The organism is Hahella ganghwensis DSM 17046 (genome assembly GCF_000376785.1).
Taxonomy (GTDB): Bacteria; Pseudomonadota; Gammaproteobacteria; order Pseudomonadales; family Oleiphilaceae; genus Hahella; species Hahella ganghwensis.
The window spans coordinates 1-115,343 of the sequence record NZ_AQXX01000138.1 but is presented as its reverse complement, the minus strand read 5'-3'; the positions used below and the strand labels follow the sequence as shown (position 1 = coordinate 115,343).

General features: G+C 50.0%; 98 protein-coding genes, 1 tRNA gene and 1 pseudogene (1 of these 100 running past the window's edge). 59 read left to right on the top strand and 41 right to left on the bottom strand.

Going from position 1 to position 115,343, the window contains the following annotated elements:
* The 3 genes from F566_RS0126000 to F566_RS0125990 all read left to right on the top strand — a co-directional run.
* Window positions 1-180, top strand: partial view of a putative pterin-binding protein gene (locus tag F566_RS0126000; RefSeq protein ID WP_020409973.1) — the 3' end only. 324 nt of this gene lie to the left of the window's left edge; only the last 180 of its 504 coding nucleotides appear in the window; the start codon falls outside the window, past its left edge; its stop codon occupies window positions 178-180.
* A gap of 26 nt (window positions 181-206) precedes the next feature.
* Entirely contained in the window at window positions 207-2,069 is a 1,863-nt protein-coding gene (locus F566_RS0125995) for an ATP-binding response regulator (protein WP_020409972.1), read from the top strand.
* A 71-nt stretch (window positions 2,070-2,140) separates the two neighbouring features.
* On the top strand, window positions 2,141-2,959 hold the full coding sequence (locus F566_RS0125990; RefSeq protein WP_020409971.1) for a class I SAM-dependent methyltransferase: 819 nt from the start codon (window positions 2,141-2,143) through the stop codon (window positions 2,957-2,959).
* Here F566_RS0125990 and argH read toward each other — a convergent pair whose 3' ends face one another.
* Window positions 2,960-4,357 carry an argininosuccinate lyase gene (gene argH, locus F566_RS0125985; RefSeq protein ID WP_020409970.1) on the bottom strand — a complete coding sequence of 466 codons (1,398 nt, stop codon included), beginning with the start codon at window positions 4,355-4,357 and terminating at the stop codon, window positions 2,960-2,962.
* Window positions 4,358-4,627: 270 nt separating this feature from the next.
* Between argH and F566_RS0125980 the strand changes: the two genes are divergently transcribed.
* From F566_RS0125980 to F566_RS0125955, 6 genes are all read left to right on the top strand, one after another.
* On the top strand, window positions 4,628-5,665 hold the full coding sequence (locus F566_RS0125980) for a sensor histidine kinase (protein WP_020409969.1): 1,038 nt from the start codon (window positions 4,628-4,630) through the stop codon (window positions 5,663-5,665).
* Between the two features lie 108 nt (window positions 5,666-5,773).
* Window positions 5,774-6,505: a LytR/AlgR family response regulator transcription factor gene (locus F566_RS0125975; RefSeq protein WP_020409968.1), complete on the top strand. Its 732-nt coding sequence runs from the start codon at window positions 5,774-5,776 to the stop codon at window positions 6,503-6,505.
* Window positions 6,506-6,624: 119 nt separating this feature from the next.
* The gene (hemC, locus tag F566_RS0125970) at window positions 6,625-7,560 is read left to right on the top strand and encodes a hydroxymethylbilane synthase (protein WP_020409967.1); all 936 of its coding nucleotides are present in this window, start codon (window positions 6,625-6,627) and stop codon (window positions 7,558-7,560) included.
* Between the two features lie 9 nt (window positions 7,561-7,569).
* Window positions 7,570-8,334: a uroporphyrinogen-III synthase gene (locus tag F566_RS34135; RefSeq protein WP_020409966.1), complete on the top strand. Its 765-nt coding sequence runs from the start codon at window positions 7,570-7,572 to the stop codon at window positions 8,332-8,334.
* Window positions 8,335-8,391: 57 nt separating this feature from the next.
* Window positions 8,392-9,558: a uroporphyrinogen-III C-methyltransferase gene (locus F566_RS0125960; RefSeq protein ID WP_020409965.1), complete on the top strand. Its 1,167-nt coding sequence runs from the start codon at window positions 8,392-8,394 to the stop codon at window positions 9,556-9,558.
* Window positions 9,555-10,805: a heme biosynthesis HemY N-terminal domain-containing protein gene (locus F566_RS0125955; RefSeq protein WP_020409964.1), complete on the top strand. Its 1,251-nt coding sequence runs from the start codon at window positions 9,555-9,557 to the stop codon at window positions 10,803-10,805. The genes F566_RS0125960 and F566_RS0125955 overlap by 4 nt, the downstream gene beginning before the upstream one ends.
* Window positions 10,806-10,828: 23 nt before the next feature.
* Here F566_RS0125955 and F566_RS0125950 read toward each other — a convergent pair whose 3' ends face one another.
* From F566_RS0125950 to trxA, 4 genes are all read right to left on the bottom strand, one after another.
* The gene (locus tag F566_RS0125950; RefSeq protein ID WP_020409963.1) at window positions 10,829-11,836 is read right to left on the bottom strand and encodes a 2Fe-2S iron-sulfur cluster-binding protein; all 1,008 of its coding nucleotides are present in this window, start codon (window positions 11,834-11,836) and stop codon (window positions 10,829-10,831) included.
* Between the two features lie 29 nt (window positions 11,837-11,865).
* On the bottom strand, window positions 11,866-13,338 hold the full coding sequence (gene ubiD, locus F566_RS0125945) for a 4-hydroxy-3-polyprenylbenzoate decarboxylase (protein WP_020409962.1): 1,473 nt from the start codon (window positions 13,336-13,338) through the stop codon (window positions 11,866-11,868).
* Window positions 13,339-13,519: 181 nt separating this feature from the next.
* Window positions 13,520-14,782, bottom strand: a complete 1,263-nt coding sequence (gene rho, locus F566_RS0125940) for a transcription termination factor Rho (RefSeq protein WP_020409961.1) — start codon at window positions 14,780-14,782, stop codon at window positions 13,520-13,522.
* Window positions 14,783-15,076: 294 nt separating this feature from the next.
* A complete protein-coding gene (trxA, locus tag F566_RS0125935; RefSeq protein ID WP_026180322.1) occupies window positions 15,077-15,403 on the bottom strand; it encodes a thioredoxin TrxA in 327 nt (108 codons plus the stop codon).
* A 252-nt stretch (window positions 15,404-15,655) separates the two neighbouring features.
* Here trxA and ppx point away from each other — a divergent pair, with 252 nt between their 5' ends.
* Window positions 15,656-17,206: an exopolyphosphatase gene (gene ppx / locus F566_RS0125930; protein WP_020409959.1), complete on the top strand. Its 1,551-nt coding sequence runs from the start codon at window positions 15,656-15,658 to the stop codon at window positions 17,204-17,206.
* Window positions 17,207-17,289: 83 nt separating this feature from the next.
* Here the strand turns inward: ppx and F566_RS0125925 are convergent, their stop codons facing one another.
* On the bottom strand, window positions 17,290-19,251 hold the full coding sequence (locus F566_RS0125925; protein ID WP_020409958.1) for an ATP-binding cassette domain-containing protein: 1,962 nt from the start codon (window positions 19,249-19,251) through the stop codon (window positions 17,290-17,292).
* Window positions 19,252-19,323: 72 nt separating this feature from the next.
* On the opposite strand from F566_RS0125925, the gene F566_RS0125920 reads away from it, so the two are divergent.
* The 5 genes from F566_RS0125920 (at window position 19,324) to F566_RS0125900 (ending at window position 23,621) form a co-directional block, all read left to right on the top strand.
* Window positions 19,324-19,881 (top strand): TIGR02444 family protein, encoded by a 558-nt coding sequence (locus F566_RS0125920; RefSeq protein WP_020409957.1) that lies wholly within the window; start codon window positions 19,324-19,326, stop codon window positions 19,879-19,881.
* A gap of 140 nt (window positions 19,882-20,021) precedes the next feature.
* Entirely contained in the window at window positions 20,022-20,435 is a 414-nt protein-coding gene (locus tag F566_RS0125915) for a DUF4124 domain-containing protein (RefSeq protein ID WP_020409956.1), read from the top strand.
* 73 nt (window positions 20,436-20,508) lie between these two features.
* On the top strand, window positions 20,509-21,207 hold the full coding sequence (gene bamJ / locus F566_RS0125910) for a BamJ family beta-barrel-assembly machinery protein (protein ID WP_020409955.1): 699 nt from the start codon (window positions 20,509-20,511) through the stop codon (window positions 21,205-21,207).
* 241 nt (window positions 21,208-21,448) lie between these two features.
* Window positions 21,449-22,447, top strand: coding sequence for a type I glyceraldehyde-3-phosphate dehydrogenase (gene gap, locus F566_RS0125905; RefSeq protein WP_020409954.1), 999 nt, complete (start codon window positions 21,449-21,451; stop codon window positions 22,445-22,447).
* A gap of 199 nt (window positions 22,448-22,646) precedes the next feature.
* On the top strand, window positions 22,647-23,621 hold the full coding sequence (locus F566_RS0125900) for an SGNH/GDSL hydrolase family protein (RefSeq protein WP_020409953.1): 975 nt from the start codon (window positions 22,647-22,649) through the stop codon (window positions 23,619-23,621).
* Between the two features lie 103 nt (window positions 23,622-23,724).
* Here F566_RS0125900 and F566_RS35830 read toward each other — a convergent pair whose 3' ends face one another.
* A complete protein-coding gene (locus F566_RS35830; RefSeq protein ID WP_020409952.1) occupies window positions 23,725-25,080 on the bottom strand; it encodes a thioredoxin domain-containing protein in 1,356 nt (451 codons plus the stop codon).
* 320 nt (window positions 25,081-25,400) lie between these two features.
* On the opposite strand from F566_RS35830, the gene F566_RS0125885 reads away from it, so the two are divergent.
* Window positions 25,401-25,742 carry a hypothetical protein gene (locus F566_RS0125885; RefSeq protein ID WP_020409950.1) on the top strand — a complete coding sequence of 114 codons (342 nt, stop codon included), beginning with the start codon at window positions 25,401-25,403 and terminating at the stop codon, window positions 25,740-25,742.
* Window positions 25,743-25,825: 83 nt separating this feature from the next.
* Here F566_RS0125885 and F566_RS0125880 read toward each other — a convergent pair whose 3' ends face one another.
* From F566_RS0125880 to F566_RS35825, 3 genes are all read right to left on the bottom strand, one after another.
* Window positions 25,826-26,035, bottom strand: a complete 210-nt coding sequence (locus F566_RS0125880) for a cold-shock protein (RefSeq protein WP_020409949.1) — start codon at window positions 26,033-26,035, stop codon at window positions 25,826-25,828.
* Between the two features lie 360 nt (window positions 26,036-26,395).
* Window positions 26,396-27,091 (bottom strand): nucleotidyl transferase AbiEii/AbiGii toxin family protein, encoded by a 696-nt coding sequence (locus tag F566_RS34125; protein ID WP_020409948.1) that lies wholly within the window; start codon window positions 27,089-27,091, stop codon window positions 26,396-26,398.
* Window positions 27,088-27,687: a winged helix-turn-helix domain-containing protein gene (locus F566_RS35825; RefSeq protein ID WP_020409947.1), complete on the bottom strand. Its 600-nt coding sequence runs from the start codon at window positions 27,685-27,687 to the stop codon at window positions 27,088-27,090. The genes F566_RS34125 and F566_RS35825 overlap by 4 nt, the downstream gene beginning before the upstream one ends.
* Window positions 27,688-27,959: 272 nt before the next feature.
* Between F566_RS35825 and F566_RS0125865 the strand changes: the two genes are divergently transcribed.
* Window positions 27,960-28,205, top strand: a complete 246-nt coding sequence (locus F566_RS0125865; RefSeq protein ID WP_020409946.1) for a hypothetical protein — start codon at window positions 27,960-27,962, stop codon at window positions 28,203-28,205.
* A gap of 309 nt (window positions 28,206-28,514) precedes the next feature.
* On the opposite strand, the gene F566_RS37045 is transcribed toward F566_RS0125865, so the two are convergent.
* Entirely contained in the window at window positions 28,515-28,751 is a 237-nt protein-coding gene (locus tag F566_RS37045; RefSeq protein ID WP_157497098.1) for a hypothetical protein, read from the bottom strand.
* 65 nt (window positions 28,752-28,816) lie between these two features.
* Between F566_RS37045 and F566_RS0125855 the strand changes: the two genes are divergently transcribed.
* From F566_RS0125855 to F566_RS0125840, 4 genes are all read left to right on the top strand, one after another.
* Window positions 28,817-29,746 (top strand): hypothetical protein, encoded by a 930-nt coding sequence (locus F566_RS0125855; RefSeq protein WP_020409944.1) that lies wholly within the window; start codon window positions 28,817-28,819, stop codon window positions 29,744-29,746.
* Between the two features lie 99 nt (window positions 29,747-29,845).
* On the top strand, window positions 29,846-30,748 hold the full coding sequence (locus F566_RS0125850) for an HAD-IIB family hydrolase (RefSeq protein WP_245555305.1): 903 nt from the start codon (window positions 29,846-29,848) through the stop codon (window positions 30,746-30,748).
* Window positions 30,749-30,774: 26 nt separating this feature from the next.
* Window positions 30,775-31,995: a glycosyltransferase family protein gene (locus tag F566_RS0125845; protein ID WP_020409942.1), complete on the top strand. Its 1,221-nt coding sequence runs from the start codon at window positions 30,775-30,777 to the stop codon at window positions 31,993-31,995.
* A 40-nt stretch (window positions 31,996-32,035) separates the two neighbouring features.
* Window positions 32,036-33,778 (top strand): alpha-amylase family glycosyl hydrolase, encoded by a 1,743-nt coding sequence (locus F566_RS0125840; protein WP_020409941.1) that lies wholly within the window; start codon window positions 32,036-32,038, stop codon window positions 33,776-33,778.
* Between the two features lie 84 nt (window positions 33,779-33,862).
* Here the strand turns inward: F566_RS0125840 and F566_RS0125835 are convergent, their stop codons facing one another.
* The 3 genes from F566_RS0125835 to F566_RS0125820 all read right to left on the bottom strand — a co-directional run bounded on the left by F566_RS0125835 (window position 33,863) and on the right by F566_RS0125820 (window position 37,585).
* Window positions 33,863-34,414 carry a porin family protein gene (locus F566_RS0125835; protein ID WP_020409940.1) on the bottom strand — a complete coding sequence of 184 codons (552 nt, stop codon included), beginning with the start codon at window positions 34,412-34,414 and terminating at the stop codon, window positions 33,863-33,865.
* Complete coding sequence (locus tag F566_RS0125830) at window positions 34,414-36,789, bottom strand: choice-of-anchor L domain-containing protein (RefSeq protein WP_020409939.1); 2,376 nt, start codon at window positions 36,787-36,789, stop codon at window positions 34,414-34,416. Before F566_RS0125830 ends, F566_RS0125835 begins: the two co-directional genes overlap by 1 nt.
* Window positions 36,790-37,114: 325 nt before the next feature.
* The gene (locus F566_RS0125820) at window positions 37,115-37,585 is read right to left on the bottom strand and encodes a DM13 domain-containing protein (protein ID WP_020409938.1); all 471 of its coding nucleotides are present in this window, start codon (window positions 37,583-37,585) and stop codon (window positions 37,115-37,117) included.
* 160 nt (window positions 37,586-37,745) lie between these two features.
* Here F566_RS0125820 and F566_RS37040 point away from each other — a divergent pair, with 160 nt between their 5' ends.
* Window positions 37,746-37,904 (top strand): hypothetical protein, encoded by a 159-nt coding sequence (locus F566_RS37040; RefSeq protein ID WP_020409937.1) that lies wholly within the window; start codon window positions 37,746-37,748, stop codon window positions 37,902-37,904.
* On the opposite strand, the gene F566_RS0125810 is transcribed toward F566_RS37040, so the two are convergent.
* Complete coding sequence (locus F566_RS0125810; RefSeq protein ID WP_020409936.1) at window positions 37,897-42,342, bottom strand: RHS repeat domain-containing protein; 4,446 nt, start codon at window positions 42,340-42,342, stop codon at window positions 37,897-37,899. The genes F566_RS37040 and F566_RS0125810 overlap by 8 nt on opposite strands.
* Window positions 42,343-43,295: 953 nt before the next feature.
* Here F566_RS0125810 and F566_RS0125805 point away from each other — a divergent pair.
* Together F566_RS0125805 and F566_RS0125800 are read left to right on the top strand one after the other, a co-directional pair.
* Complete coding sequence (locus F566_RS0125805; RefSeq protein ID WP_020409935.1) at window positions 43,296-44,027, top strand: class I SAM-dependent methyltransferase; 732 nt, start codon at window positions 43,296-43,298, stop codon at window positions 44,025-44,027.
* 188 nt (window positions 44,028-44,215) lie between these two features.
* Window positions 44,216-45,118 (top strand): hypothetical protein, encoded by a 903-nt coding sequence (locus F566_RS0125800; RefSeq protein WP_020409934.1) that lies wholly within the window; start codon window positions 44,216-44,218, stop codon window positions 45,116-45,118.
* Here F566_RS0125800 and F566_RS0125795 read toward each other — a convergent pair.
* The gene (locus tag F566_RS0125795) at window positions 45,095-46,027 is read right to left on the bottom strand and encodes a DMT family transporter (protein WP_020409933.1); all 933 of its coding nucleotides are present in this window, start codon (window positions 46,025-46,027) and stop codon (window positions 45,095-45,097) included. The genes F566_RS0125800 and F566_RS0125795 overlap by 24 nt on opposite strands.
* A gap of 209 nt (window positions 46,028-46,236) precedes the next feature.
* Here F566_RS0125795 and F566_RS0125790 point away from each other — a divergent pair, with 209 nt between their 5' ends.
* From F566_RS0125790 to F566_RS0125760, 7 genes are all read left to right on the top strand, one after another.
* Window positions 46,237-47,166: an SDR family oxidoreductase gene (locus tag F566_RS0125790; RefSeq protein ID WP_020409932.1), complete on the top strand. Its 930-nt coding sequence runs from the start codon at window positions 46,237-46,239 to the stop codon at window positions 47,164-47,166.
* Window positions 47,167-47,173: 7 nt separating this feature from the next.
* Window positions 47,174-50,524: an exodeoxyribonuclease V subunit gamma gene (gene recC / locus F566_RS0125785; protein ID WP_020409931.1), complete on the top strand. Its 3,351-nt coding sequence runs from the start codon at window positions 47,174-47,176 to the stop codon at window positions 50,522-50,524.
* Complete coding sequence (recB, locus tag F566_RS0125780) at window positions 50,524-54,180, top strand: exodeoxyribonuclease V subunit beta (RefSeq protein ID WP_020409930.1); 3,657 nt, start codon at window positions 50,524-50,526, stop codon at window positions 54,178-54,180. The genes recC and recB overlap by 1 nt, the downstream gene beginning before the upstream one ends.
* Window positions 54,177-56,201 carry an exodeoxyribonuclease V subunit alpha gene (gene recD, locus F566_RS34115; protein ID WP_020409929.1) on the top strand — a complete coding sequence of 675 codons (2,025 nt, stop codon included), beginning with the start codon at window positions 54,177-54,179 and terminating at the stop codon, window positions 56,199-56,201. The genes recB and recD overlap by 4 nt, the downstream gene beginning before the upstream one ends.
* Before the next feature lie 156 nt (window positions 56,202-56,357).
* On the top strand, window positions 56,358-57,128 hold the full coding sequence (locus F566_RS0125770; protein ID WP_020409928.1) for a substrate-binding periplasmic protein: 771 nt from the start codon (window positions 56,358-56,360) through the stop codon (window positions 57,126-57,128).
* A gap of 300 nt (window positions 57,129-57,428) precedes the next feature.
* The gene (locus tag F566_RS0125765) at window positions 57,429-59,339 is read left to right on the top strand and encodes an ATP-binding protein (protein WP_083921180.1); all 1,911 of its coding nucleotides are present in this window, start codon (window positions 57,429-57,431) and stop codon (window positions 59,337-59,339) included.
* Between the two features lie 218 nt (window positions 59,340-59,557).
* Entirely contained in the window at window positions 59,558-60,181 is a 624-nt protein-coding gene (locus F566_RS0125760) for a hypothetical protein (RefSeq protein ID WP_157497096.1), read from the top strand.
* 89 nt (window positions 60,182-60,270) lie between these two features.
* Here the strand turns inward: F566_RS0125760 and F566_RS0125755 are convergent, their stop codons facing one another.
* Window positions 60,271-61,731 (bottom strand): aminoacyl-histidine dipeptidase, encoded by a 1,461-nt coding sequence (locus tag F566_RS0125755; protein ID WP_020409925.1) that lies wholly within the window; start codon window positions 61,729-61,731, stop codon window positions 60,271-60,273.
* 100 nt (window positions 61,732-61,831) lie between these two features.
* Window positions 61,832-62,746: a LysR family transcriptional regulator gene (locus F566_RS0125750; RefSeq protein ID WP_026180318.1), complete on the bottom strand. Its 915-nt coding sequence runs from the start codon at window positions 62,744-62,746 to the stop codon at window positions 61,832-61,834.
* A gap of 103 nt (window positions 62,747-62,849) precedes the next feature.
* On the opposite strand from F566_RS0125750, the gene F566_RS0125745 reads away from it, so the two are divergent.
* The 3 genes from F566_RS0125745 (at window position 62,850) to F566_RS0125735 (ending at window position 66,192) form a co-directional block, all read left to right on the top strand.
* Window positions 62,850-63,689: a pirin family protein gene (locus tag F566_RS0125745; protein ID WP_020409923.1), complete on the top strand. Its 840-nt coding sequence runs from the start codon at window positions 62,850-62,852 to the stop codon at window positions 63,687-63,689.
* A 171-nt stretch (window positions 63,690-63,860) separates the two neighbouring features.
* Window positions 63,861-64,430 (top strand): elongation factor P-like protein EfpL, encoded by a 570-nt coding sequence (efpL, locus tag F566_RS0125740; RefSeq protein ID WP_020409922.1) that lies wholly within the window; start codon window positions 63,861-63,863, stop codon window positions 64,428-64,430.
* 235 nt (window positions 64,431-64,665) lie between these two features.
* Entirely contained in the window at window positions 64,666-66,192 is a 1,527-nt protein-coding gene (locus tag F566_RS0125735) for a HAMP domain-containing sensor histidine kinase (protein ID WP_020409921.1), read from the top strand.
* A gap of 30 nt (window positions 66,193-66,222) precedes the next feature.
* Here F566_RS0125735 and hspQ read toward each other — a convergent pair.
* Together hspQ and F566_RS0125725 are read right to left on the bottom strand one after the other, a co-directional pair.
* Window positions 66,223-66,534: pseudogene (gene hspQ / locus F566_RS37785) on the bottom strand (heat shock protein HspQ).
* A gap of 91 nt (window positions 66,535-66,625) precedes the next feature.
* Complete coding sequence (locus F566_RS0125725) at window positions 66,626-67,180, bottom strand: DUF924 family protein (RefSeq protein WP_020409919.1); 555 nt, start codon at window positions 67,178-67,180, stop codon at window positions 66,626-66,628.
* Between the two features lie 114 nt (window positions 67,181-67,294).
* Here F566_RS0125725 and F566_RS0125720 point away from each other — a divergent pair, with 114 nt between their 5' ends.
* Window positions 67,295-68,692 carry a DUF6880 family protein gene (locus tag F566_RS0125720; protein WP_020409918.1) on the top strand — a complete coding sequence of 466 codons (1,398 nt, stop codon included), beginning with the start codon at window positions 67,295-67,297 and terminating at the stop codon, window positions 68,690-68,692.
* Between the two features lie 9 nt (window positions 68,693-68,701).
* On the opposite strand, the gene F566_RS34105 is transcribed toward F566_RS0125720, so the two are convergent.
* The 4 genes from F566_RS34105 to F566_RS34100 form a co-directional block, all read right to left on the bottom strand.
* Window positions 68,702-69,442 (bottom strand): helix-turn-helix transcriptional regulator, encoded by a 741-nt coding sequence (locus F566_RS34105; protein ID WP_083921179.1) that lies wholly within the window; start codon window positions 69,440-69,442, stop codon window positions 68,702-68,704.
* Between the two features lie 36 nt (window positions 69,443-69,478).
* The gene (locus tag F566_RS0125710; protein WP_020409917.1) at window positions 69,479-69,811 is read right to left on the bottom strand and encodes an antibiotic biosynthesis monooxygenase family protein; all 333 of its coding nucleotides are present in this window, start codon (window positions 69,809-69,811) and stop codon (window positions 69,479-69,481) included.
* A gap of 306 nt (window positions 69,812-70,117) precedes the next feature.
* Entirely contained in the window at window positions 70,118-70,720 is a 603-nt protein-coding gene (locus tag F566_RS0125705) for a LysE family translocator (protein WP_020409916.1), read from the bottom strand.
* A 98-nt stretch (window positions 70,721-70,818) separates the two neighbouring features.
* Window positions 70,819-71,064, bottom strand: a complete 246-nt coding sequence (locus F566_RS34100) for a DUF1127 domain-containing protein (protein WP_020409915.1) — start codon at window positions 71,062-71,064, stop codon at window positions 70,819-70,821.
* A gap of 300 nt (window positions 71,065-71,364) precedes the next feature.
* On the opposite strand from F566_RS34100, the gene F566_RS0125695 reads away from it, so the two are divergent.
* The 3 genes from F566_RS0125695 to F566_RS0125685 all read left to right on the top strand — a co-directional run bounded on the left by F566_RS0125695 (window position 71,365) and on the right by F566_RS0125685 (window position 74,331).
* Window positions 71,365-72,789, top strand: coding sequence for an aminotransferase-like domain-containing protein (locus F566_RS0125695; protein WP_020409914.1), 1,425 nt, complete (start codon window positions 71,365-71,367; stop codon window positions 72,787-72,789).
* Window positions 72,790-72,818: 29 nt separating this feature from the next.
* Window positions 72,819-73,841: a YheT family hydrolase gene (locus tag F566_RS0125690; RefSeq protein ID WP_026180317.1), complete on the top strand. Its 1,023-nt coding sequence runs from the start codon at window positions 72,819-72,821 to the stop codon at window positions 73,839-73,841.
* A gap of 118 nt (window positions 73,842-73,959) precedes the next feature.
* Window positions 73,960-74,331, top strand: a complete 372-nt coding sequence (locus F566_RS0125685) for a translation initiation factor Sui1 (protein WP_026180316.1) — start codon at window positions 73,960-73,962, stop codon at window positions 74,329-74,331.
* Between the two features lie 9 nt (window positions 74,332-74,340).
* Here F566_RS0125685 and F566_RS0125680 read toward each other — a convergent pair whose 3' ends face one another.
* Entirely contained in the window at window positions 74,341-74,970 is a 630-nt protein-coding gene (locus tag F566_RS0125680; RefSeq protein WP_020409911.1) for a flavin reductase family protein, read from the bottom strand.
* 214 nt (window positions 74,971-75,184) lie between these two features.
* Between F566_RS0125680 and F566_RS0125675 the strand changes: the two genes are divergently transcribed.
* The 6 genes from F566_RS0125675 (at window position 75,185) to F566_RS0125650 (ending at window position 83,324) form a co-directional block, all read left to right on the top strand.
* Complete coding sequence (locus F566_RS0125675; RefSeq protein ID WP_020409910.1) at window positions 75,185-76,579, top strand: imelysin family protein; 1,395 nt, start codon at window positions 75,185-75,187, stop codon at window positions 76,577-76,579.
* Between the two features lie 176 nt (window positions 76,580-76,755).
* On the top strand, window positions 76,756-78,264 hold the full coding sequence (locus F566_RS0125670) for a di-heme oxidoreductase family protein (protein WP_051085434.1): 1,509 nt from the start codon (window positions 76,756-76,758) through the stop codon (window positions 78,262-78,264).
* Between the two features lie 13 nt (window positions 78,265-78,277).
* Window positions 78,278-79,363, top strand: coding sequence for an imelysin family protein (locus F566_RS0125665; RefSeq protein WP_020409908.1), 1,086 nt, complete (start codon window positions 78,278-78,280; stop codon window positions 79,361-79,363).
* Window positions 79,335-80,492 carry a DUF1513 domain-containing protein gene (locus F566_RS0125660; RefSeq protein ID WP_157497094.1) on the top strand — a complete coding sequence of 386 codons (1,158 nt, stop codon included), beginning with the start codon at window positions 79,335-79,337 and terminating at the stop codon, window positions 80,490-80,492. Before F566_RS0125665 ends, F566_RS0125660 begins: the two co-directional genes overlap by 29 nt.
* A 115-nt stretch (window positions 80,493-80,607) precedes the next feature.
* Complete coding sequence (locus F566_RS0125655) at window positions 80,608-82,380, top strand: SLC13 family permease (protein WP_020409906.1); 1,773 nt, start codon at window positions 80,608-80,610, stop codon at window positions 82,378-82,380.
* A 146-nt stretch (window positions 82,381-82,526) separates the two neighbouring features.
* Entirely contained in the window at window positions 82,527-83,324 is a 798-nt protein-coding gene (locus F566_RS0125650) for a hypothetical protein (protein WP_020409905.1), read from the top strand.
* A 79-nt stretch (window positions 83,325-83,403) separates the two neighbouring features.
* Here F566_RS0125650 and F566_RS0125645 read toward each other — a convergent pair whose 3' ends face one another.
* The 4 genes from F566_RS0125645 to F566_RS0125630 all read right to left on the bottom strand — a co-directional run bounded on the left by F566_RS0125645 (window position 83,404) and on the right by F566_RS0125630 (window position 89,115).
* Window positions 83,404-86,547, bottom strand: coding sequence for an efflux RND transporter permease subunit (locus tag F566_RS0125645; protein ID WP_020409904.1), 3,144 nt, complete (start codon window positions 86,545-86,547; stop codon window positions 83,404-83,406).
* Window positions 86,544-87,653 (bottom strand): efflux RND transporter periplasmic adaptor subunit, encoded by a 1,110-nt coding sequence (locus F566_RS0125640; RefSeq protein WP_020409903.1) that lies wholly within the window; start codon window positions 87,651-87,653, stop codon window positions 86,544-86,546. The genes F566_RS0125645 and F566_RS0125640 overlap by 4 nt, the downstream gene beginning before the upstream one ends.
* A gap of 168 nt (window positions 87,654-87,821) precedes the next feature.
* Window positions 87,822-88,778, bottom strand: coding sequence for an isopenicillin N synthase family dioxygenase (locus F566_RS0125635; protein ID WP_020409902.1), 957 nt, complete (start codon window positions 88,776-88,778; stop codon window positions 87,822-87,824).
* A 109-nt stretch (window positions 88,779-88,887) separates the two neighbouring features.
* A complete protein-coding gene (locus F566_RS0125630; RefSeq protein ID WP_020409901.1) occupies window positions 88,888-89,115 on the bottom strand; it encodes a hypothetical protein in 228 nt (75 codons plus the stop codon).
* Window positions 89,116-89,275: 160 nt separating this feature from the next.
* On the opposite strand from F566_RS0125630, the gene F566_RS0125625 reads away from it, so the two are divergent.
* Window positions 89,276-89,806, top strand: coding sequence for a DUF1993 domain-containing protein (locus F566_RS0125625; protein WP_020409900.1), 531 nt, complete (start codon window positions 89,276-89,278; stop codon window positions 89,804-89,806).
* A gap of 23 nt (window positions 89,807-89,829) precedes the next feature.
* Here the strand turns inward: F566_RS0125625 and F566_RS0125620 are convergent, their stop codons facing one another.
* The 3 genes from F566_RS0125620 to F566_RS0125610 all read right to left on the bottom strand — a co-directional run bounded on the left by F566_RS0125620 (window position 89,830) and on the right by F566_RS0125610 (window position 92,118).
* The gene (locus F566_RS0125620) at window positions 89,830-90,237 is read right to left on the bottom strand and encodes a hypothetical protein (protein ID WP_020409899.1); all 408 of its coding nucleotides are present in this window, start codon (window positions 90,235-90,237) and stop codon (window positions 89,830-89,832) included.
* 53 nt (window positions 90,238-90,290) lie between these two features.
* Window positions 90,291-91,643: a cyclic di-GMP phosphodiesterase gene (locus F566_RS0125615; protein ID WP_020409898.1), complete on the bottom strand. Its 1,353-nt coding sequence runs from the start codon at window positions 91,641-91,643 to the stop codon at window positions 90,291-90,293.
* 160 nt (window positions 91,644-91,803) lie between these two features.
* Window positions 91,804-92,118, bottom strand: a complete 315-nt coding sequence (locus tag F566_RS0125610; protein WP_211210707.1) for a TraR/DksA family transcriptional regulator — start codon at window positions 92,116-92,118, stop codon at window positions 91,804-91,806.
* Window positions 92,119-92,269: 151 nt separating this feature from the next.
* Between F566_RS0125610 and F566_RS35820 the strand changes: the two genes are divergently transcribed.
* The 4 genes from F566_RS35820 (at window position 92,270) to F566_RS0125595 (ending at window position 95,173) form a co-directional block, all read left to right on the top strand.
* Window positions 92,270-92,794: a type 1 periplasmic-binding domain-containing protein gene (locus F566_RS35820; protein WP_157497092.1), complete on the top strand. Its 525-nt coding sequence runs from the start codon at window positions 92,270-92,272 to the stop codon at window positions 92,792-92,794.
* A 26-nt stretch (window positions 92,795-92,820) separates the two neighbouring features.
* Window positions 92,821-93,354, top strand: a complete 534-nt coding sequence (locus F566_RS35815; RefSeq protein ID WP_020409896.1) for a type 1 periplasmic-binding domain-containing protein — start codon at window positions 92,821-92,823, stop codon at window positions 93,352-93,354.
* A gap of 274 nt (window positions 93,355-93,628) precedes the next feature.
* Window positions 93,629-94,054 (top strand): hypothetical protein, encoded by a 426-nt coding sequence (locus F566_RS0125600; RefSeq protein WP_020409895.1) that lies wholly within the window; start codon window positions 93,629-93,631, stop codon window positions 94,052-94,054.
* 210 nt (window positions 94,055-94,264) lie between these two features.
* Window positions 94,265-95,173, top strand: coding sequence for a prenyltransferase (locus tag F566_RS0125595; protein ID WP_020409894.1), 909 nt, complete (start codon window positions 94,265-94,267; stop codon window positions 95,171-95,173).
* Window positions 95,174-95,223: 50 nt separating this feature from the next.
* Here F566_RS0125595 and F566_RS34090 read toward each other — a convergent pair whose 3' ends face one another.
* Window positions 95,224-95,817 carry an oxygen-binding di-iron domain-containing protein gene (locus F566_RS34090; RefSeq protein WP_020409893.1) on the bottom strand — a complete coding sequence of 198 codons (594 nt, stop codon included), beginning with the start codon at window positions 95,815-95,817 and terminating at the stop codon, window positions 95,224-95,226.
* A gap of 246 nt (window positions 95,818-96,063) precedes the next feature.
* On the opposite strand from F566_RS34090, the gene F566_RS0125585 reads away from it, so the two are divergent.
* Window positions 96,064-96,816, top strand: a complete 753-nt coding sequence (locus F566_RS0125585) for a helix-turn-helix domain-containing protein (RefSeq protein WP_020409892.1) — start codon at window positions 96,064-96,066, stop codon at window positions 96,814-96,816.
* Between the two features lie 61 nt (window positions 96,817-96,877).
* Here F566_RS0125585 and F566_RS0125580 read toward each other — a convergent pair whose 3' ends face one another.
* The 4 genes from F566_RS0125580 to trhP all read right to left on the bottom strand — a co-directional run bounded on the left by F566_RS0125580 (window position 96,878) and on the right by trhP (window position 101,635).
* The gene (locus F566_RS0125580) at window positions 96,878-97,093 is read right to left on the bottom strand and encodes a hypothetical protein (protein ID WP_020409891.1); all 216 of its coding nucleotides are present in this window, start codon (window positions 97,091-97,093) and stop codon (window positions 96,878-96,880) included.
* 298 nt (window positions 97,094-97,391) lie between these two features.
* Window positions 97,392-98,765, bottom strand: coding sequence for a pyridoxal phosphate-dependent decarboxylase family protein (locus F566_RS0125575; protein ID WP_020409890.1), 1,374 nt, complete (start codon window positions 98,763-98,765; stop codon window positions 97,392-97,394).
* Window positions 98,766-99,102: 337 nt separating this feature from the next.
* Window positions 99,103-99,957 (bottom strand): hypothetical protein, encoded by an 855-nt coding sequence (locus F566_RS0125570; protein WP_020409889.1) that lies wholly within the window; start codon window positions 99,955-99,957, stop codon window positions 99,103-99,105.
* 328 nt (window positions 99,958-100,285) lie between these two features.
* Window positions 100,286-101,635 (bottom strand): prephenate-dependent tRNA uridine(34) hydroxylase TrhP, encoded by a 1,350-nt coding sequence (trhP, locus tag F566_RS0125565; protein WP_020409888.1) that lies wholly within the window; start codon window positions 101,633-101,635, stop codon window positions 100,286-100,288.
* Between the two features lie 243 nt (window positions 101,636-101,878).
* Here trhP and doeB2 point away from each other — a divergent pair, with 243 nt between their 5' ends.
* From doeB2 to F566_RS0125545, 4 genes are all read left to right on the top strand, one after another.
* Complete coding sequence (gene doeB2, locus F566_RS0125560; RefSeq protein ID WP_020409887.1) at window positions 101,879-103,054, top strand: N(2)-acetyl-L-2,4-diaminobutanoate deacetylase DoeB2; 1,176 nt, start codon at window positions 101,879-101,881, stop codon at window positions 103,052-103,054.
* Window positions 103,055-103,226: 172 nt separating this feature from the next.
* A complete protein-coding gene (locus F566_RS0125555; protein WP_020409886.1) occupies window positions 103,227-104,504 on the top strand; it encodes an aspartate aminotransferase family protein in 1,278 nt (425 codons plus the stop codon).
* Window positions 104,501-105,829, top strand: a complete 1,329-nt coding sequence (doeA, locus tag F566_RS0125550; protein WP_020409885.1) for an ectoine hydrolase — start codon at window positions 104,501-104,503, stop codon at window positions 105,827-105,829. The genes F566_RS0125555 and doeA overlap by 4 nt, the downstream gene beginning before the upstream one ends.
* Before the next feature lie 62 nt (window positions 105,830-105,891).
* Complete coding sequence (locus F566_RS0125545; RefSeq protein ID WP_020409884.1) at window positions 105,892-107,262, top strand: NAD-dependent succinate-semialdehyde dehydrogenase; 1,371 nt, start codon at window positions 105,892-105,894, stop codon at window positions 107,260-107,262.
* Window positions 107,263-107,319: 57 nt separating this feature from the next.
* On the opposite strand, the gene F566_RS34085 is transcribed toward F566_RS0125545, so the two are convergent.
* The 3 genes from F566_RS34085 to F566_RS0125530 form a co-directional block, all read right to left on the bottom strand.
* Window positions 107,320-108,084 carry a nucleotidyltransferase domain-containing protein gene (locus F566_RS34085; protein WP_020409883.1) on the bottom strand — a complete coding sequence of 255 codons (765 nt, stop codon included), beginning with the start codon at window positions 108,082-108,084 and terminating at the stop codon, window positions 107,320-107,322.
* A 55-nt stretch (window positions 108,085-108,139) separates the two neighbouring features.
* Window positions 108,140-109,315, bottom strand: a complete 1,176-nt coding sequence (locus F566_RS0125535) for a slipin family protein (RefSeq protein ID WP_020409882.1) — start codon at window positions 109,313-109,315, stop codon at window positions 108,140-108,142.
* A gap of 282 nt (window positions 109,316-109,597) precedes the next feature.
* A tRNA-Lys gene (locus tag F566_RS0125530) sits at window positions 109,598-109,670 on the bottom strand.
* Between the two features lie 293 nt (window positions 109,671-109,963).
* On the opposite strand from F566_RS0125530, the gene rtcR reads away from it, so the two are divergent.
* The 4 genes from rtcR to rtcA all read left to right on the top strand — a co-directional run bounded on the left by rtcR (window position 109,964) and on the right by rtcA (window position 114,241).
* Entirely contained in the window at window positions 109,964-111,580 is a 1,617-nt protein-coding gene (gene rtcR / locus F566_RS0125525; RefSeq protein WP_020409881.1) for an RNA repair transcriptional activator RtcR, read from the top strand.
* Between the two features lie 265 nt (window positions 111,581-111,845).
* Complete coding sequence (locus F566_RS37030) at window positions 111,846-111,998, top strand: hypothetical protein (protein ID WP_020409880.1); 153 nt, start codon at window positions 111,846-111,848, stop codon at window positions 111,996-111,998.
* Window positions 111,988-113,202 (top strand): RtcB family protein, encoded by a 1,215-nt coding sequence (locus F566_RS0125515; protein ID WP_020409879.1) that lies wholly within the window; start codon window positions 111,988-111,990, stop codon window positions 113,200-113,202. Before F566_RS37030 ends, F566_RS0125515 begins: the two co-directional genes overlap by 11 nt.
* Before the next feature lie 40 nt (window positions 113,203-113,242).
* A complete protein-coding gene (rtcA, locus tag F566_RS0125510; RefSeq protein WP_020409878.1) occupies window positions 113,243-114,241 on the top strand; it encodes an RNA 3'-terminal phosphate cyclase in 999 nt (332 codons plus the stop codon).
* A gap of 15 nt (window positions 114,242-114,256) precedes the next feature.
* Here the strand turns inward: rtcA and F566_RS0125505 are convergent, their stop codons facing one another.
* Window positions 114,257-114,937, bottom strand: coding sequence for a substrate-binding periplasmic protein (locus F566_RS0125505; protein ID WP_157497090.1), 681 nt, complete (start codon window positions 114,935-114,937; stop codon window positions 114,257-114,259).
* Between the two features lie 186 nt (window positions 114,938-115,123).
* On the opposite strand from F566_RS0125505, the gene F566_RS0125500 reads away from it, so the two are divergent.
* Window positions 115,124-115,343, top strand: a 220-nt coding sequence (locus F566_RS0125500) for an IS5/IS1182 family transposase (RefSeq protein ID WP_020409876.1), incomplete at its 3' end; no start/stop codon positions are given.

Genomic DNA, 115,343 nt, shown 5'->3' with positions numbered 1-115,343 from the left:
GCAGAGGATTTCCAGGAATATGATGTGGTGTTGGCCACTCGTATAGATGGAGAAATTCTGACTATCAGGGATAAAGGACCAATCTTTATTATTTATCCTTTTGATCAGATTCCTGAAACCAGAAACGAGGTTTTCTTTCAACGCTGCATTTGGCAGCTTGTTCAGGTCATTGTTGAATAGTAGTTTGAGCTGCAGGGAGTAGCGATATGTGGGTCAAGAAGATTAGATGGATTGCCGGCCTAGCGCTGGCCACGGCCACAATCATTTTAGCTATCGCCATTTTTTCAACGATCACTTCGCTCCGTGATGGAGCACTGGAAGTCCGGGTCGCCAAGGATGACCTGTATTGGTCCATTCATCAGATTGAGACCGAAACCATGAACCTCCTGGTTATCGCCCATACTCTGGAAAAAGAGGCGCTTCGCCCCGGAACGCTGAACACAAGATACGCTGTTCTGCTGAGCCGCACGGACTTGTTCAAGGAAGGTGAGTTTAGTGATGCCATCAGCGTTCTACCGAATACACACAGGCTAATAAACTCTGTCATAGCCAGAGTGGAGGCACTGGGGCCGCTTATAGACAGCGCAATCAAGACCCCGAATTCTGTTCCTCCCGCACTGATTCAGAAGCTGGAGGAAATCCGCCTTCTCTCCCGCGACCTGACTTTGACGGCACACAAGGAGCATGTGACCCACAGGGTGAATCAGCGGACAGAATTAACAGATACGTTCTTCTACACAGAAGCACTTCTCTGCGTCCTCGCCGGCATCATACTCATCAGCCTGATTACCCTTTACTGGCTGATGCACCTGGCCAGAAAGGCCCAGCAGGACGCAGACTTTCAGCGACGCAGGGCAGAATCCAACAGTGACGCCAAGAGTCGGTTTCTATCCAACATGAGCCACGAACTGCGCACACCGCTCAACGCCATCATGGGGTTTGCTCAGCTCATTCAGCTCAACAGCCGGAATCTGACCCTCGAACAGAGCCAGTATATCAATCAGATATACAAAGCCAGTGAACACCTGCTTTCCCTCATTATCGACATTATGGATCTGTCCAAAATAGAAAGTGGGCAATTGAGTATAGAAATGGCTCCGTGCCGGATTCACCCCATTATTAACGAGTCCGTCGCCATGGTTCGCAGTATGGCTCAAGCGAAAAGTATCAGTATCTACAAACCGGATATACAGCGGGATTACGTACTCAATGCCAACCATACCCGCACTGTGCAGGTGCTAACCAACTTTCTGACTAACGCCATCAAGTACAACCACAAAGGTGGCTGGGTTAAGATTGAGTTGGATAGCACGACCAACGGCAGGTTGCGTATTGGAGTGGCAGATAACGGTTTGGGCATTTCCAAAAAAGATCACAGTAAGGTATTCAAACCTTTTGAGCGACTGGCCCATGATCCGGCAATTGAAGGCAGCGGCATTGGGTTGGCAATGAGCAGCCAACTGGTGCAGCTAATGAACGGACAGATCGGCTTCAGCTCCAAAGAAGGTCAGGGAAGTTATTTCTGGCTGGAGCTGGAAGTTGTCGACATGGTAGCGCCTCAAGCCATTGACGTCATGGGACAGACACCTGCACCCAAGTATTTTCCAAACTTCGCCACTCCAGAGTTCGAATATACAGAAGGCCTGGGAGACTTCGCCAACGGGTTTAAAACCGTCCTGTATATAGAAGATAACGACTCCAGTATCAAAGTGATGGAAGGCCTTTTTGACAGCTTTAAGAACATTCGTCTGATTTCAGCCACAACTGCCGAGCAGGGCATTGCACTGGCTCGCAGCTGTCGACCACAACTGATACTCCTTGACCTGAATCTCCCCACCACGTCCGGTCTGGAAGTCGCCGCCATTCTGAAAAATGACCCGCAGCTCTCGTCAATTCCCATCATCGCCGTGACAGCGAATGTCAACGGCCATCAGGAAGCCACAGCGCTGGGCCTGGAATTTGAGGAGTTTATTCTCAAGCCCATAGATATCACCTCCACCAAGTCGGCCATTGTGAAATACCTTGGCAAGCAACCGTCAACACGTGAGGATTTATCAGTACACAACTAATGCCCCGGTGACCGGTTATCAGTGATCCGGTCAAATGTGCATCATAGATCACCTTGGAAATGGACGCAGGTATGGAAACGTCATCTTACCCATGCAGGGTATGCCTGGATAAAACAACGCCTATAGGCACCACCGACTTTAACAAATCAGGTAATGACCACTTTGAGGGTAACCGCCTGTTCCCTGTTTCTGAAGACCTCGTTGAGTATTACCGATGCCAACGCTGCGGCTATATGTTCACCCCGTTCTTTGATCAATGGGAGCACCACGACTTTCAACAAAGAATCTATAACCAGGATTATCTTCTGGCAGATCCACCATTTGCCGGTGAGCGTCCGGAGCGTCTGGCAGCCTACCTGACCGACCTGCTGGGAACAGACTATCGGCATATTTCCATGCTGGATTACGGTGGAGGCGAAGGGCTCCTGGAGCAGTACCTGAATCGACAGGGGATTAGCCACTGCACAACCTATGACCCCTATCACCACACGAACTCACTCCCACCTGAGGGAAAGTTTTCATTGGTGACAGCCTTTGAGGTTGTGGAACATGTTCAGGACCAATACCAACTGTTCAGGGAGCTTTGTTCACTGACTGAAAATGACGGAGTGTTATTATTTAGCACACTTCTACAACCTGAAAATATCGATAGAGTCGGCACCGATTGGTGGTATGTATGCCCAAGAAACGGCCACATGGCATTTCATACCCAGGAAAGTCTAAAGTGGGTTCTGAAAGAGTTCAGTTTTTGTTTGCAGTCGCTTAGTGATGAAATTCATATCGCCTGGCGAAATCCCAATGACATCGCCAGGCGTTTTATCAACAGGGCCGAAACTGTTCAGGTGAACACCCCCTCTCCAACCCAATTGACAGCGGATTCCGTCAACTGATTACCTGTCTGCCAGCCAGGACTTCACCCTGGCTGCCGCCGCTTTCACCTGGACCGGCGCGGTGCCTCCCGTATGATTCCGGGCGTTTACCGAGCCCTCCAATGTCAGAACATCAAAAACGTCGGCGTCAATCACCTGGCTGAATTGCTGCAGTTCTTCCAGGGTCATTTCACTCAAATCACGATTTTCCGCCACTCCGAAGGCGACGGATTTGCCAACTATTTCATGGGCATCACGGAAGGGTACGCCTTTGCGAACCAGATAATCAGCCAGATCAGTCGCCGTTGAAAAGCCACGACGAGCCGCTTCTTCCATGACCGGACGGTTTACAGTCAGCGCAGGCATCATATCGCCGTAGGCCTTTAAGGAGCCTTTCACTGTATCGATTGTGTCGAACAGGGGCTCTTTATCTTCCTGATTATCTTTGTTGTAGGCCAATGGCTGGCTTTTCATCAACGTCAACAAAGAAGTCAGGTGGCCATAAACTCTGCCTGTTTTACCCCGGATCAGCTCAGGAACATCGGGGTTCTTCTTCTGCGGCATAATGGAAGAGCCTGTGCAAAAGCGATCCGGAAGATTAATGAAGTTGAACTGGGCAGAAGTCCACAGTACCAACTCTTCAGAAAAACGTGAAAGATGCATCATCAAGAGGCTGGCAAAACCACTGAACTCGATCGCAAAGTCGCGATCACTCACAGCATCCAAAGAGTTTTCCGCCACTGCTGAAAAGCCCAGCAGATCGCACGTGATCTGACGATCAATCGGATAGGTGGTTCCGGCCAGTGCAGCCGCTCCCAGAGGCAGGACATTTACCCGCTCCCGACAATCCTGCAAGCGCCCGTAGTCTCGCTTCAGCATTTCCACCCAGGCCAGCATATGATGACCAAAAGTGACTGGCTGAGCTGTCTGCAGATGGGTGAAGCCAGGCATAATAGCGTCAGCCTCGCGCTCAGCCAGGCCGACAAGACCTTCGATCAAGCGCTTCAGTTCCGCTCCGATAACATCAATCTCATCTCTCAGGTATAGACGGATATCCGTTGCTACCTGGTCGTTACGGGATCGGCCTGTATGCAGTTTTTTCCCGGTGATGCCAATCTTCTGGGTCAGCCGTGCCTCAATGTTCATGTGCACATCTTCCAGCGTTACCGACCAGTCAAACTTACCGGCTTCAATCTCACTGCGAATATCATTCAGCCCGGCCATGATCTGATCCCGCTCTTCTTCGGTCAGCACTCCGACCTTGGTCAGCATGGTAGCGTGGGCAATAGAGCCCTGTATGTCATGAAAGTAGAGTCGCTGGTCGAACCCCACCGAAGCTGTAAAGCGTTCAACAAAGGCATCTGTGGCTTCGGTAAAACGGCCACCCCAGGGTTTATCGGTGGTATCCTGCTTTGTCATGGTGTTCAACTTGCCCCATACTGAGAGAGTTAACAGATTTGCCAGGATTCTACGCCTTTACTGAATACTGCAAAGGCGGCCTGTGTGAGGTTGGCGATTATAAGCGCCTGCGTATGAATTTTCTAACCTTGCGTGATCGGCCCCCTTGCCGGGTAGAGGTTTGTCTTTCAATAATGGAAAGAAAACCTCATCGATGACGGAGAGTGGACGCCAGGTTTACAGATTGCCCCTATCACATATACCCAACAGCCAATAACCCGGATTAAATACATGGAGCCAACCGGTAAAACAGAGCCATACAATGGTTTTTTCCTACCTAATCTCTGCACAGTTCAGGCATTGTTGTTCCTGGTGCTGGGAACCGAAATCTGCGCCTTACTGTTTACGCTGATTAATTACGGGCTACTGAATTTCAACTGGGATTACTTCGCACTGACGTCACTATTCATGCTCTGGGTGGTTCACACCAGCGCCATCATTCTGTGCCAGCTACGCAAATGGGGCCGTCAGTGGAGTGTTTCCCAACAGGCTTTAGTGACTTACGGTGTGGTCATTGCCACCACCACACTCTTTGCTGTTCTGGCTGGGTATTTCCGTACCGCCGGTAAGGTTGGCTGGGATTACTGGTTTGTGTTGCAAGCGATTCTGATTGCAGCCATTTTAACCGGCGCACTACTTCGATACTTTTACCTGCAGCATCTCTGGCACCAACAGCAACGCTCTGAGCTGGAATCACGGGTACAGGCACTGCAGGCCAGAATACGCCCCCACTTTCTGTTCAACAGCATGAACTCCATCGCCGGGCTGATTCCAGAAGATGCAGAAGCCGCAGAAGAAGCGGTATTAGATCTGGCTGAACTGTTCCGGGCAGCGTTAAGAGAGTCCTCATCATTGGTACCGATCAATGATGAACTTGGCTTATGCGAGCGTTATCTACGCATAGAAAAACTGCGCCTGGGCCCACGCCTGCATCTTGAATGGCATATCAAACCGTTAACCAAGGCGGCCCAAGTACCGCCATTGACCCTTCAACCTCTGATTGAAAATGCCATATACCATGGCATCCAACCAAATCCATCGGGCGGAACCATTAAAATTACCGCCTATGAACAGGGCACCTGGCTATATGTGCTGATCTCTAATCCCATTGCGCCCCATCCGGGCAGCCAGAAACATCAGGGTAACCGAATCGCCATGCGCAACATTCGCAGCCGTCTGCAAGCATTTTTCGGGGATCAGGCGGTACTCAAGACCAGCCAGTTGGACAACCAGTTCACCGCGACCCTGAGAATCCCCTTAACTCGTTGATAATACTGACAGGCTCGCCGACTTTCGGAACAGCTTGGTCTATAATGAACGGATACTTTAACCATCGGAAATATCAGGATTTCCCTTTTGAGTTTATAGTGCAGTCCCATGATCAGAGTACTTATTGTCGATGATGAACCTCTGGCCCGAGCGCGACTTCAGCGCCTCCTGGCAGGTTCACCCTATCAGGTATGTGGAGAAGCCGGTGACGGTGAAGAAGCCCTGAAACTTTCCCGCGAACATCACCCCGACGTTATGCTTCTGGATATTCGCATGCCGGGTACTGATGGGCTGGAAGTCGCCAGCCGACTTGCCGACTTTGAGCATCCACCGGCCATTGTTTTCACGACGGCCTACGATGAATATGCACTGGAAGCCTTCAAGGTTCGGGCGCAGAACTATCTGCTCAAACCGGTCAGAAAAGAAGATCTGTTTGATGCTCTGTCGAAAGTCACACAACTGACCCAGGCGCAACAGACCGTCATCCAGCAACATCAACAGGGGGCACAAAGTGCCCATCTGGTATGTCGCAGTGTTCGGGGCGTACAGAGAATTCCTTTAACAGATGTCCTCTACCTCCAGGCTGCCGACAAATACGTTACGGTGGTTCATAAATCCGGAGAAACCCTAAGCGATCAGACCCTGAAAGAACTTGAGCAGACGCTGAAACCTCACATGCTAAGGATCCACCGCAATACCCTGATCAACCATCATTATCTGGACCGGCTGCAAAGAGTTCAGGATGGCCATTTCGAAGTTTACCTGAAAGGGGTCGACCAGGGGCTGAGCGTCAGCCGTCGCCTTGTCAGCGAGGTGAAGAGCTTCCTGAACGAACAATGACATTGAAGACTCCAAAGGTTATTCTTGCAGGCCGGAAAACAAGTTGGAAACACTCTGCGATCCGTTTTCAGACTTGCCATAATTGAACCTACGACCACAGCAAACGCCAAAAGAATCTTATGACCATCACAAAGAACCGACTTGTCATCGCCACCCGACAAAGTGCTCTCGCCCTATGGCAGGCTGAATATGTTAAGGCCGCCCTGGAAGAAATACACCCCGGTCTGGAAGTCGAACTGTTGGGCCTGACCACCAAAGGAGACAAGATTCTGGATGTACCGTTGGCTAAAGTCGGCGGTAAAGGCTTGTTTGTTAAGGAACTTGAACAGGCCATGCTGGAAGGACGTGCCGACATTGCCGTCCATTCCATGAAAGATGTCCCCATGGAGTTTCCTGAAGGCCTGGGGCTTGGCGCCATATTGAAAAGAGAAACCCCGACAGATGCTTTTGTCAGCAACCACTTCGGCTCCGTCGATGAACTGCCTGAAGGCTCTGTTGTCGGCACTTCCAGTCTGCGTCGCCAATGCCAACTGGCTGCCCGCCGCCCGGACCTGAAAATAGTATCTCTGCGGGGGAATGTGAATACGCGGCTGGCGAAGCTGGACGCTGGAGAATTCGACGCCATTATCCTCGCGTCTTCCGGACTAAAACGTCTGGAGTTTCATGATCGCATTCGAATGGAAATGCCACCTGAAGAAAGCCTTCCCGCTGTCGGTCAGGGAGCACTGGGTATCGAGTGCCGTACTGAAGATCAAGACTCCCTGCAATTGATCGCACCTTTGATAGATGAAGAAACCACCCGCTGCGTGAGTGCTGAAAGGGCCATGAATCACCGTCTACAGGGAGGCTGCCAGGTCCCCATCGCCGGTTATGCCGAGCTTCAGGGAGATCAATTATCACTCAGAGGCCTGGTAGGCAGCGTCGATGGTCAGAGAGTAATCAGAGATGCGGTTTCCGGACATGTAGAAGAAGCAGAGAAAATTGGCCGCTCACTGGCGGAGAAGCTACTGTCCCAGGGCGCCGGAGACATCCTCAGCGAAATTTACGGTGACTGAAACAGGCTTATGACGACCGCAGGCTGCGCCGGGAAGATACTCCTGACTCGTTCAAAGCCGGATAATTCCGGCCTGAAAACCCGACTGATCAATCAGGGATATGATGTCCGCGAACTGCCGCTACTGACTATCACTCCCCTGGAAGAGTCACCTGCAATCAGAGACAGAGTGCTGAATATTGATCAGTATGATGCGGTCATCTCCACCAGCAAACACGCATCCTTTATCCTCAACCAGCTCATGGATACCTATTGGCCTCAGCCCCCCATTGGCATCCATTGGTTTGCCATGGGACCGGCCAGCGCCGCACCGCTGCAGGAAACAGGAGAACAAGTCTTCCTGCCACCTTCAGGCAATACCAGCGAAGACATGTTAAGGCATCCTGAGCTTCAGTTTCCGGATGGCAAGAAAATTCTGCTGGTTAAAGGTGAAGGGGGCAGAGACACTCTTTCCCAGGAGCTGAGCGAAAGAGGCGCCCACGTCGATAAGCTTGATCTCTACCGGCGCACCCCGGAAGATTACACCAATGAAACCCTTCAGGCCGTATTCGGGCAATGGCAACCAGAGCTGATCGTGGTACTATCCGGTGAAGCATTGGACAGTCTGTGGTCGTTATGTGGGAAAATCGGCTATGCTTTAAAATCAACCAGATGCATTATTCCCAGCCAGCGAGTAGCCGATAAGGCCCGAACGCTGGAACTGAAGTTCGAGATCGCAGCCTCGTTAAAAGAAGACGCCCTGGCGGAGACAATCAGCATTTGCTTACAAAAATGACGCCCAAGGCATCCCAGAAACCGTTTCAGAAACAACTCGAATAAAGTAGGAAAGAGAGTGACGGAAGAGACCCCCAAACCCACACTGCCAGCGACAAACCCGGCAGACACTGATACGCCGCCGGTTTCCCCTCCTTCCTCATCCGGCCCCACGCCACAGGCTAAGGTAACCGGTCCCAGGATCTGGCCACTCTGGCTTGGCATATTGATTCTACTCGTTGCTTTGGTTCTGGCCTCCGGCTGGTTCTGGACTCAACTGCAATCCTGGCAAACCAAAGTTGATCTGGCCATTGAACAGAGCCAGTCAGGAACCTCGCTGGTAAATCAAACCAGCCAGCGTTACGAAACCAAGCTGACACAACTGGACTCCGCCCTGGAGCGTCAGAATAGTCAACTGACAGAGATAAGGAATCAACTGGACCAGACCGCAAGACGTATTCTGACGGTTGGTGAAACCGGCCGTACAGACTGGCTGTTGGCTGAAGCTGAATACCTTCTGCGACTCGGTAATCAAAGACTGCATATGGAACGGGATTATCAGGGGTCTTTGGCCATACTCCAGGCAGCAGATCAGGTTCTGGCAGAAACCAAAGAAGCAGCCGTATTCCCAGTCCGCAAAGCCCTTGCCAATGAAATTGTGCAACTGGAGGCTGTCGCCGATGTTGATCGTCAGGGAATATACCTGAAACTCGAAGCGCTGATCGAACAGATTGAGAGCCTGGATCAACGCCTGTTTTTTCAGGAGGCTCCTCTTCTAAGTCAAACCAATACTGAGGAAGAGAACGCTCCGGACAAAACCTGGTTTGAAAGGACCAAAGAATCCATCAAGCAACTGGAAAAGTATTTCGTCATCAGATTCCCCGAAGAAGAAATCAAACCTCTGATGGCTCCGGACCAGATTTACTATCTGCGTCAGAACCTCCGTCTGATGCTGGAGCAAGCTGAATTGGCCCTGCTGGACAAAAATCAGCAGGTCTTTGAACAAAGTCTGGGCAAGGCGGAAACCTGGATAGAGAATTACTTCATTACCAACAGCCCAGTCACCAAGGCAGTGTTGAAGAACGTTCAAGAACTGAAGACCCATAATATAGACCCGGATCTTCCGGACATTACCGAGTCACTTCACTTGCTCAAGAATCTTCTGGAGTCGGTCTACAAACGCGGCGCCAATGATGCCCAGTCACTAATGAGGCAACCGGCAACCAATGACGGGGAGGCGTCATGAACAAGACGGCTGTCATCCTTTTGATTGCCTTGTCCCTGGGGGCAGGGCTGGGCTTTCTGATCAAGCTTGACCCTGGTTACATTCGGGTGTCCTGGTATTACTTCCTGATGGAAACCAACATCTGGATCGGGCTTGCTCTGCTCGTGGCCTTTTATTTTGCCCTGAATTACCTCCTCTACCTTCTTGCACGAACACTCGGTATCAGGGCCGGCTGGCAGCAGTGGCGCCACTCGGTCAAACACAGCCGGGCTCAACGCAAGACCACCAGAGGTTTATTGGAGTACGCCGAGGGGAACTGGAAAAAAGCCCAGCGCTACCTATCCAGCAGTGCGGAGAAGTCAGAAACACCACTCATTAACTACCTTGCCGCGGCTCAGGCAGCTAACGAGTTGGGTAACGAGAAAGAAAGTGACCAACTGCTGCAGAAAGCATTCGAAAGCACCCCCGGCGGCGATGTTGCCATTGGCGTTACCCAGGCCCAACTACAACTCGCCCGCGGGCAACTGGAACAATGCCTATCAACGCTTTTGCGTCTACGCAAACGCACACCACACCACCCCTTTGTGTTGAAGCTCCTGCAACAGGTATACAGCCGTCTCTGTGATTGGCAAAAACTGGGGCAATTGATTCCTGAACTGCGGAAATATCGCGTTTTAAAGGAACAGGAACTGGACCAATTAGAACAAGACACCTGGCTGAATCTGCTCAAGCAGGGCACCGACGATGCCCTGAAGGCGAACAAATCTGAAGTCTACACTCAACCATTGAATGAAGTCTGGGACAAGATGCCGGCAGGTTTGCGTAAAACTGACGACATGGTGTATGCGTATGCCTCCCAGTTAGTCAGACTTGGTGCTAGTGGCCATGCGGAAGCTTTGGTCAGAAAACAGCTGCGGGTAGAGTGGAGTGAAGAACTGGTCAAATTCTATGGCAAGATCGCTGCGCCCGAAGTGGACAAGCAACTGCTGAATGCAGAAAACTGGCTGAAAGAGCGCCCCAATGACGCGGTACTACTACTGACTCTGGGACGCCTATGCCTGCGCAACCAACTATGGGGCAAAGCACGGGAGTACTTTGAGGCTAGCCTGAAACTCAAGAAAAGCCCCGAAGCCTATGCTGAACTGGGCAGGCTGCTCTCTCACATGGACCAGCATGCCGCGGGTGCCAGCTACCTGCTGCACGCACTGGAACAGGGCGCTCCTCTGCCAGAACTTCCCATGCCGCCTTTAAAAGCCCAGCAGGCCTAGTCGGAAGCAGCCTGGCGAGTAATCTAGCGAGGCGCATACTCCAGAACATCAGAGAAGAACTGGTGTTCTGGCAAGCCTGACGGTCCCAGTGCATCCAGGGCGGTATAAACCATCGTCGGGGAACCGCTGACGAATACCAGCGAATTCGCCCATTGATGCCCTTTAGCCAAGACTTCCCGCACCAGCTCAGCATGATGGCCCGGCCATTCATTATCTTTGTTGTCTGCACTCACAGGCACGAAAGTCAGTTGTGAGGTCTCATTCGCCCAGGTCTCCACCCATTGGCGCAAATACATTTCCTCACGCTGCCTGACTCCCCAGTATAAAGTGATTTGTCCTGAGTATTCATTGGCCAACAGGTACTCCGCCAGCGACTTCATCTGCGAAAAACCTGTTCCTGCAGCCACCAAAATAACATCAGTGTCAGGCACTGACGCCAGATAACTATTACCGAGAGGCAACATGGCCTTTACAACAGGGTTGTCTCGCAGATAATTGAGAATCGTGACCGCGCTCTGCTGATCGGAATGAACCTGAATGTGAAGCTCGATTTCCCTGCTCCCCGGAGCATTGGCGATCGAGAAGAAAGCACTGTCCAGACCCGGTATCAATAATTGGAGATACTGTCCTGCAAAGAACTCTGGGTTTTGGCCGGCAGGAGCTAACAGGATCACTCTGTATATATCTGCAGATAATGACTCTATCGACTTAACCTGCATCGCTAACTTTTTTGTTTCCAATTCGTTCGGCCCCCACAAGGCATTCAGTTCAAACTCACAATCACCGGCAGGTCGCGCCCGGCATAACAATACTTGCGCCTTTCCGCAACGCATCACGTTGACTAACGCATCCTTTTCAAGCTCTCCGTCTAGCACGGTGGCGCTACAGATATGGCATACACCATTGTCACAAGCATGGGGCATTCGATAGCCCTGCGCCAACACCGCTTCAAGTACCGTCTGCCCTGGAATCACCTTTATACGGTGGCCACTGGGCCGAAACTGGACGGTCAGCTCTCGCTCATCTTTCACGATACTCGCTTTACGCCAGCCATGTCGCTTTAATCTATTCCCAATTCAGACCAGATATCATCAACCCGTTGCTTGACGGCATCATCCATGACAATAGTACGTCCCCATTCCCTGGAGGTCTCACCCGGCCATTTGTTGGTAGCGTCCATTCCCATTTTTGAGCCAAGGCCGGAGATCGGCGAGGCGAAGTCTAAATAGTCAATTGGCGTATTTTCAACCATGACAGTGTCCCTGGCAGGATCCATACGCGTCGTTATCGCCCAGATAACGTCCTTCCAATCCCGGGCATTAACATCATCATCAGTCACGATAACAAACTTGGTATACATGAACTGTCGCAAAAACGACCACACCCCCATCATGACCCGCTTGGCATGCCCCGGGTATTGTTTCTTCATGGTGACAACCGCCAGACGATAGGAGCATCCCTCAGGCGGCAGGTAGAAATCCACGATCTCCGGAAACTGTTTCTGAAGTATTGGCACCAGCACTTCATTCAATGCTACGCCGAGCACGGCAGGTTCATCAGGCGGACGGCCAGTGTAGGTACTATGGTAGATGGGATTCTTGCGCTGCGTGATACGATCGACTGTAAACACCGGAAACTCATCCACCTCATTGTAATATCCGGTGTGATCACCAAATGGCCCCTCGGGGGCAGTCTCACCAGGGTGAATGACACCTTCCAGTACGATTTCAGCACTTGCAGGCACCTGAAGGTCACTCCCCAGACACTGCACGACTTCCGTTTTGTTGCCACGCAACAGACCGGCAAAGGCATATTCCGACAGGCCGTCAGGCACTGGTGTAACAGCGCCGAGAATAGTAGCTGGATCCGCTCCCAGGGCAACGGTGACAGGAAAAGGTTGGTCAGGATGGGCTTCACACCATTCACGATAATCCAGCGCACCACCTCGGTGACTCAACCATCGCATGATCAATTTGTTACGCCCGATCACTTGTTGCCGGTATATACCGAGGTTCTGCCGAGGCTTATTTGGCCCCTTTGTAATCACCAGCGGCCAGGTAATTAGCGGCCCAACGTCTCCGGGCCAGCAGGTTTGAACAGGCAACTGATATAGATCGACATCATCCCCTTCCTTGATGACTTCCTGGCAGGGTGCAGAACGCACCTCCTTTGGCGACATATTCATGACTTGCTTGAATATCGGCAGCTTACTCCAGGCATCCTTAAAACCCTTCGGGGGATCCGGCTCCTTCAAAAAAGCCAGGAGCTGACCTATCTCCCTGAGGTTTTCGACGCTTTCTGCCCCCATTCCCAGAGCAACACGCTCGGGAGTGCCGAACAGATTACCAAGCACCGGCATCGAATAGCCTTTCGGATTTTCGAACAATAGCGCGGGACCACCGCGCCTGAGTGTCCGGTCACAGATTTCCGTCATTTCCAGCTTCGGGTCAACGGGGGTCTTAATGCGTTTTAGCTCGCCACGCTTTTCCAGTACCTTGATAAAGTCTCGTAAATCGTTGTACTTGAATCCCATATCTGTTTCCGAGTGTTGATTTGCTGATATGTTTGTCGCTTGTGCTGGAGAGGGAATAAAGCGATACACCGCCGCGATCCCTCCCCTGATAACAAAAACCCCCGGGGAATACCGCCAGGGGTTTTATCAATCTGTACGAAGTAAATCGTCTCTTATACGGCAATAAAATACTTTAAAAGCACTACCGCTTCTTCATTGCCTGGAAGAATTCATCGTTGGTCTTGGTATCTTTCAATTTGTCGATCAGGAACTCAACTGCCGCAATGTCGTCTTCCATGGAATGAAGCAGCTTGCGAAGAATCCAGACTCTTTGCAGCTCATCTTCCGACATAAGCAGTTCTTCCCGACGCGTGCCGGAACGGCGAATGTTAATGGCCGGGAACACTCGTTTTTCCGAAACCTTGCGATCCAGATGAACCTCCAGGTTACCGGTTCCCTTGAACTCTTCGTAGATGACTTCATCCATTTTGGAACCGGTGTCGATCAATGCTGTTGCCAGGATTGTCAGACTGCCACCTTCTTCAACGTTACGGGCAGCACCAAAGAAACGCTTTGGCCGTTCCAGTGCATGGGCATCCACACCACCGGTCAACACCTTACCGGATGACGGTATGATGGTGTTGTAGGCTCGCGCCAGACGAGTGATGGAGTCCAAAAGGATAACCACATCTTTCTTGTGCTCAACGAGACGCTTAGCCTTCTCGATAACCATTTCAGCCACCTGTACGTGACGCGCCGGTGGCTCATCGAAGGTACTGGCAACCACTTCCCCGCGCACAGTCCGCTGCATCTCGGTCACCTCTTCAGGCCGCTCATCAATCAGCAGCACCATCAGATGACATTCTGGATTGTTACGGGTAATCGACTGGGCAATGTTCTGCATCAGCAGCGTCTTACCAGCTTTAGGAGGCGATACGATCAACCCACGCTGCCCTTTACCCACTGGCGCAACCAGATCAAGAATACGCGCAGACAAGTCTTCAGTACTGCCGTTTCCGGCTTCAAGTCTTAAACGTTCTTGTGGGAATAAAGGTGTGAGGTTTTCGAAGAGAATCTTGTTGCGGGCATTTTCGGGCTTGTCGAAATTGATTTCATTAACTTTCAACAGCGCGAAATAACGCTCACCGTCTTTGGGAGGCCGAATCTTTCCGGCAATGGTATCTCCCGTACGTAAGTTAAAACGACGGATCTGGCTGGGCGAGACATAAATGTCATCCGGGCCGGCCAGGTATGAGCTGTCTGCCGATCGGAGAAACCCGAATCCATCCTGGAGAATTTCAAGGACACCATCTCCGTAAATGTCTTCGCCACTTTTGGCGTGTTTCTTCAGAATACTGAAGATGACATCCTGTTTACGGGAACGGGCCATGTTATCCAAGCCCATTTCTTCGGCAATGGTGAGTAGTTCTGGAACGGGTTTCTTTTTAAGTTCAGTAAGATTCATAGGATTGAAAATGATTGACCTGACTAGAGAGGACGTTGGGTTTAGTCGGAAAGATTATTTGCTTCGGGTTAACAGTCAGACGCTATCTTCAGGATCAAACCCGAACGACAGACGTCTTTAATGACAAATGTCATATAAAACTAATTAAACACTCGTCTTGGAATTCTTTGCGATGAGAGGGGGGACTTTCACCGCGATAAAATGAAAGCAAAATTAGTATAGGTTGATTTATAGCCGTCGTCCAGAAAATTGCAAACTTTTCAGCGGGGAATATTTCCCCGCCGATCAAAATACTTACAGATTGCTATCCAAAAACGCTGTCAACTGGGACTTGGACAGTGCGCCAACCTTAGTCGCATCGACATTTCCGCCTTTGAACAGCATCAAAGTCGGAATCCCACGGATGCTGAACTTAGGTGGAGTTTTTTCGTTTTCATCGATATTCAGCTTACACACTTTCAAGCGGTCGCCGTATTCTTCTGCAATTTCTTCCAATACCGGGGCAATCATCTTGCATGGACCGCACCATTCTGCCCAATAGTCTACCAGCACCGGCAGCTCGGATTGCAGAACCTCGGTCTCAAAAGAATCATCAGTAACGTTCACAATTTGACTGCTCATAAATTTATTCCTGGGCTTTATAAAATTCGAAATAAGTCTCAACTGCAGAGAAAAAGAATCATGCGTTTCCGCAGTTTTCAGTGTGCCATGCATACTAAACAGCATGGAATCATCAGGCAACCTAATAGCGTTCAATTGAGCAGGCCGCCGGACATTCAACATTGCGACTAATAAGATTTCACGCGCGCAGTTGAGAATGAACTTAGGGATTGCTTAAATATAAGGCTTCCAATCTGGATTTCAAGGGCCTTCATGACAAACCCCACCACCGCTGTAGAAAACCAATCCTCCACCATTGCTCAATCTGATCTCATCGCTGCGATAGATATGGGCTCCAACAGCTTTCATATGGTGGTGGCTCAACTGGTCCATAACGAGATCCGCCCTCTTGAAAAGTTGGGGGAAAAAGTTCAGCTTGCTGCCGGACTCGACCACCGGCATTTTCTGGACGAGGCCTCACAGCACAGGGCTTTGGCATGTCTTGAGAGATTTGCCCAGCGTCTACAGGGGATGTCGGATAAATCAGTCCTGGTCGTCGGCACCAATGCTCTGAGGGTCGCCAAAAATGCAAAAACCTTCTTACGCAAAGCCGAAAAACTGCTTGGCCATAAAGTGTCCATTATCAGTGGCCGGGAAGAAGCCCGGCTTATCTATCTGGGTGTAGCGCATTCTCTGGCGGACGATGCAGATAACCGGCTGGTCATCGATATCGGAGGGGGCAGTACGGAATTTATTATCGGGCAGCGTTTCGAGACCAGGGAATTGGAGAGCCTTCACATGGGCTGCGTGTCTTTCCGCGACAAATATTTCAGCGACGGAAAAATCACCTCGGTCCAAATGGCGAGAGCTGTCGTGGAAGCCTCCCGCGAGCTGCTCAGCATCCGCAGCCGGTACAGGAAGGTAGGATGGCATCACTGTGTGGGCTCGTCCGGTTCAATTAAAGCTATCGCTCAGGTCCTGATTGCCAATGAATGGAGCAAAGGTGATGCGATCACCATGGAAGGGCTCAACAAACTTCACAGTGAAGTGGTACGCCTGGGTAGCATCAGTCGTCTGGCCAAGCTTGGCGTACGCAAAGACCGGCTGTCGATCTTTCCTTCAGGTCTGGCGATTTTGCTGGCTGCGTTCGATGTCCTGAAAATAAATGAAATGGAATTCTGTGACGGTGCCCTGAGGGAAGGTCTACTCTACGACATGATTGGACGAAATCAGCACGAAGATGTCCGGGAAAGAACCATAAACAGTCTGCAGGAGCGTTATCTGGCCGATCGAGATCATGCGATGGCCGTTGCCGACACCGCCGATATACTGTGGCAGGCTTCAAAGGAACCGCTGGAACTTGAGGACGACCAAAGAGAATTGTTGCGATGGGCCTCCCAGCTACATGAAGTTGGTCTGGCCATCTCCCATTCACAGTTCCATAAGCATGGCGCTTACCTGATTCGTTACTCGGATCTTGCCGGTTTCAGCAGACAATCGCAGTTTGCCATGGCGGTTCTGGTCAGGTTCCATCGCCGCAAGATCAATGATGCCTTGTTCAGTGAATATTGCACTGAAGAGGCCGAAACTCTCAAACCTCTGGCCATACTCCTAAGACTCGCTGTCGTTCTGCAGCGACCGAGAAACGGCGAGACTCCGAATGGATTAACCGCTTCCGGCAATAATAAGCAACTCCACCTGCAATTCCCTGCCAACTGGCTTCAGGATCGAAGCCTGATCCTGGCGGAACTGGAGTCAGAACAGGCATATCTGAGCAAGTTTGGCTTTAAACTGACCTTCGACGACTCTTCTTCAGGCAGCTAAAACAAGAAACCTCAGAAAAACCACAGGCGTTGCCAGTACAACGTCGCTAACGTTTTTCTGAGGTTCTCTGAATCAATTAAGACTTAGAAAGAGAGGCTTTCCAGCTCTTCATTTAAAGCCAGCCAATGCTCCTCTACATCCGCCAGTTCCTGTTTTGCGGATTGCTGTTCTGCCAAAGCCTGCTTTAGCTCATCTTTTTTATGGTCCAGATAAAGCTCATTGTCCGATAGAGTCTCCTCTACCTGAGCCAGCCTGTTCTGCAGAGATTCCATTTTCTTTTCCAACTGACCAATCTGTTTTTTTAGAGGACTTAGCTTCTGACGGCGCTCAGCCTCTTCTCGCTTACGGGCTCTTTTTTCTTCGGCACTTTCGACCTCTTTGCCAGAATCATCTTCGCAATCGTTATCAATTCCGGTCCCTGCACTCAGCCCATTTGACTGTCTCTCAGACTCTTTTTCAGCCTGAACCTTGAGCTTGAGCAGGCGGGTTAATTCAGCCTCGTAATCTTCCAGCGAGCCATCATACGGCTCAACCTTGCCTGCGTGTACCCACACAAACTGATCCGCCAGGGCTCGCAGCAGATGTCGATCATGAGACACCACGATGACTGTGCCCGGGTATTCCTGAAGAGCAATATTCAGAGCATGCCGCATTTCCAGATCCAGGTGGTTGGTCGGCTCATCGAGCAATAGCAGATTAGGCTTGTTCCAGGCAATCAAAGCCAATGCGAGTCGGGCCCTTTCTCCGCCTGAGAAATTACGAACATCTCCTGTCGCCTGATCTCCAGGAAAGCCAAAGCCACCAAGGAAATTACGAATCTCTTGTTCAGACGCAGCCGCACGTTGTTTCTGCAGCATCTGCATGGGGGTCGCTGTAACATCCAGAGCTTCTAACTGATGCTGGGCAAAATAACCGACTCGGAGATGTTCACCCCCTGTCCGATCTCCGCCCATCAGTTGCAACTGCCCCGCGAGTGTTTTCACCAATGTGGATTTACCTTCGCCGTTCGCGCCCAGAATCCCGATTCTCATACCTGGAAGCAAGGTCATATTAACCCTGTTCAGCACCGGCGTCTGGCCATATCCCATCACGGCATTATCCAGAACCAATAAGGGGCTGGACATTTTGTCACTGCAGGGAAGGGAGAACTTGAAGGGGGAGTCCACATGTGCAGGTGCGATCAGCTCCATACGGGACAGTTCCTTCAATCGGCTTTGTGCCTGACGGGCTTTTGTCGCCTTGGCACCGAATTTACGGACAAAGTTCTGAATTTCGGCAATCCGGGTCTGTTGCTTCTCATGCATGGCCTGTTGCTGGGCCAGACGACTGGCACGGGCAACTTCAAACTGGCTGTAATTACCGGTATACAGCTGCAGTTTACGGTTCTCAAAATGCACGATATTGGTGGCAAGATGATCAATAAAATCCCGGTCGTGCGAAATGAATAGCAGCGTCCCGGTATATCTGAGTAGCCAGTTCTCCAGCCACACAAGAGCATCCAGATCCAAGTGGTTGGTCGGTTCATCCAGCAGCATCAAATCAGAGGGGCACATCAACGCCTGAGCCAGATTCAAACGAATTCGCCAGCCACCGGAAAATGAGCCGACAGGTTTGTCCTGTTGGGAACGTCTGAATCCAAGCCCCTCCAGCAGTTGTCTGGCCCGAACGTCAGCCGTGTAGCCGTCAATGCTGTCCAGAGCCTGATGGTATCGTGCCACCGCCATACCGTCTTCATCTGCTTCCGCCTGAGCCAAAGCTTTCTGAATTCGACGCAGCTCTTTATCACCGTCCAATACAAAGTCCAGCGCCGAGCAATCCAGCGCGGGTGTTTCCTGAGCCATGTGAGCGATACGAGTTCCACCGGGCATCTGGATTTCACCTGTATCGGCGGTTAACTGCCCCATAATCAGGCTGAACATTGTGGATTTGCCACAGCCATTGGCGCCGACAATAGCAACCCGACTGCCTGGATTAAGTGTCAAATCGACATTTTCCAGCAGGTATTGCCCTGAACGTTGTATAGATAGATGATTGATATTTAGCATGGCGGCGGATTCTACCATGCAGCCCGGCGGGTGAATATGCCCGGATGAGGCGAACTGATACCAGATAGGGCAATGATGGACGTTTTATCCGACAAGCAACCTCTGCAACTGAATAACGCTCTTTGGGAGTATGCTTGTTCCCGCTACACTCATCCGGAACTTAGAGACTTGTGTCTGCACCTGCAGGAGTCCAGGGGCGCCGACGTCAACCTGTTGCTGGCCGCAGGTTGGACGGCCCTGAACGGCATGCGAATGAGTGTTCAACAGGTTCACAATCATGTCAGCGAGTGGCGTCACCGTATCATCCTTCCCATCAGACTTTGCCGGCAATCCCTTAACAAGCAAATCTGCCTTGAACGCAAACTACGCTCCACCGCACTGCGGCTGGAAATTCTTGCTGAACAAGTCGAGCTAGCTCAGATATACAGGCACGTAACGGAGCACTGTAGACTTGTACCGATATCGGAGGCATCCCCCCCATCGGAAAAACTAGATATCGTCACCATATGTAACCAAAACCTGCTTGACACTTTGCTCTGCGAGGGGCACGCTCACCCTGTTATTGACAGCGAAATTGAGAGACTGTCTTTTTTACTACTCAACAATGAGACTCCCGCCTCAGATGTATAAAGGATAAGCGGCGAGTAGCTCAGTTAACGCATCTGACAGCTTACTGACAAATGAAGTGGATATTCCGGTTTCTGACAATCTGTTCCCTGTGCGTAGCACTCGCTATTCCGTTTTTCATTAAAGGGCAAAGCGGGGGTGCCATGTGGTCATTACCATTTCTTAAGGATCAGGACACACCCACGCTAATTCAACTGGACAAGAAACTACCGGAAAAAGAGGTTGTTCGCCAAGTATATAAATGGAAGGACAGCGAAGGTGTCTGGCAATACAGTGATGCCCCACCGCCCGAAGGCACTGAAGTCGCGACTCTCTCTGTCAGCAACAAAGCCAATATTATTCAATCAGTTAAAGTTCCAGAAGAAGAACCGGAAAACACCATTTCACCTACCTCCCAAATCTCATCTGAGGCTCAAAAGACTCTCGAAGAAGCCGCCGATGAGGACGTTCTGTCATTTGACCGCGCCCTGAATATCATGGAAGAGGCCAAAGCCGTTCGTGAACTGATGAATGCCCGCAACCAACACCTCAATGAGATTGCCGGCGGAAGCGACTAGTTTCCGGGGTGGTGCTGTTCCTAAAAACAGGTTACCTTACGGACCTTTGCCCCAATCCTAAAAAGGAGTAAATATGAAAAAGGCCCTAGCCTGCCTGAGCGGAATTGCCTGCGCCGCCATGTTGAGTTCCACCGCTCTGGCTGAAGATAAAAAAACCGGGCTGGAAACCGAGCAGCAGAAGATTGGCTACAGTTTCGGACAAATGTTTGGTCGCCGCCTGGGTGACAGCATGCCTGAACTGGACATCGATTCCTTCATGATGGGTATTCAGGATGCCTATTCTGGCAATCCCTCAAAACTGACCGATGAAGAAATTGCCGCGCTGATGCAGGAATACCAAACCCAGCAACAGGCCAAACAACGTCAGCAAATGGAAGAACTGGCTAGTGAAAACCGTGAAAAGGGTACCGCCTTCCTGGCTGAAAATGCCAAGAAAGATGGCGTGGTGACCACCGATAGCGGTCTTCAGTACAAAGTTCTGGCTGAAGGTGAAGGCAAAAACCCAGCTCTGACCGATACCGTTGAAGTTCACTACACCGGTACTCTGATCAGCGGTGATGTGTTTGATAGCTCCGTTCAACGTGGCAAACCTGTCACATTTCCTGTTAACGGCGTCATCCCTGGATGGATCGAAGCACTCCAACTGATGAAGCCCGGCAGCAAGTGGCAGCTGTTTATCCCGTCAGACCTGGCTTATGGTCCAACCGGCAACGGCCGTATTGGTCCTAATGAAACGCTGCTGTTTGAGGTTGAACTTCTCGCTATTAAGTAAGCCGACCTCATTCCCCCAACTCCCGGGCGACCTGTCCGGGAGTATCTCTCCTTCATAGATTTGACTTATAACAAGTTCATACTGGAGTCTGTCAACGTATCATACGACTTTGGCATGGGCGCCTTGCGATATTCGATAGCCCCTAGCGACCTCTATATTTCTACCTATACTTAATATTTGTAGACGTTTCGGCGTCGTCACTGTTTAACCGGCCCACTGACGTGGATGACGAGGCAATACTATGATCAGAATAGGCATCAATGGATTTGGGCGTATAGGTCGCAACGTACTGAGAGCCATCTATGAATCCGGCTACCGGGATATGATGCAGGTCGTCGCCATTAATGATCTAGCTGAACGCGAAACCTGTGCCCATCTCCTGGAATTTGACTCCCTCCATGGGCGCTTTAACCAACCGGTCAAACTAAGTGGCGACTTACTGGAAGTCGGCAGTGACGCCATCACGCTTCTGCAGCACAAGGAACCTCTTGAGCTTCCCTGGGCAGTAGCAGAAGTCGATCTGGTCATGGAATGTACCGGACGATTTAACAGCAAGGAAAAAGCTCAGGCCCACATTGCCGCCGGAGCGAAAAAAGTCCTTGTCTCAGCGCCATGCAAGAATGCCGACGCTACCGTGGTCTATGGGGTGAACGAACACGTTATCGAGTCCGGACACCAGGTGATCTCAAACGCTTCCTGTACCACTAACTGCCTTGCGCCAGTTGCAAAGGTGATACATGAAAATTTTGGTATAGAAGGTGGTGTCATGACCACGATACACAGCTATACCAATGATCAAAACCTACTGGATCTGGCCCACCCAAAAGACCTCTGCCGTGCCAGAGCGGCTGCGATGTCCATGATTCCGACCAAAACCGGCGCCGCTCAGGCAATTGGCATGGTCCTTCCCGGCCTGGAAGGACGATTGTCGGGGATGTCTGTCAGGGTGCCAACCCCAAATGTTTCACTGGTTGATTTGTCCGCCCAGGTCACCCGGGAGACTACTCGGGAGGAAATCAATGAAGTCATGCGTCTGGCCAGTTTGGATATGCATGTGTTGGAATACAATGACCGCCCTCTGGTTTCCTGCGATTTTAACCACAATCCCGCTTCAGCCATTTTTGATGCCAACCACACCCAGGCTCATGGCCATATGATCAAAGTACTGGCCTGGTATGACAACGAATGGGGCTTCTCCAATCGCATGCTGGATACCGCACTAACCATGATGAGCGCGTGATACGCGCGCTCTTTCTCTTTTCATAAGCCCACCTCTGATCATTTCTTCACCACGAATGTGGCACTGGTTCACATTCCTTCCCGCAGTAAATTGAACACCGTTTTCCTTACTCCTACACTGGTTTTTGCGAGGCTGATTAAAATAAAAACAAGATGCACTGGAAAAGCTCCCACTTATCCAGCGCCTCAAGGAGACTCAAATGACAACAATAAAACTTTCGATCAACTCCTGTTGGCGAGTCGTCGTCGCCACTTTCATCGCACTAAGCGTATCTATTCAATGTGCACAAGCAGACCTCCCTTCCAAAGCTACTGCTGCCGGGGACAGTATTACCATGGGGTTCGCCGCCGATTGTACGGGTAATATCTGGTTCTGGGATTTGTTTTGTCTGTTAGGCGGAGACCAGCCGGAGCACTCCTGGTTTGATGGTTCTGATTCAAGTGTCTACAGCGTTCATGACCGCTATAAAAACCTGGACAGTAACATTAGCGCCAACAAGAATGCAGCGGCCTCAGGCTCTGAAATGCGTGGCGGTGGCAATAACTTTACCACCCAGGCCAACAATATCGTTGCCCAGACCAATAAGCCCGACCACGTAGAAGTTCTGCTCGGGGGGAACGATCTCTGTAACCGTGGCTGCACTGATCCGGCTAATTGCGACGACCCCATCTATACAGACAGCCAATGGCGAAGTTCTGTCAGGGATGGTCTGGATGTCCTGGTCGGAAACCTCCCTACCGGCTCAACAGTCCATCTGGGCAGCGTACCCAGAGTCCAGGATCTGAGAGCTGCCGGCCTGGCACTACAGTCGAAAAAAAGCTGGACGGTTAACTGTGAAAGTCTTTGGTCTACCTTTGGTGTATGCCGTATTGCGACCAATGGCGGCACCATGAATGGTGAATCATTTCAGCAGCGCTATAACGGCGTTTCTCAGGCGCAACGTCGTTATAACGAAATACTGGCAGAAGAAGCCGCAGCATATAACAGTAACAGCAACGGCCGGAATGATCGGAGCATAGAGGTGGTTGCAGACTATGTCGATGAAAACACGCCATCAGCGGGCACCTATGTGTTCGGTCCTGACGACATCGACGGTGGTGACTGCTTCCATCCGAGTATTCGTGGTCAGAACCTGGTGGCTGATATCCTCTGGAACAGCAACCCTGACAACTAATCATCAGGCCGCTCAGGAATTTCAGGCGGCCATTTTGATACAGTGACGTATCGGCCTCGCATCCCCTATGTCACCCCCAATTTGTTTGATGGCAGACCGCGCTCTATTGAACCTCGACTTTTATGTGCTGAGGTAATCCATTACGAAAATACATCAGTGAGACTTCACCCGGCTTATCAGTCAATTGCGCCAGCGAATCCCACAGTGGATTCTGCCCCTCATGGAGCCACTCTTCACCAACACGCAATAGTACGTCCTGATCCTGCAGCCCCAAAACCTGAAAGAACTCCAGCTCACTGACCGCCTCCAGGCGCATCAATTTGTACCCTTCCACTTCATGCTCGGCAGATTGAAACTTTGTTGCCAACTGCTCACGGTTTTCCAATTGCTGCATCAACCAATCCCGACTGACTTCTATTGTTCCTGACGGCGCCATTACACGGCCCGAGGTGCTATGCGGGGAAGACGTGGGGGCCGGATTGTCCACACTTCCGACTTCCTCAGCCACATCATCTCCTGACATTCTGTCAGACGAACTTTCATGCCCTTTTTTCTCCGCCTGCTGAATGCCCAGTCGATTCAATTCCCAATCAATCCAGCGTTGGTACTCCTGAATCGGCTGCGGCCCACTGATATACAAGCCGTTGATAAATACTACGGGTACATTCGATAGCCCCAATTGCGCACCAACACTAATATCAGCCTCCACTTGATCCCGGTAACGAAGATCCTCCAGACATTGTTCGAATGCGGATAAATCCAAAGCCAACTGTCGCGCCAGCATTCTGTAACGCGAGTCCGTCAAGTCATCATAAAAGCTGAACAGGCTACGGAAATACCGCCAATATTGCTGCTGATCGCCAGCACAACGGGCCGCATTAGCGGCGATACGCCCATATCGATGAACTTCCAGAGGATAGTCATAAGCCTGCCAGCGGATTAAGGCGCCATATTGATCACGAAGCTGCTGCCAGATGTCCTGCTGTCGGACACAATGTATGGATTGAAAGCTGCAGAAAATCGCCAGGGTTACCGGTGCACCTTCCATACCGTCAGTTGGGATAGTGGGCTGTGGTAAATCAATTCGCGGAGGTAATGGAGGCTGCAGGAAAACCTCCAGTTTTTCAGATCCAGGCGGCTGTGCCTGTATAAGTTTGCGCAGTTCCAGAGCACGGAGATCGAATTTGGCCCGCTCCAAATCATAAAGGGGCAGTTGGATCGCGTGATCCACCTCAGCCATAGTAATGACATTGCCATCAAGACTCGCCGCAATACGGCCTGACGAAGCATTTTGCGCCACACTTTCAGCAATGGATTGGGTTTCTGCTCCGTCGCCTCCCAATCCACCAGCCTCATGACAGCCAACAACCAACCCGACACTCAGGATTAGCAACACTTTGAAACAGTGATGAATATGGTCGTTCCACACATCCAGGAATGGAATCTTACACTTATGCACGTGACTCACCTTTTATAGTTCTTATATGCGAGAAAGCTTAAGGAAACCTCGGAAATACCATCTGCGCTGCTATTGCTGCATCAAAAGTTGGCGGTCTCGCCAACGCTTTCAGAGGCTCCTTAGATACATCCAACTTTAGTTGAACGGCGTTTATGTTACTGAGAACTGCCCCTAAATTTGCAGACTGCAGGGCCCCCGCCATCACGCCCCTATACTGTATTAAATAGCACAATTTTTAATGCATTTCGTATTTCTCACAGGTTTTTCACAGACGTCCTGCAAACTTCAATCATGAGTTAACCACTGAATGGAGAAGTCTTATGAAGAAGTTTGTGCTGATGATCGCCGTTGCGCTACTGGCTTCAATGACAGTATTGGTGAAAGCGCAGGAACCCTACGCTGACGTCGACAGGGAAATGATTGAATTGCTGGCATTGAATAGCGATCAGGCTTCAGCCTATATCGAGATCATGCAAAAACAGCGGGAGGCATTTCTCGCACTAAAAACTCGAGAATGGCAACAGGAACTGGCACTTTACCGGGAAACTTATGCAATGCTCGAGCCTGTACTAACTAGAAAACAGCACGCGCAGTTTGTCGCCATCATCAATAGCGTCGTTGAATCTACGACAGAGGAAGAGTTTGTGGCAATGCGGGACTAATGTTGCATCATTGCCCGCATTTATTCCGGGCATAAAAAAAGCAAGCCATGATGGCTTGCTTTTTTCGTAAGAACTATGCGCGATTAAATCGCAACAATATTCTCAGCTTGCGGGCCTTTTGGACCTTGAGTCACTGAGAATTCAACCTGTTGGCCTTCCAACAGAGTTTTAAAACCTGAGCTTACAATAGCACTGAAGTGTGCGAAAACATCGGGACCAGACTTCTGCTCAATGAAACCAAAACCTTTTGACTCATTAAACCATTTTACGGTGCCAGTAACTGTATTAGACATAAAATAATAACCTGTAGAAAAATATAGTGATGCCTTGAGAAGGCATGTGATAGCGACAAAAATCAGACTGAAATTTAGATACTACAGGACGAAGGACTACTAAGATGCTACGCAATGGAGAATTTAAACAAGAGGCTTACTTTCTAGCTGAGCCCACAGTATAGGGGTCGGGGGGGTAAGTCAAACAGTTTCTTGAACTATTTACAGGCTTTGCTCTGGAGTGGATTAGAATGTGTAGAGCAGGGCACTGTGGATTAATAAGAAAGTAAAAGGTTCTATATATCCCCAGACGTATGGAAGACACTTGGAAACTGCGTCGAACGGCATGTGTTTCTACACAAGAGAAACAGATCTCCGCAGCTAGCACTTCTCAGAGATAAATACCATCTTCGCAACAACCCCTTCTGCTGAATCTGGATGATCGAGCATACCAGGTAAATGATTATCCAAATCTGGGTGGTCTAAGAGATTTGTAAACTCTGACTTCAAATAGGATTTTACCCTTTCACCAGCTTCATAAACCTCCAGATCAATTCCAGTACGATGCTCCAAAACATAGAACACATCTTCCAGGTCATGGGAGAAAATGTCGCCATTACCTCTTCCCTTGAACGCCTCAAACTTGGTTCCCAGGAAATAAATTGGTGATACAACTTTAATGGAGAGACCTTGGTCAAGTTCGAATAGATTCGCAGTCTCGATTGCATCTTTATACCACTGGTTAGAAAAACCCAAAACGCTTTCATCAACCGGCATAGCGTCGACTTTCAAATACTTTCCCCCAAAGCCAATTAACCAGCGACAAAGTGGCGCTCCAGGAGATGTATCATTCCTAAATCCTAACTCTCTCATTCGCACTTCAAATTTGTTCAATTCCGTTTTAAGTGCGATGTCGACAATAAAGTCCACATCTTCGGTTTGCCGTGCTTTTCCGAGTGAGGGAGAATCAACAAGTAAAGCAGTTGTAGAACCTCCAACGAATACAACTTCATCCTTCAAATCCTTGAGGGCTAGTGCAACCGTTTTTATCTGCTCAATATTAAGGTTGTAGTTCATGAATATAGTTCCATTATCTTCGTTTCCAATAATTCTTTCGCGTATTGAAGCTCCCGAGGTTTTCCAATTCGCACAACATCAATCAAAGCCAATAATTGGTACAACCCTTCGTCCTTTTCAGCCACCTCTGGGCATTTGGGATATAGAGGCTCGATATATTCACCCTGAACTTGCCCTCCTGGAGTCGGCCATACCAGAGGCATGTCTGGAGGATTCATAGGTGATTTAATTTGTGGGCAATTCCAACCTGTGGGGAATCCACGACCATAGCCTTTTTTTTCAGGCGCAAATATATGACGTATGCTACCAATCAATAGATCTACCATCGCGCGTCTATTCAGCGAGTAGAATTTTCGATTGCTAACAGCAGGATCGTCAGCCTTTCTTCGCCTCTCGGCGATCAAGCCAAGCTGAATGAGTCGGTTAATAGAGCGCGAGATATCTCCTTTCCCTTTCTCAAGATCCTCTGCCAACTCTCCAACCGTATTGTTCCGTAACAGATGTGCCAGATCTCCAACCTTTTTTAACCTAGCATCTTGTTCATTACGGCCAATTTTTAACGCAGTGACAATATCATGGGGTTTTAAGATATACATAATCGTTCCACGTTCCAGAACACGGAACGATATTGATACTAACCCAATCTATTTGTCAATCAAAAACCTATCCGTCCTTGAAATCTATTACCTGGCTCTCTCCGAATACTGGGAGCAGTGTAACAATTCAATAAACCATAGAGTCAGCCCAAAATGGAGATTCATTACTCTGTCCTAGACATATTGAAGTAGGTTATGGACTCAACGGGAAAATGAGTATGATCCCTGTAGTGGTGTAGGTTTATTGAGAATACATACAGGAATTTGCTGGCATGCCTGAGTCACTACTTTTTAGAAATAGCTCACGTAAAAAAATCAAACTCGTGCTTGAGCCATGGGCAGAGGAATATCCCCTAAATGACGGCGTCACTGTCAAGATTCAGTCTGAAAAACAAACCACTTCTTCAATAGAAGTTGAATTCGACGGCGAAGATATCATTGTCTATGGCTGGTCCGATGAAATGTCAGTGTGGATCGATGGCACCAAGATAGAGCCAACATTCGAGCGAGGTTACTGATCACCCCGGCCAAGTATATTCGTCCAAATGGCCAATTTGATTGTGCAGTTATGACTTACAAAATTTGGAAGCTGTCCAGACACGTGGACCTGCTTGGAGCCGTTCCAGGAGGAAGCCTCGATCAACAGCACTGAATCTTAATTTAAAAGAAAGCAACATTTGTTAATGGTTAAATGGGTGGTTATCACAAAGTCGACAATACTTGACGGTTGCCCAATTCACTTTGATGACTCCGAGTTCATATACGGATATTCCGTTGTTTTTGTTGAGAATTCAAAAGAGGCAATTGAGCAGGTAAGAACTTCGCTGTTAAATAACATTAAGCTCGTTCTGCAAGACGTTATTCAGTGCAAGTTGTATCGGGACGAAGATTGGCAGGACGATTCTGATGCCAGCATATGCGTTAATGAAGCTTACGAGGAAGCCTCTCAAACAGGAGAACTTGCCCATGCCCCATTCATGTCCCAATAACCCTTCGCAGCTTCCATTATTCTCACCAGAAACGACTCTCCCTCCAAGCGAAGCCCCCAGGCAAAGTTGTTGCATTCAAACTCCAGGAGTACATTTTCACTAACCCTACGACCGACAGCAGGGAAACAGGATGCCACACCATGACCGATAAACTTTCCTCAAAGCTCAAACCAAATCTGGTGACAAAGCTACGAGACATCATGCACCAGCAGGCGTTACCGGACAGTTTTGAATCCACCCTGGAAAAAGGTATTTTGCCGACGGCGCAATACATTGCGCACCATCATGATTCAGAAAAAGCACCAATTTGGGGCATTTGTGGCGCACAAGGAACGGGGAAGTCCACTTTGGTGCATTTTCTTCAGCTGATATTGGAAGAACAGTTTCAACTGACGTGTGCTTCCCTTTCGCTGGACGATGTTTATCTGTCCCGTGGTGCCCGTATAAAGCTTTCTGAAGACATTCACCCATTGTTTGCTACCAGAGGGGTTCCTGGTACTCACGATGTTGAACTGGGCATACAGACCCTGATATCCCTGCAGAATGCTGGGGAAGGTGAAACGGTGCTGATGCCCAGGTTTAACAAGGCGACGGACGATTGCTTTGCTAAGGCTCAGTGGCCAGCAGTCACCGGGCCCTTTGATGTGGTTTTGTTTGAAGGATGGTGTGTCGGCAGCCAACCACAGCCCTCTGATCTTTTGACTCCCCCGATTAACCCGCTGGAAGCCGATGAGGACCGGAACGGCACCTGGAGAGACTACGTCAACCAACAGTTGAGAACCCGTTACGCACAATGGTTCGGACTGCTGGATCATCTGATCCTGCTGAAGGTTCCAGGCTTCGAACAGGTAAAGGAATGGCGGTCATTACAGGAGCAGAAATTACGTCAAACCTACCTGGACAAAGGTGAGAAAATTCCTGACCGAGTCATGACGCCCAAACAGGTGGAGCGCTTCATTCAGCACTATGAACGCCTGACCCGGTGGAACCTGGAAACTCTCCCCAGTGTGGCAGATGTGGTATTGGATTTGCAGGAAGATCATAGAATCAGCCAGGCACGATTCCGATAACCTTGTTTCGCGTGTATCGATCCCTGGCCAACCGATTAACCAGGGGGTTGCCACAAAAGGTTTTCGAAAAAACCTTTTGTGGCCTCCAAATAGAGAGAGTTGGATGCACCAGTATCCATATACAACAGCATGAGCCCACTACTGATATCAACAGATCTGGATGGAACACTGCTTGATCATCACACCTATAGTCATGCGGCTGCCGCTCCCGTACTGGAAGCTCTCCTCAAGCAGCACATTCCCTGCATTCTTAATACAAGTAAGACGTTTGCCGAGCTGATAGAACTCAGACAACAGCTACACCACCAAGACGCATTTATCGTCGAAAACGGTGCGGCCGTCTATATTCCCAAAACCTCCCAATTGGGTCTTTTGCCAGGCGGAAATGAAATCAGTCCTCTTGAAGATATTGGGGACTATTGGCGGAAGGCTTTTGCTCCGAGCCGGTCACGCATGATCGACATTATTCAGGAACTGCGAGACGGCTATCGCTTCACCGGCTTTTCAGACATGGCGGTCCAGGATGTTATTGACCTGACAGGCCTGTCCGATGCTCAGGCGCGTCTGGCCATGCAGCGTGAATATACCGAACCATTGCTGTGGCAGGATTCCCCCGGCGCCCTTAAGCGCTTCGCAAATGAGTTGTCCGATATGGACCTGCAGATTCAACGGGGTGGTCGCTTTGCCCATGTCATGGGGCTCTCAGATAAGTCACAAGCCATGCTCTGGATCGCAGATCTCTACACCAAAGCCTTCGGAAAAGCCGTGACCACGATGGCACTGGGTGACGGCCAGAACGACGTTGGCATGTTGAGCAAAGCGGATATCGCCGTTGTGGTCAGATCACCGGCACATCCGCCACCGAAAGTGCCGGACAGAAACGATGTATGGCTGACAGAACACTATGGGCCTGAAGGCTGGGCCGAAGCCGTTTCTAAAGTATTAAAGGATTCCGGCGCGCAAACAGATGCGGCGCCAGACGCCAGCCAAAAACCACAATAGTTAAACAGACACAGCGGGAGCCCATTATGGGGGATTTTTATCAGAACGGTATCATCACCACCCTACATAACCTGGCACAACGTCCAGTCGAGGAACTGGAGGCCGAGCTGGTCCAGTTTTCCAAATCCAGGCCGATGGCCCTGATACTGCCTTGTCTCTACTCAGAGCTGGAAGGCGAGGCCATGCCCAATATTATCGAGCATCTTAAGCAGGTACCTTACCTGACAGAGATTGTGATTGGACTCGACCGGGCTAACGAGGATCAGTACCGGGAAGCATTAAAATTCTTTTCCGTATTACCTCAAAAGCACAAAGTCCTGTGGAATGATGGCCCCAGGTTAAGAGCTGTGGATAAAACCCTGAAGGGAGAAGAGTTGTCTCCTCTGGAGCCCGGCAAAGGCAGAAATGTATGGTTCTGCATGGGATACACCCTGGCCAGTAACAATGCTGAATCGGTGGCTATGCATGATTGCGATATTCTGACCTATGATCGGGAACTGCTGGCCCGGCTGATCTACCCGGTAGCCAATCCGAACTTCAACTATGAGTTCTGCAAAGGTTTTTATTCACGAATTGCCAGCGGTAAGATGAACGGAAGGGTGAGCCGCCTGTTGGTGACGCCTCTTCTTCGGGCATTGAAAAAGGTTTTCGGGAATATGGACTATCTGGATTACCTGGACAGCTATCGATACCCTCTGGCAGGGGAATTCTCCTTCCGTCGTGATGTAATGAACGATATTCGCATCCCCAGTGACTGGGGCCTGGAAATTGGCGTTCTCAGTGAAATGAAACGTAACTATTCCAATAACCGGCTATGCCAGGTGGATATCGCCGACGTTTATGACCACAAGCATCAGGACCTGTCTCTGGAAAATGAAGATACCGGTCTATCAAGAATGTCGATCGATATTACCAAAGCCATTTTTCGAAAGCTGGCTACAAACGGTATCGTTTTCAATCAGGAGACTTTCCGAACAATTAAAGCGACCTATTTCCGTATTGCATTGGATTTTGTAGAAACCTACCGGAACGATGCCGTCATCAACGGTTTGAGTTTTGATGTGCACCAGGAAGAGCAGGCGGTGGAGCTATTTGCCAGCAATATCATGAAGGCCGGAAATCACTTCCTTCAATACCCGATGGAAGCCCCCTTTATCTCCAGTTGGAACCGGGTTAACAGCGCATTTCCCGGCGTCCTGGATCAATTAATCGCAGCTGTAGAAGACGATATGGCGCAATATGCCTGACAGCCGGGAAACCATTTCCATGCATCAATAGAGGACATTTATGGAACGCAGTCAGTTGTCACCGTTGGAGCAACGCCTGATCGGACATCTGCAAATACTTTATCCGGATCTGGACGCGGCAGACTTCGCCAAAGAGTGCCTGCAACAATTTGGTTTACCGGCCGAAACGCCATCACCGACTCCCCACCGCAATCTGTGGGATCAAAGTGATGCCATGATTATCACTTACGGGGATAGTCTGCGCAGAGAGAATGAAGCACCGTTACAGACACTGACCCGTTTCTTCAACAGCCACCTGAATGACTGTGTATCCACCGTCCATATCCTTCCGTTTTTTCCCTACAGCTCTGATGACGGTTTCAGCGTCATGGACTACACGACAGTGAATCCATCCGTTGGGAACTGGGACGATGTATCGGCCATCACCGAAAAGTTCAAGGTCATGGGCGATCTCGTCATTAACCATTGCTCAAGCCGTAGCATGTGGTTTGAGAACTACAAAAATGATGTAGAGCCCGGTGCTTCCTACTTTGTTGAAGCATTACCAGAGGAAGATCACAGTGCCGTTGTCCGCCCAAGGACCTCACCGCTGTTAAGGGAAGTCAAAACCAACCGTGGTGACCGCTATGTGTGGTGCACCTTCAGCCATGATCAGGTGGACCTGGACTTCAAAAATCCCAATGTCCTTCTGGAATTCCTCAAGATCATCCGGCTTTATTTGGATAAAGGCATTCGTTGGTTCCGGCTGGATGCAGTCGCATTTCTGTGGAAAACGCCCGGCACCCCCTGTATCAACCTGCCGGAAACCCACGAAATGATTCGTCTGCTGCGCCTGATGATCGAACATTTCGCCCCAGATGCCGTCATAATCACGGAAACCAATATCCCCAACCGGGAAAACCTCACTTACTTTGGTAACGCCAATGAAGCCCACCTGATCTACAACTTCTCATTGCCGCCGCTGCTCATTAACACCATGGTTACCGGTTCCTGTATTCACCTGAAAAACTGGCTGATGACCATGCCCCCGGCACAATACGGCACAACGTATCTGAACTTTATCGCCTCTCATGATGGGGTCGGCGTCAGACCAACGGAAGGTTTGCTGACAGAATGGGAACTGGACACGTTAATATCCACAATGACCCGTTTCGGAGGTAAAGTCAGCTCACGCACCACACCGAGCGGTGAAGCTAAACCTTATGAAATCAACATCAGTCTGTGGAATGCTTTTTCGGGAACTGCACAGCATGGCCCGGATCAATGGCAGTTTGCCCGTTTCATGTGCGCCCACGCCATTATGGCGTCTTTAGAAGGGATACCCGCTTTCTATATCCACAGTTTCTTCGCCACAGAAAATGATTATCAGCGCGTGGAACATACCGGTCATTATCGATCCATCAACCGTCATATCTGGCAGGTTGAAAACCTGGAACAGGCACTGGAACACGACACCCATAACCAAAGAGTGTTCAATGCCATTCGCAAACTGTTGAAGATCCGCCGGCGACAGCCTGCGCTTCATCCTAATGCGGTGCAATATACATTACACACCGGAGAGGCGTTGTTTTCGTTCTGGCGCCAGAGTATCGACCGGCGACAAAGTATTTTCGCCATCCACAACGTCAGTGACCAGCCACAGACATTCAACCTGTCAGAGCTGAACCTGATCGCCACAGATCAATGGGTCGATCTTATATCGGAAAAGGTGTTTGAAGACCGCGTAGCACAGGTCACACTGATGCCTTATCAGTATCTTTGGTTATCAAACAAGCTGCACTGATAAGAAAGTATAAAGGCCCTCTGAAAATCAGAAGGCCCTTGTTTGATCACGAGAAGTAGGCTTGATCAAAAGGAATAAACTGGATCAAAAAGCGTACCGAGCACCAACACCGAGCATATTCGCACCACCATCATTTAGAATTTTATGAATGTATGTGTACTCGGTATAGAGGTTAATATTTTCAGTGGCTGCCCAATTTAGTTGCAACACTCCAATCGGCGATTCACTCTTTTCTATTTCGCCAACATCAAACGTCTCATATTGCCCTTCAGCCTCCCAGAACCAGCCACCAATTTTGAATGCTCCTCCAAACCTGGACTCTCCAAACCTCGTCTGGGCACCAATTAGAGCCAGAGGCCCCTTTAAAGAAAAACTGGCGTTCTCTATCACATTGGACTGAAAGTCAAAATCTCCAGTTTGCATGTAACCGACTTCAAACAGAATATTGTCTCGCAGGTAACCTGCCGACAGAGTGTAGGTTTCTGCAGGGTCATAATCACCTCCTGTAGGAACATCAAACTCATCTGCTGTCAGTTCCATGTAGCCAACTTTTCCGGAAATAAAAAATTCCGCTGTTGCTACTGAAGGAAGCAGACACAATATGGCTGCTATGGAAAAAACACCTTGGTACTTCATTAGTTATTCCCCCTATTTGGTTGAACAGAGGAAAAACTCCCCAATCTTCTTAGACACAGCAACATCGACAGCCCGGCGAGTACAATCCAATGAATACTGCCAGCACCGACGACAACGAAAGGATTTCCATCCTCATATAAGATAACAATATTCGTTGCACCAGGGCCGGATGTGGCTGTCGTTGCATCAACATAGGTTTCAGCAATATCGTACACAGTGCTGTGGGTACTGCTTGTCACGACCAGTCTGATCTCATCCGTATCTACCGTCCCTGCAGGTACACTGACAGGAAAAGACAGCTCAACACGTTCCCCTGCTGCAATGGTATAGCTGTCAGAAAGGCCGCTGAAGTCCGCCCATCCTTCAGAACTGGTTGCAGTTACTGTAAAGGTTTCGTCCTGGCTTCCGCGATTTCGTATAACGAACTCCTGGTTATAGGTACCGCTGATTTCCCTATAGCTGGGCATGACGACACTCACTTCATACCCACTTGGTACGAAGGTAGAAACCGGAGTTTCCTGCTTATATCCGCTAACCTCCGTCAATGTCGGCAAAGTTATGAGTGCGTTAGGCTCGCCAATCAAGCCTCCCGCAAATTTCATGGATGCCAGATCTGTGTATGTTTCCAGTACATCCTCAGCTGAGCCGGAGTTATTGATGTCATTTGATACACTACCGGCTATAGACCCACTACAGTTCCAATCGACAGATTCCTCAGTATCCACAGCAATGACAAACTCATCGCTACAGGCATACTTCACACCAATAACCTGCATGGTATCTGTCGTCGGCAGACCTGTGCCCTCACTCAGCGATGCTTCATTAAGATCATCCACATCCACGGTTGAGAACAGCATATTCCCATCTACACCGTCCAGAATGAGTCCATCCATTGCGTAAAGTGGATTCATGACACTGAAATAGTGCGGCTTGAATCGGGTGTTATCTCTTCCACCGTCACGCAGAGCAAGGTTTGCACCAGTTGCTCTTAAAATACTGCCTGCAAGTTCATTGACCGTGCCAAGGAAGCTCCCCATAGGAACAAAGAAATCACTGGCATTCAGGCTTCGTGAAATCGCTGAGACCCCAGAAAACGGGGAGTTATGGCCGATAATACCGTAGTGAAAGATATTTCGGCGCGATACTGGAAAATGATCTTCTTTCAGCTCGTCAAATGCAGACCAGTTATACTGACCACTTGAGCTTGATCCCAATGTACTTATCAGCCCGACATTATTACTTTCTGAAGTAATACCAGCCTCAGCCCAGGTTTCTCCAGTATCTGGATTCATTATGGAATCAGCGCCAGCATCGATATGTACATTGATACCCAGTGCAGCGTATGCAGCAATGACTTTATCCAAAACTTCCGGAATTGGACGGTAGGTGATAACACCTGCTTCTTCCATCCAGTCCAGTTCGATAAATAGATCCTTCACATTGGGATCAGCCCCCATGGCAGGAAGGTTGACAAATTCCGTCCCCCCCCCGGGGAGTTCAACCGTTACGCCGAAAGTCTCCCAGTCGTCCAGCAAACCATCACTGTCTGCGTCCTCAATCTCCTGTGCCCCACTGCTGCAGTCTTCAGTGCTCCATAAAAACTTATCAATAAACGCTGTGGAATCGTATACCGAATCACCCAAGTCCATAATTGAAATAATAAAGGTGACTTCTTCTCCCCCGGAGACTGGCGTGGAGGCACGCAGTTTGATCGTGGCATTATCATAGACTGAGCCGGTATCACATCCGCCAGGAGTATCTGCTGCGGTATCACACACGGTATTGAAAGAACTGTTTACTGAAATGACATTGTCAGCGGTATCAAAGGCAAAGTTATTGGGGGCATCAACTTCCAGCGTTCCGCTATTATTATTGATGACAAAGTTGGATTCGCCTTTTTCTATCAAAAAGGTGTCATTGTAATTGGAACCGATGTACTCATTGTATTCATCTGAAAAAAAAGAAAAGTCGAAGCTGGCACACCGCGCGCTCTCTGGAGCCTCCAATACCATTTCTATCTGGGCCATGTCCTGGCCGCCATTATCTCCAGGTGCATTAAGACCGTCCAGTGTTGTGGACAGACTATCTGAGCCATTTGCCTCGCCGGCTAAGGATGCATCGCCTGTTGAGATAAGAAGAAACTCTCGCCCTTCTGTAGGAAAGCTGTTACTGAAAAGGAGTGATAAATCATTACCGGATTGTGGATTCTCAATGATCCCCAAAACAGAAGTGTCAGCTACTCCTATCGCGGCAGATGAAGTGCCATTTGTCGTAATCGAAACTACTTGATTACTCTGAATACCCAGAGCTTCAATGATCTGACTCGTACTGACATCCGTGGTTATGTCGGCTGCAAATAAATTCGGAGCAAACATTGCTCCCAAAATCCCTACTCGCCAGTTTAAAAGAGGAAAATTTAGTCTCATATGTTGTGCCTGCCTGAAGAGTGTCCTTTATGGCAGTCAGCAGGTTTATTTGAATTTATCAGTGCAAGCCTGATAAAGCTTACAACTCTTTCCTACTGGACTGCATCTCCAAATTCAGAGGTCTATTCAGAATAGCATAGCCTCTATAATCCTAAAGTTATTATAGGGATAGAAAGTTAGCTTTTTCGAATAATTTGTCAACCTCGGCCGGTAAGAGATATCCTTAGGTTAATGGCTGAGCAAAGTTACACGGGAAGCATCAGAGAGTAGAAATCTACCGATACTGCGCCGCAGTAATAAACTGCCCGAAGGTTTCACACCAGACAATTGCGGTGGTGAATTGATCCGGGTTAACGTCCGCAGGCAGCTCGACAATAAAATTATTGAACGTTTTGATATCTCCGACTCGGACCATTTTTGATTTCAGGGAATTGAATTGATTTTCAGTTTCAACAAAGGTCGGTGAAAGATAAAGCTTATAATCCGGACCCGGAGCCAGCTCCCCCTGAAAGGCAATGGAACTGCCACTGACTGAGATCTCTCCCTCTCCCCAGTGTAATCCGTCACTTCCTTCCAAATCACGCCGGAATTGTCCGGTAAACATCGCTTGTCCGGATACCGAAGAAACCTCGTCGGCAGTCGGTGATTCTGGTGCGATAAGAATTGGTAATGCGTAAATACCTGCTGCAAATCCTATAAACACCGCCACACCGTGAGTTATGGCAAGTAAAAGCATTTTTTTCATTTCGAAGCGTTCCTGATTGAAGTCCCGGAGTATTTTTCCCGGAAGTGAATCTGTAACAGCAGTTTCAGCGAATTCTGGCCGCTATGGTCTTCATACCCTAGTCTGATGAATAATAAATCGCCGCCAGCCACAATGTAAGCGCCCCAGGGTTAAACTTGGTGTGATTATCTTGCTATTGCTCATCACCGATACTGCATTCGGTGATGAGCAGATCCGTATCCATGCCCTTCAGGGGCCGGGTGACGCGGCGTTCAGCTATTACCAGGCTCTTCTTTGTTTCCCGGCTAAGGGAGCAACTGGCTGGCACTGCATTATCTGAAAGCCCCCGGATCTCTTAAGTTCCTTAAAACCATGCCAAGTACCGGTCTGGTTTCCCGATAGATCATTTCCCCCAGATATCCGCAGCCCGTTGTCCCTGTATGGATCAACTCTCTGCCAGAAGATGCCGATTTCAGATATTCTCCTAATCCATAGCCGGGGACACGTATCCTTGCTGCCGTCGTCTGAATCATCTGTTGTTTACCGAATTGATCCCACGGCGTCCTGCTAAATAGCGCTTCCTGTTCAGACGGTGTCATAGTGACCTGATCTTGTTTCCGTTCTTTCTCCCTTTCTTGTTGATCTCCCGGCCCAAAGTAACAGGCATAGGCATTGACCGAAGCATCACAAAAAGACACTTGCGAGTCCGGTGAAATAAACCTCATCAGCTCTGGACTATATGGACGTTGATACTGCCCTGTCATATAACATCCAGTAATCTCCTCAGACAGCTCTCCCCGGTAACCGGGCTCACCAGCGTAGGTCGAATCTGAAGATTGCATCCCATAAGGACCGAAGGCCATTTCTGTCACTTTGTCACCGAACATTCTCAACACGGGACTACGATGCATGTCGAGCCCATAAAAAATAGTACGGCGCTCATATCCTTCACTTTCCAGAATCCCCAGAATTTTCCCCTCGTGAAAGATATACCGCCTTCTGACAGGCCCCCGAGCTTCAACCACCACCTGATGCCCATAATATCGGCGCTGTACATGAGGTTGACCGGGTTGCTCCACAATTTCGAGCCGCCCCAGGGCGTTGTATCGAATCAGGCTCAAAATACCTTCACTTTCCGAATCTGTCTGAATCAGATGCCCCATCGGATCGTAATGTAATATTCGACAATCACCATTGATATATAAGCGGCTGAGATTTCCATTATCGTCATAATGAAGATCGACCTGATTGAATAGTCGCGAGTGACTGATCCCTGTGAGCTGACATGGGTCGGAAAGATTATCGTAATGAAAAATGGCAACGTTCTCCCCACAATCTGAGTGGCTGGTCAGTTTGATCACGTTGTCCAGAGTATCGTAATCATAGGACTGGGCACGAAGCGTCTCTCCGTTGGCGTCCTGTGGGGGGTGATCACCATCGCAATAGTAGTATTGCAATCTCCCGCGGGAATCGTACTCATAACTTTCATCCCGTATCAAAGTCTCACCCTGCATAACAAGCCGGCGCGCCACTTTGCCATCTGCGGTATAACTTTGGGTCATGACATATGGATCAAGACCAGAACAGGAAATGGATCGGGACCACTCCCGCCCTAATTCGTCATACTCCATCGCGGTCGTCATCGACCTGTTATGACGATGCTCCTCGAGATCGTATTGCGACAGTCGACCAAACTCGTTGTAATTGAATGTCACGGACATATCGCCATACTGAAGTCGTTCCATTCTTCCACAATCGTCATAGAAGCATCGCTGAACACTTCCGAACGGATCCCGGTATTCGATGAGCCTGCCCTGCAAAGAATACTTGTATACTGCTTCCTCCATGTGCCCACTCTGCATCCAGATTTCCCGCTGCAGCTTGCCTGAAGGATAATAGTCCCTTATATACTCCCAATCAGTATCCGGATCATCACTGCGAATAAGTTGCGCGCTCAACGGATGATACTCGTATTGGGTTTCTTCGCTGTGCCAGGCCGACGGCATATATCGATCTGTCACCTGCTGGTTAAGCTGGGGCTCGTAGCGATATTCAATAATATCCCCACCAGGGAGCTGTTCCCGAAGCGGCTTATTCAGACTGCCCTCATAAAAATAGGACGTACTCCTTCCGCCAACTCGCCTTTGTATCAGCCGGCTCAATCCATCATATTCCTGTACGCCGACACACACATCGTTAACCCGGACCTCTGTCACAAGCGGCAACGTACTATGCGTACTACTGTAGCTGTAGAGTACTTCCGTATCATCCGGCAAGATCCGGGTGATTAATCTGTCTGCAAAGTCATACTCGTAAGTTGTAATCTGCAGCAACGGATCTGTTTTTGAAATACAGCGCCCCAGGCCGTCATAAATAAAGAGCGTTTTATCCACACTCTGATCCTGTGCGTTCAGATGCTCTATAATGATCGGCTTACCGAAATGATTGCTAGCCGTTACTGTTCTGGCTGACACACCTTGTTCAGCACTCTCCAACCAACTCATTTCAGTTTGCCGGGCAGGATCAAAATAACAGCATTCGGTAACACCATCAGGCCGCTTTACCCGCGACCGAAACCCCCAGTCATCATATTCATAACCATGGGTCAGAACTAACGCCTCACCGTCCAGCCAATCTATGTTGCTTTCCTCTACCATCTGTCCCAGCTCGTTGTATTCAGCATCATAGATAGTACGAAATACCGGTGCTTCTCCATCAGCATCCTGAGTTTCAACACGAAGAATTCGATAGAAGCCGTCAAACAGAACTCGGGTCATAACCCCACTGGCATCTGTATTCACTTGTTCAGCCTGATCGCTGTCATTGGCACATAGCTTATAACGATAGATTCGACTGGCGGATATTTCTGTATTACCGGCAACCGTTTCCCGCACCACACGTCCAAGGCTGTCGTACTCCCATTCAACACGGACCTCCTCTTCATCCTGTAAACTCAGTAGTCTGCCTGTGAGCAGGCACCGTCGGTCAACCTGCTCTTTACGTCGGCTGTCGAATCCGATCGTTGATCTGTAAGTTTTCAGTTCATGATGATCAATGGAATAAACGAACCTATTCACGGTGACTAAAGCATTCTGAGTATCCATCTGCTGCAACAGGCGACCGTGAATATAAGGTTCTTCTTCAGCGAGGGCATACTCCATCTCCCGGCTGATGCGTAATATCTCGTGGCCGATATCAGTTTCCCATACACTCTCATGTACGGGACGAAGAAAGGCAGGATTTCCCGAGGAGGTTGCTGTAAAAGCCGCATACTTATAGCGAGTCTGCACCACTGGAGCAGGCAAGGTAGCATGAGTGATCTGCGCTGGTGTCACTGTTTTGCTCTTGACGGATCTAACCAACCCAAGAGGGTCGGCAGGGCAACCCGGCTCACCATCCCTGTGGTAATAAACATACTTTTCCTGAATACCACTGGGCTTGCGAAGATACAGCAGGTTTCCATAGTCGTCATACTCCGTTTCCGTTACATCTTCGTGGCGACAGGCTGTATCACAGGACAGGTAAAAACTACTGACTTTTCGGATGGGTAACCGACATTGCTCGGGCTGCGCCTGAAACGGCAGGCCAGGTATGATTCTATAATCGTATTTATTGCGGCGAACCTTACCATTCTGATTGGTCACCTCGGACAGCATGAGATGAAATCGGTTATAGAGTCGACTGACGGTGCGGACCGCTCTCAGGCCATCCTGGTGATGCCTCATCAATGTTTCCACTGATCCGTATTCATAATCCGTTGTTACTTGATACAGATTGTCTTCATCTTCCTGCCAAACCAGATTAGGAGCACCGTAACCAAGAAAGTTTTTGGTCGTGTATCTATAGGTCGTGGTTGTTTCTGGTTGACCGGACCGGGGAGAACTGATCAGGCTGACAACATAGGGCAGATGGCTGTACGGACCTTCCGGCGGAAGCGTATGCCCCTGGTCCTGGTAATGGATAATCTCTGCGCCGCCTTCCGGCGTATCCAAGCGAGTAATGAAGAGCATTTCATGCATCCGGCGATACCTGAATCGCCAGCCTGCCGAATTGTCCACCGGTAGCTGCACTGACGTCACCTGACCATTATCCAACTCAATTCTGTAACGGGCTTCCTGAATCTGTCCAGGAAACAAAGTCACCAGGATAATCCCATCACTTCTTTCTATTCTGCACAGCACACCCCTGTCATCACGTACCTCCTTCAACAGACAATGGCCATTAAAGTCAGCATAGCTCAGGTGCAAGGTGTATCCCTCAGGAGCACTGATCTCAACAGGCATGTACATTGTGGCATTAACTCTTCTGAGTCTCTCGATCACCCCTGATTTATGTTTGATCAACAGGTCAGAACCCTGCTTTTCCAACACAAAGGTTTTCAGCTTACGGTTTCGGAATTCCAGGTGATCGCCACTAGCTTTTACTTGAAACCTTTCCGCTATTTGAAACCTTTCTTGTGCTTGATTTATGTCTCTATACCTACACAGAGCAGGGTGACTTGCCCCTGTGAACAAAAAGAGTTGAGAGCGGAAACTGTCAAAGCAGCTCAGTTGCAAGCTCCAACCAATGCCATAACCCAGGTCATCAGTCGATAAAGAATTGAACGCCAGAATCAAAGGCAACAAGGGAGCTTCTGCGACGTCCTGCCCCAAACCGGCCAAAATGATATGTGCGGAGAATAAGCCGGTTCTCGGGTCTACGCCTGACTTCAAATAGCTCTGGTGATTGAAAGCATTGGGATGGACGTGCTTCGGGCTCAAAAAAATATTTTTGTTCATCTTTTCATATCCTTATGGAAAGCTGATGTTGATTCAGAGGGACACGATTCACTCTTCTCGCAAAGTCATCGGAGACCGCAGGCCATATGAGCTTCTGTTCAAACCAGCGAAACAATCATCTGCAGGTAGCTGGTGGAACGCAACAATGCCCGGCGACACGAGTTAACTGACAATCAAGCGTTAACAATGACTAATGAAAGAAGTGATCTGATGAATAGGCGAGCAGATTTGATACATTGAAACCTCCTTATATCTGGAATCCTTGTCAGTCCCCTCAGACTTACATATCAGCTCAAATTCAACGGCGGCGAAATCCATATGCCTGATTCAGCGGAAATTTCAGTTTGAATACATCAGATAGGGAAGTAAAGTTGCGAGGAGAACATGTTAATAAAACACAATTCTGTAGCCGCCCATCACCAGACTGACGAAGAACTTATATCCCGCACCTCCCTTTACCTTACCCTGTATGGCTTGAGCCCTCATGCGCTATAGAAAATTACTTTATTTATCTTTTGGTTATCCGCGATTTTTAGAAAAATTAGTAATATTTACCGATAGCTGCATCGTAAAATTGTCTAAGACGTCAGTCAGTTTATATCACGTATCGAGGCCCTCATTTTCGGAACTGTCTCGCAAAGTTGATACCTTTCATTGAAAGAATTGACGCTTTAAAGCCCGCAGTTATAATCACGGAATGATTTATATTGATATCCACATTGTTTCACGAATTAAGGGCATTCCTGGTGGGGTGCCCGAAATCGTGAAGTAAATCTCTCAAGAACCTCTGAAGCTCTGGCATGCAGTACTGGCAACGCAGAGTGATTTTCAGAGGTTACTAGGCTCGCGATTTTGCGACAAACCCCGCCGTCACACGGACGGGGCTTTGTTACGCCTGAAGGTTGTCATTGTCACCCGTTCGTATAAAGGCATTTCAAACGGAGAACCATCCAATGACACAGAACATTTACGATACCACTGAATTTTTTGAAGGTTACAGCCAGCTGCCCAGGTCGCTTGCCGGTTTCGAGGGCGCGCCTGAGTGGCCTGCCATGCAGGCAATATTGCCGCCACTGACAAACACCAGAGTTGCAGACCTGGGCTGCGGATTCGGGTGGTTCTGCCGTTGGGCAGGTGAACAAAGGGCATCGGAAATACTGGGCCTCGATGTCTCAGAAAACATGCTCGCCCGAGCGAAAGAAATGACGTCACAGAGCAACATTGAGTATCTTCGCGCAGATCTGGAAGAGCTCTCACTGCAGCCTGATTCTTACGATATTGTCTACAGTTCGCTGACATTTCATTATCTCGCCAATCTGGACTCGCTTTTAGCCAATGTCTATCAGGCACTGAAGCCCGGTGGTTGGCTGGTATTCTCGGCAGAGCATCCGATCTTTACCGCGCCATCCAATCCCGGTTGGATCAGCAGTTCCCAAAAAAGGACAGTTTGGCCGGTTGATCAATATCTGGTGGAGGGCCAAAGGAAAACAGATTGGTTCGCAACGGGGGTGATCAAACAACACCGAACGCTGAGCACATACCTGAACATGCTGATCACCCATGGCTTTAACCTGAAACACCTGAATGAGTGGAAACCCGATTCAGAACAGATTCGTCTGCAGCCGGAGTTAGCCCAGGAGCTTGAACGACCAATGTTCTTTATCGCGGCGGCTCAGCGCCTTTAAACTGACTGGTGAGGGGTAATTTCGGCTATTGCCCCTCATTTTTTGCAGGACCATGATCTTCAGCAGGACCACCTGACCAGTTCCGGGTATGATAGAGTCTTCGCATGTTGGTTGCTGTATATACACGTTGGTTAAAGTATATCTACGTTGCCGACTTGAATAACTTCGATTTCTAAGCCCGCATATCCGTGACAGCGACAACTTCTATCAAGACTGAAAAATTTGCGTTCGAACTCAGCCAGGTCATCCGGGACCACTTTACAGCAGCCCATGAGCGAGTCCCTGAGTTTTATCGCCAACACTTTATTTCTGTCAGAGGCGTTTCTGCCCGGCACTGGAAACACAAGCGAGATATTCCACAGGATCTGATGTCAGTGCCAAGGGCTTTATGGCGACTATCCTCCAGACTGTGGCAGAAGTCCTCTAAATCCCCAGTTCCTCTCTCAGGAAAAGAAACCGCGCTTCTGCAGGCATTGGAAACAGACCTGTTGCAACTATCAGTGTTGCAACAAAAATTAAATCAGGTCACAGAACGCTGGATACCCGAGTGGAAAGCTTGTGAAGCGTCATTAAGCGCGCCTATGACAGAGCAACAGAGCGTTGCTGTCATGGCGTTCCTGCAGGATCGGCTGGGCCGTTTGGGAGGCACACGTGAAGGTAGCCGGGATTTACTGATGTTTCTGTTGATCGGGGGCCTGGGGCGGCAGTTCGCCGGTCATCTGGGCAGCCAGATCACTTTCGGCAGCGCCATGGCCACCGGAGCGGCGATGGCGAATGGGGTTTACCTTTCACAGCAGTCATTCTGGGGGCTTCTCTGGACAAAGTTTGCCGGCGTTCCCGCCTGGGTTGGCTGGGTAGGTGCCGGCACAGGCATGCTGGCCACGCTTGCGGTCGCCCCACTTTTGTCGCCACTGGCCGAGCTGGCAATCAATCGCCTTCGGGGTGAACGTTATCTACATAAAATGCTGGATCAGATTGAACGGGAAAACTTTCACACACGCGGAGAATTGATCGATATGGTGGGCCCGCTGGGCTCACTCAGTCAGTTGGCCCCTGACCTTTTGGCCCTACTCAGACAATTGCATCCCTGATGCCGTTTTTTCATCAACACTGACTGTCGTCTCCCGCTTGCGCCGGGTCGGCCATTGCGACACCACCATTCCCACCAGCATCAGGCCACAGCCAAATAGGGACTGTCCGTCAAGGTGCTCATTCAGCAGCCACCAACCACCAATGGCGGCAAATACGGCCTCCAGACTGATAATAATCGCCGCATGGGATGCAGGAACCCATTGTTGGCCCACGACCTGTAAAGTGAAGGCAACGCCTACCGACATCAGACCACCATAAGCAATGGGTCCTGCCGCAGCTATCAGTGTTTCAGAGGAGAGGGTTTCAGTGCCGAGGGCAATCAACCAACTTAGTAATCCACAGGCAAAAAACTGAACGATCGATATATGGATCGGGTTGTAACGTGGTGACAGCCAACCGACAATCAGAACATGGCCGGCCCAGAAAAAGGCTCCCACCAGTTGCAGGCTATCCCCATAGGACAAAGAGAAATCTTCCCGAATGCTGAGAAAATAAAGGCCCAGTACTGCCATAAGTGCACCGATCCATACTTTCGGCAATGCGCGTTGCCCCCACATCAGCGCAATCATGGGCACAATGACTATGTATAGCCCTGTAATAAAACCCGCTTTTCCGGCAGTGGTATATTGCAGGCCAACCTGCTGCAGACTGGCCCCCGCAAACAGAAACGCACCGGCAAGAATCCCCCCGGTCACCACTCCTGCTGATGCTGGCTTACCCGGTCCGATACGCTGAAAGCGAGGAAGTATGAAAAGTAGAGGGATCAACGACAAGGCACCGATCAGAAATCGCGCAGCATTGAAGGTAAATGGCCCCACATGGTCCATCCCTTTAACCTGGGCCACAAAGGCCATACCCCAAATTGCTGCTGCGAGAATCAGGAGGATTTCAGCTTTCAGCGTTTTCATACTGCAGTTCCAGTCAGTACGACGAAACCGATTCCTATCGACCTTTCAGACCTACCTAACATAAAATCCTCTGCCTGATTTCTGTTTAACAACGACCTATCCACAACACGACTGATTCAGGTTCAGTAAAATCGCTGCGGATTGTATCATGCCTTGTTTCATTGCAGACTAGGGTCTGTTGACGTTTCATTAAGAACGATAAATAACTGATGGTATCAACGCTCAGCCAATCCTCTGCTTCTCAGCCCAAAATCGTGATCACCGGTGCTTCAGGGTTTCTCGGTGCACATCTGTGCCGGTCATTTGCGAGTGAGTTTGATGTCGTCGCCGTCAGCCACCTGGCGACATTACCGGAATCATTAGCGCCATACAGGGTTCGCATGGATCTTCAGGACCAGGCAATGGTGGAGGCCATGCTGAATAACATGGCTCCGGTGGGAGTCATACACGCGGCCGCCCTGTCGGACCCCAACACCTGCCAGACCCGGCCGGAAATGTCGATGTCGCTGAATGTGGAAGTCACCAGGAATCTGGCAGCCAGTTGTGCCCATCGGGGTATCAGATTTCTGTTTACCTCCACCGACCTGGTATTTGACGGCAGCGGAGGAAACTACTCTGAAGCTGATCCAGTTAACCCTATCAACACTTATGGAGAGCACAAGGCATTGGCAGAGGATCTCATCAGAGAGGTTCATCCTGAAAGCACCATTGCCCGTCTTCCCTGGATGTTCGGTGCAGGCTTGCTGAAACCTTCAGCGTTTCAGGGATGGGTCGATCAATTGAACCGGGGAGGGTCTTTAACCGCCTTTGATGACGAATATCGTTCTGCAGTCAGTTATCGGGTGGCTGCTGAGGGTATTGCCCATCTGTTCCATCATGTACAAGGTGAAACCTTGCACCTCGGGGGCATCGAAACGACCACCCGCTACCACTTGCTGAATCAACTGGCCACCTTTCTAAAACAACCCTCTGAACTGGTACAGGCGCAATCCCAATCTGAGGTAATCATGCCAGCCAAACGGCCAAAAGACACCAGTCTGGATAGCCGCAAAGCACGAACTCTCGGTTATAAAACGCCGTTTCTGACAGATATGATTCAACAGACTGTATCTGCTCTCAGCGATATCCGACAAGGCTAGGAGTTTCATGCTTCAGGTCATCTATAGCCACCAACAGGAGCACCTGATCAGCCTACTGTCCGCCAGTCTGCGTGATCCTCTCTCACATCCGTTAACCCCGGAAACCATTGTCGTTCAGAGTCAGGGAATGGGGCGCTGGGTACAGCAACAGATCGCTGAGCGTAACGGCATTGCCGCCAACCTTAATCTGGTATTGCCTGCGCAGTTCATGTGGCAATTGTATCGCCTGGTACTCCCGGAAATTCCAGAACAGGATATCTGGAATAAGAATGTCCTGACCTGGCGCATTTTCCATCTTCTGCCAGAACAGTTAAATGATCCATCATTCCAGATGCTGGCCCAGTACCTGCGGCAGGATATGCCCGACCTTCGACTCTATCAGTTGAGTCGTCAGATTGCAGACGTATTCGACCACTATCTGATTTATCGGCCAGAATGGTGCCTGGAATGGCAGACACCGGAGTTTTCCCCCGATACGCTGGGGGAAAACGCCTGGCAGGCAATGCTCTGGCGCCAGCTGAATGCGGAGACCAGAGTTCCACACAGGGCGATCCTGAGTGAAGAAATGCTGGCCGGGCTGAGTCAGATAAAACCAGACCCAGCTCTGTTTCGGAAAGACGGAGGCGGGCTACCGGAACGCTTGAGTGTTTTTGGCATCCCCTACATGCCGCCTGGCTACCTGCAGGTGTTGTCAGAACTGGCCAAAAAACTCCCGGTCACCTTGTTCCAGTTCACCCCTACACCTCAGTACTGGGGCGATATCGCCTCCCGGAAAACCATTACCAATATCAAACTCAGCGATTCTCCTGACGCCGCTGACCTGTATGAAGAGGGCCACCGTCTTCTCGCTTCATGGGGCATTCCTCTCAGGGATCACATTGACCAGTTGGTGAACCTTCCCCAGGAGGATATTGGTGTATTTCCCGAACAGGAACACCTCACACCGACACTGTTGCAAAGGCTTCAGCGGGATATATTTCATCTTCGCCAGTCGCCCTGGGAGGATTACCGGGGCAAAGACAGCAGCTTGCAGATTCATTGCTGTCACAGTCCTCTGAGAGAAGTCGAAGTACTTTATGACCGACTCCAGGCATTGTTTCAAAATGCCCCGGATGACGACCCTCTCGATCCACGCGACGTTGTAGTCATGACGCCGGATATCGCCACCTACGCGCCTTTTATTGAAGCCGTGTTCGGGGCGCAGCAAGGGGACAAAGTGATTCCCTGGTCATTGGCCGACCTCAGCCGCACTAACGACACCCCGCTGGTACAGATATTTTTATCATTTCTGGACCTACTTCAGGGTCCGTTAAATGCCCCCGATGTTATGGGACTTCTGGAAGTACCCGCCATTACCAGACGTCTTGGGTGGGATATGGAACAACTGGAACATATCCGTCGTTGGGTACAGGAAGCGGCAATTCGCTTCGGCTGGGATAGTGCAGGGGATAATGATTCTGAGAACACTGACCACACCGGCCTGTTCTCATGGCAAGCAGGCCTGCAACGCATGCTACTGGGTTATGTATTGCCCGAATCTGTCGAGCTCTATCAGCAACAGGCGCCGTATTCCCATTTACAAAGCGCCGATGCCGAGGCCCTGGGCACTCTGGTCGCCCAGTTTGAGTGCTGGCGACTCTGGCACAAACAAATGAAACACGCGCTTGGTTCCGGGGAGTGGCTCAATCTTCTGCAAGACATCGTGGAAGGCCTGTTTGCCCCCCAGGAGACTATACTGGACAGGCAAGAAGCTTCAGCCGTGGAATCCATCAAGGAAACTCTGCAGGAATGGTCCGATGACCTGAAGCTGGCAGGGTTTACCGGAAAACTGCCGTTTGAGGTAGTTCGGAAGGAATTGTCTCAGCGCCTGGAAGGACCTAACCGTCGCCAACGCTTTCTTAATGGTACCGTGACTTTCTGCGCCATGGTGCCTATGCGTAGCCTGCCTTTTAAAGTGGTGGCCCTGCTTGGTATGAATCAGGAAGTGTTTCCACGCCAGGATCAGCCCATGAGCTTTGACCTGATCGCCAAGTCCCCCCGTAAGGGTGACCGGGCCCGGAGAGATGAAGACCGTTTTCTGTTTCTGGAAGCCCTGCTGTCGGCACGAGAAGTGTTTTACCTTAGTTATGTGGGACGCAGTGTGAAAGACAACAGCGAGCGAACTCCGGCTGTTGTCATTGATGAATTGTTGGATCTCATTGGTGAACAGACATCACCGGAAACAGCCGGTAAATTAGTCAGAGAGCATCGTTTACAACCATTTCATCCTTCTTATTTCACCGACGCTGCCGATTCACTCCGCAGTTACCAGCAGGATTGGTGTGCCCCTTCTGTCAGCCGGGAAAACCAGGAAAATTTGCAGGAAGTCTCCCACTTCGTCGACTCTCCTCTGGAAGCGCCTGACCCACCATGGTATTCCATGGATAACCCGCTCTCGCTGAACTCTCTACTCAGCTTCGCCGGACATCCAACCCGTTATTTTGTAAAGCAACGCCTTAATATTGAACTCGAACAGGCAAGCAGCCTGGAAGACAGCGAACCTTTCGCACTGGCGGCATTAAACGGATACCGGATACGCGAACTCTGGCTTGAAAGAGTCGTCGCGGGACAGGCACCCGAGCATATCGAGAAAGTTCTGCGAGCTCAGGGACATTTGCCTCTGGGAGAATGGGGAGAGCAATGGCTGTCACAAATGCGCTCAACCACAGCCGAAATGACCGCCTATGCCAGCCCCTGGCTGTCCGGTACGCCCGAACACATCGACTTCAATTTGACAGACAGAGGTGTACCACTACATGGACGCCTCTCCAGTTGTCGACCACAAGGCAGGCTGAAACTATTTGCGGGCTCCTTGAGGGGCAATCGATGGCTGCAGAGCTGGTTGGAACACCTGGTTCTCAATGTTGTGCAACCGGAGCATATTCAGTGGCAAACCCAGTTGATCGGCTACAGCAAAGGATCTATAGACAGCTGGCAGTTACGACCCGTACCACACGACGAGGCCTTGAATTATCTGGAGCAATTCCTTGAGCTCGTGCAACAGACCAGTCAACGTCCACTCCCCCTGTTTCCTGAAACAGGGCTGACCTATGCGGAAGCATTGGCTGCCGGCAAAGAGGCCTCTAATGAAGCACAACGTAGCTGGTATAACGAAAATGCTCCTGAACGCAGTGAGTTGCTTCACCCCTACAACCGATTGGTCTGGCAACAGATTGAGCAGCCCCTGAACCACGAATTCGAAGCTCTGGTTCAGCAGATCTGGACGCCCATCCTGCAATATCGAAAACGTAGTGATTTTGATTCGGCAGATACTGCCCCTGCAACGCCTGCAACCGATCAGAAAGGAGGGCAGGGTTAATGCTGCCGCTGAATCCTCAGATCATTCCGTTGCAAGGGCGCCAGCTGATCGAAGCCAGTGCGGGTACAGGGAAAACCTACACCATCACTACGCTTTACTTAAGAGCCATCGTGGAACACCGTCTGGATGTGCGTAATATTCTGGTCGTGACATTCACTCGGGCCGCGACTGACGAGTTACGTCACCGGATTCGCGACAGGCTACATAGCGCATGGCAGGCACTTCAGACGGAATCTGCTGACGATGACTGGCAATGGCTTCGCGATTTCGCCAACCAGGAATTAGATAGCCAGGACAGCCTTGAACAGGCACGTTGGCGGCTACAGAAAGCCATTCTTGAAATGGATACTGCGGCCATTTATACCATTCACGGTTTTTGTCAGCGAGCATTGCAGGACCACGCTTTCGACAGTGGAGTATTGTTTGATACCACTTTAGAACAGGATACCGGCAGACTGCTTCATCAAGCCTGTCAGGAAGTCTGGCGTGAAAGATTCTACCAACACCCCATACTGGCCCATACAGCCTTCGAACTGGGCTATCAGGGACCAGAACATCTCCGTGATATTGTCAGAGGTTATCTCAATAAAACAGATCTTATCCTGCCGTCATTTGAGGTGGATATAGATAACCTGAAACAGCAGTCCGGTGTACTTAAACAACTTTGGCAGGATTCAGGGGAAGAAGCTCTGGGGCTACTCAGTGAAGCCGCGAAAACCAAAATTATCAGTGCCAGTGCCAAGAATTACGGGCCTGCCACCCTGGAAGCGATCAGGGATTCAATGGACACTTGGTCGCAGTTGGATGACGCTCTGACTTTGCCGAAGCAGGCTGCCATTCTGGCCAGAAATCACCTGCATAGCCAAGTCCTGAAAGCGGCTGCCAAAAAGGGCCTGGAAGCACCTGAGCACCCGTTGTTCGATGGTGTGGAACACTACTTGGAAGTCAGCGATCATCTGTCTCCCTGGCTTCTGGTAACACTGATCAAAGATGTGCGTGATGCTTTTTCCCGCTTAAAACACCAACGTCAGGTTATGGGGTTCGATGATCTGATCACGCGCTTGCGAGAAGCTATCCGAGGGCCATTGGGAATGCAACTCAGCCAGACTCTCAGGGAGCGATATCCTCTGGCGATGATTGATGAGTTTCAGGATACGGATCCGGCACAGTATGCCATTTTTAATTCGATTTATCGGGTGGAGGCATCTGCGCCTGAAGACCTCTGCGGGCTGGTAATGATCGGCGACCCGAAGCAGGCAATTTACAGTTTTCGGGGCGCGGATATCTACGCCTATCTGCAGGCCAAACACGAGACGACTGCCCGTTACACCATGGACACCAACTGGCGCTCACACAGCGAGTTGGTGTATGCCGTTAACAGCCTGTTTTCCGCTAATAAAAATGCCTTCCTGATGGGACAGGATATTGAGTTTTATCCTGTGCAGGCAGCAGGCCACGCTGACGCTCTTCCTCTCACAATAGAGGGTAAAGCCGTCTCTCCGTTGCATTGCTGGATGTGGCAACGTGAAGCAGATGAGCAGAAAAAATCCCTGGACAAAAAAATAGTTGTTCCGACAATTGCTGCCACAATAGCCAGCGAAGTCGCCCATTGGATTAATCTCGGTAGTACAGGTAAAGCCTGTCTGGGTGAGAAAACCGTTAAACCGGGCGACATCGCCATTCTGGTTCGTAAAGGCAGTGAAGCACTGGCATTACAGCAGGCCTTGCAGGAGCGCCATGTCAGCAGTGTATTTCTGAGCCGGGAATCGGTTTATCAAACTGCCGAAGCAGAGGACCTGTTTTATCTGATTCAAGCTTTGCTTGAGCCAACGGAGGAAAGTCGGCTGCGAGCCGCCCTGGTCACACACTGCTGGGGTTATAATGCCAACCGTCTGGAAGCACTCGCAAAGGACGAAGTTGCCTGGGAGCAACTGTTGCACGAATTACTGCAACTACGCCAGGATTGGCAACGCCACGGTTTCCTGGTCATGTTTCAGCGATGGCTCCATCTCTATCAGATCCCGGCACGACTGTTGAGTCGACCACAGGGTGAGCGTGCTTTGACTAACCTGCTGCATCTGGCAAGTTTACTACAAACGGCCCAGACGGAAGCACCAACACCAGAATCACTTTCAGTGTGGTATGTCGCCCAACGGGAAAGTTCAGCGGCGCAGCAGGATGAGCACCAGCTCCGATTGGAAAGTGATGATGATCTTGTCAAGATTGTAACAATTCACAGCTCCAAGGGACTGGAATATCCATTGGTCTATTGCCCCTTCATCGGACTGGGCTCAAACTGGCCATCGGCGCCGTTCTGCATACATGACCCGGCCAACAATCAAGAACTGGTCCTGGATTTCGGTGAACGCGAGGAGGCCCGCCAGCAGGCCGGTATGGAATCGCTGGCCGAGGATCTCCGGCTGCTCTATGTTGCTCTAACCCGGGCCAGGCAGCATTGCGTATTCCCCTGGGGAGCGTTCAAACAAATGCAGAACACCGCCATGGCCTGGTTGCTATATGGCAGCAGTGCTGATACTGACAATACCGGCGGCTTGCCTGATGTTAAAGGATACCCATCAGATGATGAGGGTCTGTTTGCGCCACTGCTTCAACTCAGTGAGTCAGTACCCGGTCTGACATGCCTTCCCATGCCCGACCCGCTTCATGAACGCCGGATTGATCAGGGAGCTAAACCAACATTGGCGGCTCTCCCGGTCCTGAAGCCAGTCAGACAACAATGGATTCAGTCCAGTTACAGCCACTTAGCACAATCAAGCAACGAAAGTCAGACACATCCGGTCTCAACCAGAGCAGAAGAACTGGGAGAAGATACGCACGAGTTACCCGACATCACTGCAGACCTGCCAGTGGAAAAATCTCTGGCCAGCTTTGCCGCCGGCAGCCTGAGCGGACTGTGTCTGCACAGTATCCTGGAACAGATAGATTTCACTGAAGAAGACCCCTCAGCCCTTGATCTGGTTATCTCACAGCAACTGGACTATTTCCGCTTATATCCGCCAGATCAGAATGGCGATTGGGTTATTCCGTTGAGAGAGGGTATACAGGATGTTCTTAACACTCCTCTGCCGCTGCCAGAAACGACTGCGGCTGAGGCAGCGGAAACATCCCCATTGCGTCTGCGCCAGCTGAGTAATACCAACAAAATCGTGGAAATGGAGTTTTTCCTTCCCATCCACAATCTTCAGGCGCACAGGCTTAACCAGTATATTGACCGGCTATGGCAATCCGATGACCACGCCAATCTGGACTTTCCTCAACAAACCGGGCAGCTCCACGGCTTTATCGATCTCGTCTTCCTGCACAATGGTCGATTCTATCTAGCTGATTATAAAAGTAACAAGCTAGGGGAATCCGCAGTGAATTATGATCAGACGGCTATGTCGATCGCGATTCGTGAACACCTTTACGACCTACAATACATGATATATGCGCTGGCCCTGCACCGCTTCCTGGAGGCCAGACAACCAGACTATGATTATGACCAACATTTCGGTGGTATTTATTACCTGTTTTTGAGAGGCATGACCGGAGACAAAACAGAACCAGAGACAGAACAGACCGGCGTCTACTTCTATCGCCCCACCAAAGCGGCAATAACTGAGTTCATTGGCATTGTTCAAGGTAATCACCCATGAGTACCGTCAGCCATATATCTCTGGTCAATTTTGCCGCCGACTCCGGACTGCTCAGGCCCTTAGACGTAGCTCTGGGGCGAATGGTGGCGGAAATCGAGATGAAAGCCACGCATACACCGCCAACTTCAGAACAGACGGGATTGCTGATATTCACAACGGCATTGGTCTCACAAGCTCTGGCGCAGGGACATTTGTGTCTGAATCTCTCTGAACTTGCAGGAAAACCCGTCTGGCCTGGAAATCAACGCCTGCAGCAATGGTTACAGGAGACTCAGAAACCATGGCCCAGCTATCCACCACTCAATGAATGGAAACAGACGTTGCAGGCATGTGGACAAGTGGCTGATGCAGAAAAGTTCGGTTCCCAGAGTGAAGATTGGTCAACTGGCTTGCTCTGTCTTGACCAGACTGACCGGCTTTATCTAAGCCGCTTTTACGAGGCAGAGTTGACACTCGCAGACCACTTTCAACGACTGCAGGCTTCCTACTTCGATCTGCCAGCACCTCAGTTGGCCGATTATTTAAAGCGATATTTCGCAGACACCGACAACAATCTTGAAGGGGACAATCGTCAGGCACTGGCAGCCCTTTCCGCCAGCGTTCATGGATTCTGTACCATTGTCGGGGGACCGGGTACCGGTAAAACCACAACCGTTACCAAAATCCTGGCGATGCTGATAGAGCTGAACTCTGGCTCAAAGCCACTGCGAATAGCGCTGTCAGCCCCTACCGGTAAAGCTGCGGCGAGGCTGATGGAATCTATCGCCAAAGCCCGCAGTCGTATACCCGCCAGTGAGGAGATTAAAAATCTTATTCCTGCCAATGCCTCGACACTGCATCGTCTTCTAAAGGTCCGCCCAGACGGCAAAGGTTTCCGCCATCATCGCGAAAACCCTCTGGCACTGGATGTATTACTGATCGATGAAGTCTCTATGGTGGATGTACTGCTGATGCGCTCTGTTTTGGAAGCGCTACCACCCAATTGTCGGCTTATTCTGCTGGGGGACAGTGATCAGTTGGCCTCAGTAGAGGCTGGTAATGTCCTGGATGATGTGTGTCGTTACCGAGATTCGTTCGGCCTAAGCAAGAAATTCCATGACCTGGCCAGTCAAACCGGTTTGTCACCGAATTTGTCAGCAGACCCGGCCCCACCAGAATTAACCGATAGAGTCATCAGACTCACCCAAAGTTACCGGTTTACCGCTGACAGTGGCATCGGGCACTTGGCCAGATCCGTCAATGAAGGCCATGGAAGTGAGGCCTGGGGAATATTACAGGATCAAACCCGATCTGATATTCATTGGCAATTGTTGCCTCAGGGCGAACCCATTCCCACATCCGTGTTGAAGCCGGCGTTAGAGGCCTATGAGAAATATCTGAAAGCTGATTCGGTGACGCAGGCGCTTGTATATTTTGATCACTACCGCATCCTCTGCGCTATCAAGGAAGGGTATTACGGCGTTGAAACGCTGAACCAACTCGTAGAACAACACCTGCAACGGCGGGGACTAATTCCACGGGGGGGATCAGGGACGGTCGGGCATTATCGAGGTCGTCCTGTCATGATTACCCATAACGATTACCGGACCCAGCTTTTTAACGGTGATATTGGCCTAGTCTGGCCTGAAGCAAATGGTAGTCTGAAAGCCTGGTTTACTGATGACCGGGGTGAGGTGAGATCGATTCCCCTTTACCGATTACCACGTCATGAAACCGTCTACGCCATGACCATCCATAAAAGCCAGGGGTCCGAGTTCAATCACTGTACGGTCGTGATGCCAGACCCGGAACAAACATTGCTCACCAGAGAACTTCTTTACACCGGTATTACCCGGGCAAAAGAACAGGTCAGCCTTTGGGGCAATAAAGTGTCACTCATGGCCGCCGTTCAGCGTAAAACCCACCGCATGTCGGGCTTGGCCGAACGCCTGTGGAGGGTTAAGCAAGACAAAGTGGAAACCCCTTCTCAGTCTCAAAACGACTCGTCAACGTCCTCTGGAGAACAGCTGGATCTCTGGTAGCACTCACACAGCTCGGTTCAGATCCCCATATCCGTGTATTCACTGACGTGGAAAATCACTATGGGTCAATTTTTAAACTGGCACTACTCTAAATATGACAGATCATGATGTTTTCATGGCTGTTTCTCAACTGAACCTGCTGTAACCGAGGTATCTATGAGTCCCGTCAAACAAAGTCTGCCGGTATACCGGTTGACGAAGCTGCTGACACTGATCACAGCACTTTTCTTCACGGCACCGGCCATGGCGACAGAAAAGTTCAATCTGGTCACAGAGAACTTTCCACCATTCAACATGAGCCTCCAGGACAACAAGTTTGAACACAAGGACGAGAATATACACGGCATCAACACCGACATTGTCAAAGAACTTTTCAAACGCGCTGGTTATGAATATCGGCTAAAACTTCGAAACTGGGATTACGCTTACAATTTCACTCAACGCAAGGCTTACCGGGGGGTATTTGGAACCACCTATACCGAAGCCAGAAAGCCTCTCTTTAAATGGGTCGGTCCTCTCTCCACAAATGACTGGGTACTGTTCGCCAAAAAGAATTCGGGTATCAAGTTAAACACTATCGAAGACGCCCATGCTTACCTTATTGGTTGCTACAAAAATGATTCCCGGGCTCAGTTTCTGAAGCAGAACGGATTTAACACATCTGAACTGGATGATGACAGCCTTAATCCAAAACGACTGGAAGATGGCCAGATAGATCTGTGGATAACCAGTACTTCTTCAGGCCTTTATTACGCTATGCAGGCCGGTATCAACAGTATCGAACCGGTATTCACCCTGAAAGAAACCAAATTGTTTCTGGCCATGAATCCGGAGACACCTGATCAGTATATTAACCAGCTCAATTCCGTATTAGCCGATATGCGTCAGGACGGAACCGTCGACAGAATCCAGTCACTATATCGCTAGGCCTGAATCTACAGCGCTACCGGAGGTATGCTTCGGAGCAGCCATAATCGGCGATCTTGTATCTGACGACCTAATGGTTCCAGGGTTGAAGACACATGGGCTTTTACAGAAACTGACTACTGAAGAATACCGGCAGGTGGGAGGCACACTTACCGCCTGCCGTATTCACAAAAGCCTTTCAATAAGACGTCACGTTATATAATCCGCTCCCAAATCGTCTATTCTATCTGTACGCGAATTTTATTTTCACTAATTGTCCGGGCCAGGCTATAGGAGCCAACGGCTGACAAGGAACGAGACTTGCGGAAATTTCTAGCTGCCTGTTGTGTGTTCATTCTAGTGACGGGACTCGTAGAACTTGTCTTGTTTCAGGAGACTCGTCGACAGGAACTGATTCAGTATCGCAACACACTGAGTCAAGCCGGGGAGATACGTGGAATCCTGCAATCTGAACTCAATGCCACCCTGCATCTGGCCACCGGCCTCGTATCTTATATTCAGGCAAATGATGGCGCCATCAAACACAAGGAACTATCTCTTTGGCTGGAGGGGCTGAGCCGCCAGGGGAGATATATCCGCAACATCGGTCTGGCTCCCGGTAACAGGCTGACATACATATACCCGCGGGAAGGTAATGAAAAGGCCCTTGGACTCTACTATCCGGATCAGCCCAATCAATGGCCCGAAGTGGAGAAAATGATACGGGAGAAGCAAGCAATTCTTGCTGGTCCCGTTGAGCTTGTACAAGGTGGAAACGGACTTATTTATCGTAACCCCGTATATCTTGATGATGGTCAATACTGGGGGCTCGTGAGTACCGTCATCAATGCAGACCACCTTTATCAGGTTGTCTGGGAAATGGCCCAAAGCCTGAAATTAGGCGTTTCCCTGAAGCGTGAAACGGATGCCGGCACAGTAACCTTTTACGAAACCGGCGAGCAAACTGAAAACGGGTCTGCCTCGCTGACCATTCAACTGCCAGGCGCTACCTGGAGCCTGGAAGCCTATCCTCTGGATATCGTATCAGCCGAGCAATATTACCAGACGTTTCGGGTATGGGGCTTGTTAGGATCGTTCTTGATCGCCGTACTGATTTATTCGGTTCTCCATACCAGAGAAAAGCATATGCTGGCGATGAAAGACAAACAGCATGTGGAAACACGTTTTACCACTGCTTTTGAAATGGCTCCCATTGGTATGGTGATTATTGATCACGATCTGAAAATTGAATCCGCCAATGCCGCTTTCTGTCATATGATCAAATGCGATCCGGCAAGTCTTACTGGCAAACCGATAATGAAACTTTTCACACCCTCCTTTCTCAGCAAAACACTGGCAGAAATAAATCAATCCCTGGATAGTGAACGAGGCCCACAGTCCTGGGAAATGCCGCTATCCAACATTGATGGAGATCAGGTGGATACGATCTTCCATATGGTGGGGCTACCCGGCAAAACACGGAAAGAACGCAAACTCATACTGCAGTTTCATGATATTCGGGAGCGCAAGCGGCTCGACAGAATGAAAAACCAGTTTGTCTCAACCGTCAGCCACGAGTTAAGAACACCGATAACATCCGTCAGTGGTTCTCTATCACTTTTGGAAAAGACAGATATTCTTGATACAGATCCGGAACGGGCGAAAAGTCTGATTACGATCGCGATTCGCAACAGCCGAAGGCTTCAATTGCTGATAAATGATCTCTTGGATATGGAGAAAATCACTGCCGGAATGCTGAATATGAAAATGGCCGTTCAGGATCCCGCTGAAATCTTATCGCAGGCGGTGGAGACTCTGGGCCCCTTTGCGGACCAGTATCAAGTTACTCTCAAATCAATCCTGCCCGAAAAATCTCTGAGAATCGAAGCGGATGATTCCCGACTGCTTCAGGTCCTCACCAACTTATTATCAAACGCAATCAAATTCTCTGAACCCAAAGGGACGGTGACCGTAGCATTGGAAGAAATCGATCAAAAGGCAAGACTCTCTGTGATCGACCATGGTCCGGGTATATCGGAATCTTTCCGGGATCGAATTTTCAACCGATTTTCTCAAGCCGACAGTTCTGACAGCCGAGCCAAAGGGGGCACAGGGCTTGGTCTTGCGATTTCTAAAGAGCTGGTCGAAAAAATGAGGGGATCTATCGGTTTTGAATCGGTTCCAGGCGTCGAAACCTGCTTCTTTACAGAGTTTTCACTAGTCAAGCAGTGAAGCCGTACCTCTGAGCGGCAAAGAGGTCGCTTTCCATTTAAATTCACCTACAACTAAGACTATCGATATGTGATAGTTAATCAAAATTTTCAATGACATGATTGGGTGTCAGAAAACGCGTTAGACCATGTACTCGTTCTGCGCTTCTCCCATAAAGGTCAGCAGATCTCCCATATTCATATAATCAAGAAATGCACTTCAAGTAGCAGGAAGCAAAGATGTCATTAGTCTCTCGAGCGAATATGCTCAACGTCCACATCAATCGACTTTTCTCTGAAATCATTGAGGAATCTCTCAAGTACAGGGCAAAGGGCAGTAAAGGCTTTATTACCGACATGGGCTATAAAGACCTTACCCCCGTTACAGAGCGCTGGGAATCACAATTGGTCAGAATCAACCGGGAGCTGAACTCTCTGGAGCACGGTGCAAGACTGGGATTCAACCAGGCAAAAGGAAAGCATGGATTTCATGCCCACAGAATGCGGCAGTCCTCCAACGATTCCGTAAAAGCCATCAATGCAGTCCAGAGTAATGCTAAAAGAGCAATGGATGCCGTCCTGGATCTGATCGCCGCACTGCGCGGTACAACCGACAGAGAGTGGATAGAAGGGTTGAAAAAGTTGATTGATAATGCAGAGGGTTTCCATAGCCAGTTGCACAAAATCGAATCTACCCTAAAGCAGCACGACCATGTCCTTTACCAGGCAGTGGGCAACAGTTTCCATGAAATCAAAACATTGCAAGCCCCTCCAGCAGCCACCGGAGGATTATTCAAAATCCTGATTTTGCTGCTGCTTTTCGTTCCAGCGATGAGAAAGATTGGAAATTCAGACAAAAGCTGAAGACCAACAACCATCGGTCGAAAAGTCACTTAGCGCTTTTCTGATACACATGCCCCGGTCCGAAAGGTTCCGGGGCATATCGATATATCTTACCGGCTTGCCTTCGCCAGGTGCCCAAGAGCCGCCAGCAAGAAATTCCAGAATCCTTCCACGCTCTTGATATGCACCGCTTCATCTGGTGAATGTGCACCGCGAATTGTGGGTCCGAAGGAAATCATATCCCATGCCGGGTAATTGGCTCCGAGTATTCCACATTCCAGCCCCGCATGAATGACCTGAATTTTGGGTTGATACCCAACCACTTCCTCATGGAGCTTCAACAAGGTTGCAAGCAAGTGAGAGTCTTTATTCGGCGCCCATCCTGGATAAGGGTCTTCAATACTGACTTCAGCACCTGCCAGCCCGAAGACCGCTGCCACACTCTCTGCCGCCTCGTCCCGACTGGAATTTTTCAGACTACGGGTCAGACATTCAATCCTAATATGGTGATCATCCATTGAGATCGATGCCAGATTATTGGATGTCTCCGTAACTCCCTCAAAATCCGAACTCATCCGGAAGACACCATGGGGACAGGCCGCGATAGTCTGGAGTAAGCGCAAGGTCAAAGGATCTGGTAGCAAAGCAGCAGAATCACATGACTCCATGGCCAGATGAATATGAGGCTCAACCGATCCAAGTTCCTCTGTAAAAGTTTCCTGAAGTTCGCTTATCACAGCCTTCACCTGCTCCACATCTGCAGGCAGGACAGCAATATTGGCAAAAGCTTCCCGGGGGATTGCATTACTCAGAGAACCTCCCGTCAGCGCAGCCAAGCGCAGAACGCTCAATTCTTCCTGCAAACGGGAAACTATTCTGGCCATGAGTTTAACCGCGTTGCCTCTACCCCTGTGGATATCGATCCCGGAATGCCCACCCCGCAGTCCCTTAACCGACAGGTGAAGATAGGCCAAATCTGAATTTGGCACTTCAGGTTCATAGGACAATACCCCTGTCACATCAACGCCACCGGCACAGCCTATATAGAGTTCACCTTCCTCCTCGGTATCCAGGTTCAAAAGCAGCTTACCTTCGATAACGCCAGGCTGAAGACCTTTGGCGCCGGTCATTCCGGCTTCTTCGTTAATCGTCAGGACCGCTTCCAAAGGGCCGTGTACGATATTGTCACTACACATCACTGCCAGAATCGCTGCGACACCAATGCCGTTATCTGCACCAAGAGTGGTTCCTGAAGCCGTTACCCACTCGCCGTCGATATACGCCTTAATAGGATCCGTCAAAAAATCATGTCCTGTACCCTCATTCTGCTGTGCCACCATATCAAGATGACTCTGCAGAATAATTCCGGGCGCATTTTCATGTCCTGCAGTGGCGGCTTTCCGAAGAATCAGGTTACCCACTTCATCCTCCTCAATACTGACGGGACAAGGGGCTAGTTTCTCACGGATTTTGCGTTTTAACTCAGCCTCCTCATTGGAAGGGCGAGGCGTGTCACACAACAACTGAAAGTTTTCCCAAACCTCTTTGGGTGCAAGTTCGGCAATCGACATATAAGTTCCTATTGATAACTCAATCCGCAAAAGTTGTGATTGAGACCGTTAACAAAACCAAGTTCCGGGACATACTGACATAAACCCGGAAGCATCCGCATTATGAGTTTTCCGGTAAAAACCAGTATTTTCCAGCCTGACTTCGGCTCAGTTCAAGCAACCGCTGCCCCAGGTATCGTCCGGCAGGCCCCTGCTGATCGATATCGCCATATGCCAGGTAAAGTGAACCTTCACGGCCACCGCCTTCCTGTAATGTCAGTTCCTTGAGCTGGCCAGATTCCAACAGAGGACCGATCCAGGTTAGCGGCAGCCAAGCGAAGCCGAGCCCTTTGCGCACCATATCCACCGAGGTGCTGGCATGGGTGACCGTCCAGCGCTGCTCAGCCCCCAGCCACCCGGAGCTGCGGCCTGCACTGCCGGAATCGCGCATGACGATTTGACGATGTTCGGCCAGATCCTGCTTGGTCAAAGGCCGATCAACTTTATGCAAAGCATGTCCAGGACAGGCAACGGGAACAAAGGGAATATCCATCAGCAGATTACCGATAAATCCCTGAGGGACAAAGGGGGTGACGACCAGATCACAGATTCCCTGCTTCAACAGATCCTCAGCACCTGATAGCACCGTTTCGATCAGTTCCACCCGGGTGTTGGGAAAGCAATCTGAAAAATCGGCCAGGGCCTGATATAACGATTCCTGCGGGAAGATAATATCCACCGCAATTTGAATCTGAGCCTCAACGCCTCTGGCCAGCCCTTCTGCGACTTGCTCCAGTTGCAACGCCTGGCGAATCAGACTCTCAGAGCGGCGAAGCAATAGCTCTCCCGCTTCCGTCAGCACCGCTTTACGGCCCTGAACCTCAAGTATTCTGACCCCCAGCATTGATTCCAGCTTATGCACCGCGTGATGAACAGTGGACTGGCTTTTATGCACGGCTTCTGCTGCCTGGGCGAAGCCTCCATGATTGATAACGGCGTGGAGCATACGCCATTGCTCCAGCGTAGATTTCAACATTGTTCGATCACTTCGAAAGGATATAGTAATACTATGAGATTTTTTTTCGATTTTGTAGCGCTATATTCGAATAAACAGTCACGCTAAAACGAGGAGGTTCAAAATGACCCAACGTCAACTCCAACGAGTCATTAATGCCACGCCAACCAGTGACGGTGCAGGTGTCAAAATTTCCAGAATTGCCGGTTTTTCGGCACCTGATTTTGAGCCTTTTCTGATGCTCGATGAGATAAGGTCGGCAGATCGTGGTGATTTTGTTGCCGGTTTCCCGGATCACCCTCACCGTGGAATCGAGACACTGACCTATATGAAGCAGGGCGGATTTGAACACCGGGATCACCTGGGACACGTAGGCTCAATCCGCACCGGAGGCGCCCAATGGATGTCCGCAGGACGCGGTATTATTCACTCGGAAACCCCATTGCCGGAAGCCCAGAGCATGCATGGGTTTCAGATCTGGATCAATCTGGCCGCCAAAAATAAAATGAAGCCTGCTGAATGGTCGGACGCACAACCGGAATCGATTCCGGAACTGGAACTGACAAACGGCCGTATCAGGGCTATCGCTGGCAAGTGGCAGATCAATGATCACTTATTGACTGCAACATTGACGGCATTGTCCCAGGAAGCCAGCTTGCTGGATGTCGAGCTGGAGGCAAGGGCAGACATTATTCTGGATACACCAGAAACACACCAGGTCGCTGTGTTTGTCTACGAGGGGAGACTGGAGACTACGGTCAGCCTGCAACGCCAGCAGCTCGGAATTTTTGAGTCTGGTGCAAAACTGCACTTGAAAGCCGGCGACCAGGGACTTGGCGCATTGGTGTTAAGCGGTCTACCCGTGAGAGAGTCTGTGGCCCATTATGGTCCATTCGTGATGAATACGACTGATGAGCTCAAACAAGCCATGTATGACTACCAAACCGGTCAGTTGACGGGTTGATCATCTCACCCGGATACAGCTCGCTTTTTGAATTAGCCTTACTTTTATGCCAGTAATCTCGTTATCCTTCTACAAACAAGGGGGCATTGTTCCCCCTTACTGCATGCCCTAAAATGCGCGTCGATCATATTCTGTAATTTCCGCCGCCGGCGCTGACCAGGAGACTTTTTCATGCCAAGGGCAAGTGAGATAAAACGGGGAGAAGTGGTTGAATTGAATAACCAACTACTGATCATCAAGGATATTGAGGTCCACAGTCCCAGTGCCCGCGGCGCCGCGACGCTATACAAAATGCGTTTCAGCAATGTGCGTACTGGCCTCAAACACGAAGAAACATTCAAAGGCGACGACATGCTGACGACAACGCTTCTGGAGCGTCGCCCGGTGACTTTCTCGTATATTGATGGGGACGATTATGTCTTCATGGATGCCGAGGACTACAGCCAGTACCTACTGAAAAAATCCGACATCGCCGACCTGTTGTTATTCCTGACAGAAGAAACTGCAGGTTTGCAGGTTCTGATGGTAGAGGGGCAGGTGATTGCTCTGGAACTTCCCCAGACCGTAGAAATGGTCGTGGAAGAAACGGCTCCAGCCATGAAAGCCGCCTCTGCCAGTGCCCGAACCAAACCAGCCACCTTCGCAACTGGCTTGACCATACAGGTGCCTGAGTATCTGGAGCAGGGAGAGAAGGTAAAGATTCACACCGGTGAGAAGCGCTTCATGGGGCGCGCTGACTGATTAGGGCAGGTGATGACAATAACGGCTGTCATCACCTTAACCAACGTCTATCCCCGCCAAAAAACACCAATTAATTAAGCATGATTGGCTGCATGCTTCTAAACTCATAATACTATGGCCTGTTAGCGCGAATGAAACGCAACAGGGCTTAGCACCAGCTTAATGCTGGCCAATCATAATCTCTTAAGCCCTTAGGGTGTGTTCGTGCCAGAAGTGGTGAGCCCGGAACGATAATATGAGCAGCGCCAAGCCGCCCCCTTCACAGATGGACAGAATCAATCATTTTTCAGAGAGCAAACTGGCGAGGACATGGCCCACTAAAATCATGCTCCTTTCAGCACTGGCAATTATGGCGCTGACCGTTCTTGATGGATTATATGAGGGCTACCAACAACTACAGATTGAGATTCAGCATCGGCGGGAAATGGCTGAGAACACTCTTGACTCAATTAATCCCAGTCTTGCTTCGGCGGTATTCAATGATGATTTGGCGGCAGTACAGGAGCTCCTGGTTCACCTGACGTCATTTCCCAACATCCTCTATGCCAGTGTACGCAACGATTCAGGCATTGCCGTCGCGGAGCGGGGCGACAAATCAGATCCGGATCACCATATCCTGATGGCCAAGAGCCTGAACTGGACTGTCGATGATGAGCATGTTGAAGCTGGAGAAATCATAGTCATTGTTGACGCCGAGGTTTCTCTTCATTACTTGCTGAATACGGTAGTACGCAAGAGTCTTGCGATTCTGCTGGGGGTAGTCATTGTCTTGATGGGTATCACCGCCGCTTATCATCGCCTGACCATGCGACTCAGAGACCTGAGCCTTGCCACGTATAGAATCAGCGAAGGGTACACTGAACAGAAACTCCCCTATCTGAGTCAGACAGACGAGATTGGTGATATCGCTCATTCTATTCAAAGGCTTTACCGGAATGCGGAAAATCTGTATGACCTGCAGGATCGATTGGTCCGTAATATGACCATGAAAAGCCAGGAGATTATATCTGCCAAGCGGGATGTCACCACGCTTAATCGAACCAATAATCTGTTCTTGGCCTCGGTCAGCCAGGAAATCAGGTCTCCTCTGACAGCCATACGTGGTGCCGTTACCCTGTGCAAGAACGGCATGGCTGGCAGTATTCAGGAACAAACCCTGAGTTTGCTGAAAATAGCAGAAGAGAACTGCCTGCGGCTGGAAGACCTGATCCAGGAGGTCATGGATATTTATGAACTACAGTCCGGCAGTCTTGAACTAGATCTGCGGGAAGTAGACCTCACTTCAGTGATCCAGAGAGTCGCTGCACGCTGGGAGCCAAAAGCCCGGAAGAAGCTGCAACGGATCAATTTTGACACGTTCATGGACATTCCCAATGTCAAAGCGGATTCCATTCGTCTGGAACAGGTACTGGATACCATCATTGGAAATGCCGTCCGCTATTGCGGTAACGGCAGCAATATCCAGGTAACCCTCTCCCACACAGAAGACAGTGTTCGCATTTCCATTGCCGACGATGGCCCAGGAATTCCAATGAAGCTCCGTCCAACGCTGTTTCATATTATCAGCGAGGAGAAGGAATCTCAGAGTCATAGTAATACTCATGGCCGCGGCGTTGGCCTGGGACTGGCCAAAGGCATCATGCTGAATATGTTCGGCGATATTTCTTATGAATCCATGTCAGCAGAAAACGTGAGAGACTCCACCCTGGACTCAGGCACCACGTTCTTTATTGACATACCGATATACAGCAATCCAGATTAAGACCTGTTGACACGTAAGCAAGAACGAGTCTTAGTGACAGCCCTGTTTTGGCAGGTAGCGGGCTCCATCAAAGCGATCAAAGTAGTGGCCCAGCAAGGGATGATCGATCTGACGTTCTTCAAGGCTCGGCCTTAAATTCCGCTCTGCGACATAAGTGACATAGTCTGATTCATCCACCAGGACATGGTATCAGGGCTTGTCTTTTGGGGGACGGGATTTGGCCACACTTTCGTACCAGGAGTCGGTGTGATTGAAACGAGAGTCCACACCCACCACGACTCCCCGGTATCCGAACAGATTATGCTCGATCAACTGCCCTATGTGAAACCTTGCCTTAACCATGACTACCCCCGTCGATATAACTGCGCAATATCCGTTATCGCAGTGTTAAAGCCTCTTGGATAGTATAGTTGTTTCACAAAGAAATGCGTTGTCAAAAAGAAGAACCTGGCTCCTTTAAAAATGCCACCTCTTCTGCTGTGGATTTGCGTCCAAGGATGTCATTTCGGTGAGGATAGCGCCCGAAACGTTCAATGATATCTTTATGCCGGTGCTCAAATTCCAGGTTGTTTTCCAGTCCGGGCTGATTAAACAGCAGCAAAGCCCGCTCATGGATCTGTAACGACTCACTGTGCATGAATGGCAGATACAGAAAGGCTTTTTGTGGAGGCGTAAGCACCGCATCCGCTCCCTGAGCTATCGCCTCCTGGGACAATACCAGAGCCATGCTGTCTGCGGCAAAAGCCTGTGGACGATCCCTGTAAATATTTCGAGAGAACTGATCAAGCACGATCACTTCCGCCAGTCGCCCCAGTGGCGTAGATCGCCAGTGCTCGCATTCGCCGGCACAAGCCGCTTGATGTACATCGCCGAAACGGCGGGCAATGGTGCTATCCAACTGGGCACTTTTACGCCACCAGTCCTTCGGCTCCAGTTCCCGAAACCAGAAATCCAGCACCGCCTGTGCCTGAGGGGCCAATGAGGTCATAGTCTCTCCTTGATAGGAATGTTATCTTGATGATGTTTTAAGGAGTATGCTCTCCAAAACAGATAATTAACTCAATAGCTTTCCAGACAGAAGATATCAGCACAGGGGTGAGCAATGGCAACTGACTCAAAAGATCTTGCAACCCGGCTGGCGAAACTGGGCAAGGCCGATATGATCGACCTGCTGCTGGATCTGCACGGAAGGCACTCGGACATCGACAATTACATCGATCGCTATCTGCTGAAGAACTCCCCTTCGGAATTGGCCGATAGCCTGCGTCAGTCGATCAGACAACTCGCCAGATCACGACGTTTTATCGAATATAGTGCCTCATTCAGTTTTGCCGCCCAGTTGCAGCAGCTATTAAGTGACATCCAGGGAGCTCTGCTGCCGGACCATCCTATGCTCGCCTGTGAGGTGATTGTCGAATTCATTGACTCTCATGACAGAATTCTACTGCGAAGTGACGATTCGGCGGGAGTTGTGGCCGATGTATATCAGGAAGCGACCCTGCTATTGATCAGTGCCATAAAGGTGGCCCGCACTAATCAACATTTTGAGGATGGTGAGTGGTTGAGCCGGTTTGATGCCTGGCGCCAGCATGATCCTTACCATTTTTATCTGAACATGCTCAAAGAAACCAGAGGCGCGTTTTCTGAGGAAGAACTCAGAAGGCTGGCCTGGCGTTACCAACAACGACTGAAAAGTGTTCCGGCTGACCGTGATGAGGCACTGAAACGACAGGAAGCCTTCCAGGGGCTTCAGGGTGTCTCTAAAGCACTGGAGACCCCAAAGCTATATGAAGAAGCGCTGACACTATACACCCATCAACCCCATCCACAGGATATGATTGATGTGGCCAGAAACTATCTGGACTTTCTGCAACCGGTGGAAGCCATCAGAATCCTTGAGAAACTTCAACCTGCTCAGAAAGAAACGCTTGAACTTCTATTAAGCGCCTATCGGCAGCAGAACAACGAAACTGCGGAAAAAGAGATTCTCAACCGTCTGTTCACTCTGGAGCCCAGCACCGAAAACTTTCAGGCGTTGCTGGCATCGACACCTAAATCAGAGCACCAGCAGATGCTCAATGATGCGATTACCAAGGCAGAAAGAGCTGACAACGGAACACTGGCAGCCAACCTTTTACTGGAGCTGAACCAGCCATCAAAGGCGCTCAATCTTCTGCTCAGGCAGGGAAATCAATTACAGCAATACTACTATGGTGATCTGTTGGCGTTGGCAGAGAGCTTCAAGGAAAGTAAAGTCCCTCTCGGTGCCATACTTTGCTATCGGGCGCTGCTGGAGGATATTCTGAATCGAGCCTACAGCAAGGCCTACCTCTATGCAGCAGACTATGTACAATCACTGCTGGAACTGGATCAGAATTGTCAGGATTACGCCCACCTGCCCAATCATAGCGAATATCTTCACCAACTAAGGCAAAGTCACAGCAATAAAAAGGGCTTCTGGAGCCGAGTGGACGGGTCAGTACTGCTGAAGGGGCTGTGAACCGTACCTTTACAAGACCAGGCTTTCAGTCTTCCGGTGGTCTGGGCCCTTCTGGGCAGGCATTGAACTGGGCTGTGACATAAGCCACATAGTGGTCCAGGTTTTTTTTTCCCGCTCCAGTTCAAAATAATCAGCATCCAGTACCAGAGTCTGAATTCGATCAAGGCGAAACTCACGGTAACTGCCACGTAATCGGCACCAGGCAACCAGTGTCCAGGTGCGTCCCCAATAGAAAAGTCCCAACGGTTCCAGTGAACGCTCACTGAACTCGCCATCAGCCCGCTGGTACCTGATCCGGATCACTTTCTGTCGCCGAATAGCCAGACGCAGCTCTTCACCGTACTGGGCAACCTTCCTGTCGACAAAAAATTGTGGCGAATGTATTTGTGTCTGTTCCCCCAGCCGCTTCAGATGCGGTGGAAGTTCCGCCAATATTTTCTGTAAAGCCTGAGTCGCCGCCCGTCCCAAAGCACGATCGCTCCAGGCCTGAACCATCCGCATTCCGACCAATAGAGCTTCCAGTTCCTCTTCCTGAAAATTTAAAGGAGGCAAAGTAAAACCCCGCATCAGACGGTATCCCACACCCGCCTCACTCTCTATCGGCACTCCGGAATACATCAGAGCCTGCATATCCCGATAGATTGTTCTCTCAGTGACTTCCAACTGATTGGCAATAGTGCGGGCGGTTACAGCCCCACGCTGACTTCGCAGAATCGTGACAATCTGAAACAGGCGATCTGCCTTACGCATGGGGCATGTATCCTTTCCGACTTTCAGAGAAAATTGTTATTCAATGGAACAGCTATTGGTGACAACCGGCAAATGCCTCATGGTCACGCTATCAGGGTCAATACAGGACAAGGCCGGCTTGCTCAGGGGCGATTCCATAAAATCTTTACCTGCCGTTTCAGCAGCGGCTAGATTCTGCCAATAGACGATATCTGTCCACTCCTCCTCTCCATCCAGCTTGCACAGACTGCGGTATAAAAAACCGGGCTGCTGTTTAACAAACTGCTGAATACCTTCGTTGGCTGCCAGAAAGTCCTGCTCTGTGGTACCTGCCAGTAGTTTAAAAGTCACCATTTCAACGACATTCGTATCGGCTGTGTTTCCGGACATATTACAGTCTCCTCGTTAGTTAATGAACGTTTGTATCATCCGTGGTAATAAACTAATTCATGTCTACTGACAGCATTCTGTCAGGAGGCTGAAACCGAGTGGAATATTGGACAGAACCAATTAGATGACCGGTATAAGAAGAAAAAATGGGCCGACAGGAGGTATCGACCCCAAAAACCTTCCCGAGGGTATGTTTAGCTTACGGAGTACCGAATGCTAAAAGGGAAGACATCATATTTCGGAAAGGTGCTCAATTCAGGGAACCACCTGGATCTCAGGATAATGCTCAGAGAATTATTACTGTGCTCAGACGAATTTGGCGGACACCATTGGCAACACTGACAGCGCAAGCAATGAAGCCATAGTGATATTGAACAGACGCAGCTGCCTTGGCTGGCTCAGCCAGTTACGCATAGCAGCCCCACCCACCAGCCATAGGCCAACACAGGGAAAACTCACTAGCAGAAACGCGGAAGAAATCCACAATGACTGACTCAACACTTCACCGTTCACCGTGGTGAAAGCCGCCATAGCGCCAACAGCCATTACCCAGGCCTTAGGATTAACCCATTGAAAAAGAGCTGCCTGAATAAACGTCAAAGGCCGGCTGCTGCCTGTATCCGATGGCCCACTGCGGGTCATGGCGATTTTATAGGCCAGATACAGCAGGTAGGTAATACCGACGATCTTGATAATCGTATGCAGTAAGGGAACTTCTTCAAACAAAGCACCAAGACCAACACCAACGGCCACGACCATGGTTGGAAAACCAAGACAGATACCAAAAAAGTGTGGCAGGGTCCGGTATACCCCATAATTCAGACCGGACGTCATTACCATAATATTGTTAGGCCCAGGGGTGACCGTGGACACCAACGCAAACAGTAATGCACTCACCAAGATTTCCATGAGAAATTCCCAAAACAGTAATTCAAACGCTGTAATAATTCGGGTGTTTTACCCTGCCGGCCTGCCAACTGAATGGCTGGCTTGTAACAGGCAGGAACTTAATCCTGCCAGAACTTCTTGTTCAGCTCTTTTTTTACTTGAGCCTGGCTCAGACCAATATCTTCCAGAATGGCGTCCGGCAGGGATGCCAACTGACGACGGGTCTGATAGTTGTGTTTCCACTGGGACAGCACCGCTATCACCGGATGGCCGATAAACTGGCTCAGAAATCCGTGTGACTGACCGGCCACAGTATGGTCAGTGAAATTTGAAGAATGGTTGATTCGATCTACTTGTACGCTCATGTTATGCCTCCAGAACTTATACCTGACAGCTACCTGCTGCCCTAAACTCGTTGTGGAAGACCCTTAAAGGCGGGCCTGATTATTTTTGTTAGGAGGTCTTTGGGTACCATCCAGTGGTGACTTCCACGATGCCTATGTTAGCGACATCAATTGAACCGTTACAGATTCAATTAAAGAAAACATTGACCATAACAGATTAGGTAATTACTCTTCTGTTATGGCATATTTTTAAGAATCTGTACTGGTCGATGTGACTGTTTGCCATGACAGATGGTGTTTTATTGGTTCACGGGGCTCACCATGGAAACAAATCTTTATGCTCAACTGGCAGAACAGTTGACCGATCAAATCCGGGAAGGTGTATTTCAGGTGGGAGACCGAATGCCTTCTGTGCGCGAGCTCTCGCGCCGGCAGGCGGTTAGTATTTCCACTGTCACCACAGCCTATGGCCTGTTGGAAGAAAGAGGCTGGGTCGAGTCCCGCCCCAAGTCGGGCTACTATGTTCGCCGGCGGCATGAAGAGTCGCTGGCCGTGCCCCGACAGATCCGCACTATGCCCCGGCCTCGTCCCGCCAACACATCACAACTGGTGATGGAAGTACAAAGGGATGTGGCAGCCAATAAAGGGGTCAGCATGTCAGCGGCGATACCAGCCCTAGACTTTCCTATCGTCAAGCATGTGCAGCGCACTTTTACCCAGATATCCCGGACCCGGCGCCTTCTTGGCGTTGGCTATGACAGCCCGGAAGGATTACCGGAACTCCGCCAACAGATTGCCCGCAGAGCTGTGGATGCAGGTGTTTTTGTATCTCCGGAAGCGATTATTACGACGGCTGGATGTCAAAATGCCATGGCGCTCTGCCTCCGTGTATTGACCCAACCCGGTGATATCGTCGCAGTGGAATCCCCGAGTTATTATGGACTGCTGCAAATGATCGAGGCTTTCGGCCTCAAAGCTCTGGAGATACCGTCCAACCATGAAACCGGTATCAGTCTCGAAGCGCTGCAACTGGCTTTGGAAAAATGGCCCATCAAGGCCTTGCTAAGCGTTTCCACCTTTTCCAACCCCCTGGGAAGCACTATTCCTGATGAGAGAAAGCAGGCCCTGATTGACTTGCTGGTGCGTTATGACATCCCGCTGGTTGAGGATGATATTTATGGAGATTTATATTTCGGTGAACGTCGCTCCAAAGCCGTGAAGGCTTTTGATCCGGACGGCCGGGTGCTGTTGTGTTCTTCGCTTTCCAAAACCATTGACCCCCAGCTTCGGGTTGGCTGGGTCATGCCTGGACGGTATTTTGAGGAGGTAGTGCACCGGAAGTTCATCAACACGATTTCCATACCGTCACTACAGCAGATGGTCGCGGCCGAGGTACTTGCCCAGGGAACATACGAACGGCACCTGCGACAGGCCAGGGAAACCTATCGTCAGCGTTATCTGAGACTATTGGACCTGGTGGCAGAATACTTTCCGCAGGAAACCCGGATTTCCCGTCCTCAGGGAGGCTTGGTTGCCTGGTTTGAGTTGCCTAATAAGGTTAATACCACAGAGCTCTACCATCGGGGGCATGCCGAAAATGTCTTTATCGCTCCCGGAGAGTTGTTTTCTGTGACCGGCCAGTACCGGAATTGCTTCAGGCTGAATTATGCCCAGGGGTGGACTCCTGAAAGAGAGGAGGCAATCCGCAAGCTGGGTAGCTGGATCAAAGAGGCCATGACGCGATAGTCCATGGTCCATAAAGTGAAGTGAACGCTATGACAGAGCACCAGGACAGCACCAGACACAGGAACAAACGGGTAGAGTGGTCCCCGAAATGGGGGCTTCGTAACCCTCATACTCAATCCATGCTGGCCTCCATCAAACTCAGAGCACCTGTTGTGCGTCGTCGAGCACGAGAGGTCATTGAGACAGCCGAAGAAGTGATTCTGGACTGCAAAGATGGCGTCAGGATCCACGGCTTACTCAGTCGCCACGATCATCAACCCCGCGAAACCGTTGTCTTGATCCATGGCTGGGAAGGCTGTGCGGACTCTCTGTATCTCCTCTCAATTGCCGGAGTGCTATACAAGCAGGGTTACGATATTTTCCGTCTCCATCTCAGAGACCATGGACCCACCCACCACCTGAATCAGGAAATGTTTCATGCCTGCCTGCTGGATGAAATCTGTGAAGCACTGCACCTGCTGCAATGCAGGATTACGCCACCACAGTGGTACCTCCTAGGGTTTTCCCTAGGTGGAAACTTTGCCCTCCGTGTCGGAACACAAGCACAGGCCTTCAGCCTGAATATGCAACGGGTGATAGGAATTTCTCCTTTACTGCATGCCAAGAACACTCTTTGGGCTCTGGAAAACGGCCTGCCAATATATCGGGGTTACTTCCGCAAAAAGTGGCGAAAATCCATCAACCGCAAGGCAGAAGCGTTCCCGGAACTCGTCAATGCTGAGTCGTTCACAGGCAAAACCAGTTTGACCGACATGTCACACTATTTTGTCACTCATCACACCCCGTTTGACCGCTTGCAGGACTACTTTGACAGTTATGCTCTGACAGGAGAAACTCTCACCCATTTGCAAGTACCCTCAACGCTGATCATGAGCGAAGATGACCCCGTCATTCCGCTACAGGATCTGGCGGAGGTGCGCGGAAATCATTTTCTGGATATTGTGCGCTCACCCTTTGGCGGCCATTGTGGTTTTATTGAGAACTACCGTCTGGATGCATGGATCGACCAATACGTTTGCCAGCTATTACAATCCGAACGGGCCATAAGCTAGTGACTTTAATACTGTTAAGAGGCTCCCTGGATCACTTTATGGGGACTCTTCAACCAAAACAGGAATACAAATGAGTCAAAAATCCAAATTCATGTCCCTTACCGACCTCAAGAAATCCATGGGGGTGGAGGATACGCCTTCGGAGGCGGAATCAGGTGTCGTTTACTCTACCGTGCAGGGAAAAACCTGTCCCGACTGTGGTAAGCCGGTCAAGGCCTGTACCTGTAAACAATCAAATACTGCACCGGGAGACGGAAAGGTCAGAATCAGCCGGGAAACCAAAGGTCGGAAAGGAAAGGGGGTCACTCTGATCAGTGGTATTCCGCTGGCCGGGGAAGATCTCAAAAACCTGGCGAAGAGCCTGAAACAGAAGTGCGGTGTTGGTGGAACCATCAAAGATGGCATCATCGAGATTCAGGGGGACCACAGGAATCTGTTGTTGCAGGAGCTGACCAGGCTTGGCTACAACGCTAAAAAATCCGGGGGCTGAGCGCCCCTTTCATATGTCCTCAAGTGGCCTGTCCGGCTTGGCGTAACTCAGTCTGGCCAGTTGCTCACTCCGGTGATATCGATCCAGCCCTGACAAAGCCACAGTTCCGGCTTTTTCGATATCTACAAGGCCATCAGCCCCCACACAATCATCCGGCACCCAGACCTGCATAATCTCACCAATGATAAACTCTGTTTTATTGATCTCCAGGTGATGGTGTTCACGAAATTGCAGACCCAGACGAATGCTCGCTTCCTGCACATAAGGCGCTTTAAACCCCTCCTGCCATAATTCCGTCAAGCCCGTAGCCCCGAACTCGGAAGTGTCTTTGGGATAGCGGGCAGAGGTCTGGTGGGCCTGGCGAAAAATATCGTCACTGACATGATTGAGAGTGTACTCGCCTGTTTCCAGAAGGTTTTCCAGGCTATGTCTATCCACAGAATGCGGCCGGATCACCATGGCCAACAAAGGAGGATGTGCACCGATATGAACACAGGAACTGACAATCGAGAGATTGGTTCGTCGCTGATTATCGACGGTTCCAAGAAGATTGGCACTTTTGAAACCGGAAAGTGAGTTGATAAAAGCAACCCGATACAAGTGCTCCATTTGCTCAATGGCTTGCCGGTCTATATACATTAAAACAATACTCCTGATTTGATAGTTTCTACATGTGGCGGCCTTCTTATCTGAGAACTTACGTACCTGCGCCCCTGGAAGTTTAATCCTGCCTGCAATACTCTTCTTCGCACTACCTTCTTTGCATCCTCCCGACATTCTTGCGGTATCGATAAATAACAATTATTATCATTTACATTATATTTATAAATTGACTCCTTGACGGGTAATAACCATGATGCCGACACACAAGCTTTCCTCTCTGAAAGCGGCTCTGACCACTTTATCAGCGGCTGCTCTATTGACAGCCTGCGCAAGCACAGAAAATGATACACAGACTAGTCAGCAGGAAATTACGCCTGCCACGGTGGCTGAACATTATGCAAACCTGGCCTATGCGGAATACTCGGATTCTCTGACCAGTGCGAAACACCTGCAAACCCGTATTGAAACCTTCCTGAACAACCCCACTCCGCAGAATCTGAAAGCCGCTAAAACCGTCTATCGGCAGGCTCGTGTACCTTACCAGCAAAGCGAAGCGTTCCGTTTTGATCTGGAAAACGGTCATGTGACACCAGGCCTGGATGCCGATGGTGGGCCCGCGAGTATTGACGACTGGGAAGGACAAGTAAACGCCTGGCCGCTGGATGAAGCATTGATTGACTACGTTGATGCCAGCAGCTATCAAGGCGAATACAATGCACCGGCCAATATCATCAATAGCTTCTCCACTCTGACAGTCGGCGGTGAGCAACTGGATGTCAGCAATCTAACGCCTGAACTACTAGCCAGCTTGAATGAGGTGGGAGGTGCAGAAGCCAATGTCACGACAGGCATTCATGCCATCGAATTTCTGCTTTGGGGCCAAGACACCAATGGTACCAACCCCGGTGCTGGCAAGCGCCCTGTCAGTGACTACTATACCCAAGCTTCACGAGGCACATGTACCAGCGGACCGGTGAAGTCAGATCCTAAAATCTGTCAGCGTCGTGCTGAATACCTTCGTGCAGTCACTTCTCTATTGATCAGTGACCTGTCTGAAATGGCCAACGAATGGTCACCCGAGGCTGGCGAAATCAAAGGTACCCTGCGTCACGACTTTCTGACTCGCGGGGACGGCGTACAACGTGTTCTCGATTCCATGGGCGACATGGCTATCGGCGAACTGGCCAGTGAGCGCATGAAAGTCGCCATTCTGTTCGGCAGTACCGAAGACGAACACGACTGCTTCAGCGATGCCACCCATATTGCCATCTATAATAATGCTCAGGGCGTCATCAATGCCTATACAGGTACCTATACAAGGTTGGATGGTTCCATAGTGCAAGGCCCGAGCCTTTCTGATCTGGTACGTGAAAAAGACAGTGAACTGGACGCACAGGTACGCCAGCAGCTGGACCAGATTCAACAACGTATGCAGGCAATCGTCGATTCTGCCAATAGCGGCAAAGCGTTCGACCAACTCGTTGGCGGTAGCAAAGAAGACAAAATGCTGGTGTTGTCCGCAGCAGAGGCTCTGGTTAACCTTGAAGAGCCGCTGAGCGATGGCGTTGGAAAAGTGCTGGCAGTACAGGTAGCAGAATTCGATGCTGGAACCTGTCCTACTGACAGTCTGGCAGACTGCGGCTGATTTCTTCAGGGCGAACCTCGAGTTCGCCCTTTTCTAGTTACACCATTGAGTCTGGGGGGCAAACATTCACGGAATGTGCTCACACAACACTTTTTAGAAAGTAAAAATTTTAAGAACACAAAATACTTTAAGAAAACGAAAGCTATGTGCTGTTGAATAAGGTTGTAAACACTCTGATGAACAAGACACAAATCCGGGGGCGCAAGTGCGTCCTTTTTGCGTTTCTAACCCTCGGCAATCCATGCCTCCTATCAAGCGCATTTGCCACAGAGGCAACTACCGAGGTTGGGATTGATCCCGCCATGTTGGGGGGAGAAACAACGGTTTATGCCAGACATGCAGGCGCTTTTTCTCTGAACTCCGCCAATATGTCTGCCAGTCGCAAAGGCGACTTTTTGATCGGCAATGATTTTTTCGAAGACCCTTGGATCATCGCTCCAGCGACAACCGACCTTCGAGATGGTCTTGGTCCCATATTCAATGTCAGCGCCTGCCAAAGCTGTCATTTCAACGATGGCAGGGGACATGCCCCAAATGCCATTGGCAGCACAGATATCCGGGACGACGTCGACAGCCTGCTCATTCGTCTAAGCCGTCCGGCAGACACATCTGAAGAACAGGATCATCTCAGACAGCCTCAAGTCGCCAACCTGGGAGAGCCTGTGTACGGCGGACAGCTGCAGGACAGAGGCATTCCCGGCGTTGCTCCAGAAGTACGTATCGGTGTGACTTACACTGATGTCCCGGTAAAGTTCGAGGATGGGTATGAGGTTGTACTACGTAAACCCATGTGGCAGTTCAGCAAATGGGGCTACGGTCAGCCGCTAGACAGCACGACCTTTTCCGTACGTGTTGCACCACCGGTTATCGGCCTTGGGCTGTTAGAAGCCATCCCGGAGGAGACAATTCTCGACTTGGCCGACCCCGAAGATGAGAACCAAGACGGTATCAGCGGGCGCCCAAACCAGGTTTGGCATGTCGCTGAAGCACGCAGCACTTTGGGACGCTTCGGTTGGAAGGCTGGTCAACCAACGGTGAAACAGCAAACTGCAGGAGCGTTCAATGGCGATATGGGATTGACCTCCACGTTATTTCCGCAGGATGGTTGCACATCCACTCAGACAGGGTGTCTGCAGGCAGCCAACGGAAATGACGAAAACGGTATAGAGATTCGTGACGACATTCTGGATTTTGTCTCGTTCTACGCGAGCAATTTGGCAGTACCGGCGCGTCGGAATATGGATGATCCACAGGTTCAAAAAGGCGAACAGCTGTTTCAAAATGCCGGTTGCCAGAGTTGTCATGCCGGACCCTTTGTCACAGCGAAGCTGGACAAAGACAGGATCGAGCAATCGGAGCAGACCATCTACCCATACACGGATCTGCTACTACACGATATGGGACCTGATCTGGCTGATATCAAACAGGATAATCAACCCGCCCCATCAGGCGAACCGGTAGAGCACAGTGCCACAGCCTCCGAATGGCGTACACCTCCTTTATGGGGAATTGGCCTGTCAAAAACAGTGAACGCCAGTGCCAGCTTTCTCCATGATGGCCGTGCTCGTACTCTCATGGAAGCTGTACTCTGGCATGGTGGCGAGGCCAAAGACTCCAGGGACAGGGTACTGGCTTTCAGCGCTCAGGAAAGAATCGCTTTCGAAGCCTTTCTAAACTCACTCTGACACAGGACCTCACATGCGTTACTGTCTGCTGATTTTATGTCTGGTTCTATCGACCCTCAGTTACAGCGCTGAACGTGATCCAGACATCTACCTGAAGCTTTTGGGCCAGGGGCTTGAACTGATTTTGCCGGCCCACCAGACATTCGCTGACCAGACCGTTGCTTTGAAAAAGCAAACTGAGGAGTTATGTCAGGTTCGAACTCAGGAATCCCTGGATGCCGCCCAAAAACAGTGGCGCAGCACCATGGAAGCCTGGATGCGGGTATCGGTATTGCAGTTTGGTCCGCTGCTGGAAAACGATCAACGCTTAAGAATCCAGGCATGGCCGATCAGAGCCAGACTACTCACCAGAGGCATCAATCAGCTTGAATCCTCAGAGACTCCACCAACGCTGGAATCTATTGCGCACGGTACGGTAGCCATTCAGGGTCTTCCAGCACTGGAGGTGTTTCTATTTCGGGATAATGCACTAACTGCGCTGGAAAAAGGGCAGGCATGTCCGGCATTACAGACTGTCGCCAGACATCTCGTTGTTCTCGCTAAAGAACTCAATAACCGCTGGCAAGGCGACTTCGGCAAGGATTTTGGCAACCCTGCCGGCATCCCTGGTGGATTTGACACCCCCCAACAGGCTTACGACGAGTATATGAATGGGTTGGTCACAGCAGTACAGCAGATCAAACGCCGTAAACTGGAAGATCCGCTAGGACTTGCGGGAAGACCCGGCAAAGCAAACGCTACGGAATCCTATTTGAGCGGAAACTCTCGGGCCAATCTGCACAATAGCCTGAATGCTCTGATCGAGTTCCTCACCGGCGGTCAAGGGTACGGTGTGGAAGACGACCTGCTTGATCAAGATCCTGACGGGATTGCAGCGCTGATTCTGAACGACCGGCTAAATGGAATCACGAAATACAATAGCCAGTTGACCATGCCGCTGGAGGACCTGGTGAAACCCGCTACGGCCGAAGCGGAATCCCAGAGAGAAGTTGTCATATCACTGTTCAAGGAACTCAGCCTTCTCAATAGGGCTTTCGAGAATCAGCTCTTTGATGCTCTCGGAGTAACGCGTGATTTCAACAGTGAAGATGGTGACTAAATTGTCGATAAAGATGTCGATGACCCGCAGGCAATTGCTGCAATCGAGCCTGCTTGCTGCAACCAGCCTGATGTTTCCGTCCACGGGCTACACCGCTGAAAATCACCGGGGCAGCCTTTTGTTGTCCTCTGCTACTGATACAGACGGACAGGACTGGTGGATGTTGAGCAACTCGCAGGGTGAAATCCTCGCTCAGCACGCCTTACCTGGGCGGGGGCATGGCTGTGCCCTGCACCCCTCAGGCAAAAAGGCCGCAATTGTCGGCCGACGCCCGGCGACGTTCATGTCTGTTGTGGGGGTCAACGGGAGTAATTACCAGTTCATCGATCTGACGTCCGGCCCAGGACGTCATTTTTTCGGCCACGCTGTGTTTTCAGCTGATGGCAACCTGCTCTATACCACAGAAAATGATTATGAGAACAAACGCGGTCTGGTGGTCGTTCGTGATGCTCAAAATCAATACGAGGTTATTGATGAATGGTATAGCGGCGGTATCGGTCCCCACGAATTGCGATTGATGCCTGATAGCCAGACACTGGTAATTGCCAATGGCGGCATACTGACCCATCCGGACCAGCCGCGTGAAAAGCTGAACCTGGATACCATGTCGCCAAATCTTGCCTACCTCGATAGCCGTTCGGGCAAGTTGCTGGCAACACACCAGTTATCTGACCATCAACTCAGTATTCGCCACATTGACGTCACCGACAGCGGGAGAGTTTGGGTTGGCTGTCAATATCAGGGCATGGCCCTTGATCCTATGGCACTGGTTTATTATCACGACTTTAACCAGGGTGAATTAAAACCAGCTACAGCCTCCATGGACACATGGCGCGCCCTCAAACGTTACACAGGCAGTGTCGTCGCGGATAATCTGCTTGGCGTCATCGGTATCAGTTCCCCGCGGGGAGATAGAGTCACCTTCTGGGACAACCAGACCGGCGAACACCTCAAGGATATCCACCTCAGGGATGTCTGCGGACTAATACCCAGCCCCGATGGTAGCCACTTCATCGCCACAACCGGTAAAGGCACCATCGCCATCATTGACGCTAAAACCTACGCTGTGACCTCTGAAACCCGCAATCCAAAATTGCACTGGGATAATCATTTACAAATTCTGGCCTGAACATAACCAGTAAAAAGTTTGTCTGAGAGTCATCCGGCGGTAGTTTTCTGGTTCGTCACACAGTAATCTTCTCCCCTGGCTATCATTGAACAAAAGATACAGGGGAGAACACTCTATGACATGGGAAGCGTGGTTCACGCTGGGAATACTGGCGGCAGTTCTGATCACGCTGATTGTCACCGAAATTGCCCCTTATCTGGCCATGATGGCAGCCCTCACCTTACTGAGTACCAGCGGTATCCTGACAGCCCAGGATGCACTCTCAGGCTTTAGTAATCCTGGGCTGATGACCGTGGCCGCCATGTTTATCATCGCATCGGGCATGCAGGCATCGGGTGCATTACACGGTATTGTGGATAAAATCCTGGCACGGCCTAAAAGTATCCCTGCGGCCATGTTTCGACTGTGTGTCCCCACCATCTTTCTGAGCGCATTTCTGAATAATACGCCGGTCGTTGCAACGATGATTCCAGCTGTGAAAAGCTGGGCGGACAAGATTGATATTCCCATATCCAAACTGCTGATACCCTTGAGTTATGCCTCTATTCTGGGGGGCACTATTACGCTGATCGGTACCAGTACCAACCTGATCGTCAGCAGTCAGTTTGAACAGCTTACCGGTGAATCCACGTTCTCACTGTTTTCCATCACGATTATCGGTTTGCCGGTGGCGGCCATCGGCCTGACCGTTATGATGTTGTTTTTCTCCAAATGGCTACCCGGACGCAAAAGCAAACCGGCCTTTGCCAAGCTGAGGGAATTCACTTTGGATGTAACAGTTGCGGCAGATGGTCCACTTGTGGGTAAAACCATTACCGAGGCGGGCTTGCGTAATCTCAAACGCGTGTTTCTCGCAGAAATCGAACGGGGTGGCAGCCTGTTGACTGCCGTCTCCCCACTGGAAAGGCTGAAGGGAGGTGATCGCCTGACATTCGCCGGTGACACTGATGCTTTGTCTGACCTGTTGGCCATTCGCGGCATAGTGCCCTCCAATCATTTAGGGGAAACGCCGCTGGAAGAAAACCGCCCAGAGCGATGTCTGGTGGAAGTTGTGCTTTCACCCCATTCGGCGGTATTGGGCCAAACTATCAAGGATAGCCAGTTCCGTGACCGATATGCCTCCGTTATTCTCGCCGTTGCACGTAATGGGGAAAGGGTCAGAGGAAATCTTGGCTCAATCACACTGCGGGCAGGCGATACTCTGTTGCTCGAAACCCGGCCAAACTTTGCCCGGCAACAACGGAATAACCGGGACTTTCTACTGGTGAACGACTTGGAAAGAGAGTCCATTCGTCACAATAAAGCCTGGGTTGCCTGGATTATTCTCCTGAGCGTTGTCATCAGTGCAGCTTCCGGCCTCACTTCCATACTCAATGCGGCACTGATAGGTGCTGCAGCCATGTTGGTTTTGGGATGCTGTTCGGTTTCACAGGCGCATCGTAGCCTGGATATTCCGGTTCTGGTTACTATAGGGGCCTCCTTTGCCCTGGGGACAGCTCTCTATAAAACAGGCGCAGCCAATGCCATTGCGGATCTGGTGATTACGGTCAGCGGCGGTCATCCTTGGCTGCTGTTAGTTGCCATCTATGTCACCGTATCCCTGCTGACTGAGTCCATCACCAATAATGGAGCCGCGATCCTCATGCTGCCCATTGTGCTGCATATTACCGAACAGTTGTCTCTTAACCCCCTCCCATACGTGTTCTGCATTATGATGGCGGCCTCGGCAAGCTTTGCTACACCGCTTGGCTATCATACGAACCTGATGGTATACGGGCCTGGGAACTACTCTTTCAAAGATTTCCTGAAAGTCGGTATCCCCATGAACATTGTGGTAGGCCTGGCAACTGTCATTATTATCGGACTCACATTCCCCCTTGTCGGGTAGATGGTTTTCCTGGCAGCTTCAGTTGATATAGAATCGTGATCTTTTGTAGTTTATCAGTTCACTTTTAATACTAGCCTCACTTAGATATTAATAATTACCGCTGGATATCAACAGTTGTTGGCCAGATTACCAATAAAGGATTAAAGATGAAGTCTCTCAACATCATGATGGCCTGTTTCATGGTTGCTTCTTTAACTGCCTGTGGCGGTGGAGGCGGTGGCGGAAAGTCCTCGGGCTCAAGCCAGAATAATACTCTGGTTATCACGGCTGAAAACGCTACCGAAGTCGCACATCTGGTTACGGCAAGCGATATCGCAACCGAAGGCTCCAGAACGACCGCCTCAGATGATACTAGTGATTCACAGATTCGCTCACTGCCATCGTCAAATCAGATCAGAAATTCTTTGGAAACACTCACAGGCTCTGATACATCTGACTGCCATTTTGGAGGTAGCTCAACTTACACCTATCGAGCAACCAGCAATAGTGGCAGCTCAGGTTCGCTGACCGGACAAATCAAGCTGAATAACTGCAACGACGACGGTGACTATTCACTCAATGGTAACCTTGCATTGGCTGGTCAGTTCTCAGACTCAGGTGACACAGGAAATATTGATATCACCGGGTCCATGACTCTGACAGAACTGACAACAAGTAAGTCGTTGACCATGTCCGGTATGCTCATAGAGCTGTTTTATACCGGAGACCTGACCGAATACTCCGAATCTTATTACGCGTCAGGAGCCCTGATAGGTGGCTCTTACACAGTGAAGACCACCGAAGTTATTCGGGTTTATGATTACAATAACCCTACCAGTGGAACAGTGGTCGTCAGCGGTGCAGACGGTACTTCTCTGGTGATAGAGTTTGATTCCAGCGGTTTTGGGGTTTACTTAACCATTAACGGTGGAGACTCTGAGTTTTACGCATACGACGAGCTTTAAGCTCACATGCCTTAGCTCATTTACATATCAAAAAAGGCTCGCCAGTGGATCACTGGCGAGCCTTTTTTTCTTGTCACGGTCAGGATGAAGAACGATGCTCCAAGGCCACGTCCTCGTGCAGTAACAGCTCTTTATTCAACTGACTTTCTACGGCTTTTGGTGAGGTTGTTCCCTTCGCCAGAAGGCTATAAGCCACCGGCACGACAAACACGGTAAACAATGTGGCTGCTGAAACACCCCATAGTATGACTGTACCAATGACTGACCGGGTTTCCGAACCGGGTCCATCGGAAATCATTAAAGGGACTGCACCAGCAATGGTGGTGACCGCTGTCATCAGAATCGGGCGCAGCCGGGCAACCGATGCTTCGACCAATGCCGTGTCAAAACTAAGTCCCTGGTCTCGGAGCTGGTTGCTGAATTCCACAATCAGAATCCCGTTTTTGGCAGCAAGACCCACCAGCATGATTAAACCGATCTGGGTATAAAGGTTAAGTGAGTTTCCAGTGAGATACAGTCCCAGCATTCCACCAGCCACCGCTAATGGAACAGTCAGCATGATCACAAACGGATGTATGTAACTCTCAAACTGCGCGGCAAGCACCAGGAATACAATGAGAATACCTAACAGCAACGTAGTATATACCGCTGTTCCGGCCTCACGAAAATCCGCCGACTGGCCTTTATAATCGATCTGAGCATGATCAGGAAGATGTTCTCGTACGAGCCCTTCCAGATACCCAAGAGCATCCCCTAAATTAAGCTGATCTTCCAGATTGGCTTCTATCGTAATCGCCCGCAACCGGTTAAAACGGTTCAATGAAGCGGAATCAGCATATTCCTGTAATGTCACCATATTCGACAGAGGGATCAGTTCCCCTGATCGACTGGAACGAACATAAATATTCTCTATGCTACTCGGGGTTCTCTGTAGCTCAGCTTCCCCTTCCACAATCACATCATATTCCTGCCCGTTATCAAGATAGGTTGTTACCGTGCGCCCCCCCAACATGGTTTCCAGTGTTCGTCCAATATCCTGCACTTTCACCCCAAGATCTGCAGCACGGTTGTAGTCGATCTGCACAGAAAGAAACGGGCGGGTTTCCTTGTAGTCAAAATCGACACCATCCAGACCCGGGTTAGTCTCTTCAATTTTACTTTGCAGGATATCCCGCCATGCTGCCAGTTCCTGATAGGTACCACCCCCGATCACAAACTGGACGGGTTTCTGTATTCCCCCGCCAAATCCCTGTCTCATGACAGGAAATGCTCTCACTCCAGGCAGGTCCGACAGATTCCGGCGTACTTCCGCCATGATTTCCCAGGCAGTCCGGCGATCATCCCATGGCGTGAGAGTGATGATGGCAAACCCCGAGTTAAAGTCCTCAATATTCCCCCAGCCCCGAGGTGCACGAACCAGAACCTGTTGAGCATCCCCCTTGTCAACCAGAGGCAAAAGTCGCCGCTCAATCTCATTCATATAGTCCAACATGTACTCATAGGTGGCACCTTCCGGACCATTCACAATGATGAAAAATGCCCCCCGATCTTCTTTCGGCGCATATTCCTGGGGAAGCTCTCGGTACAACCACCAGGTTCCCACACAAATTCCAGCAAGCAGAAGCAACCAGAGCCACCTGACCTTCAAACACCAGCCAAGAATTTTGCCGTAAACATTCTGTACTCCCTCGAAAAAGTGGATTTCCTTGTCCTCGGCTTCACTATCACGATGAATACTATGTAATGGCGACAGAATCTTGGACGCAAGAGCCGGAGATACCGTTAACGCCACAACACTGGAAAATGCCACCGCGGCCGCCAGGGTTAACGCAAACTCTGAAAACAGGCGCCCCACATCCCCCTGCATAAAAGCAATGGGAACAAACACCGCAATCAGGACCAATGTGGTCGCCACCACAGCAAAGGCGATCTGTCGGCTTCCCCTGAACGCCGCCACAAGACGGGTTTCACCATGCTCGTGCATACGACGGTCGATATTCTCCAGGACCACAATGGCATCATCCACTACCATCCCGATAGCCAATACCAGGGCCAGCAAAGTAAACATATTGATGGTGAATCCAAAGGCATAAATGGCAATAAATGCCGCTATCAGAGAGATAGGAACCGTGACTGCCGGGACCATTGTTGCCCGAATACTTCGCAGGAATACCAGGATGACCAACACTACCATCCCTATGGCGATAAACAGGGTTTTCACCACTTCATCGATCGCACCTTCAACGAACACCGAGGAATCGTAGCTCAGGGCCAGGTTCATTCCATCCGGCAACCCTTTGTTCACCCGCTCCGCCTGAGCTTTGACAGCCCTTGCCACTTCAATGACATTCGCGTTGGATTGTTTGCTGATACCTATACCAACCCGCGTCACACCGTTACCCCGGAAGATACCGCGGTCTTCTGTCGCGCCTAACTCCACACGGGCAATATCTCCCAGACGGATCAGATAGCCATCATCGCCCGCATCGAGTACCAGATTCCGGAAATCCTCCGGTGTATTGAAGTTGCGTTCAGTGCGTACCCGAAACTGCAAATCACGAGACTCAATACTGCCGGCAGGCAATTCGACATTCTCCGCCCGCAACGCCTGCTCGACATCCGAGACTGTCAACCCTCTGGCCGTCAAGGCATTCCGGTCCAGCCAGATTCGCATGGCGTAAACCTTACCGCCGCCAACACGTACGCGGGCAACACCATCCACGACAGAGAACCGATCAACGACATAACGACGGGCATAGTCTGTCAATTCAGGAACAGACTTATTTTCACCGGACAGGCTCATCCACAGAATGGTGTCGTCGCTGCTGTCTTCTTTGGCGATATCCGGGGGGTCAGCTTCATCTGGTAGATTATCGACGATACGGGATACCCGGTCCCGAATGTCATTGGTCGCTGCATCTATATCCCGATTTATATTGAACTCCACCGTGATCCGCGAACGGCCGTTACTGGATTGAGAGGAAATGGTAGTGATTCCTTCCACACCAGATATACGCTCTTCTATCACTTCAGTAATACGGGTCTCAACAATATTGGCCGATGCCCCCGGATAGTCGGTGGAAATACTCACCACCGGCGGGTCAATCGCGGGATATTCCCGCAGCGGTAACCGTTCAAAGCAGAGATAGCCAATGGCAATCAGCAACAAACCGATGACCGATGCAAAGACTGGCCTCTTAACCGAAGTATCAGACAGAATCATGGGGTCGCTTCCAATTGACCTGCTTCGCGGAGCACCTTGGCAATATCCAGATTACCGTCATCTACCGCCAGGATTTTCACCGGGCTACCGTCAGCGACTTTCAGAGTGCCATGTACGATCACAAAGTCGCCGGCATCAACCCCATCCACAATTTCCACACGGCCAGCCTTACGGGTGCCGATAGTGACCGTACGTCGACTGGCTGTAGTAGACTCTTCACCCTCAACAACATATAAAAAATGTTGTCTGCCTACCGCAAACACGGCACTTTCAGGAACAACCAAAGTATTGCGCGGCTTTGATTGCAGGGAAAGTTGCATCAACATTCCCGGCAACAGTTCCTGCACCGGGTTGTCAAACCATGCCCGGGCCCGAACTGTTCGAGTAACGGGATCGATTCTCGAGGAAATGCTTTTAAGCTCCCCCTCAAACAAACGGTTTGGATAAGCACTGGTGCTGGCTTTCACTTTCAATCCCGTTCCCAGTTGGCTCAGATATACCACCGGTATGTTGAAGTCCACCTTTACTACGCTCAGGTCGTCAAGTGTCGTCAGGGCATCATCCGGCTCCACAAGAGCACCCTCACTCACCTCGCGCAATCCCACAACACCGTCGAATGGAGCCGATATCCTGTGCGCTGATATTCGGGATTTAATTGCCTCAATGTCAGATTGAGTCTGGCTTACCCGGGCCTGGGCCAGATCCAGATCGGCTTCACTGCCCACTTTGCGATTGAAGAGCTCTTCTGTCCTACGCATAGCGCTCTGACGTTCCCTCAGAATAGCCTGCTCAGATCTGAGATTCGCCTGCTCTTCCTGATCATCAAGCTGAACCAGAAGCTGCCCACGTTTTACTTTTTGCCCATCGGCAAAGTGAATACTGACAATCTTCTCAGTAATCTTAGAGGTAACAGTGACAGATTCATTAGCCACAGTTGTCCCCAATGCCTCTATGTTATCTACCAGAGGGCTCCGTTCAACCGGTGCAGCGATAATACCTGTTGGCGGTTTTCCGGTAGCCTGCGCTGCTGCAGAAACGGTCAATATCAGCAGAGCCAGAATTAAGGGGAAACGGATGTAACGGTACTCCGTCTTACCAACAGTCATCGTGGAATGTCCTTCATTTCATGGGGAGAGCACAGGAACTCTCTTTCTATACGCTGAACATAGAATATACGCTGAGCATAGAAGTTTCAGTTTGCTGCGAATATAGTGGGGAGATTACTTTTTATTAACTAACAAGAACCAAGTCAGTCACCAAGAAATTTCAGAATTTTACTCCTGCCTGCGATGTCCGTAGGTCGCATCCAACCGCATGGTCAGGTAATCAGCACAGGTAACAGGATCATACTCTGGAGACTGGTGAGGAAAGATGTCACTGGGATCAACAACGGAATCGGGATTTACCTCCAGGAAAAAGGCGATAGAATAACGCTCCCTCTCCGGCGGCCGAACTCTGTGAGGAGTGGAAATATAAGTATTATTCGTCCAGCGCATGAGACAATCGCCGATATTGCACACTAAGGTTCCGGAAATACTTGGGGCTTCTATCCATTCGCCACCCCGGGTTCTGATCTGCAAACCTGCCACACCGTCCGTCGCCAGTATGGTGATATTGCCATAGTCCGTGTGTGTCTCTGCACCGCCATCTTCTCTTTCACAGTAGTTGGAGGAGGCGGGATAATGCAGCATGCGCAGTGTTGCAATCGGGTCATCCAGGTGCTGCTCAAAGAAACCTTCCGGAAGTCCCAAATCCAGACTGAAGCCCCGATGGATTTTGCGACCGAGGCCCAGACAGGCAGCAAAATATTCCTGCACGTGTGTTTTCCAGCCCGGTAGCTCTGGCCAAAAATTTGCTCCTCTGAACGGCTTCCCCGCAATCACATCCGGATGATCGCCTGGCAGATCCCCCCCAATATTGAAGGCTTCCTTGGTATCCGCACCAGCATTAGGATTGAGCTGCTCGTCGGACATGGCAATATAGCCCCGGTTATGCGGCGATTGTGTAATCGACAATCGATTCTTGAAATCAAGCGGCATATCAAAGAGGTTTTTAGCTGCATTGAAAGCCATAGATAACAAGTTCTGGGGAATACCATGATCTTTAACATAGAAAAATCCGATTTCCCGGCAGGCTTTGCCCAATTCTGCTGCCGTTTGCCGACGCGTTTGCAAACAATCACTGACAAGCCCTGCAACGGATATGACGGGTATTTCGCTGCGAACTTCCATAGTCTGAGCTCCGTTAAGGATATCGCTTTGCCTTTGGTTTCCTGACTCCAATTTAGTCCACACAGCTCCACGCATAACGCCGATAGAGACTGTCCGAAGGCATCAGTGACTACTCCTTCGCCTTGAATCGTGCCGCATCAATAATCGACCAAAGATGCGCAATTCCTCCGATAATCGCCGGTACGACCAAAAGCCATAATGCATAACCACCGAAAGCAATAATGGCAAAGATCAGCGCTGCCAGAATTCTCCCCTGAACCAATTGCCCCAATCCTGGGAAAAATACATTACATATGGCGGCCAGAACATTTCCGCCGGACCCTTGACCTGATGACATGGGCACTCCTGCTCTTCAATTAAAAACCTTATTAAATATGAAACTATAAGGCCTTGTCACCGGATAATTGAATGCATATTCTCTCCAGCAGCGTGTGTTAACATTTTATTGGACGCTCGTGCACAACCTTTGCTTTCTAACCCTGTTGGAAATTCTCTCGTTGATTGAACAAAACGCTGTCGTCACCTCCCACAACCCTGTCACGATCTTTGCCCGTTATTTAAGACAACTGGACAGGATACTGGAAAAAATTCAAGAACAAACACATTCAGAGAGTGCCTCACTTGCCTCTCAGATTCATGAAACGATGTTTCCTTTGGGCCAGCAGGCACGTACAACAATTGGGTTTTCATTAAGGGCATGCTGCCCTCTGGCAGGGCTGGAAATTACCTCATTCAGTGATGAGGAGAATTTGTTTGCTGCCATCAGGAATGAACTCAGCAGGACATTGGAGTACCTCCAGTCAATTCCAGAAAAGGATTTCAAGGATTACACCTGCCGCACCATTGACACTAAAGCGGGCTTTGAAGAACACAACATGTCCGGCTGGGATTACCTGAATTTATATTGCCTCCCCAACTTCTTCTTCCATTTCAGCATGGTATATGCCATCGCCAGACAACAGGGTATTAATCTGAGCAAAGGTGATTTTGACGGATTTCACCAGTATCCGGCAGGCTTCTCATTCTGAGATAACCTGATTTTAATATCCCCTTACAGGTCATATCGATTATCAGCCGCTTGCAGACTCAGCCCTGACTCGATTTCGCGCAATGCCTGGAGGACATCCTCCATCACTTCACCAGTCTCAAACTTTAAGCCGTACTGACTGCCCACTTCCGTTTCATTGGCATAAACCAACAGGAACGGAAGGTCGGTAATGCGAATCTGCTGCCCATCCGCTGTTTCAAACTGAAAACTGACCGTCCCGCTGGCTGCATCAGGCAAGCGCCCATTCATAAAAATTCCCAGCCCATTTCGATTAAAGTTTATCGAACTGACATCAAACTCTTTCCCCTCTACGTAAACAAGGCTGCTACTGAACGCGGGTGTGCACAGTAGTCTTGGAAGCTCTCGCTTTTCCCTGAATGAGGAGCGATTCCCCTGACTATCCTTCGCCATATTTCGACCCTCCTGCTGACAATACCATCAGCAATTTGTTATGACTGATCCAACTAGAAATCATTATCGCCAGTCCCTTTCAGCACCAGGCCTTTCTCCAGGTATCCGCGTACGTCCACACCATAGGACCCGTTTGCCAACTCATGGGCAATAGCGTACGGCTGATCATGCTCGTCACGCGCATTATTCATCAGGTCCACTACACGTTCATGGCAAACCTGTTTATCCGCATTCAACACCAACAGAACTTTGGGTTTCAGTTTATTATTTTCATCCGTCGACAGGACAATGCCCACTTCGCCATTTGTCAGTTGAACAATGGAGCCAGGAGGATAAATACCGACGCATTTGATGAACTCAAGCGCCAGCGTCTCGTCAAACTGGGTTCCTTTGCATTTATAGATGATATCCAGGGCCTCCATGGAGGCCCTGCCGCTGTCATAACAGCGATTACTGGTGATCGCATCATAGCAATCGGCAAGTGAAATCATTTTGGCAAAGTAGGGGATTTGATGCTCTTGCAGCTGGCGAGGGTATCCACGCCCGTCAATCCTCTCGTGATGGCTATGGGCAACATCAATCGCAATACGATCTTCGGTAGACAGATTGATGAGCAGATCCCGACCGTATACTGTGTGGAGCTTCATAATTTCATATTCTTCATCCGTAAAGCGTCCTTCCTTGTTAAGTATATGGTCAGGAATTTTGGATTTCCCCACATCATGAAGAAGTCCTGACAGAGCAACTTTCCGGATATCCGTCTCATCATGGCCCAGATGTCTGGCAAAGGTGGTGGCCAATATACAGACATTGAGGGCATGCTCCGCCGTGTAGTCGTCCTTCTCCTTGATCTTGGTCAGCCAGACCAGCGCATCTTTGTTTCTCAACACGCTGTCCACAACCTTGTTCACTGCTTCCCTGGCCTGATTCATGTCGATCATACGGCCCAGCCGGATACCACTCATGATATCCTTGACTGTCCCCTTGGCAGAGATATATGTATTCTCCGCTATGGGCAATTCCTGCTGGACATTGATTTTACTGATGTAAGCTATTTTTCTCTGCAAGGTTGGAGGCGCAGAGGTCCCATTCGTTCTTCCTGTTGGGGGAGGGGCAGATGAAGCCTGGACAGCTTTTTGACGAGTTACACGGGCAAATAAGCCTTGCTTTTCCCTGCGACGTTCCCGACCAGTCTGCAAAGGAGGAGGGGACGATTGAATGACTTTGGCTTCAACAAACACATACTCACACTGTCTTTGCAGAGCTTCGATATCCTCGATGGAGGTGATCACGAACCCCTGCATTAAGAAGTCGGTTTCTATCCAGTCCCTGTCCAAACGCACAACATGCATCCCTAACTCCAGCTCCTGCACAGGAACCTGAAGCTCTTTGGTTTCAGCGACCATCAACTACCCGCAATATCAAATGTCGACAGGTGAATTGTCACGCCTGCCCGCGCCCATTCAGGGTTGCAGGAACACAGTCCCGAAAAGGGACCTTTATAATATATAGACCATACCAGCCAATCTATCCAATCTGCTGATTGGAGCAGTAGGGAGTTTGAGATCAATCAGCGCAATTCACACAACGGGTGGATTCGGGCATGATTTCCAGCCTCCCCGGTTGTATATCCTCGCCACAATGATCACAGATGCCATAGGTACCTTCGGCAATACGCTGCAATGCCGCTTTAATACGTTGGATGGACACCTGGGTTTCATTACCCAATTGATCCAGGACTTCATCATTTTCCCGCTCCTGAGCCTTTTCCGCAGAATCGCTGGAATGCTCTCGGGTGGCATCCTGTTTGATTTTTTCAAGCCGGGCCTCCAGCTCTACCAGCCGGGTATTCAAATCTTTTTCAATTTGATCAGTATCCATCGCCATTACTCACCAGACCTTACAGTTGTTCTATTGCCAGCATAGCACAGAGTTCCTTACAACGATTTTCAGGCCCGCCTGACTTATCCACCACCTCTATCGGGAGACAGATAACAGTTCATAAATTCGGCTGAACAATTTGCCGGTTCAGATGCTAATCTATAGGGGACAAATTACCGGTTACCAGAATATGCACGCTGCGCTGCTGTTTTTGCTCTGTCTTTTCATCTCTCAGAAAGCCTTACCAGACTCCCTCCCCGGAGAAGCTGGAGCAACTCCGTGGATGGGGCCGACATCCGGCCCTACAGGACAATCCGGTAAAAACATTATCTTTATTTCACAGGACTCCAAGAACGGCGGTATATCAACGCTGTTTCGCCACTTCCAACTGGCTGCAACAACGCTGGAGTGGTATGTCGATTACATAGACGGCGAAAATAATCTTGCGACAATTAAGGCCGCGCTGACCGCTGCCGAATATTCCCCTGCTCACGCCGTTGTGCTCGGTGGAATATCCCTGAGCAGCGTGACAGAGGAGGTAAGCGCGGTAAAAAAGCCGGAAAGTTCATCGTCGGCTGGCACGCCACAGCCGAGCCGGGTTCGACCGATGATCTCTATATCAATATCGCCACCCCCTCCCAAGAGGTCGCAAGGCTTGCTGCTGAATACATCATAAATGACAGTCTGGGGAAGGTTGGAGTCGTGATATTCAATGACCCACGTTTCGAAGTGGCAAACGCCAAAACCAGAAAAATGGCAGACATCGTTAATGAGTGCTCACGCTGCCAACTTCTCTCCATTGAGAACATCAGCCTGGGCGAGACAGTGGCAGAGGTCCCCAAAGCCGTCGACCGGCTGATTACGAAATTCAGTTCCTCCTGGACTCACAGTCTGGGTATCAATGATCTTTATTTCGATTCAATCACCTATCCGTTACGGAAACACGGACGCAAAGATATCCGTAATATTTCAGCCGGGGATGGCTCTTTCCTTGCTCTGAGCCGGATACGCAGTGGCCTCTCCACCCAGGTCGCAACTGTTGCTGAGCCTACCGGACTACAGGGCTGGCAGCTGGCAGATGAGCTGAATCGTGCTTTTGCCGGTGAACCTCCCAGCGGCTTTGTCACTCAACCGATCCTGGTCACCGTTGATGTGCTCAACTCTGCTTCTGACATCTATGATCTGGGGAATGAAATTCCCTACAAGCAGCGCTATCGGTCTATCTGGTCAAAGTGATTTACTTCTGGCTGGGTGGTGCAACTCTGGCGACGATGATAGCGAAGTCTCAAGCCCATATAGCTCCATGAGATCCGAGAGTTGAGGCAAGGTTGGCGTTGTGGGGTATGTAGTCATAGTAGAAGCAAACCATTTCACTCATTAATCATCTTCCTTGTCAAAAAAAAGATAAGGAATTATCACTATTCATCCCCTTTTAACTGGATTTTGCAGTTGTAATAATTACACTAGCGCCTCTTTTTATCATGCGACCTCCATAGGATGTATTAATAATATGGACACCAGAGTTTCGGCATCGACCATTATCAAAACCCTCTCAGTACTAGTTCTGTTGCTTACCATCTCGGCATGCACAACAAACCGCTATGTAAATTCACCGGCAGAAGATCATGAAAGGTTTCGCTGCGCCATCGAAGAAGATATCTGCGGTATTCAGTTTAGCGTTGGCCACGTTGCCTACAAGGTCCACAAAATCGCAGACAACAAATACCGTACTGTCGGAGAAGTCAGATTTAATCCTGATGCCACAGGAGATTTGCATGTCACTTTCTATATGCTGTTCATGGACGACAAGCAAGTCGTATTCGAAAGACGAGTCAAGACAGCCACTGCCGATGGCACTTTTGACTTTGAAGTAGAGACACCTAAGCCAGTCACCGCGTCAACGCTGGCAAATGTGCGGCTGATGATTAGAAGCTAAACATCTCCGACATAAGGGGCGATTCATAGCAATCGCCCCTGACATCATTTTCCACTCCCTTCGCCTCCAACTACACCTGTTTGTTTTCCCATACCTGATCGCACGTTAGCCGACCACGCAATTTCCCCCTTTTTAAATCTGTTCTGAATCAAACCAGAATCATTGACTTATGCTAAGGTAAAACGAGGTATTAATAAGAGTCTGTCCAGCATGTCGACTGATAGCACCGGCAAATCTATCAGCCCGGTTCAAGCCGCCGCAGGCGTCATAAGAATCCCCTTCCTATCCCTGACTATTGTTTGCATATTCCTGGGTATTGGTTTGGCATTGCACTACCGGGACTGGGTCGAACCCTCCCGAATTCTCTGGATTCTTATCGCAGCTCTGTCAGCACACGCAGCCGTGAATGTTCTAAATGAATATGAAGACTTCAAAAGCGGCCTGGACATGAATACCCGCCGCACACCATTCTCCGGGGGAAGTGGCACTTTACAGGAATCACCGCAATATGCAGGCCTGGCCAGGTGGTTAGGTATTGTCTTCAGCCTGATCACTCTGATTTGCGGTGCTTGGTTGGCTTACACTTCCGGCCCCTGGCTCTGGGGACTCGGATTGTTGGGAATGGTTCTGATCTGGACCTATACAACGACCCTGAACAAGAATCCCTGGCTTTGCCTTGCTGCACCAGGATTAGGATTCGGAATATGCATGGTCATGGGAACAGAGTACGCAATTACCGGACACTTCAGTTGGGGAGGGCTGGTCATGGCGCTGATGAGCAGCGGACTGCTGCTTTTAAATCAGTTCCCAGATCGAGAGGCTGATGCCCGGGCTGGCCGCCGGCACCTGATCATTCAGTATGGGCACGAAGCTGGCGGCAGGGTCCTGATCGGAATGTTGACCAGTGCCTTTTGTCTGCTTGCCATTGGTGTGCTTTGGAAGGCACTACCGCTTGCGGCGGTGATATCACTGTTGCCTTCCGCACTATTGATAAAAATGCTGCCTTTGATTCTTGATCACCCAAACAACTCTGAAGACCTGGTAAAGGCGATGAGACAGAATATTCTACTGGTCAACATCACCCCCGTGCTTCTGGGTCTTGGCATTATATTTGGTTAAAACCGGTTATGATTGGCGTCAATGACCGGGCTCCTCATGAGTGGGGCAGGCTAGCAGATCAGGTCCACGCCACATTCCAGGCATTCAAACCAATCCAGAAATGCCGCCACTTTGTCCCGACCGACAAATGCTTTGCCGTGTTGAGGCACCATTGTTTCCACATCCAACTGACGCACTTTATTGACCCATGCTCGACAGGCTCTATTGGAGGCCATATAGCGACGATGAAAGCCTTCCATTAAAGGGATATGGTCAGCCATGTTTTCCACCGGGACATGATCCTGCCCTGGTGTCATCGCCGCGCCAACATCTCCGGAGAAAAGAATCTTGCTGAGTGGGTCATAAAAGTGAAAGTTACCAACAGAATGAAGAAAGTGGGCTGGTATCGCCCGGATGAATGAGTTCCCCAGTCTGATATTGGACCCTTCATCAGGGATTTCCACCATCCGGTTATCCAGAGATTTTTGCATTTTACCCGACACAAAACCCGACACCAGATGCGGCAGAAAGCGACTCCATAACCTGGAGGTAACAACCTGACAATCCGTGTGCATGAGCCATCTGGGCAATGAGGTGATAATGTCTGGATCCTGGTGAGAAGCGAACACATACTTCAGGGAGTGAATCGAGATATGCTTAGACATTATCACGCACTCCTGTGGGGCATCTGAAATCCAAAAGGGGCGCTATTCTATGGTGTCAGATCCAGTGCACCAGATGACTGGGATCAATTAAACTTCAATTAAGATCGCGACTTATTGAAGATGGTCGCAAACGGGCAAGAACAACCTGTCTGAAAATTTCAGCGAACCCGCCGGTGATTTCTGCCGGGTAACGTGTAACACTCTCCTTTTCAGTATTTACAGCCAACCATCGGAATATTAACGACAATGCCGCAAACTGCACCGCTGATTGACACCATCAAACGCGTACTCAAAGCCCAGGGAAAAACCTATGCAGATGTCGCCCAGGTGCTTGATTTATCAGAAGCCAGTGTAAAAAGGCTGTTCGCTGAGAAAAACTTTACCCTGCAACGCCTGGATAAAGTCTGTGAGTTTCTGGGCATGGAGATTTCTGATCTCGTCAGGACCATGGAATCCAGTGGAGAAAAACTTACCGAGCTGACAGAGGAACAGGAAAAAGAACTGGCAGCCGATACGAAATTGTTGCTGGTCGCTATCCTGCTACTTAACAAGTGGTCAATTGATGAAATTATTGCCACCTACCAATTGGATATTCACGAGGGCATCCAGTTACTGGCCCGACTGGATCGAATGAAATTGATCGACCTGCTTCCGGGAAATCGGGTGAAACTGAAAATATCCCGAAACTTTTCCTGGCGGAAAAACGGACCAATACAGCAGTTTTTTGAGGAGCAGGTACAAGCGGATTTCTTACGATCTCGTTTTAACAAGGCAGGGGAGAACAGGTTATTCGTCAGCGGAATGCTATCCAGGCGCTCTAATGAAGAAATTCAGCGGCGAATGAAAAGATTGAATACGGAAATAATTGCACTGCTGGCAGAAGATGAATCATTGCCGGTGGAAGAGAAGTTCGGTACAGCCATGGTCATGGCGTTACGTCCCTGGGAGCCCAAATTATTTGAGGCCTTGCGCAGGTCGCCTTCAACCAAGAAGTTCTGACATTAACAGAACAAGTGGACGCGTCGCAGAGAGGAAGACGATCACTCTGCGACGCGTTCTCTTACATGGGTGGGTCCTCACCATTTACCCGCTTTACGGGATTGATCTCCTTTACAGAAGGAGTCAGGTCCTTCTCAATGGGTTGAACCCTGCGTCCTATCCGTTCCAGGCCAATGTCCTTCAACAGGTAGTCTTCCAGGTGATCAACACCTTCGGCACCAGAACCCACAAACAGGCTAGAAACAGATTTAGATAGAAAATGCTTGAATTTCCGCATGACGTATTCCTCTCGAAAAAGGACCGGGAACACATCGGGAAATGGGACGAATAACGAATTTGAACCAGGCCGCGATGCATTCCGCGGCCGATGGTATATTAAGGGGTTATCGGCTCACGGATAAGCGTTGTACGACAATCTCGTACACACTGAGTGACGGAATGTTTTCCTTGATACATCCACATAACGCTTATCCTTAGGTAAACAGAATGGCTAATAGACTCTATCTGGGATCATACAGCAATACGCACTAGTACCTAACGCTGCCATTTGTCCTGTCTAAAGTCACCAGGCTTCCTCATGAGCGAACCAAATTCTGCAGCAATTGGCACACTCTATCGACATCCTCGGCTCTGGTCTGCCAATTACTGAATGCCGCTCGGATAGCCGCCTGCCCCAGCCACTCCCCTGGAGTCAGATAAACCTCACCGGTTTGATTGAGTTGCTTCAAAAATCGCGTCACATCGCTCCCCTCCAGCTTTGTCGGTTTGAACACCACCACATTCATCCGGGCTGGTTTCAGCAGGGTAAAATCCTCAGAGCTCTGCAACCAGTTGGCGAACTGCTCTGCTTGTCCGCAATTAGCTCGTACGATGTCTCTGATTCCATCAATTCCATACGCCTCCAGGGACATCCATAGGGGTAGGGCACGAAAACGACGGGAGTTTTCTATCCCCAGGTTCATGAAGGAAGGGATTTTACTTTCAGTTTTCAGATAGGCTGCGTCTGCGGCACAACTTTCTCTCAAGACCTGCGAATGGCGTGTAAAGAAAATGCCGCAATCGTAGGGTACATTCAGCCATTTATGCGCATCAGAGGTGATAGAGTCCGCGTTTTCCAGACCATGACTCCATGCTTTCTTTTCAGACAACAATCTGGCAAACAGGCCAAACGCAGCATCCACATGCAGCCAGGCTTTATGCTGCTGACAGAGGTCTGCTATCAGCGCCAGATTATCAAAATCATTTCCTGTTACAGTCCCGGCACTGGCTACGACGATTTTCCCCGGGCTGGACGACGCTGCCAATTGACGCTCCAGATCCGACACATCCATTGCTTCAGAGTCCTTCAGGCAGGCCACTGGCCGCCAGGCTTTTCGCCCCAGCCCCACCATTGCCATGCATTTCAAGGTACTGGCGTGAGGCGTTGCTGAAAAAACCTCAATATCGCTGCCGGATAATCCTTCTTCCGCGATATCAATACCTTGTTGGTATCCAGCGAACTGACGTCCACAAGTCAGACCAAGCATATTGGAGGCAGTTGCCCCCGTAGTTAGTATGCCAGTGAAAGTATTCGGTAGATCAACCATTTCCAGTAACCACTCCATAGTCTGCTGCTCTATGGCCGAAGCGATACTGTCTCCCGAACTTCCAACATTCTGGTCAATGGTTGATACCAACCAGTCAGCTAGCTGAGCTGCTGTCGTCGTACCGCCGGTAACAAAGCCCCAATACCTCGGCCCGGCCGAGCCCGAAAGATGTGGAGCTATCAGCTCTTTGAAGGTATTAAAGGCCTCATTGAACCCACGACCGGATTCAGGAACTGATCGGGGTAGGGGAACCGGATCTGTCATATCCGCTACTGACATGTCCGGAAGTCTCTGATTAAAGGCCGCCGCCCACTGACAGACCTTGTGAGCCAATACCGTAAATTCACTGAAGTCATTCAGCATCGGCGATGAATCCGGTAATTCATCAAAGGGTGTATTCGATATAGCGAATCTCCTGCAAGCCAGATGTTCTTTTGGCGATGAATTTATTGGAACAGATAAGTGATTAGAACAAAGTGTCTTTTTATGGTGGCTCGACCAGGAGGGTCGATAAAAGGTACAGATCGATTATTTCAACAACAAATCTGTCATGCAGGGAAAGATATATCAGGACTTGAATATTGGGTATTGGTAAAGAAGTATCGGTAGTTATGTAGCGATAGTTTGGAATTGTGAGCGCGGGTAAGGCGGTCAGAAGTAAAACCGGCTCCTCCAGGACGGAGGTGCCGGTCAAATATGATTACATACGGCGATGAATACGTGCAGCGGTTTTAGCCCGCTCATCCAGCTTAGCCATAATATCACGCATTTCCTGGGCCTCTGCAGCAGCCTGAGTACGCTTCTGAGCCTCCATTTCTGCTTTTTGGGCAGCAATGGCTTCGCGGATACGTTTCTCTTTCGCGGACGAACCTGAGCGTCCGGATGCCAGCTTAGGCTTATCTGCCTCAGATACAGTGCCAGAAGATGACTTTGCGGCAGCCGCTTTCTTTCCAGTGCCTGTCACTTTTCCAATCGCAGAGGACGCCGGTTTTTTGGCCGGAGACTTACGATTGGACTTCAGACCTGCACGTCGCCTTGCTTCGATACCGGCAATCAAAGCACGCATTTCTGCGGCTTCTTCAGTTGAGCGAGTATGTCGTAAAGGACCAGGCTCTGCTTTCTTCGGCTTGGCTTCAACCTTGGTCTCAACCTTAGCCTTGTCTGACTCTGAAGCCTTGCTGACCGGTTCATAATCTTCGTCCGGATCTCCGGACTCCATAGCCTGCTTCAGCTCTTCAAGCTCTTTCATTACAGCGCTGGCGGCTTTGGTTTCCACCTTTCGTGCAGCAGCCAAAACCGGTCTGATTGGCAGAGCGCCCAAATCTTCCATGGCTTCGGCCAGCATCTCGCGTAATTCTTTGGGGTTGTCGGAATAGCCCCATTCTTCCAGCTTGAACGCATCGACACCACTTTGGCGCATTGTTTCAAAAAATTCGCCCATGGCACCTTCTGCTTCCTTGGTCAGCAGACTGTCCCAATGGTCTTCCAGTGACTGGCGGGTGCTTCCTGCAAAAACTTTTCCTGAAACCTTATCGGTAGCAGTAAAAACGATCACCAATAACCTCTTCTCTGTTCTTCTCGTTGATTCGGCACAAAAAGGTCGCGCATTATAATTGGAATTCTTTAAAAAATAAGGATTGACGGACACATAATTTTCGGCAGGTAGACAAGAGATAACTGGGTGACTCATCCGAAATGACAAGGCAATCAGTCAGTTAGCGAATCTTTTGAAAAAAGGTAAAAAAATGAAAGTGTTAGGCTAAGTGGTTTTACTTACGATCGCTCACCGCGAAGGAAAAGTTTCCCTCGCGGAGGCTGCAGACAGGAGATTGAAGGGGACAGAGACCTTAACCCGGCAGAATGTCATTTTCAGACGATCATGATCAAACCATCTCCCGCATCAACAGCGAGTACTTACCGACGTCTTTCACCTCCTCTGGCAATCTGAGCCTGACACGGTGCCCGGACCCCGGGGCTGCATCAACTGACTCGCCTTTGGCATTCATTAATCCTTCAAGCTGAAACCGGGTATTACCGCCAGGCGACATGAGCTCCAGTGTGTCACCTGGTGCAAATCTGTTCTTCACTTCCACAAGTATTTCATTCTGACCTGAATGATAGTCGAGAACCTCACCCACAAACTGTTGACTCCCCAAAAGCGAGGTCCCGGTTTCATAGTTCTGATATTCGTCATGCACATGTCGTCGATAAAAACCCTCTGTGTATCCCCTGTGGGACAGTTTTTCCAGAGTATCCATCAGTGTCATATTGAACGGTCTGCCAGCGACTGCGTCGTCAATGGCTTGTCGGTATACCTGGGCTGTACGGGCCACGTAGTAATGGGATTTGGTGCGCCCTTCGATTTTCAATGAATGCACCCCTATTCGACAGAACTTTTCCACATGTTGAATCGCCCGGAGATCCTTGGAATTCATGATGTAGGTACCGTGTTCATCTTCAAACGCCGGCATGGCTTCACCGGGACGACCCTGCTCTTGCAACAGAAACATCTGGTCAGTGGGCTCTCCCTTCCCCAACGTCGGACTCTGCTGAGGATTCCAGACTCCAGGCTCATCTGCCACGGCCGGAATAATATTACCCGCGCCATCCTGATCTGCCGCCGTCGCGTCATACTTCCAGCGACATGCATTTGTGCAGGTTCCCTGGTTGGGATCACGTTTGTTCATATAACCGGATAGCAGACAGCGACCTGAATAGGCAATACACAAAGCACCATGAACAAAGACTTCCAACTCCATTCCAGGAACACGTTCTCGGATTTCTGCGATTTCATCCAGTGAAAGCTCCCGGGACAGAATCACGCGTTCCAGACCCATCCGCCGCCAGAACTCTACCGCAGCATAGTTGACAGCATTGGCCTGTACCGACAAATGCACCGGCATATCAGGCCAGGCTTCACGAACCATCATGATCAGACCCGGATCAGACATGATCAGCGCATCCGGCCCCATTTCCACAATCGGAGCCATATCCTTGAGAAAGGTTTTTACTTTGCTGTTATGAGGGGCAATATTCGCAGCCAGGTAAAACTTCTTGCCGGAATTATGAGCGATGCCGATACCTTCTTCGAGTGTCGGCAGATCAAAACTGTTTTCCCTGACCCGAAGACTGTACCGGGGCTGACCGGCATAGACAGCATCCGCGCCATAGGCGTAGGCAAATTGCATGTGTTTAAGAGAGCCTGCGGGAGACAGGAGTTCCGGTTTGAACATAGTGATAAACCATTTGAAACATAAATGGCGGGGTATTCTAAGGCTAAGCGGTTCAGCAAAATTGATCAGGCTCAATTTCCATTAAAGTTTGGAAAAACCTTGCAACAGTGCCGTGGATGAAACTAGTGTAAAAGGACTGGATGTTTTTTTGTCCAGCCACCTGCAATATGCAGTATCAGGTGGCGGTATGCAGAGATTAAAATCCTGCCAGTGTTCACAAGTCCTGGTGAAGTGTGAGGTCACGTGTCGCAGCAACATACCAACTCCTGGAATGAAATTATTACCACTTCGGTCAGCTTTCGACGAGAGCTACACCGTTACCCAGAACTGGGATGGTCCGAGGTCGAAACCGCTGAGCGAATTCGTCAAAGGCTGACTGCGCTCGGCATCCAATGGCGTGAATGTGCCGATACCGGAACTATCGCGGTGCTCGCCTCTGACAAACCCGGCCCCCATATCGCCCTGAGAGCGGATATTGACGCTCTGCCTATAATTGAAAAGTCTGGCGTTGACTGGACCTCAGAACATGACGGCTGCATGCATGCCTGTGGGCACGACGGACACACTGCCACGCTTTACAATACGGCCCAGTGGCTGAAACGGTATGAAAGTGAACTTCCCGGACCTGTAACCCTCCTGTTTCAACCAGCAGAAGAGGGCGGGCATGGCGCCAAACGCATGATTGAAGATGGCGCTCTGGAAGGTGTCAAAGCGATCTATGGATGGCATAACTGGCCTGCCATTCCGCTCGGGCAGGTGGTCTGCCCTGATGCGGCAGTGATGGCCGGCAACGGCACCTTCCAATTGACAGTCCAGGGAGCAGGCGGGCATTCCAGCCAGCCAGAGCTTTGCCGTGACCCTGTATTGGCCGGTTCTGCCATTGTTCTCGCGCTACAGCAACTGGTAAGTCGGCGCCTCCCGGCACAAAGTGCCACAGTCATCAGCGTCACTTCATTCGATGCCAAAAGCGGCGTCACCGTAATCCCGGAGAAAGCCATACTGGAAGGTAGCTACAGACTGACAGACCCTGATGACAGGCCTTTGATCGATCGTCTGATAAAAGAAATTGCCGAGTCGACCGCTCAGGCTTACGGCACCACATGTATGGTTGAAGTACATCCGCGTTACCAGCCAACCATTAATCATGCAACAGAGGCTGAAAAATTCCGAGAGGCTCTGGTAGACGAATTCGGCTCAGGAACTTTCGATAACACTATCCGGGTTCCCATCATGGCATCAGAGGATTTTAGCTATTACCTGAATGAAATTCCCGGAGCCTTCGCCCTGATCGGATCGGGTACTGACGAGATACGGCATAACGTTCCCTGTCACAGCCCGAAATACGATTTCAACGACGCGCTGATTCCACATGTCACGCGTATTTTAGCTCGTCTGGCAGGAGCGCCGCTACCGGATTGACTGCTACGGGCCCAACAGACAAATTCAGTACTGGCGGTAATACGCCAGCTTTACAAGCCGATTTCACCATCGGCATATCAGGGATGTTTCCCGGTTGTTCACCGAATTGATCACGGCCTGAACGCTCCGGCGCGAAACATCTTCATTCATAGCTCAACCTGGGAGGGCTGTCATGAACGTGTTTGAAAAATGGGAATCGGATATCCGCGGCTATTGTCGACTGTATCCTACCGTCTTTACCAAAGCCTCCAATGCGAGGCAGGTGGATGAAGAGGGCAAGTCCTACATCGATTTCTTTGCCGGTGCCGGTGTTCTCAATTTTGGTCACAACAATGAGCGAATGAAAAAAGCGCTCATCGAGTTCATCCAGAATGATGGCGTTGCCCATAGTTTGGACATGTACACCACTCCCAAACGTCAATTCATCGAAACCTTTGTTCAAACGATTATGGAACCCCGTGGCATGAATCATAAGATGATGTTCATGGGACCAACGGGCACCAATGCGGTGGAAAGTGCCATGAAACTGGCACGTAAAGTCACCGGACGCCAAACGATTGTGGCATTCAACTCAGGGTTTCACGGTATGACTCTGGGGGCATTGGCAGCAACAGCTAACAGCTACTTCCGTAACGCAGCCGGAGTACCGTTAAACCATATTCTGCGCCAGCCGTTCGGATGCGAACGCCCATGCGTCGATTGCGATTTGGGCTGCGGGTTACAGTCGGTTGACCGCCTGCGCGCGTTTTACGCAGATGCCTCCAGTGGCCTGGAACCGCCAGCCGCATTTCTGGTGGAGTCGGTACAGGCAGAAGGCGGCGTTCATGTCGCCAGCCAGGAATGGCTGCAGGCGATTGAACAATTGGCGCATGACCTGGGTGCATTGTTTATCATCGATGACATTCAAGCGGGCTGTGGACGTACCGGCTCATATTTCAGCTTCGACAACATGGGAGTCGATCCAGACATTATTACACTGGCCAAAGGCATAGGCGGTTTTGGAACACCTCTGGCCATGAACCTGATTAAACCAGAGCATGACAAACACTGGTCTCCTGGCGAGCATACAGGGACTTTCCGAGGTCAGGGCCTGTCCTTTGTCGCCGGCAAAGAAGCACTCTCCTACTTCCAGGATGATGCTCTGATGCAGGAGGTTAAGCGCAAAGGTGCTTTGATGCAGGAACATTTGCAGGGAATATGCAGCGAACACAGTGCCAGACATTTTCAGGTACGTGGTAAAGGCATGATGCAAGGGATCGATTTGCGTGACGGGAGCATCGCCAAAGCTGCCGCTTCGATCTGCTTCGAATCAGGCCTGTTGTTAGGTGCCTGTGGAACCGGCGGCAAAGTACTGAAGCTGATCCCGCCCCTGACGATTCCAGATGAAGACCTCAGTGAAGGCCTGTCCATTCTTTCGGACGCAATTGCAAAAGCATTGGAGGCAGCATGAGACAGCGTGATGATATGACTTTCCCGTTTGAGGAATATGTTCGTCGGCTTCAGGCCCTTCGCGATAGAATGGCGGACAGGTTACTGGATGCCGTGGTCATTACCGATCCGGAAAATTTAATGTATCTGACCGACTATCAAACCACCGGCTATTCATTCTTTCAGGCCTTGGTCGTCCCGCTCGAGAACGAACCTTTCATGATTACCCGAGCCATGGAGGAATCCAATATTCACGCCAGAACCTGGCTGGAGCTGACCCGCCCTTACCCTGATACTGGTGATGCCATCCAGATGCTGGTGGAATCTCTGCGGGAATTTGGCTTAACCGGGAAAAACATCGGCTATGAGCGTAACAGTTATTTCTTCCCCGCTTACCATCAGGACAGTATACACACGACCTTTTTGGATGGTCGATTGATGGATTGCTTTGGCATCGTCGAGGAGGGGCGAGTGTGTAAGTCTGCTGTCGAGATCGATGTCATGAAAAAGGCGGCCTATGCTACAGAGCAGGGCATGCTGGCCGGTTTTGAAGCCTGTGAGGCCGGTGCGACTGAAAATGATATCGGTGCGGCCATTTCAAATGCCATGTTTAAAGCCGGAGGGGAACCTCCGGCTGTCATGCCTTATGTCACCTCTGGTCCGCGATCTATGATCGGCCATGCGACCTGGGAAGGGAGAACCGTACAACCGGGCGAGCATGTTTTCCTGGAAGTTGGAGGGTGTTACCGCCGTTATCACACAGCCATGATGCGCACTGTGGTACTCGGTAAGCTAACAGACTCCATGCACCATGCACAGGAACGCATGAAGTATGCATTGGAGGAGGTCAAGTCGCTGATCCAACCGGGCCTTACAGTCTCCGACGTGGACAATCTGATACGCAATATCATTACCGATAACAAGGTGGGCGCACGTCTGATCACCCGTTCCGGATATTCCATTGGCATCGCATTTCCGCCAAGTTGGGACGAAGGATACATCGTGAGTCTTAAACAAGGAGACTCGCAAGTACTTCGCGAGGGAATGACGTTCCACATTATTCCCTGGATGTGGGGCGTGGACGGCGATAAAACTGTCGGGATTTCAGACACTATTCACGTGACCGCAAAGGGCTGTGAATCATTTTTCACCCTGGACATGGATTTCGTTGTTAAGCCTGAATCTCGGGCCACGTCGAAAAAGCAACATTCTTCTGGTGATGTGGATCGGACCGATAAAGAGAGTTCATCTGCTGCCTCTGATAACGATGAAAAAGCACCTCTGAAGGGTGGCAATGGAAAAGGCGGGAGAAAAAAGCAGGACTCCTCTTCGGCAGCCGCATCCTGATCAATTGATTCACCGGGGTGTCCGGAGCTTCTTCGAGGCACCATATTTGAAGGAGAATAGTCATGCTAACTGCAATAAATCCGACCACAGGAAAAGTGCTAAACGAGGTCGAACCAGCAACTCCTGATCAAGTGGAAGCCATCCTAAATAAAGCGCATAACGCCTTTCAGGACTGGCGTAAAACAAGTTTTGAGCAACGTGCACAAGTCCTTCGCAATGTGGCAGATCTCATGCGTAAGGAAATCAACAATCTGGCACCGTTGATGACAGAAGAGATGGGCAAACCCATTAAAGAAGCCCGTGGAGAAGTCCAGAAAGCGGCCTGGTGCGCAGAGCATTATGCCGAACATGCAGAATCTTATCTCAAGAGTGACATTCTCGGTTCCGACGCTTCCCTGAGTTATGTTCATTATCTTCCTCTGGGAACCATTCTGGGCATATTGCCCTGGAATGCACCATTCTGGCTGGCCTTTCGATTTTGTGCTCCCACCCTAATGGCGGGTAATACCTGCATTATGAAACATGATCCACATGTTCCAGCTTGCGGTATCGCGATTGGAGAGCTATTCGAACGTTCAGGAGCGCCTAAAGGCATCTTTCAGAATCTTCCATTGGAAACATCAAGAGTCGAACCAGTTATCCGGGATAAACACATTCAGGCCGTATCATTTACTGGCTCAGACAAAGCAGGAGCAGCCGTCGCATCCATAGCAGCTTCAGAGATCAAGCATTCAGTTCTGGAACTGGGAGGTTCAGATCCCTGCATTGTTCTGGCAGATGGGGATCTTGAGCAGGCCGCTGATGTGATTACATTGTCACGCATTATCAATGCGGGCCAAAGCTGCATTGCAGCCAAACGGATTATTGTGGAAGAGCCCGTTTACGACAGAATGGTCAAACTTCTGAAGGAACGTCTGGAAGCCCTGAAGGTGGGCGACCCGAGCGACGAAGCTACCGATATTGGACCAATTGCCCGAGGTGATCTGCGAGATAACCTGCACCGGCAAGTTCTGCAAACAATCGAGGCGGGGGCAACCTGCCTCTTGGGAGGCGAAATTCCCGCTGGAGAAGGCTTCTTTTACCCGGTCACCTTATTGGTGGATGTCACTGAGTCCATGGCGGCTGCGTGCGAAGAAACCTTTGGGCCTGTCGCGGTAGTCATGAAAGCCAAGGACGAAGAAGACGCCATAAACATTGCCAACAATACAGAGTATGGGCTGGCCGCAGGCGTGTGGACAACAGCGAAAAGAGGTGAGCTAATCGCTCGCCGGTTGGATACCGGGCAAGTGGCCATTAACGGCATTGTCAAAACGGATCCACGCTTACCCAGTGGCGGCATCAAGCGTTCTGGCTTCGGCCGTGAATTAGGTCCCCATGGCATTCACGAGTTCGTCAACGCCCAGCAAGTTTGGGTAGGTCCTAAGCAGGAGTAATCCAGAGCCCTGCGTTTAAAACCTAATCTCAGCTAATTATCAGAAAAACTCTCCGGGTTATCCGGCCCGGAGAGTCTCAAGAAACAGTTGATCGAAAGGAGCCGGTTCCATGACCTTCGCCCGTTCCAACTGTACAACGTCCAGTTCAGCCAGCAAACCCTCAACAAAACCCTCAATTTCGGGCAATCTTGGGACCTCAGTTTTCTCGGCTGCCTGTGCCTTTAATTTCAACAGCTCCTCGATACAGGCGTTGACCTGCTCAGACATCTTGATGCCATTTACCAAATCCATAAACAGAATCGGCGGCATCGAGGTCCTGGAAATGTCTGCAACCCAGTATGCGCACATCGCTGTTCTAAGCACATAGAAGTACCGTTTCAGCGGTACAACTTCAGCCGATTGGATTTTACGCCAATCATGCCTGGCCATTGAGCTGTAGTGATGCATCAAAGCGCGGCGGTCCAGGCTCTTCAGCGCCAGATGTCGCACCTTATGCAGGAACCCTTCGTCCGCCCGATACACAATAGGCGAATGCAACCATTCAAGTAGACTGGGGTTACTTTTACGCATCAGCAATAGCGCTTTACGCAAATCCCAGCCGTTCACATCCAGCTCATCCACTATAGGTTCTTCTATGACATCACGATGCTGGCCGATAGAAAGACATCGAGTCTCTGGGTGAACATAGAGGAATCGCACATCATAGTCGCTGTTAGGAGATGTAAATCCCCAGGCACGACTACCTGATTCGCATGCGTACAAAATGTCTACACCATGCTCCCATTCAATCTTTTCCAGGGCTTCATGTATTCTCTTTTCCATTGTCGATACTCATTACTACCTAACTTCACTTTTTCGGAATTCCTGCAGACAAGCATCAGGGAGACTGCTTGCCTGACTGTTTTCCAGGGGCTTTAACAAATCCTTTGCCTGCAATACTCACCAGATCATTCATCAGTCCATCCAATCCACCATAGACAGTCAGATGACCGATACGATCCGCGACTTTTTCCAGCGCTTCCAGTTCCTTGAGGCGCAACAGTACAGGATTCCCTTCCATCATCTTGGCAGTGTTATGCAGAGATCGGGTGGCCGCCGTTTCTTCACGGCGTCGTATCAGGTTCGCTTCGGCAGTCTTCTGTGCCTGAACTACCTGATTCAGAATCTCTTTCATTTCACCAGGCAAAATGATGTCTTTCACCCCCACCTGCTCCAGCTCTAATCCGATAGCCTGAAAACTTTCGGTAACCGTTTTGGTAATCGATTTGGCAATGGCGCTCTTATCTGCCAACAACTCATCCAAAGTCCGGGTTCCGATCGCCTCCCTTGACGCCAACTGCAACCGGCGGTAAACATAGTCGGCAGAACTTTTTACTTTAGAGCTGACGGCTACCACATCTACGATGCGATATACCGCATTCAGATTCAGACGCAGACTCACCCGGTCTTTGGTCAATATTTCCTGTCCGGACACCTCCAGGCTTTGCCACTTTAGATCATGTACCTGTGAACTCAGTTCTCGGTTAAAGGTCCAGTAACCATATCGACCCGCTTTCAAAAGGCTCACCAACTCCCCATCCACAAACAGCATTCCCATTGATTGCTCAGGAACCGTGAGTTGTATCCAGGCACGGCGGTTGCCGACAGTATCCAGACCAAGACGATCCAACTGAGACATCAGCTCAGGGGCCAGGCGATAACTCTCAGAGATATCAACAGCTTCAACAGTAATATTGATGGCTGATTTCCAGGTGACCAATCGGGCACCAGGCTCCAGCAGGCTTTTAATCTGCCCGTCACGTCGCACAATCCCAACTTCATTCAGGCCAATCATGGTGACATCCACTTCCTGCCGGAAAGTATCCAATGTCAATAACACATCCAGTTTCGGATGGCGTACTTCAACTTCTTTCAAAGAACAGGTTTCTGCCATAAAGCGCTTCTTCGCTCCCCAAAAGCGATACCTACCGGCATCCAGTACCCGAAACAGATGTCGATCCCGGTACAACAAAACTTTTTCATCATCTGCCACATCAATAAATTGCCAGAACATCTTACTTCTCCTTGGCTGTATTCTTTTTTGGAATTTGTAAAAAAGTAACCTGCGAGGGGAGACAGGTTTGCATACGGTGAGCACGACTGATTCCCCATGAATCTGTCAGTCATCCCTGACCTTGTAGTGCTGACAGCATGCGCTCACAACCTCACGACTCGCAGGCCTTGTATGCCTGATTTCTGCCGACAGCCAAACTGGCAGAATTCTTCATACAGATTTGGGCCGGAGCCCAATTACTATCGTTTCTGCTAGGACCCTAACCTAGTGGCCTATGGCCGGGCGTTTGAGTGGGATTCGAACCCACCACCAATTGATTAAAAGTCAATTGCTCTACCTGATGAGCTATCAAACACATGAATGTCCCGGATGTCCGTTTCGACTCAACCGGCGGCTCTGTCGGTACATCCCTACCCAACGGGGGAATGCCAGTCTGATCTCCAGAATCAGCACCGCTGCCAGATACCACATTCACCATTGCTATATCACAGCTCGTGCCAAGACCTTTATAAATCGCCAAATATTTATTTATCTTATTGACTAAAAACACTTTTTTAATAAACATCAGATAATTAGATAGCATTTGACCGATCCCCAAAAGCTATCGATAATGATCTGATTCAATCATTAATTATCTTTTTGGATCGTATGAAAACTTCGGGGACCAAGAAAACCGTCGTCATAGGCCTTCTCGGCACAGTCATGGACAAACGTGGTAAGGGGGTCAAGCGCTGGAACTCCTGGCGCCCGACTGTTGGCATATTTATGCAGGAAGATCTGTTGGTGGATCGTGTCGAACTGTTACATGACGACCGGGATAACCGTCTTGCCAATAATGTCGGCGCAGATATAGAAAGCGTGTCACCCAGTACGGAAGTCGGCTTACACAATATTCAGTTCAGAGATCCCTGGGACTTTGAAAACGTCTACAGTACTTTGCTGGATTTTGTGGAAAGCTATCCTTTTAAACCTGAGGAAGAGCGTTATCTTATCCACATCACGACCGGGACCCATGTTGCACAGATATGCTGGTTCCTGCTCTGCGAAGCCAACTACATTCCTGGCTCGTTACTCCAGACTTCCCCAGACAGAGGGGATAAATCTGTTGCCGGCAACTACCACATTATTGATCTGGACCTATCCAAATATGACGCGATCAGCTCCCGCTTCAAACGCCAGCAACTGGAAGGCACAGAGTTTCTGAAATCAGGGATTGCCACTCGTAATCATCGATTCAACAATATGATCCAGCAAATCGAACGGGTTGCGATTCGGTCTCAGGCGCCAATACTCATTACCGGCCCCACCGGAGCAGGGAAATCCCACCTGGCCAAAAAAATCTATGAGCTCAAACATAAACGCAGCCTGGTGCAGGGCGAGTTCGTCGCCGTCAATTGCGCTACTCTCCGCGGAGACAGTGCCATGTCGGCACTATTTGGTCATAGCCGAGGAGCCTTTACAGGCGCACAAACCGCACGCAAAGGTCTCCTCACCAAAGCAACTGAAGGCCTCCTGTTTCTGGATGAAATTGGCGAACTCGGGCTGGACGAACAGGCCATGCTGCTTCACGCCATCGAGGAAAAAACGTTTTATCCTGTGGGTTCAGACAATCCGGTTATCAGTGACTTCCAGTTAATAGCTGGGACAAATCGTGATCTCCAGAAACAGGTGCAGGGTGGTACTTTCCGTGAAGACCTCCTTGCCCGCATTAACCTGTGGAGTTACCAACTACCCGGACTCAAGGACCGCCGCGAGGATATTGAGCCCAACCTGGATTTCGAGCTGCTAAAGATAGAGCAACAGATGGGTCATAAAGTCAGCTTCAACAAGGCCGCAAGACAACGCTTTATTGAATTTTCCCAGCAAACTGATTCCCTGTGGTCAGGCAACTTTCGTGACCTCAATGCCTGCGTCCAACGTATGGCAACGCTATCTGATGGCGGCCGCATAAACGAAGCCCTGGTCACCGAGGAATGTGAACGGCTAAAACAATACTGGCAAAAATCCCACCAGGATGACGCACTTCCGGCCCTGGATGAATTTTTCACGCCTGAACAGATCACGGAGATCGACCTTTTTGATCAATTACAGTTACGCCAGGTAATAGCAATTTGCCAGGAAAGTCGCACGATGTCTGACGCCGGAAGACAGTTATTTAATCGATCAAGACTGAAGAAAAGCTCAACCAATGATTCACACCGACTGAGGCAGTATCTTTCAAAATTTGGGTTAAGCTTCGAGGAATTGCAGAATCCTCGCGCTTGAGCCTACGTTATAAAGAACCTCTTTCACTACCAGCCATCGCTCTTAGCACGCTGGCAACTGACCAGATTTCAGTAGCCAGCATTTCCATCTCCTCAAGATATTCACGGATAAATATATAGATACACTGTTATCTATTCAGATAATTGTTTCTCATTCAAAGATTACACAGCTTAATTTTTTTATAATTAAATCAGACATTAAAAAATTCCACAGAAATTGGCATTCATCTTGATATACACAGATCAACTTTCGACGGAGCGATGAGATGAAAAGCAAAAAGCAATGCCCCGGGGCTGCTGCTACCGAGAGAGAACGCAAGGCTGAGGCGAAACGTATCTATTTCGACGACCTCAAGAAGCAACAGATTCAAAAAGTAAGTATGAAATTAAGTAGTCAAGGAGAATTCCATGCCCATTGAAATTATGAATGTGGATAAGGGCGTACCAGTGAAGAGCTGGACCGTTGGTGTCCCTTTTGAGCCAGAGGCTCGCCAGCAATTGAAAAATATTGCATCACTTCCTTTTGTCCATAAATGGGTAGCCGCGATGCCGGATGTGCATCTGGGTAAAGGGGCAACAATTGGTTCAGTTATCCCAACCTCGGGAGCCATTATCCCAGCGGCAGTCGGTGTGGATATCGGATGCGGGATGATGGCGGTCAAAACAGACCTCCATGCCCACCAGTTACCAGATTCACTAAAAGAACTTCGCAGCAATATCGAACGCGCTGTGCCACATGGCCGCAAACCTGGAAAGAGAGATCCCGGAAGCTGGCAGGATTTACCAGAGGATATCGCGGCACGCTGGAACAGCGAACTGGCTGACCGTTTCAAAGTACTATGCGAAAAACACCCGGTGCTGAAAAACACCAACAACGCCAAACATCTTGGAACTCTGGGGACAGGCAATCACTTCGTCGAAGTCTGCCTGGATGAAAACAATGCGGTTTGGATCATGCTGCATTCCGGATCGCGGGGAGTCGGAAACCGGATTGGGGAGCACTTTATCCAGCTTGCCAAGAAGGAAATGGAAAGGTTCTTTATTCAGTTACCGGACCGAGACCTTGCGTATCTGGCAGAAGGTACCGATTACTTCAATGACTACGTTGAAGCCGTCGGCTGGGCGCAGGATTATGCACGAATCAATCGACAATCCATGATGCAAAGAGCTCTGAATGCACTGGCTCAGACACTGAACAAACCTGTCATCGGCGAAATGGAAGCGGTGAACTGTCACCACAACTATGTACAGAAAGAAAACCATTATGGTGCCAATGTATGGCTGACCCGAAAGGGCGCTGTCAGTGCACAGGAAGGACAACTGGGGATAATTCCCGGCAGCATGGGCGCACGCTCGTTCATTGTGAGAGGAAAAGGAAATCCCGAGAGCTTCTGTAGCTGCAGCCACGGCGCGGGAAGGGTCATGTCTCGTACCCAGGCCAAGAAACTGGTCTCGGTAGAAGAACATGCACAGGCCACAGCTCATGTTGAGTGCCGTAAAGATGCAGCCGTGGTGGATGAGACCCCGCGAGCCTACAAAGACATCGATTCCGTCATGGCAGCCCAGTCTGATCTGGTTGAAATCGTGCATACATTGAGACAGGTCGTTTGTGTAAAAGGATAAACACGCTCGACACGAAGTTTTAACAGGAAATTTAACTTATATGGAAACAATCAAAATTGACGGGCGCATGGGTGAAGGTGGAGGACAGATTCTCCGCTCGTCACTGACCCTGGCAATGCTGTTCGGCAAAACCGTGGAGATTCATCATGTCCGAGCCGGAAGGTCTAAGCCCGGCTTGATGCGCCAGCATCTTACCTGTGTGAAGGCCGCTCAACAAATCAGTGGCGCTCATGTGGAAGGTGCGGCGCTTGGTTCATCGCAACTGACGTTTTCTCCCGGCGCAGTTAAGGCTGGCAACTATCACTTTGACATCGGCAGTGCAGGCAGTACCACTCTGGTTTTCCAGACGATTCTGCTTCCGTTGTTGCAATGTACAGATACATCGACAGTAGAGTTTATCGGTGGAACACATAATACCGGAGCACCTCCGCTAACATTCATCAAACGCTCATTTCTGCCACTATTGCGCAGTATGGGTGGCAAGGTGGAAATCAAAGCAGAGCGCTGGGGGTTTATGCCGGTAGGGGGTGGAAGATGGAATGCTGTGATCAAACCATCACAACTGATGCCCATTCATTGTCTGGAACGCGGAAAGCTGATCAATTCCCGAGTGACAGCCTACGAGGTGGGTCTACCCAACAGGGTGGCTGAGCGGGAAGTAAAAAAATACCAGGCAATCAGTCCGATCAAGGTCGATGAGTATCGGATAAGACAACCTGCAGCCGGATCTCCAGGCAATCTGATTAGCCATGATCTGGAGTTTGAAAACAGCCGAATCTGCCTGACCCATCTCGGTCGGCTAAGAATCAGTGCCGAAAAAGTGGCAAGTGAGCTGGCGAGTAGAGTGTCAGACTATGTTAACAGCACTGCTGTACTCGAAGAGTATCTGGCTGATCAGATTATGCTACCCATGGCTGTTGCAGGCGGTGGGCAGGTGGGCTGCGGGCCGTTATCACAACATGCAGAAACCAATATGGAAGTCATCAGACAATTCACCGGCAAAGGGTTCAGTTTCAACAACCGTGTCCTGGCATATTAGTGAGTATCCTGCCTCTCAGGGATTAAAATAATGCTGATACAGTTTCTCATACTTACCAGAGGCCTTGAGCTTGTCCAGAGCCTCTTCCCATTGTTTTGGTGCCAGGAGCTCAAACTGCCTGCTGGCGGATATCCACAACGGTAGCGTCATCAACACTTCTCCGAACTGGAGTTTTTTTCCATTTCCCAGTTGCTTCCAGCCGTATACCGCTTCGGGTTGCGCAGTAAAGATGGCGGTGACGTAACCGGTCTCCAGAGCGCTATAAAGCTCTTCCCCGGTCAGGGGAACGTAGGGGATATTCAGCTTTGATAACCGTTCTTCCTGTGGCGTCCCCTGGATGACGCCGATACCACGGAAATCTCTGGCCTCCTTAAAGCTGTTAATAACCGGTCGTCCCTGTATGGAGATAAACATGATCGGAATATCAAAGACTTTGCACAACCACTGATATTGCTCTTCACGTGTTTTGGTTCTGCCAAGTGGAAAAATAATACCGAGTGGATCTTTTTGCACCATGTACTGGGCTCTTATCCAGGGTAGATAGTGAACCTCAGGAGCCAGCTTAAGGTCATCAATAAGTGCCGCAACCACTTCATTCAAAAAGCCAGGGGATTGGTTGTTGCTGGATGTATATATAGGCTCGTCTTCCAGATAGAAGACAATCTTGTCGTGGGCAATAGCGGAGGAGACTGTCATACAGAAGCAAGACACTGCGATAAGGAATATCAGTCTCATAATGGTGGCCAACAGATACCTTGCCAAAATGATGGTTAATAATGTTTCTAACTATAGGTTGATTAAGACAAATTATCTAAGGAGGCTCTGAATAACTCCCCAAATCAGTCATAATACGGCCAACTTCACTCATCAGGAATACTATCCATGGATCAGATGACTTTCTCCGAAGCTGAATACCAGAATAAGAAGCGTAAGACCCGCCGGGAAATCTTTCTGGAGCGAATGGATAAGCTGATCCCATGGAAACGCATGGAAAAGAAGATCGCCCGCTATTACCCCAAGGGCGAGAACGGCCGCCCTCCGTATCCGTTATCCACCATGCTTCGTGTCCACTGCATGCAGCTATTTTATAACCTCAGCGATC

Bases quoted from the DNA above. Each gene is read 5' to 3' on its own strand.
- F566_RS0125805 (WP_020409935.1), top strand. From the start codon at position 43,296: ATGACACAGAACATTTACGATACCACTGAATTTTTTGAAGGTTACAGC.
- F566_RS0125630 (WP_020409901.1), bottom strand. From the start codon at position 89,115: ATGTCATCAGGTCAAGGGTCCGGCGGAAATGTTCTGGCCGCCATATGT.
- F566_RS34100 (WP_020409915.1), bottom strand. From the start codon at position 71,064: ATGAGCGTACAAGTAGATCGAATCAACCATTCTTCAAATTTCACTGAC.
- F566_RS35825 (WP_020409947.1), bottom strand. From the start codon at position 27,687: ATGTATATCTTAAAACCCCATGATATTGTCACTGCGTTAAAAATTGGC.
- F566_RS0125980 (WP_020409969.1), top strand. From the start codon at position 4,628: ATGGAGCCAACCGGTAAAACAGAGCCATACAATGGTTTTTTCCTACCT.
- F566_RS0125705 (WP_020409916.1), bottom strand. From the start codon at position 70,720: ATGGAAATCTTGGTGAGTGCATTACTGTTTGCGTTGGTGTCCACGGTC.
- F566_RS0125820 (WP_020409938.1), bottom strand. From the start codon at position 37,585: ATGAAAAAAATGCTTTTACTTGCCATAACTCACGGTGTGGCGGTGTTT.
- F566_RS0125745 (WP_020409923.1), top strand. From the start codon at position 62,850: ATGACCCAACGTCAACTCCAACGAGTCATTAATGCCACGCCAACCAGT.
- F566_RS0125995 (WP_020409972.1), top strand. From the start codon at position 207: ATGTGGGTCAAGAAGATTAGATGGATTGCCGGCCTAGCGCTGGCCACG.
- F566_RS0125990 (WP_020409971.1), top strand. From the start codon at position 2,141: ATGGAAACGTCATCTTACCCATGCAGGGTATGCCTGGATAAAACAACG.
- F566_RS0125600 (WP_020409895.1), top strand. From the start codon at position 93,629: ATGGACACCAGAGTTTCGGCATCGACCATTATCAAAACCCTCTCAGTA.
- F566_RS0125920 (WP_020409957.1), top strand. From the start codon at position 19,324: ATGATGGACGTTTTATCCGACAAGCAACCTCTGCAACTGAATAACGCT.
- F566_RS0125855 (WP_020409944.1), top strand. From the start codon at position 28,817: ATGACCGATAAACTTTCCTCAAAGCTCAAACCAAATCTGGTGACAAAG.
- F566_RS0125725 (WP_020409919.1), bottom strand. From the start codon at position 67,180: ATGACCTCATTGGCCCCTCAGGCACAGGCGGTGCTGGATTTCTGGTTT.
- rho (WP_020409961.1), bottom strand. From the start codon at position 14,782: ATGAATCTTACTGAACTTAAAAAGAAACCCGTTCCAGAACTACTCACC.
- bamJ (WP_020409955.1), top strand. From the start codon at position 20,509: ATGAAAAAGGCCCTAGCCTGCCTGAGCGGAATTGCCTGCGCCGCCATG.
- recC (WP_020409931.1), top strand. From the start codon at position 47,174: ATGCTTCAGGTCATCTATAGCCACCAACAGGAGCACCTGATCAGCCTA.
- doeA (WP_020409885.1), top strand. From the start codon at position 104,501: ATGAGACAGCGTGATGATATGACTTTCCCGTTTGAGGAATATGTTCGT.
- trhP (WP_020409888.1), bottom strand. From the start codon at position 101,635: ATGTTCAAACCGGAACTCCTGTCTCCCGCAGGCTCTCTTAAACACATG.
- F566_RS0125885 (WP_020409950.1), top strand. From the start codon at position 25,401: ATGAAGAAGTTTGTGCTGATGATCGCCGTTGCGCTACTGGCTTCAATG.
- F566_RS0125880 (WP_020409949.1), bottom strand. From the start codon at position 26,035: ATGTCTAATACAGTTACTGGCACCGTAAAATGGTTTAATGAGTCAAAA.
- F566_RS0125735 (WP_020409921.1), top strand. From the start codon at position 64,666: ATGAGCAGCGCCAAGCCGCCCCCTTCACAGATGGACAGAATCAATCAT.
- F566_RS0125635 (WP_020409902.1), bottom strand. From the start codon at position 88,778: ATGGAAGTTCGCAGCGAAATACCCGTCATATCCGTTGCAGGGCTTGTC.
- F566_RS0125810 (WP_020409936.1), bottom strand. From the start codon at position 42,342: ATGAACAAAAATATTTTTTTGAGCCCGAAGCACGTCCATCCCAATGCT.
- F566_RS34105 (WP_083921179.1), bottom strand. From the start codon at position 69,442: ATGCGTAAGGCAGATCGCCTGTTTCAGATTGTCACGATTCTGCGAAGT.
- F566_RS0125655 (WP_020409906.1), top strand. From the start codon at position 80,608: ATGACATGGGAAGCGTGGTTCACGCTGGGAATACTGGCGGCAGTTCTG.
- F566_RS0125840 (WP_020409941.1), top strand. From the start codon at position 32,036: ATGGAACGCAGTCAGTTGTCACCGTTGGAGCAACGCCTGATCGGACAT.
- F566_RS0125645 (WP_020409904.1), bottom strand. From the start codon at position 86,547: ATGATTCTGTCTGATACTTCGGTTAAGAGGCCAGTCTTTGCATCGGTC.
- F566_RS37045 (WP_157497098.1), bottom strand. From the start codon at position 28,751: ATGCAACAACTTTGCCTGGGGGCTTCGCTTGGAGGGAGAGTCGTTTCT.
- F566_RS0125640 (WP_020409903.1), bottom strand. From the start codon at position 87,653: ATGACTGTTGGTAAGACGGAGTACCGTTACATCCGTTTCCCCTTAATT.
- F566_RS37030 (WP_020409880.1), top strand. From the start codon at position 111,846: ATGAAAAGCAAAAAGCAATGCCCCGGGGCTGCTGCTACCGAGAGAGAA.
- F566_RS34090 (WP_020409893.1), bottom strand. From the start codon at position 95,817: ATGTCTAAGCATATCTCGATTCACTCCCTGAAGTATGTGTTCGCTTCT.
- F566_RS0125650 (WP_020409905.1), top strand. From the start codon at position 82,527: ATGAAGTCTCTCAACATCATGATGGCCTGTTTCATGGTTGCTTCTTTA.
- F566_RS0125835 (WP_020409940.1), bottom strand. From the start codon at position 34,414: ATGAAGTACCAAGGTGTTTTTTCCATAGCAGCCATATTGTGTCTGCTT.
- F566_RS0125610 (WP_211210707.1), bottom strand. From the start codon at position 92,118: ATGGATACTGATCAAATTGAAAAAGATTTGAATACCCGGCTGGTAGAG.
- F566_RS0125760 (WP_157497096.1), top strand. From the start codon at position 59,558: ATGTCATTAGTCTCTCGAGCGAATATGCTCAACGTCCACATCAATCGA.
- F566_RS0125755 (WP_020409925.1), bottom strand. From the start codon at position 61,731: ATGTCGATTGCCGAACTTGCACCCAAAGAGGTTTGGGAAAACTTTCAG.
- F566_RS0125770 (WP_020409928.1), top strand. From the start codon at position 56,358: ATGAGTCCCGTCAAACAAAGTCTGCCGGTATACCGGTTGACGAAGCTG.
- F566_RS0125545 (WP_020409884.1), top strand. From the start codon at position 105,892: ATGCTAACTGCAATAAATCCGACCACAGGAAAAGTGCTAAACGAGGTC.
- F566_RS0125595 (WP_020409894.1), top strand. From the start codon at position 94,265: ATGTCGACTGATAGCACCGGCAAATCTATCAGCCCGGTTCAAGCCGCC.
- gap (WP_020409954.1), top strand. From the start codon at position 21,449: ATGATCAGAATAGGCATCAATGGATTTGGGCGTATAGGTCGCAACGTA.
- F566_RS34135 (WP_020409966.1), top strand. From the start codon at position 7,570: ATGACGACCGCAGGCTGCGCCGGGAAGATACTCCTGACTCGTTCAAAG.
- hemC (WP_020409967.1), top strand. From the start codon at position 6,625: ATGACCATCACAAAGAACCGACTTGTCATCGCCACCCGACAAAGTGCT.
- F566_RS0125710 (WP_020409917.1), bottom strand. From the start codon at position 69,811: ATGTCCGGAAACACAGCCGATACGAATGTCGTTGAAATGGTGACTTTT.
- F566_RS0125535 (WP_020409882.1), bottom strand. From the start codon at position 109,315: ATGTTCTGGCAATTTATTGATGTGGCAGATGATGAAAAAGTTTTGTTG.
- F566_RS0125845 (WP_020409942.1), top strand. From the start codon at position 30,775: ATGGGGGATTTTTATCAGAACGGTATCATCACCACCCTACATAACCTG.
- recB (WP_020409930.1), top strand. From the start codon at position 50,524: ATGCTGCCGCTGAATCCTCAGATCATTCCGTTGCAAGGGCGCCAGCTG.
- ubiD (WP_020409962.1), bottom strand. From the start codon at position 13,338: ATGGGATTCAAGTACAACGATTTACGAGACTTTATCAAGGTACTGGAA.
- F566_RS0125795 (WP_020409933.1), bottom strand. From the start codon at position 46,027: ATGAAAACGCTGAAAGCTGAAATCCTCCTGATTCTCGCAGCAGCAATT.
- F566_RS0125515 (WP_020409879.1), top strand. From the start codon at position 111,988: ATGCCCATTGAAATTATGAATGTGGATAAGGGCGTACCAGTGAAGAGC.
- argH (WP_020409970.1), bottom strand. From the start codon at position 4,357: ATGACAAAGCAGGATACCACCGATAAACCCTGGGGTGGCCGTTTTACC.
- F566_RS0125675 (WP_020409910.1), top strand. From the start codon at position 75,185: ATGATGCCGACACACAAGCTTTCCTCTCTGAAAGCGGCTCTGACCACT.
- F566_RS35820 (WP_157497092.1), top strand. From the start codon at position 92,270: ATGCTAATCTATAGGGGACAAATTACCGGTTACCAGAATATGCACGCT.
- F566_RS0125585 (WP_020409892.1), top strand. From the start codon at position 96,064: ATGCCGCAAACTGCACCGCTGATTGACACCATCAAACGCGTACTCAAA.
- F566_RS34125 (WP_020409948.1), bottom strand. From the start codon at position 27,091: ATGAACTACAACCTTAATATTGAGCAGATAAAAACGGTTGCACTAGCC.
- F566_RS0125505 (WP_157497090.1), bottom strand. From the start codon at position 114,937: ATGACAGTCTCCTCCGCTATTGCCCACGACAAGATTGTCTTCTATCTG.
- rtcR (WP_020409881.1), top strand. From the start codon at position 109,964: ATGAAAACTTCGGGGACCAAGAAAACCGTCGTCATAGGCCTTCTCGGC.
- F566_RS0125955 (WP_020409964.1), top strand. From the start codon at position 9,555: ATGAACAAGACGGCTGTCATCCTTTTGATTGCCTTGTCCCTGGGGGCA.
- F566_RS0125615 (WP_020409898.1), bottom strand. From the start codon at position 91,643: ATGGTCGCTGAAACCAAAGAGCTTCAGGTTCCTGTGCAGGAGCTGGAG.
- F566_RS0125620 (WP_020409899.1), bottom strand. From the start codon at position 90,237: ATGGCGAAGGATAGTCAGGGGAATCGCTCCTCATTCAGGGAAAAGCGA.
- F566_RS34085 (WP_020409883.1), bottom strand. From the start codon at position 108,084: ATGGAAAAGAGAATACATGAAGCCCTGGAAAAGATTGAATGGGAGCAT.
- F566_RS0125555 (WP_020409886.1), top strand. From the start codon at position 103,227: ATGAACGTGTTTGAAAAATGGGAATCGGATATCCGCGGCTATTGTCGA.
- F566_RS0125575 (WP_020409890.1), bottom strand. From the start codon at position 98,765: ATGCTGAATGACTTCAGTGAATTTACGGTATTGGCTCACAAGGTCTGT.
- trxA (WP_026180322.1), bottom strand. From the start codon at position 15,403: ATGAGCAGTCAAATTGTGAACGTTACTGATGATTCTTTTGAGACCGAG.
- F566_RS0125750 (WP_026180318.1), bottom strand. From the start codon at position 62,746: ATGTTGAAATCTACGCTGGAGCAATGGCGTATGCTCCACGCCGTTATC.
- F566_RS0125720 (WP_020409918.1), top strand. From the start codon at position 67,295: ATGGCAACTGACTCAAAAGATCTTGCAACCCGGCTGGCGAAACTGGGC.
- F566_RS0125900 (WP_020409953.1), top strand. From the start codon at position 22,647: ATGACAACAATAAAACTTTCGATCAACTCCTGTTGGCGAGTCGTCGTC.
- F566_RS0125925 (WP_020409958.1), bottom strand. From the start codon at position 19,251: ATGCTAAATATCAATCATCTATCTATACAACGTTCAGGGCAATACCTG.
- F566_RS0125975 (WP_020409968.1), top strand. From the start codon at position 5,774: ATGATCAGAGTACTTATTGTCGATGATGAACCTCTGGCCCGAGCGCGA.
- efpL (WP_020409922.1), top strand. From the start codon at position 63,861: ATGCCAAGGGCAAGTGAGATAAAACGGGGAGAAGTGGTTGAATTGAAT.
- F566_RS0125680 (WP_020409911.1), bottom strand. From the start codon at position 74,970: ATGTATATAGACCGGCAAGCCATTGAGCAAATGGAGCACTTGTATCGG.
- F566_RS0125695 (WP_020409914.1), top strand. From the start codon at position 71,365: ATGGAAACAAATCTTTATGCTCAACTGGCAGAACAGTTGACCGATCAA.
- F566_RS0125830 (WP_020409939.1), bottom strand. From the start codon at position 36,789: ATGTTTGCTCCGAATTTATTTGCAGCCGACATAACCACGGATGTCAGT.
- F566_RS0125690 (WP_026180317.1), top strand. From the start codon at position 72,819: ATGACAGAGCACCAGGACAGCACCAGACACAGGAACAAACGGGTAGAG.
- rtcA (WP_020409878.1), top strand. From the start codon at position 113,243: ATGGAAACAATCAAAATTGACGGGCGCATGGGTGAAGGTGGAGGACAG.
- F566_RS0125865 (WP_020409946.1), top strand. From the start codon at position 27,960: ATGCCTGAGTCACTACTTTTTAGAAATAGCTCACGTAAAAAAATCAAA.
- F566_RS0125580 (WP_020409891.1), bottom strand. From the start codon at position 97,093: ATGCGGAAATTCAAGCATTTTCTATCTAAATCTGTTTCTAGCCTGTTT.
- F566_RS0125670 (WP_051085434.1), top strand. From the start codon at position 76,756: ATGAACAAGACACAAATCCGGGGGCGCAAGTGCGTCCTTTTTGCGTTT.
- F566_RS0125685 (WP_026180316.1), top strand. From the start codon at position 73,960: ATGGGGGTGGAGGATACGCCTTCGGAGGCGGAATCAGGTGTCGTTTAC.
- F566_RS0125665 (WP_020409908.1), top strand. From the start codon at position 78,278: ATGCGTTACTGTCTGCTGATTTTATGTCTGGTTCTATCGACCCTCAGT.
- F566_RS0125790 (WP_020409932.1), top strand. From the start codon at position 46,237: ATGGTATCAACGCTCAGCCAATCCTCTGCTTCTCAGCCCAAAATCGTG.
- ppx (WP_020409959.1), top strand. From the start codon at position 15,656: ATGACAAACCCCACCACCGCTGTAGAAAACCAATCCTCCACCATTGCT.
- recD (WP_020409929.1), top strand. From the start codon at position 54,177: ATGAGTACCGTCAGCCATATATCTCTGGTCAATTTTGCCGCCGACTCC.
- F566_RS0125915 (WP_020409956.1), top strand. From the start codon at position 20,022: ATGTGGTCATTACCATTTCTTAAGGATCAGGACACACCCACGCTAATT.